The organism is Flavobacterium myungsuense, from assembly GCF_042677265.1.
Classification (GTDB): Bacteria; Bacteroidota; Bacteroidia; order Flavobacteriales; family Flavobacteriaceae; genus Flavobacterium; species Flavobacterium myungsuense.
Genome location: NZ_JBHTIZ010000016.1, coordinates 1 through 115343, shown reverse-complemented (window position 1 = coordinate 115343; position 115343 = coordinate 1). Strand labels below are relative to the sequence as shown.

At 31.6% G+C, this 115343-nt stretch carries 115 protein-coding genes, 4 tRNA genes and 1 riboswitch (1 of these 120 running past the window's edge); of the genes, 80 read left to right on the top strand and 39 right to left on the bottom strand.

Features of this window, described 5'->3' with window-relative positions:
• Nucleotides 1-716, bottom strand: partial view of a tRNA guanosine(34) transglycosylase Tgt gene (gene tgt, locus ACFQ0S_RS06980; RefSeq protein WP_379759925.1) — the 5' portion only. It extends 415 nt beyond the left edge of the window; 716 of the gene's 1131 nt are visible here — the first part of the coding sequence; the start codon lies at nt 714-716; its stop codon lies beyond the left edge, outside the window.
• Between the two features lie 178 nt (nt 717-894).
• Here tgt and ACFQ0S_RS06975 point away from each other — a divergent pair, with 178 nt between their 5' ends.
• Both ACFQ0S_RS06975 and ACFQ0S_RS06970 read left to right on the top strand, forming a co-directional pair.
• The gene (locus ACFQ0S_RS06975) at nt 895-1743 is read left to right on the top strand and encodes a transketolase (RefSeq protein ID WP_379759608.1); all 849 of its coding nucleotides are present in this window, start codon (nt 895-897) and stop codon (nt 1741-1743) included.
• Nucleotides 1744-1859: 116 nt separating this feature from the next.
• Nucleotides 1860-2813 (top strand): transketolase family protein, encoded by a 954-nt coding sequence (locus tag ACFQ0S_RS06970; protein ID WP_379759611.1) that lies wholly within the window; start codon nt 1860-1862, stop codon nt 2811-2813.
• 74 nt (nt 2814-2887) lie between these two features.
• Here ACFQ0S_RS06970 and ACFQ0S_RS06965 read toward each other — a convergent pair whose 3' ends face one another.
• A complete protein-coding gene (locus tag ACFQ0S_RS06965; RefSeq protein ID WP_379759614.1) occupies nt 2888-3859 on the bottom strand; it encodes an FKBP-type peptidyl-prolyl cis-trans isomerase in 972 nt (323 codons plus the stop codon).
• Nucleotides 3860-3938: 79 nt separating this feature from the next.
• Between ACFQ0S_RS06965 and ACFQ0S_RS06960 the strand changes: the two genes are divergently transcribed.
• Together ACFQ0S_RS06960 and ACFQ0S_RS06955 are read left to right on the top strand one after the other, a co-directional pair.
• Nucleotides 3939-4319: an RNA-binding S4 domain-containing protein gene (locus ACFQ0S_RS06960; protein WP_379759617.1), complete on the top strand. Its 381-nt coding sequence runs from the start codon at nt 3939-3941 to the stop codon at nt 4317-4319.
• A 31-nt stretch (nt 4320-4350) separates the two neighbouring features.
• Nucleotides 4351-4848: a phosphoribosyltransferase family protein gene (locus tag ACFQ0S_RS06955; protein WP_379759620.1), complete on the top strand. Its 498-nt coding sequence runs from the start codon at nt 4351-4353 to the stop codon at nt 4846-4848.
• Here the strand turns inward: ACFQ0S_RS06955 and ACFQ0S_RS06950 are convergent.
• A complete protein-coding gene (locus ACFQ0S_RS06950; RefSeq protein WP_379759623.1) occupies nt 4840-5358 on the bottom strand; it encodes a shikimate kinase in 519 nt (172 codons plus the stop codon). The genes ACFQ0S_RS06955 and ACFQ0S_RS06950 overlap by 9 nt on opposite strands.
• Before the next feature lie 127 nt (nt 5359-5485).
• Between ACFQ0S_RS06950 and ACFQ0S_RS06945 the strand changes: the two genes are divergently transcribed.
• The 3 genes from ACFQ0S_RS06945 to ACFQ0S_RS06935 all read left to right on the top strand — a co-directional run bounded on the left by ACFQ0S_RS06945 (nt 5486) and on the right by ACFQ0S_RS06935 (nt 5858).
• Nucleotides 5486-5558, top strand: a tRNA-Lys gene (locus ACFQ0S_RS06945).
• Between the two features lie 103 nt (nt 5559-5661).
• Nucleotides 5662-5734 (top strand) — tRNA-Lys (locus ACFQ0S_RS06940).
• 41 nt (nt 5735-5775) lie between these two features.
• Nucleotides 5776-5858 (top strand) — tRNA-Leu (locus tag ACFQ0S_RS06935).
• 164 nt (nt 5859-6022) lie between these two features.
• Here the strand turns inward: ACFQ0S_RS06935 and ACFQ0S_RS06930 are convergent.
• Entirely contained in the window at nt 6023-7189 is a 1167-nt protein-coding gene (locus ACFQ0S_RS06930; RefSeq protein ID WP_379759626.1) for a hypothetical protein, read from the bottom strand.
• 392 nt (nt 7190-7581) lie between these two features.
• Between ACFQ0S_RS06930 and ACFQ0S_RS06925 the strand changes: the two genes are divergently transcribed.
• The 4 genes from ACFQ0S_RS06925 to ACFQ0S_RS06910 are packed head-to-tail and all read left to right on the top strand — an operon-like array spanning nt 7582 to nt 11294.
• Nucleotides 7582-8478 carry a MerR family transcriptional regulator gene (locus ACFQ0S_RS06925; RefSeq protein WP_379759629.1) on the top strand — a complete coding sequence of 299 codons (897 nt, stop codon included), beginning with the start codon at nt 7582-7584 and terminating at the stop codon, nt 8476-8478.
• A 55-nt stretch (nt 8479-8533) separates the two neighbouring features.
• Nucleotides 8534-9994, top strand: a complete 1461-nt coding sequence (locus tag ACFQ0S_RS06920) for a phytoene desaturase family protein (RefSeq protein WP_379759632.1) — start codon at nt 8534-8536, stop codon at nt 9992-9994.
• A 4-nt stretch (nt 9995-9998) separates the two neighbouring features.
• The gene (locus ACFQ0S_RS06915; protein ID WP_379759634.1) at nt 9999-10838 is read left to right on the top strand and encodes a phytoene/squalene synthase family protein; all 840 of its coding nucleotides are present in this window, start codon (nt 9999-10001) and stop codon (nt 10836-10838) included.
• A 12-nt stretch (nt 10839-10850) separates the two neighbouring features.
• Nucleotides 10851-11294 (top strand): beta-carotene hydroxylase, encoded by a 444-nt coding sequence (locus ACFQ0S_RS06910; protein ID WP_379759637.1) that lies wholly within the window; start codon nt 10851-10853, stop codon nt 11292-11294.
• 167 nt (nt 11295-11461) lie between these two features.
• On the opposite strand, the gene ACFQ0S_RS06905 is transcribed toward ACFQ0S_RS06910, so the two are convergent.
• Genes ACFQ0S_RS06905 through ACFQ0S_RS06890 form a run of 4 tightly spaced genes read right to left on the bottom strand, consistent with a single transcriptional unit; the run spans nt 11462 to nt 13481 of the window.
• Nucleotides 11462-11998: a DUF4252 domain-containing protein gene (locus tag ACFQ0S_RS06905; RefSeq protein WP_379759640.1), complete on the bottom strand. Its 537-nt coding sequence runs from the start codon at nt 11996-11998 to the stop codon at nt 11462-11464.
• A 1-nt stretch (nt 11999) separates the two neighbouring features.
• Complete coding sequence (locus tag ACFQ0S_RS06900) at nt 12000-12527, bottom strand: DUF4252 domain-containing protein (protein WP_379759643.1); 528 nt, start codon at nt 12525-12527, stop codon at nt 12000-12002.
• Nucleotides 12528-12538: 11 nt separating this feature from the next.
• A complete protein-coding gene (locus ACFQ0S_RS06895) occupies nt 12539-12985 on the bottom strand; it encodes a hypothetical protein (protein WP_379759646.1) in 447 nt (148 codons plus the stop codon).
• A complete protein-coding gene (locus tag ACFQ0S_RS06890; protein ID WP_379759649.1) occupies nt 12972-13481 on the bottom strand; it encodes an RNA polymerase sigma factor in 510 nt (169 codons plus the stop codon). The genes ACFQ0S_RS06895 and ACFQ0S_RS06890 overlap by 14 nt, the downstream gene beginning before the upstream one ends.
• A 120-nt stretch (nt 13482-13601) precedes the next feature.
• On the opposite strand from ACFQ0S_RS06890, the gene ACFQ0S_RS06885 reads away from it, so the two are divergent.
• The gene (locus tag ACFQ0S_RS06885; RefSeq protein WP_379759652.1) at nt 13602-15071 is read left to right on the top strand and encodes a S41 family peptidase; all 1470 of its coding nucleotides are present in this window, start codon (nt 13602-13604) and stop codon (nt 15069-15071) included.
• A gap of 76 nt (nt 15072-15147) precedes the next feature.
• Here the strand turns inward: ACFQ0S_RS06885 and ACFQ0S_RS06880 are convergent, their stop codons facing one another.
• On the bottom strand, nt 15148-17103 hold the full coding sequence (locus ACFQ0S_RS06880; RefSeq protein WP_379759654.1) for a TonB-dependent receptor plug domain-containing protein: 1956 nt from the start codon (nt 17101-17103) through the stop codon (nt 15148-15150).
• 81 nt (nt 17104-17184) lie between these two features.
• Nucleotides 17185-17523, bottom strand: a riboswitch (cobalamin riboswitch).
• A gap of 80 nt (nt 17524-17603) precedes the next feature.
• Between ACFQ0S_RS06880 and ACFQ0S_RS06875 the strand changes: the two genes are divergently transcribed.
• The 3 genes from ACFQ0S_RS06875 to ACFQ0S_RS06865 are packed head-to-tail and all read left to right on the top strand — an operon-like array spanning nt 17604 to nt 20580.
• Nucleotides 17604-18749, top strand: a complete 1146-nt coding sequence (locus ACFQ0S_RS06875) for an ABC transporter substrate-binding protein (protein WP_379759657.1) — start codon at nt 17604-17606, stop codon at nt 18747-18749.
• A 1-nt stretch (nt 18750) separates the two neighbouring features.
• Nucleotides 18751-19779, top strand: a complete 1029-nt coding sequence (locus ACFQ0S_RS06870) for an iron chelate uptake ABC transporter family permease subunit (protein WP_379759659.1) — start codon at nt 18751-18753, stop codon at nt 19777-19779.
• Nucleotides 19780-19797: 18 nt separating this feature from the next.
• On the top strand, nt 19798-20580 hold the full coding sequence (locus ACFQ0S_RS06865) for an ABC transporter ATP-binding protein (protein ID WP_379759662.1): 783 nt from the start codon (nt 19798-19800) through the stop codon (nt 20578-20580).
• A gap of 1 nt (nt 20581) precedes the next feature.
• On the opposite strand, the gene ACFQ0S_RS06860 is transcribed toward ACFQ0S_RS06865, so the two are convergent.
• Nucleotides 20582-21040 carry a tRNA (cytidine(34)-2'-O)-methyltransferase gene (locus tag ACFQ0S_RS06860; protein ID WP_379759665.1) on the bottom strand — a complete coding sequence of 153 codons (459 nt, stop codon included), beginning with the start codon at nt 21038-21040 and terminating at the stop codon, nt 20582-20584.
• A 6-nt stretch (nt 21041-21046) separates the two neighbouring features.
• Nucleotides 21047-21652, bottom strand: coding sequence for a pseudouridine synthase (locus ACFQ0S_RS06855; RefSeq protein ID WP_379759668.1), 606 nt, complete (start codon nt 21650-21652; stop codon nt 21047-21049).
• Nucleotides 21653-21757: 105 nt separating this feature from the next.
• Between ACFQ0S_RS06855 and rmuC the strand changes: the two genes are divergently transcribed.
• The 3 genes from rmuC to ACFQ0S_RS06840 are packed head-to-tail and all read left to right on the top strand — an operon-like array spanning nt 21758 to nt 24041.
• On the top strand, nt 21758-23128 hold the full coding sequence (gene rmuC, locus ACFQ0S_RS06850; protein ID WP_379759671.1) for a DNA recombination protein RmuC: 1371 nt from the start codon (nt 21758-21760) through the stop codon (nt 23126-23128).
• Nucleotides 23129-23133: 5 nt separating this feature from the next.
• Nucleotides 23134-23499: a 6-phosphogluconate dehydrogenase gene (locus ACFQ0S_RS06845; protein WP_379759674.1), complete on the top strand. Its 366-nt coding sequence runs from the start codon at nt 23134-23136 to the stop codon at nt 23497-23499.
• On the top strand, nt 23499-24041 hold the full coding sequence (locus tag ACFQ0S_RS06840; protein ID WP_379759677.1) for an acyl-CoA thioesterase: 543 nt from the start codon (nt 23499-23501) through the stop codon (nt 24039-24041). Before ACFQ0S_RS06845 ends, ACFQ0S_RS06840 begins: the two co-directional genes overlap by 1 nt.
• Before the next feature lie 7 nt (nt 24042-24048).
• Here the strand turns inward: ACFQ0S_RS06840 and ACFQ0S_RS06835 are convergent, their stop codons facing one another.
• From ACFQ0S_RS06835 to ACFQ0S_RS06820, 4 genes are all read right to left on the bottom strand, one after another.
• Nucleotides 24049-25005: an ion channel gene (locus ACFQ0S_RS06835; RefSeq protein WP_379759680.1), complete on the bottom strand. Its 957-nt coding sequence runs from the start codon at nt 25003-25005 to the stop codon at nt 24049-24051.
• An 18-nt stretch (nt 25006-25023) separates the two neighbouring features.
• Nucleotides 25024-27072 carry a CotH kinase family protein gene (locus ACFQ0S_RS06830; protein WP_379759683.1) on the bottom strand — a complete coding sequence of 683 codons (2049 nt, stop codon included), beginning with the start codon at nt 27070-27072 and terminating at the stop codon, nt 25024-25026.
• 142 nt (nt 27073-27214) lie between these two features.
• Nucleotides 27215-27287 (bottom strand) — tRNA-Gly (locus ACFQ0S_RS06825).
• A gap of 152 nt (nt 27288-27439) precedes the next feature.
• Nucleotides 27440-28147 (bottom strand): murein L,D-transpeptidase catalytic domain family protein, encoded by a 708-nt coding sequence (locus ACFQ0S_RS06820; RefSeq protein WP_379759686.1) that lies wholly within the window; start codon nt 28145-28147, stop codon nt 27440-27442.
• 260 nt (nt 28148-28407) lie between these two features.
• Here ACFQ0S_RS06820 and ACFQ0S_RS06815 point away from each other — a divergent pair, with 260 nt between their 5' ends.
• Nucleotides 28408-30819, top strand: coding sequence for a DUF5916 domain-containing protein (locus tag ACFQ0S_RS06815; protein WP_379759689.1), 2412 nt, complete (start codon nt 28408-28410; stop codon nt 30817-30819).
• 122 nt (nt 30820-30941) lie between these two features.
• The gene (gpmI, locus tag ACFQ0S_RS06810) at nt 30942-32459 is read left to right on the top strand and encodes a 2,3-bisphosphoglycerate-independent phosphoglycerate mutase (protein WP_379759692.1); all 1518 of its coding nucleotides are present in this window, start codon (nt 30942-30944) and stop codon (nt 32457-32459) included.
• A gap of 34 nt (nt 32460-32493) precedes the next feature.
• Here gpmI and ACFQ0S_RS06805 read toward each other — a convergent pair whose 3' ends face one another.
• Entirely contained in the window at nt 32494-33768 is a 1275-nt protein-coding gene (locus ACFQ0S_RS06805; protein ID WP_379759695.1) for an acetyl-CoA hydrolase/transferase family protein, read from the bottom strand.
• A gap of 184 nt (nt 33769-33952) precedes the next feature.
• Between ACFQ0S_RS06805 and ACFQ0S_RS06800 the strand changes: the two genes are divergently transcribed.
• From ACFQ0S_RS06800 to ACFQ0S_RS06740, 13 genes are all read left to right on the top strand, one after another.
• Nucleotides 33953-34597, top strand: a complete 645-nt coding sequence (locus tag ACFQ0S_RS06800) for a leucine-rich repeat domain-containing protein (protein WP_379759698.1) — start codon at nt 33953-33955, stop codon at nt 34595-34597.
• Nucleotides 34598-34619: 22 nt separating this feature from the next.
• A complete protein-coding gene (locus ACFQ0S_RS06795) occupies nt 34620-35387 on the top strand; it encodes a DUF2490 domain-containing protein (RefSeq protein ID WP_379759701.1) in 768 nt (255 codons plus the stop codon).
• A 26-nt stretch (nt 35388-35413) separates the two neighbouring features.
• Nucleotides 35414-36088 (top strand): TetR/AcrR family transcriptional regulator, encoded by a 675-nt coding sequence (locus ACFQ0S_RS06790; RefSeq protein WP_379759704.1) that lies wholly within the window; start codon nt 35414-35416, stop codon nt 36086-36088.
• A gap of 5 nt (nt 36089-36093) precedes the next feature.
• On the top strand, nt 36094-37752 hold the full coding sequence (locus tag ACFQ0S_RS06785) for a peptidase domain-containing ABC transporter (RefSeq protein WP_379759707.1): 1659 nt from the start codon (nt 36094-36096) through the stop codon (nt 37750-37752).
• A gap of 5 nt (nt 37753-37757) precedes the next feature.
• Complete coding sequence (locus tag ACFQ0S_RS06780) at nt 37758-39107, top strand: HlyD family secretion protein (protein WP_379759710.1); 1350 nt, start codon at nt 37758-37760, stop codon at nt 39105-39107.
• Nucleotides 39107-40501: a TolC family protein gene (locus tag ACFQ0S_RS06775; protein WP_379759713.1), complete on the top strand. Its 1395-nt coding sequence runs from the start codon at nt 39107-39109 to the stop codon at nt 40499-40501. The genes ACFQ0S_RS06780 and ACFQ0S_RS06775 overlap by 1 nt, the downstream gene beginning before the upstream one ends.
• Before the next feature lie 42 nt (nt 40502-40543).
• Nucleotides 40544-41362, top strand: a complete 819-nt coding sequence (gene map / locus ACFQ0S_RS06770) for a type I methionyl aminopeptidase (protein WP_379759716.1) — start codon at nt 40544-40546, stop codon at nt 41360-41362.
• 109 nt (nt 41363-41471) lie between these two features.
• Nucleotides 41472-41846: a GxxExxY protein gene (locus tag ACFQ0S_RS06765; RefSeq protein ID WP_379759719.1), complete on the top strand. Its 375-nt coding sequence runs from the start codon at nt 41472-41474 to the stop codon at nt 41844-41846.
• Between the two features lie 19 nt (nt 41847-41865).
• Nucleotides 41866-42639, top strand: coding sequence for a class I SAM-dependent methyltransferase (locus ACFQ0S_RS06760; protein ID WP_379759722.1), 774 nt, complete (start codon nt 41866-41868; stop codon nt 42637-42639).
• An 87-nt stretch (nt 42640-42726) separates the two neighbouring features.
• On the top strand, nt 42727-43977 hold the full coding sequence (locus ACFQ0S_RS06755; RefSeq protein WP_379759928.1) for a type IX secretion system plug protein: 1251 nt from the start codon (nt 42727-42729) through the stop codon (nt 43975-43977).
• A 79-nt stretch (nt 43978-44056) separates the two neighbouring features.
• Nucleotides 44057-44443, top strand: a complete 387-nt coding sequence (gene apaG, locus ACFQ0S_RS06750; RefSeq protein ID WP_379759725.1) for a Co2+/Mg2+ efflux protein ApaG — start codon at nt 44057-44059, stop codon at nt 44441-44443.
• 192 nt (nt 44444-44635) lie between these two features.
• Complete coding sequence (pruA, locus tag ACFQ0S_RS06745; protein WP_379759728.1) at nt 44636-46264, top strand: L-glutamate gamma-semialdehyde dehydrogenase; 1629 nt, start codon at nt 44636-44638, stop codon at nt 46262-46264.
• Nucleotides 46265-46360: 96 nt separating this feature from the next.
• Nucleotides 46361-47347, top strand: a complete 987-nt coding sequence (locus tag ACFQ0S_RS06740; protein ID WP_379759731.1) for a T9SS type A sorting domain-containing protein — start codon at nt 46361-46363, stop codon at nt 47345-47347.
• Nucleotides 47348-47358: 11 nt separating this feature from the next.
• Here ACFQ0S_RS06740 and rsmG read toward each other — a convergent pair whose 3' ends face one another.
• Nucleotides 47359-47988 (bottom strand): 16S rRNA (guanine(527)-N(7))-methyltransferase RsmG, encoded by a 630-nt coding sequence (gene rsmG / locus ACFQ0S_RS06735; protein WP_379759734.1) that lies wholly within the window; start codon nt 47986-47988, stop codon nt 47359-47361.
• A gap of 106 nt (nt 47989-48094) precedes the next feature.
• On the opposite strand from rsmG, the gene ACFQ0S_RS06730 reads away from it, so the two are divergent.
• The 5 genes from ACFQ0S_RS06730 (at nt 48095) to ACFQ0S_RS06710 (ending at nt 52267) form a co-directional block, all read left to right on the top strand.
• Nucleotides 48095-49195 (top strand): fatty acid desaturase family protein, encoded by a 1101-nt coding sequence (locus ACFQ0S_RS06730; RefSeq protein WP_379759737.1) that lies wholly within the window; start codon nt 48095-48097, stop codon nt 49193-49195.
• Between the two features lie 24 nt (nt 49196-49219).
• Nucleotides 49220-50422: a pyridoxal phosphate-dependent aminotransferase gene (locus ACFQ0S_RS06725; RefSeq protein ID WP_379759740.1), complete on the top strand. Its 1203-nt coding sequence runs from the start codon at nt 49220-49222 to the stop codon at nt 50420-50422.
• A gap of 46 nt (nt 50423-50468) precedes the next feature.
• Entirely contained in the window at nt 50469-50819 is a 351-nt protein-coding gene (locus tag ACFQ0S_RS06720) for a DUF6370 family protein (RefSeq protein WP_379759743.1), read from the top strand.
• An 80-nt stretch (nt 50820-50899) separates the two neighbouring features.
• Nucleotides 50900-51475 carry a Crp/Fnr family transcriptional regulator gene (locus tag ACFQ0S_RS06715; RefSeq protein ID WP_379759746.1) on the top strand — a complete coding sequence of 192 codons (576 nt, stop codon included), beginning with the start codon at nt 50900-50902 and terminating at the stop codon, nt 51473-51475.
• A gap of 78 nt (nt 51476-51553) precedes the next feature.
• Nucleotides 51554-52267, top strand: coding sequence for a pirin family protein (locus ACFQ0S_RS06710; protein ID WP_379759749.1), 714 nt, complete (start codon nt 51554-51556; stop codon nt 52265-52267).
• A 95-nt stretch (nt 52268-52362) separates the two neighbouring features.
• On the opposite strand, the gene ACFQ0S_RS06705 is transcribed toward ACFQ0S_RS06710, so the two are convergent.
• Nucleotides 52363-53223 (bottom strand): helix-turn-helix domain-containing protein, encoded by an 861-nt coding sequence (locus ACFQ0S_RS06705; protein WP_379759751.1) that lies wholly within the window; start codon nt 53221-53223, stop codon nt 52363-52365.
• 98 nt (nt 53224-53321) lie between these two features.
• Here ACFQ0S_RS06705 and ACFQ0S_RS06700 point away from each other — a divergent pair, with 98 nt between their 5' ends.
• The 4 genes from ACFQ0S_RS06700 to ACFQ0S_RS06685 all read left to right on the top strand — a co-directional run bounded on the left by ACFQ0S_RS06700 (nt 53322) and on the right by ACFQ0S_RS06685 (nt 55773).
• On the top strand, nt 53322-53684 hold the full coding sequence (locus tag ACFQ0S_RS06700) for a DUF983 domain-containing protein (RefSeq protein ID WP_379759754.1): 363 nt from the start codon (nt 53322-53324) through the stop codon (nt 53682-53684).
• A gap of 39 nt (nt 53685-53723) precedes the next feature.
• Nucleotides 53724-54596, top strand: a complete 873-nt coding sequence (gene fabD / locus ACFQ0S_RS06695; RefSeq protein WP_379759757.1) for an ACP S-malonyltransferase — start codon at nt 53724-53726, stop codon at nt 54594-54596.
• Nucleotides 54597-54607: 11 nt separating this feature from the next.
• Nucleotides 54608-54877, top strand: a complete 270-nt coding sequence (locus ACFQ0S_RS06690; RefSeq protein WP_379759759.1) for a hypothetical protein — start codon at nt 54608-54610, stop codon at nt 54875-54877.
• 224 nt (nt 54878-55101) lie between these two features.
• Nucleotides 55102-55773 (top strand): zinc metallopeptidase, encoded by a 672-nt coding sequence (locus ACFQ0S_RS06685; RefSeq protein ID WP_379759761.1) that lies wholly within the window; start codon nt 55102-55104, stop codon nt 55771-55773.
• A gap of 67 nt (nt 55774-55840) precedes the next feature.
• Here the strand turns inward: ACFQ0S_RS06685 and ACFQ0S_RS06680 are convergent, their stop codons facing one another.
• The 3 genes from ACFQ0S_RS06680 to ACFQ0S_RS06670 form a co-directional block, all read right to left on the bottom strand.
• Complete coding sequence (locus ACFQ0S_RS06680) at nt 55841-57211, bottom strand: saccharopine dehydrogenase family protein (RefSeq protein ID WP_379759764.1); 1371 nt, start codon at nt 57209-57211, stop codon at nt 55841-55843.
• Between the two features lie 114 nt (nt 57212-57325).
• Entirely contained in the window at nt 57326-57640 is a 315-nt protein-coding gene (locus tag ACFQ0S_RS06675; protein ID WP_379759767.1) for a hypothetical protein, read from the bottom strand.
• Nucleotides 57641-57644: 4 nt separating this feature from the next.
• Nucleotides 57645-58412: a DUF3108 domain-containing protein gene (locus tag ACFQ0S_RS06670; RefSeq protein WP_379759770.1), complete on the bottom strand. Its 768-nt coding sequence runs from the start codon at nt 58410-58412 to the stop codon at nt 57645-57647.
• 129 nt (nt 58413-58541) lie between these two features.
• On the opposite strand from ACFQ0S_RS06670, the gene ACFQ0S_RS06665 reads away from it, so the two are divergent.
• Both ACFQ0S_RS06665 and ACFQ0S_RS06660 read left to right on the top strand, forming a co-directional pair.
• Nucleotides 58542-58928, top strand: coding sequence for a DUF423 domain-containing protein (locus ACFQ0S_RS06665; protein ID WP_379759773.1), 387 nt, complete (start codon nt 58542-58544; stop codon nt 58926-58928).
• Nucleotides 58929-59253: 325 nt separating this feature from the next.
• Nucleotides 59254-59550: an isoamylase early set domain-containing protein gene (locus ACFQ0S_RS06660; protein WP_379759776.1), complete on the top strand. Its 297-nt coding sequence runs from the start codon at nt 59254-59256 to the stop codon at nt 59548-59550.
• Between the two features lie 49 nt (nt 59551-59599).
• Here ACFQ0S_RS06660 and pepE read toward each other — a convergent pair whose 3' ends face one another.
• Complete coding sequence (pepE, locus tag ACFQ0S_RS06655; RefSeq protein WP_379759779.1) at nt 59600-60310, bottom strand: dipeptidase PepE; 711 nt, start codon at nt 60308-60310, stop codon at nt 59600-59602.
• 292 nt (nt 60311-60602) lie between these two features.
• On the opposite strand from pepE, the gene ACFQ0S_RS06650 reads away from it, so the two are divergent.
• From ACFQ0S_RS06650 to ACFQ0S_RS06635, 4 genes are all read left to right on the top strand, one after another.
• Nucleotides 60603-61349: a hypothetical protein gene (locus ACFQ0S_RS06650; RefSeq protein ID WP_379759782.1), complete on the top strand. Its 747-nt coding sequence runs from the start codon at nt 60603-60605 to the stop codon at nt 61347-61349.
• On the top strand, nt 61339-62073 hold the full coding sequence (locus tag ACFQ0S_RS06645; protein ID WP_379759785.1) for a hypothetical protein: 735 nt from the start codon (nt 61339-61341) through the stop codon (nt 62071-62073). Before ACFQ0S_RS06650 ends, ACFQ0S_RS06645 begins: the two co-directional genes overlap by 11 nt.
• 75 nt (nt 62074-62148) lie before the next feature.
• Nucleotides 62149-62460 (top strand): Sec-independent protein translocase subunit TatA/TatB, encoded by a 312-nt coding sequence (locus tag ACFQ0S_RS06640; RefSeq protein ID WP_379759788.1) that lies wholly within the window; start codon nt 62149-62151, stop codon nt 62458-62460.
• Complete coding sequence (locus ACFQ0S_RS06635; RefSeq protein ID WP_379759791.1) at nt 62460-63023, top strand: phosphatase PAP2 family protein; 564 nt, start codon at nt 62460-62462, stop codon at nt 63021-63023. The genes ACFQ0S_RS06640 and ACFQ0S_RS06635 overlap by 1 nt, the downstream gene beginning before the upstream one ends.
• Here ACFQ0S_RS06635 and ACFQ0S_RS06630 read toward each other — a convergent pair.
• A complete protein-coding gene (locus ACFQ0S_RS06630) occupies nt 63010-63651 on the bottom strand; it encodes an O-methyltransferase (RefSeq protein ID WP_379759794.1) in 642 nt (213 codons plus the stop codon). The two genes, ACFQ0S_RS06635 and ACFQ0S_RS06630, sit on opposite strands and share 14 nt — an antisense overlap.
• 108 nt (nt 63652-63759) lie before the next feature.
• Here ACFQ0S_RS06630 and rlmN point away from each other — a divergent pair, with 108 nt between their 5' ends.
• A complete protein-coding gene (rlmN, locus tag ACFQ0S_RS06625) occupies nt 63760-64803 on the top strand; it encodes a 23S rRNA (adenine(2503)-C(2))-methyltransferase RlmN (protein ID WP_379759797.1) in 1044 nt (347 codons plus the stop codon).
• Nucleotides 64804-64841: 38 nt separating this feature from the next.
• On the opposite strand, the gene ACFQ0S_RS06620 is transcribed toward rlmN, so the two are convergent.
• The gene (locus ACFQ0S_RS06620; RefSeq protein ID WP_379759800.1) at nt 64842-65660 is read right to left on the bottom strand and encodes a hypothetical protein; all 819 of its coding nucleotides are present in this window, start codon (nt 65658-65660) and stop codon (nt 64842-64844) included.
• A 121-nt stretch (nt 65661-65781) separates the two neighbouring features.
• Here ACFQ0S_RS06620 and ACFQ0S_RS06615 point away from each other — a divergent pair, with 121 nt between their 5' ends.
• The 5 genes from ACFQ0S_RS06615 (at nt 65782) to dnaG (ending at nt 71399) form a co-directional block, all read left to right on the top strand.
• Entirely contained in the window at nt 65782-66759 is a 978-nt protein-coding gene (locus ACFQ0S_RS06615; RefSeq protein ID WP_379759803.1) for a polyprenyl synthetase family protein, read from the top strand.
• 206 nt (nt 66760-66965) lie between these two features.
• Nucleotides 66966-67526 carry an RNA polymerase sigma factor gene (locus tag ACFQ0S_RS06610; protein WP_379759806.1) on the top strand — a complete coding sequence of 187 codons (561 nt, stop codon included), beginning with the start codon at nt 66966-66968 and terminating at the stop codon, nt 67524-67526.
• A complete protein-coding gene (locus ACFQ0S_RS06605) occupies nt 67513-68217 on the top strand; it encodes a hypothetical protein (RefSeq protein ID WP_379759809.1) in 705 nt (234 codons plus the stop codon). The genes ACFQ0S_RS06610 and ACFQ0S_RS06605 overlap by 14 nt, the downstream gene beginning before the upstream one ends.
• Before the next feature lie 22 nt (nt 68218-68239).
• The gene (locus ACFQ0S_RS06600; protein ID WP_379759812.1) at nt 68240-69295 is read left to right on the top strand and encodes a hypothetical protein; all 1056 of its coding nucleotides are present in this window, start codon (nt 68240-68242) and stop codon (nt 69293-69295) included.
• 115 nt (nt 69296-69410) lie between these two features.
• Nucleotides 69411-71399: a DNA primase gene (gene dnaG / locus ACFQ0S_RS06595; protein WP_379759815.1), complete on the top strand. Its 1989-nt coding sequence runs from the start codon at nt 69411-69413 to the stop codon at nt 71397-71399.
• Here the strand turns inward: dnaG and ACFQ0S_RS06590 are convergent.
• Nucleotides 71396-72025, bottom strand: a complete 630-nt coding sequence (locus ACFQ0S_RS06590) for a LuxR C-terminal-related transcriptional regulator (RefSeq protein WP_379759818.1) — start codon at nt 72023-72025, stop codon at nt 71396-71398. The genes dnaG and ACFQ0S_RS06590 overlap by 4 nt on opposite strands.
• Before the next feature lie 114 nt (nt 72026-72139).
• Nucleotides 72140-72940 (bottom strand): NAD(+) synthase, encoded by an 801-nt coding sequence (nadE, locus tag ACFQ0S_RS06585; protein WP_379759821.1) that lies wholly within the window; start codon nt 72938-72940, stop codon nt 72140-72142.
• Between the two features lie 175 nt (nt 72941-73115).
• Here nadE and gldB point away from each other — a divergent pair, with 175 nt between their 5' ends.
• The gene (gldB, locus tag ACFQ0S_RS06580) at nt 73116-74075 is read left to right on the top strand and encodes a gliding motility lipoprotein GldB (RefSeq protein ID WP_379759824.1); all 960 of its coding nucleotides are present in this window, start codon (nt 73116-73118) and stop codon (nt 74073-74075) included.
• Complete coding sequence (gldC, locus tag ACFQ0S_RS06575; protein WP_379759827.1) at nt 74075-74410, top strand: gliding motility protein GldC; 336 nt, start codon at nt 74075-74077, stop codon at nt 74408-74410. The genes gldB and gldC overlap by 1 nt, the downstream gene beginning before the upstream one ends.
• A gap of 1 nt (nt 74411) precedes the next feature.
• Here gldC and yihA read toward each other — a convergent pair whose 3' ends face one another.
• Nucleotides 74412-75032: a ribosome biogenesis GTP-binding protein YihA/YsxC gene (gene yihA, locus ACFQ0S_RS06570; protein WP_379759830.1), complete on the bottom strand. Its 621-nt coding sequence runs from the start codon at nt 75030-75032 to the stop codon at nt 74412-74414.
• A gap of 94 nt (nt 75033-75126) precedes the next feature.
• The gene (locus ACFQ0S_RS06565) at nt 75127-75891 is read right to left on the bottom strand and encodes an alpha/beta fold hydrolase (protein WP_379759931.1); all 765 of its coding nucleotides are present in this window, start codon (nt 75889-75891) and stop codon (nt 75127-75129) included.
• A gap of 357 nt (nt 75892-76248) precedes the next feature.
• On the opposite strand from ACFQ0S_RS06565, the gene mraZ reads away from it, so the two are divergent.
• The 14 genes from mraZ (at nt 76249) to ACFQ0S_RS06495 (ending at nt 93733) form a co-directional block, all read left to right on the top strand.
• Nucleotides 76249-76719 carry a division/cell wall cluster transcriptional repressor MraZ gene (gene mraZ / locus ACFQ0S_RS06560; protein ID WP_379759833.1) on the top strand — a complete coding sequence of 157 codons (471 nt, stop codon included), beginning with the start codon at nt 76249-76251 and terminating at the stop codon, nt 76717-76719.
• Entirely contained in the window at nt 76706-77602 is an 897-nt protein-coding gene (gene rsmH, locus ACFQ0S_RS06555) for a 16S rRNA (cytosine(1402)-N(4))-methyltransferase RsmH (RefSeq protein WP_379759837.1), read from the top strand. The genes mraZ and rsmH overlap by 14 nt, the downstream gene beginning before the upstream one ends.
• Before the next feature lie 3 nt (nt 77603-77605).
• Entirely contained in the window at nt 77606-77959 is a 354-nt protein-coding gene (locus ACFQ0S_RS06550) for an FtsL-like putative cell division protein (RefSeq protein WP_379759840.1), read from the top strand.
• Nucleotides 77950-79956: a penicillin-binding protein gene (locus ACFQ0S_RS06545; protein ID WP_379759843.1), complete on the top strand. Its 2007-nt coding sequence runs from the start codon at nt 77950-77952 to the stop codon at nt 79954-79956. Before ACFQ0S_RS06550 ends, ACFQ0S_RS06545 begins: the two co-directional genes overlap by 10 nt.
• Complete coding sequence (locus tag ACFQ0S_RS06540) at nt 79953-81416, top strand: UDP-N-acetylmuramoyl-L-alanyl-D-glutamate--2,6-diaminopimelate ligase (protein ID WP_379759846.1); 1464 nt, start codon at nt 79953-79955, stop codon at nt 81414-81416. The genes ACFQ0S_RS06545 and ACFQ0S_RS06540 overlap by 4 nt, the downstream gene beginning before the upstream one ends.
• A gap of 63 nt (nt 81417-81479) precedes the next feature.
• A complete protein-coding gene (gene mraY, locus ACFQ0S_RS06535) occupies nt 81480-82706 on the top strand; it encodes a phospho-N-acetylmuramoyl-pentapeptide-transferase (RefSeq protein WP_379759849.1) in 1227 nt (408 codons plus the stop codon).
• Between the two features lies 1 nt (nt 82707).
• Nucleotides 82708-84042 (top strand): UDP-N-acetylmuramoyl-L-alanine--D-glutamate ligase, encoded by a 1335-nt coding sequence (gene murD / locus ACFQ0S_RS06530; protein WP_379759852.1) that lies wholly within the window; start codon nt 82708-82710, stop codon nt 84040-84042.
• Nucleotides 84043-84113: 71 nt separating this feature from the next.
• Nucleotides 84114-85415 (top strand): FtsW/RodA/SpoVE family cell cycle protein, encoded by a 1302-nt coding sequence (locus ACFQ0S_RS06525; RefSeq protein WP_379759855.1) that lies wholly within the window; start codon nt 84114-84116, stop codon nt 85413-85415.
• A 4-nt stretch (nt 85416-85419) separates the two neighbouring features.
• A complete protein-coding gene (murG, locus tag ACFQ0S_RS06520; protein WP_379759858.1) occupies nt 85420-86511 on the top strand; it encodes an undecaprenyldiphospho-muramoylpentapeptide beta-N-acetylglucosaminyltransferase in 1092 nt (363 codons plus the stop codon).
• A gap of 81 nt (nt 86512-86592) precedes the next feature.
• Nucleotides 86593-87942: a UDP-N-acetylmuramate--L-alanine ligase gene (gene murC, locus ACFQ0S_RS06515; RefSeq protein ID WP_379759861.1), complete on the top strand. Its 1350-nt coding sequence runs from the start codon at nt 86593-86595 to the stop codon at nt 87940-87942.
• Nucleotides 87929-88651, top strand: a complete 723-nt coding sequence (locus ACFQ0S_RS06510) for a cell division protein FtsQ/DivIB (protein ID WP_379759863.1) — start codon at nt 87929-87931, stop codon at nt 88649-88651. The genes murC and ACFQ0S_RS06510 overlap by 14 nt, the downstream gene beginning before the upstream one ends.
• A 7-nt stretch (nt 88652-88658) precedes the next feature.
• The gene (gene ftsA, locus ACFQ0S_RS06505; RefSeq protein WP_379759866.1) at nt 88659-90056 is read left to right on the top strand and encodes a cell division protein FtsA; all 1398 of its coding nucleotides are present in this window, start codon (nt 88659-88661) and stop codon (nt 90054-90056) included.
• Between the two features lie 67 nt (nt 90057-90123).
• On the top strand, nt 90124-92064 hold the full coding sequence (gene ftsZ / locus ACFQ0S_RS06500; RefSeq protein WP_379759869.1) for a cell division protein FtsZ: 1941 nt from the start codon (nt 90124-90126) through the stop codon (nt 92062-92064).
• A gap of 1384 nt (nt 92065-93448) precedes the next feature.
• Complete coding sequence (locus ACFQ0S_RS06495) at nt 93449-93733, top strand: GNAT family N-acetyltransferase (RefSeq protein WP_379759934.1); 285 nt, start codon at nt 93449-93451, stop codon at nt 93731-93733.
• Between the two features lie 166 nt (nt 93734-93899).
• Here ACFQ0S_RS06495 and ACFQ0S_RS06490 read toward each other — a convergent pair whose 3' ends face one another.
• From ACFQ0S_RS06490 to ACFQ0S_RS06465, 6 genes are all read right to left on the bottom strand, one after another.
• Nucleotides 93900-94394, bottom strand: a complete 495-nt coding sequence (locus ACFQ0S_RS06490; protein WP_379759872.1) for a lipocalin family protein — start codon at nt 94392-94394, stop codon at nt 93900-93902.
• 193 nt (nt 94395-94587) lie between these two features.
• Nucleotides 94588-95916 (bottom strand): tRNA (N(6)-L-threonylcarbamoyladenosine(37)-C(2))-methylthiotransferase MtaB, encoded by a 1329-nt coding sequence (mtaB, locus tag ACFQ0S_RS06485; protein WP_379759875.1) that lies wholly within the window; start codon nt 95914-95916, stop codon nt 94588-94590.
• Nucleotides 95917-96068: 152 nt separating this feature from the next.
• Nucleotides 96069-96662 (bottom strand): hypothetical protein, encoded by a 594-nt coding sequence (locus ACFQ0S_RS06480; protein WP_379759878.1) that lies wholly within the window; start codon nt 96660-96662, stop codon nt 96069-96071.
• A gap of 2 nt (nt 96663-96664) precedes the next feature.
• Nucleotides 96665-97327 carry a hypothetical protein gene (locus tag ACFQ0S_RS06475; RefSeq protein ID WP_379759881.1) on the bottom strand — a complete coding sequence of 221 codons (663 nt, stop codon included), beginning with the start codon at nt 97325-97327 and terminating at the stop codon, nt 96665-96667.
• A 183-nt stretch (nt 97328-97510) separates the two neighbouring features.
• A complete protein-coding gene (locus ACFQ0S_RS06470) occupies nt 97511-98686 on the bottom strand; it encodes a GlmU family protein (protein ID WP_379759884.1) in 1176 nt (391 codons plus the stop codon).
• Nucleotides 98687-98846: 160 nt separating this feature from the next.
• Nucleotides 98847-99098 (bottom strand): type B 50S ribosomal protein L31, encoded by a 252-nt coding sequence (locus tag ACFQ0S_RS06465; protein WP_035633195.1) that lies wholly within the window; start codon nt 99096-99098, stop codon nt 98847-98849.
• Nucleotides 99099-99337: 239 nt separating this feature from the next.
• Between ACFQ0S_RS06465 and ACFQ0S_RS06460 the strand changes: the two genes are divergently transcribed.
• The 7 genes from ACFQ0S_RS06460 (at nt 99338) to ACFQ0S_RS06430 (ending at nt 106541) form a co-directional block, all read left to right on the top strand.
• On the top strand, nt 99338-99862 hold the full coding sequence (locus ACFQ0S_RS06460) for a DUF4199 domain-containing protein (protein WP_379759889.1): 525 nt from the start codon (nt 99338-99340) through the stop codon (nt 99860-99862).
• A gap of 6 nt (nt 99863-99868) precedes the next feature.
• Nucleotides 99869-100828: a glycosyltransferase family 2 protein gene (locus ACFQ0S_RS06455; RefSeq protein WP_379759892.1), complete on the top strand. Its 960-nt coding sequence runs from the start codon at nt 99869-99871 to the stop codon at nt 100826-100828.
• A gap of 13 nt (nt 100829-100841) precedes the next feature.
• The gene (locus tag ACFQ0S_RS06450) at nt 100842-101288 is read left to right on the top strand and encodes an ORF6N domain-containing protein (protein WP_379759895.1); all 447 of its coding nucleotides are present in this window, start codon (nt 100842-100844) and stop codon (nt 101286-101288) included.
• Nucleotides 101289-101480: 192 nt separating this feature from the next.
• On the top strand, nt 101481-103208 hold the full coding sequence (locus tag ACFQ0S_RS06445) for a phospho-sugar mutase (RefSeq protein WP_379759898.1): 1728 nt from the start codon (nt 101481-101483) through the stop codon (nt 103206-103208).
• Nucleotides 103208-105037, top strand: a complete 1830-nt coding sequence (locus ACFQ0S_RS06440; RefSeq protein WP_379759901.1) for an ABC transporter ATP-binding protein — start codon at nt 103208-103210, stop codon at nt 105035-105037. Before ACFQ0S_RS06445 ends, ACFQ0S_RS06440 begins: the two co-directional genes overlap by 1 nt.
• Before the next feature lie 44 nt (nt 105038-105081).
• Nucleotides 105082-105585: a hypothetical protein gene (locus tag ACFQ0S_RS06435; RefSeq protein ID WP_379759904.1), complete on the top strand. Its 504-nt coding sequence runs from the start codon at nt 105082-105084 to the stop codon at nt 105583-105585.
• Nucleotides 105586-105839: 254 nt separating this feature from the next.
• Complete coding sequence (locus tag ACFQ0S_RS06430; protein WP_379759907.1) at nt 105840-106541, top strand: hypothetical protein; 702 nt, start codon at nt 105840-105842, stop codon at nt 106539-106541.
• A gap of 70 nt (nt 106542-106611) precedes the next feature.
• Here ACFQ0S_RS06430 and ACFQ0S_RS06425 read toward each other — a convergent pair whose 3' ends face one another.
• Complete coding sequence (locus tag ACFQ0S_RS06425) at nt 106612-107127, bottom strand: DUF2892 domain-containing protein (RefSeq protein ID WP_379759910.1); 516 nt, start codon at nt 107125-107127, stop codon at nt 106612-106614.
• Nucleotides 107128-107293: 166 nt separating this feature from the next.
• Here ACFQ0S_RS06425 and rpmH point away from each other — a divergent pair, with 166 nt between their 5' ends.
• From rpmH to ACFQ0S_RS06410, 3 genes are all read left to right on the top strand, one after another.
• Nucleotides 107294-107455 carry a 50S ribosomal protein L34 gene (gene rpmH, locus ACFQ0S_RS06420; RefSeq protein ID WP_008464848.1) on the top strand — a complete coding sequence of 54 codons (162 nt, stop codon included), beginning with the start codon at nt 107294-107296 and terminating at the stop codon, nt 107453-107455.
• Between the two features lie 112 nt (nt 107456-107567).
• The gene (gene carB, locus ACFQ0S_RS06415; RefSeq protein ID WP_379759913.1) at nt 107568-110423 is read left to right on the top strand and encodes a carbamoyl-phosphate synthase large subunit; all 2856 of its coding nucleotides are present in this window, start codon (nt 107568-107570) and stop codon (nt 110421-110423) included.
• Nucleotides 110424-110537: 114 nt separating this feature from the next.
• On the top strand, nt 110538-111308 hold the full coding sequence (locus tag ACFQ0S_RS06410; RefSeq protein WP_379759916.1) for a DUF2490 domain-containing protein: 771 nt from the start codon (nt 110538-110540) through the stop codon (nt 111306-111308).
• 98 nt (nt 111309-111406) lie between these two features.
• Here ACFQ0S_RS06410 and rplT read toward each other — a convergent pair whose 3' ends face one another.
• The 4 genes from rplT to thrS all read right to left on the bottom strand — a co-directional run bounded on the left by rplT (nt 111407) and on the right by thrS (nt 114753).
• Nucleotides 111407-111751, bottom strand: coding sequence for a 50S ribosomal protein L20 (gene rplT, locus ACFQ0S_RS06405; protein ID WP_035633036.1), 345 nt, complete (start codon nt 111749-111751; stop codon nt 111407-111409).
• A 170-nt stretch (nt 111752-111921) separates the two neighbouring features.
• On the bottom strand, nt 111922-112119 hold the full coding sequence (rpmI, locus tag ACFQ0S_RS06400) for a 50S ribosomal protein L35 (protein WP_011921545.1): 198 nt from the start codon (nt 112117-112119) through the stop codon (nt 111922-111924).
• Nucleotides 112120-112232: 113 nt separating this feature from the next.
• Nucleotides 112233-112790: a translation initiation factor IF-3 gene (gene infC, locus ACFQ0S_RS06395; RefSeq protein WP_379759937.1), complete on the bottom strand. Its 558-nt coding sequence runs from the start codon at nt 112788-112790 to the stop codon at nt 112233-112235.
• A 16-nt stretch (nt 112791-112806) separates the two neighbouring features.
• A complete protein-coding gene (thrS, locus tag ACFQ0S_RS06390) occupies nt 112807-114753 on the bottom strand; it encodes a threonine--tRNA ligase (protein ID WP_379759919.1) in 1947 nt (648 codons plus the stop codon).
• Nucleotides 114754-115343: the final 590 nt, after the last annotated feature.

Sequence of the window (115343 nt, the reverse complement as noted above, 5' to 3'; positions counted from 1 at the left end):
CAAACTATTTCGGACATAGCATACATTTCTTCAGCAGGTTCGCCTACTGACAACCCTCCTATGGCATTGCCTTGCTGTCCTGCATTTGCAATGTATTCCGCTGATTGCATTCTTAAATCTTTATAAGTGCTCCCTTGTACAATTGGAAAAAATGTTTGGTCATATCCGTACTTTGTAGGCACTTTCTCTAAATGATTGATACAACGGTCTAACCAACGGTGCGTCATTTTCATCGAGCGTTGCGCATACCTATAATCACAAGGATACGGGGTACATTCATCAAAAGCCATGATGATATCTGCTCCAATGGTTCGTTGAATTTCCATTACATTTTCAGGCGTGAAAAAATGATATGAACCGTCAATGTGCGATTTAAACTTTACTCCCTCTTCTTTTATTTTTCTGTTTGCTGATAGTGAATACACTTGATAACCGCCTGAATCAGTCAAAATATTTCTATCCCAATTCATGAATTTATGTAACCCTCCCGCCTTTTCTAAAATTTGTGTTTGAGGTCTTAAATACAAATGATAGGTGTTTCCGAGGATAATATCTGGATTTATCTCTTCTTTTAGTTCGCGTTGATGCACCCCTTTTACAGAAGCAACTGTCCCAACAGGCATAAAAATTGGAGTTTCAATTATACCATGATCAGTAGTAATGCTTCCTGCTCTGGCTTTTGTTTGCGGGTCCTTATGTAATAAATCAAACTTCATATAATTATTTTCTCCCGAACGTTCGGGAGGCAAAGATAAAAGATTTAGCACTTAGGATTTAAGATTTAGGATTTTATTTAACAGACAATAGTTACTCTTATGATAACTATTATGAAAATCATTTGTCTTAAGAGAAAATAAAAATTACTTTTGCCAAAGTTTAACTTTAATATATAAAATGAAGCCTAACATACAACAATTAAACGATTTAACTATTCAAGTAAGAAGAGACATTCTTAGAATGGTTCATGCAGTAAATTCAGGACATCCTGGAGGTTCTCTTGGCTGTACCGAATTTTTTATAGCCCTATACCAAAACCTAATGGATAGAAAAGAAGGTTTTGATATGGACGGAATTGGCGAGGATCTCTTCTTTCTTTCTAATGGTCATATTTCACCTGTTTTCTATAGTGTTCTTGCCAGAAGTGGTTATTTTCCTATTGCTGAATTAGCCACATTTAGATTGCTTAACAGTCGTTTACAAGGGCATCCTACAACTCATGAAGGTTTGCCTGGAGTTAGAATTGCATCAGGTTCTTTAGGACAAGGAATGTCAGTAGCTATTGGTGCTGCCCAAGCTAAAAAATTAAACGGAGACAATCATATCGTCTATTCCCTTCATGGGGATGGCGAATTACAAGAAGGACAAAACTGGGAAGCCATTATGTATGCTTCAGCCAAAAAAGTAGACAACCTTATTGCCACTATCGATTTAAACGGAAAACAAATTGACGGTACTACTGATGAAGTATTGGCAATGGGAAACATTCGTGCTAAATTTGAAGCTTTTGATTGGGATGTTTTGGAAATAAAAGAAGGAAACAATCTTGAGGCTATTATTGCAGGGATGACCGATGCAAAATCAAGAACAGGAAAAGGAAAACCTGTTTGTGTTTTATTGCATACCGAAATGGGTAATGGTGTTGATTATATGATGTACAGTCATGCTTGGCATGGTAAAGCCCCAAATGATGCACAATTAGAAAACGCATTAAGTCAAAACCAAGAAACTTTAGGAGACTATTAATCCCCACCTAGCCTCCCCGAAGGGGAGGGACAGCTACAAAAATTGATAAATAAAAATATAAAAACCTATTTACCCCAATAGGAACTCCCCTCCTTTGGAGGGGTTGGGGGAGGAAAATGAAAAAATATACAAATACAGGAAGTAAAGATACCCGTTCCGGTTTTGGAGCAGGAATGACCGAGTTGGGTCAAAAAAATGAAAATGTAGTAGCGCTTTGTGCGGACTTAATTGGTTCATTAAAATTTGACGATTTCAAAAAAAATCATCCAGAACGTTTTTTTCAAATAGGAATTGCCGAAGCCAACATGATTGGTATTGCAGCCGGCTTAACTATTGGCGGAAAAATTCCTTTTACTGGAACGTTTGCCAACTTTTCTACAGGAAGAGTTTACGATCAAATTCGTCAATCAGTAGCTTACTCAGATAAAAACGTGAAAATCTGTGCTTCGCATGCAGGTTTAACTTTAGGAGAAGACGGAGCAACACATCAAATTTTAGAAGATATTGGATTAATGAAAATGTTGCCGGGAATGACTGTAATTAATACTTGCGATTACAATCAAACCAAAGCGGCTACATTGGCAATTGCTGAGCATCATGGTCCGGTTTACTTGCGTTTTGGACGTCCGGTTGTTGCTAACTTTACACCAGCAGATGAGCCTTTCGAAATAGGGAAAGCTATTCTTTTAAACGAAGGTTCAGATGTAACTATTGTTGCAACAGGCCATTTGGTTTGGGAAGCTTTAATTGCTGCCGAAGCGTTAGAAGCTAAAGGAATTTCAGCCGAAGTGATCAATATTCACACCATCAAACCATTAGACGAAGCTGCCATTTTAAAATCATTAGCCAAAACAAAATGTATCGTTACTGCCGAAGAACACAATATCCTTGGCGGATTAGGAGAAAGCATTTCTAGAGTATTGGCTTTGAATAATCCGGCGCCGCAAGAGTTTGTTGCCGTTCAGGATAGTTTTGGTGAAAGCGGTACTCCAGAGCAATTAATGGAAAAATACAAACTCAACAATCAAGCGATTTTTGCAGCTGTTGAAAAAGTAATAAAGAGAAAATAAATCGTTTTTTCTTAAACCAAAAAAATCCCGACTTGTAAATTAACGAGTCGGGATTTTTTGTGTTTTAGTTTAATCTAGAAACATGATTTATCTAAGTGCTTTTTTGTTCCAGTAGTCAATCCGCTGCAATCTAAAATTAAATCATAGCTAGTTGGTATAACACCATTTATTTTAATTTCGTTTTTAGTTAAAACACCATCCCCATCATCATCTATATCTAGATAGTCCGATCTTCCGTCTTTGTCAGTATCTTGATTGGTAAAATTACCATTTTCATCAACAACATTTTCATCTTTTGAAAGTACTCCGTCTTGGTCTTGATCAGCATGTTTTACATCATATAATTTAAAAGTAAACACCAAAGGAGCGTAAGAAGGTATTCTAGACCCCAAAGGCGGACTATTGAAATACGCTAATCCGGAAGGCAAAAACATAACTCCTGCACCAAAGTTCGTAAACGAAGCGGGATCTGGACTAAGAGTTGCATCGTAAATTCCCGTCGTAAATCTAGGAAAAATCTCTCCCCAGCCTCTAATGGTTCGGTCTAAACCTAACATTGATTGCGGAAATACAACGGTTTCAAACGGTGTTCCCTCTATAATCGTTCCAGCTTCTTCAGTTTTACTACTTAAGTAAAAACCACTATAAGCTGCTAAAACCTCATCAACACGTATAGGCTTTTTTCCTAATTCGTTATCTGCTCTTAGTTTTAAATAATAGATTTTATAGGTAATGTCATGAAGTAGTACGTCTTTCGTTAATAGTTTTGGGTAACTATTACTATTCAAAAATTTAAAAATTGATTTTTGTCCCCCACCATCCGGAATTTTTGCGAAAGTAATATCTTCATCAGCAAAATCGGGATTGTTTACATCATTTACAATATAATATGAATTGAGGTATGCTTCAATTGTAGTTATGTCAGTATAATATTGCACATTAAAAGCTCTTACCGGAACTGGTTCTGGAGTATCGTCATTATTGTTGCAAGAAAAAAGCAATGCAGCGAAAGAAATTACAACAAAATAAAACTTAAATTTGTTCATTTATTAGATGATTTTTGTGGGCGCAAGATACAATTTTGATTTACTTTTGTGAATAATTTAACGCCGATTTTAGAAAAATATGAGAGTAGATAAGTTTTTATGGTGCGTACGGTATTACAAAACTAGAAATATGGTTACTGAAGCCTGTAAAAAAAACCATATTACAGTAAACGGACAACTAGCAAAACCATCAAAAGAAGTCTTTCCATCTGATACTATTACTTTTAGAAAAGATCAAATCACTCAAATTATAACAGTGCTCGATATTCCTGAAAGTCGGGTTGGCGCAAAATTAGTTGACATTTACAGAAAAAACGAAACTCCTGCCGAAGTATACCAACATTTAGAATTATTAAAATTGGCCAAAGAACATTACAGAAAAACGGGAGACGGGAGACCTACTAAAAAAGACCGAAGAGATCTTGACGATTTTGGAAATAAAGCTGAAAACGAGTCTTAAAAATTATTTGAATTTTAAAAAATAACAAAAAATGAGTCAAAATATTATCCTAAACAACCTTGAGATAGCCCATAAAATAAAGCGGATTGCCTATCAAATCTACGAAACTTTTGTAGATGAAGATACCATTGTGATAGCTGGAATTACAAGAAACGGATATGTTTTTGCCGAAAAAATCGCATTGGCTTTAGAATCCATCTCAACACTAAAAATAATATTGTGCGAAGTTTATATCGATAAACAAAATCCTACTGCTCCTATTACAACCTCTATACCTAAAGAAGCCTATCAAAATAAAGGGCTTGTTCTTGTAGATGATGTTTTAAGTTCGGGAACTACACTCGTTTATGGCGTAAAACACTTTTTAGAAGTACCACTTAAGAAATTTAAAACAGCCGTTTTAGTCGATAGAAATCATAAAAAATATCCAGTTAAGGCCGATTTTAAAGGAATTTCATTGAGCACGTCGTTACAGGAACATGTTCAGGTTGTTTTTGAAAAGGACAACAGTTATGCCTATTTAAATTAAGACCGCTTTTATTTCTAAAACTGTTTCCTCAGGCGATTTATTATCTGTTGTAAAAATATATTTCGCTTGATTGTAATAAAAACTGCGTTCAAAAAGATGCTTTGCAATAAACTCTTTCATTTCTTCTTCGTTTTTTGAAGCGATTAAAGGTCTATTGGCTTTTTGAAACTGCAATCTTCTGTATAAGTTTTCAATAGAAGCTTTCAAATAAATGGTCGTAATCGTTTCTGCTTGCAGCAATTCTAGATTATTAGCAAAACAAGGCGTGCCACCTCCTAGACTTATAATCAAATTTTGATTTAATTGGAGCGTTTTCTTTAAAATCTCGTGTTCTTTTTTCCTAAAATAGACTTCTCCTTTTTGCTCAAAAATAGAAGAAACCGATGAATCTAGCTCTTTTTCAATCAATTCATCCAAATCTAGATACTCAAAACCGATGCTTTTTGACAATAATTTTGCAATTGTAGACTTCCCGGAACCCATATAACCAATCAAAATTATTTTCTTCATAGCAATAAAACCTTATAAACAAAGACATTAACAATAAATAGTAAAAAAAGGCAAATTTAAAATAAAATAGCTTTGAAAAATAAATAATAACGCCTTATATTTGCACCCGCATTGAAGAAATGTTAATGACTTGATAGCTCAGTTGGTAGAGCACATCACTTTTAATGATGGGGTCCTGGGTTCGAGCCCCAGTCAGGTCACAATTTTAATGCCAGATGTCTTGGGCGAGAAGTTTATCCCGAGAGCGAAGAGAATCGGGAAGCCCCAGTCAGGTCACAAATTTTCACATAATCTTCATGCTACGACTTGATAGCTCAGTTGGTAGAGCACATCACTTTTAATGATGGGGTCCTGGGTTCGAGCCCCAGTCAGGTCACAAAAAGTTGTTCGTTTAAGCGGATGACTTTTTTTGTTTTAGGCCACGTGGAGAAACGGTAGACTTGCCATCTTGAGGGGGTGGTGCTCGTAAGGGCGTGTGGGTTCAAATCCCACCGTGGTCACTTTTAGAACAAAAATAAAATCCTAAATACTTAACTTATAAGTAATTAGGATTTTTTTGTTTTAAATCTATATTGTTTTTGTGTTTAAGATTTTTAAAAAGTAAAAACCAACTTTTGATTAAGCCCAAAAATTCCAATTGACCAAACCGCTGTTATCTGTAGCTTTATGTTCTTCTTGAAATAATTATTTTTATTATACGATTAATTGTTTTGTTTGATTGTACTAATTCGATTGCAATTTTTTTGTGTATTCCAACTTCCCAAGGTTCTTCTGGCAATAGCTTTTCAACTTTACTAATTATCTCTTCAGTTATTACTACTTTCTGTTGTGGCTCAATATATATCTTCTCTTTTTTTGGATATTCGGGAATAACATAATCATCAAAAAGTTTTTTAAAGAATTTAATATTTTGATTTGCTTTTGAAGTTTTTTTAAAAATATTTATGTAATCTTTTATTTTATTTTGTTCTCCACATATTTTTATTTCAATAAAGTTATCAAATAGCTCTCTTTTTTCTACCAAAATGTCTTTAAAAACTACTAACTCATCATTGCTCCAAAATCCAAATCCATCTTCAATAATATCTAGCTTTTCAATATTGTTTTGAAAGGAAAACCAAATTGTTCTAGTTTCAATTTTATTTTCTTTTGATGGAATTACATTCTGTAAATATTTTATTGTGTTTTTATTTACAATTTCACCAAAGATTTTTATATCCACTATCGCGTTTCTTATGTAATCATCACTAATTGACACCCCTGATTTAGTAGTATTATATTTTTTTCGATATTGCTTATCAGTTTTACCAAGATTATGGACATGGAGATGTCTTCTATCGTGATACTCAATAATTCTTTCTTTTGAAGGAAAGAATGAATTCAATTCTAAATCGAATTTTGATTTATAATATTTTATAATTTTATCAAATCCACCGCTTGATAGTTGTCTACAATCTTTGTTAATGATTTTATTAAATATTTCTGTTAATGAGTTATATGATAAAAGTTCTTGATGTTGAAACTCAATTATATTGTTTGTTTTGAATGGTTGTTTAGTTTCTGTGAAAATAAATTTGATATTATCTATTAGAAATTGTTCAAGTATTGAAATCAATTTTATTAGTAAAAGTTGTCTTAAATCAAATGATAGGGAATTAACATTTGAATCAAAATCTTCTAGATTTTCTACAATACAATTTTCTATACTATTCTCGATTTCCCAACTCGATTTTTTTATTAATCTAGTCTGTTCATATGCAATTAAAGTAGAATTATAAAGATTTAGTAAATCTTCGATTTCATTTGTAAATATTTTATAGGCTATTCTCAATTTGGCTCTGTTTTTTTTGAAAAAGTTACATCTAGCGTTCTGGGACTAAAGCTTGTTTTGGTATAATGACTTCCATAAAAATATTTAAAATTTTAAATTAATACCCAAATCTAATAATTCCAAATGAATTAAAATTACTACTTCCCGTAAATATTAAAAATTATTGCTTTTAATCTATTCAAAAAAAAATCACTCATTTACAACATCTTAAAATTCAATAATTGTGCCCAACGGGGTTTCATTATTTAGTAATTGTTTATTGAGACTATTTTAAAATTTCCATTTGAAATAGAACAAAATATATTACTCTTAGTAATTTTTAAATTATTTTACTTATTCTATCGTTAAACAAAAAAATAGGATTACTTTTGTTTAATAAATATATCGAAAACATGAACAACGTAAAAAATGTTTTTAGCATTAAGGATTTAGAAAATCTTTCCGGTATTAAAGCACATACCATACGCATTTGGGAAAAGAGATACAACATTCTTGAGCCCATGCGAACCGATACCAATATTAGATTTTATGATTTAGCAGGTTTGCAAAAGCTGTTAAATATAGTCTTGTTGCACAATCATGGCTATAAAATATCAAAAATATCAAAATATCCTCAAGAAACCATTCCCGCTCTAGTAAGGGAAATTATTTCTGAAAAAAGCGCAAAGCATCATGCTATAAATGCGTTTAAAATGTCGATGATGAATTTTGATCAGGCGTTATTTTTTAATACCTACAATACTTTACTTTCAGAAAAATCATTTCGAGAAGTGTTTTACCAAGTGTTTATTCCGCTTATGAGTGAAATTGGATTGTTGTGGCAATCGGACACTATAACTCCAGCTCATGAACATTTTATCACCTATTTAATAAAACAAAAAATACTAATAAACACAGAGAAATTACAAACTTCTGATCCCATAAATTCTGATAAAGTTTTTGTTTTGTACCTACCTTCGAACGAAATTCACGAATTGGGATTGATGTATCTGAATTATGAAGTAAATTTTCATGGCTACAAATCTATTTATCTTGGCGAAAGTGTACCTATTGACAGCTTAAAAGACCTTAAAACGTATTTTGATAATATTGTTTATGTTACCTACTTAACTGTTGAGCCAAACAAAGATGAAATAAATGATTATGTAAATACATTAAATTCAGAAATAATCGATGAAAATTCAGAGTTATGGTTAATAGGTAGAATGGTTGAATTTATAGATAAGAATAATTTAAAACCGAACAATAAAATTCATTACTCTATTTCAGAATTGGTAAATAATTTATAAAATTGACTACAAAAAACTATTGTTGTTTAACTTTTAAATACCTTTGTTAAACAATATGAAAAAAGATATAAAAATAATTGGATCTGGTTTTTCAGCACTTTCTGCTGCTTGTTACCTTGCTAAAAATGGTCATCAAGTAGCGGTTTATGAAAAAAATGATTCCATTGGTGGCAGAGCGCGCCAACTTAAACGAGATGGTTTTACTTTTGATATGGGACCAAGCTGGTATTGGATGCCCGATGTATTTGAGCGGTTTTTTGGGGATTTTGACAAAAAAACTTCCGACTATTACCAACTTATAAAACTGTCGCCTGCCTACAGAGTATATTACGGAATAAATGACTTTATAGCCATAGCCGATAATTTACCAGAAATTATAACCACTTTCGAGGCCATCGAAAAAGGTAGTGGTAAAATTCTACAAGAATTCATGAATGAAGCCAAAAGCAATTATGATATTGCCATAAAAGATTTGGTTTATAGACCTGGTGTTTCTCCGTTAGAATTGATTACTCTAGAAACTGCCAAGAAAGTAAATCAGTTTTTTAGCAACATTAGTAGAGACATCCGCAAAAAATTCAAAAATATTCGATTAATTCAAATTTTAGAATTTCCGGTATTATTTCTAGGAGCTAAACCTTCAGACACTCCATCTTTCTATAGCTTTATGAATTTTGCTGATTTCGGACTAGGAACTTGGCATCCCAAAACAGGCATGTATGATGTAGTATCAGCAATGGAAAAATTGGCAATAGAACTGGGAGTCACTTTTCATGTAAATGCTGCTATAGAAAAAATTATTGTTGAAAATAAAAAAGCAGTCGCATTAGTAGTTAATGGAGAAACACTGAAAGCAGATGTCATTTTGAGCGGCGCCGATTACCATCACACGGAAACTTTATTAGACCAAGAACATCGTGCGTATTCTGAAAAATATTGGGAGAGTCGAGTTTTTGCTCCTTCCTCTTTATTATTCTATGTAGGTTTCGACAAAAAATTAGAAAATATTTCTCATCACGCTTTATTTTTTGATGTCGATTTTAATCAACATGCCATAGATATTTACGATAAACCTCAATGGCCTAACGAACCATTGTTTTACGCTAATTTCCCATCAATAACCGATGAAACAGCCGCGCCAAAAGGAATGGAATCGGGTTTTTTTCTAATACCATTAGCCCCAGGAATAGAAGACTCAGAAGCGTTGCGCGAAGTTTATTTTGAAAAAATTATTGACCGTTTTGAAAAATTAACACAGCAAAATGTAAAAAATAATATTATCTTTAAACAGTCATTTTGTAAAAATGATTTTGTTTCGGAATACAACTCTTATAAAGGAAATGCTTACGGCATGGCAAATACACTATTGCAAACGGCTTTTTTAAGACCTAAATTAAAAAGCAAAAAAGTTAGTAATTTGTACTTTACTGGACAGCTTACAGTTCCTGGACCAGGTGTTCCTCCAGCATTAATTTCGGGAAAATTAGTAGCCGAATTAATAGAAAAAAATATTTAGTACTATGAAATCGCTATTTGATAAAATTTCATTTGAATGTAGTAGGAATGTTACGCAGTCCTATAGCACCTCTTTTTCCTCAGCCGTAAAAATGTTAGCGCCAAGTATTAGACAAGACATTTATAATATATATGGTTTTGTGCGATTTGCAGATGAAATTGTAGATACTTTTCATGAGTATAACAAAGAAGAATTGTTTTCAATTTTTGAAACTAATTTAGAACTGGCTTTAAAACATAAAATCAGTTTAAATCCAATCTTAAATTCTTTTCAGCATACCGTTGCTAAATATAACATTCCAAATGAATTGATTGACGCTTTCATGAAAAGCATGAAACTCGATTTAACTAAAACCGAATATAAAAGTCAGGAAGAATATAATGAATATATTTTTGGCTCAGCAGATGTTGTAGGCTTAATGTGTTTGAAAGTTTTTGTTAATGGCGATGCTGCAAAATATGAAGAATTAAAAGAATCTGCCATGCGATTGGGATCAGCTTTTCAGAAAGTAAATTTTCTTAGGGATTTGAAAGCCGATTTTGAAGATTTGAACAGAACGTATTTCCCAAATACCGATTTGAACAAATTAGACGAAGTTTCTAAATTAAAAATTGTCGAAGAAATTGAAGCCGATTTTAAAGCCGGTTATGAAGGAATTGTAAATTTACCATTAGAAGCAAAATTTGGCGTTTACACCGCTTATTGCTATTATAAAAAATTGCTTTCCAAGTTAAAAAAAACGCCTTCATCTGAAATAAAAAACACCCGAATTAGGGTCTCTGATTATCAAAAATATGGGCTTTTTGCCAAGTGCTATTTCTCATACAAATTGAATATAATTTAAATTTAAAACATCATGTGGTTGAATATTTTTGTTTTTTTTGCAACTTTTATATTCATGGAGTTTATGGCTTGGTTCAGTCATAAATACATTATGCACGGATTTTTATGGTCATTACATGCCGATCATCATAAAAAAGATCATGATTCTTGGTTTGAACGTAATGACGCTTTTTTTATTTTTTATGCAGTAGTTAGTATTGGATGTTTCTTGCTGTGGCAAAACAATATTCTGGCTATTGGACTGGCCTTAGGATTAGGTATTTTTGCTTATGGATTGGCTTATTTTATCGTTCATGATATCTTTATTCATCAACGTTTTAAATTGTTCCGAAATGCTAATAGCGCTTATGGCAAAGCGGTGAGAAGAGCTCATAAAATGCACCATAAACACGTAGGAAAAGAAGATGGTGAATGTTTTGGAATGTTGTTTGTGCCTTTTAAATACTTTAAGAAATAATTTCATTTGAATTTGCTTGGCGTAATTTGCTTTATTAAAACGATTCTCGAGACATCAAGATGAAAAATTGGGATAATCTAACAGACGGCTCCAAGAGTTACTCCATAAAAAAAGCGTCCCGATTTACTAAATCATGACGCTTTTTGAATTGAATTAACCTTTTAAATCTATTTTTTAAACATTTCCTGCAAGGGTTTTAGTTGTTCTAAATCAATATTAGCACTTTGCAAAACCGACATCATGGTCATTATATTGGTTGGATTCATGTCTCTTCCTAAAATTCGAATCACTGCGAATCCGTTTTCTTTTTTATTAGCAAATAGGACAAACTCTTCAATATGATCGTCTGAACCTACAAAACATACAGACGCGCCCTCTTTGCCTGAACCAAATTTCATCAATTGTTGGTACTTCACATCTTTTAAAATAGTGTCTACTTTAGCTCGTTCTATTTCAAATTGTGCTTGGTTTGTAGCATTTAATTTGAAAGCTAGAATATTCATTTTATCAAACGATTGCAGGGCTTGATTTTGTTCTGCTGATAATTTTGTTTTATCAATATTCAAAATGCTCGGCGACACATCTAGTGCAATAAAATTCTTATTTTCGGTATTTTCTACAAAATATTTCTGCAAACTTGGTTCTGAATTGCAACTTAATAAAATCAAACTGCAAATCGCTAAAAAACAGTAAATCAGTCGCATACTACTTTTTCCCTTTTGTTGCTTTCTTCAAATCGTCACCGCCAGGAATTCTCATTTTATCGGTAAGAACTGAAATTTCATTCAAATCGAAATCACCAGTCAATGACATTAAAACTGTATCGTCGTTCTTAGCACCTTCAATAAACATCAATAATTCTTTAACTTGGGAATCGCTTGCCCCTGATTTTACTAGAATTTTAATGTTTCTTCCGTTTTCGTTTACACGCATCAATTCTTCTAAACCTGATGTTTTTATGTATTTGTCGGCAGCCGCTTTCATTTCGTTTTCTACTCTTGTACTTTTTGTGGTAAACACTTTTAGATTGTCTAATTTTTTAATCAAATTGAGATATTGCTGCGCTTGTTTGTCAGTGGCGTCCATTTTTACCTTACTCATCAATTCGAACATTTTTTTGTTCACTATAATTGAGGTTACATCATCTTGACCATCGAATTTATCAAAAGCCGACTGACCGAAAAAAGTATTTGAAACTAATACTACTACAACTGTAATTATAAATTTTTTCATTTTTTTATTTATTATGGTTTAAAAATTAAATTTTTTGAATGCTGATATTCTTCAACATAGCGAACGCTTTCTATGCCAATGTTTACTTGATTTGACAATAAGGCTAATGCTTTTTGGGTTTCCTTAAAAGCAATTTCAGGATCGGTATAGGTTCCTAAATCCTGATTCTGATTAGTATAAGTATTAAAATATACATACGTTCCTATTCCTAGCAAAACAACAACCGATGCCGCAATTGACAACCATGTTACTCTAAGTCTTTTTGATTGTAATTGAATATTTGGCTTAAACTCTTCCTTTTTTGCAACAGCAAAATAACCAAATAAAGGTTTGTACTGTTCTAAATGAGGTACTACATTTGGGGAAGAAAAATAATTTCGCAACTCGTTTTCTTCGCTACTATTGGTTTGTCCCTCAAAGTATTTTTCCAATAGTATTTCTATTTTACTGGACTCCATAATTGTGTGTTTTTATCATAAATTCTCGTATTGTTTTTCTTGCTCTTGAAAGCGCTACTCGAACAGCGATTTCATTCATTTCTACAATTGTGGCGATTTCTTCAAATTCATATTGCTCGATATCTCTGAGTTGAACAATTAATCGTTGTTGTTCTGGTAATTGGTCAATTATTTTCTCCACCCAATGTATACTGTCGCTGTCTTCTACTTTTTTGTCTAAACCAGGCTGGTTTTCTATAAAATTAGTATGCACCATTTTAAGATTTCCAGCTCTTTTTGACTTTAACTGATCTAGACAATAATTTTTAGTAATAGTCATCGCAAAAGCTTCAACACTATTATAATTACCTAAATTTTCATTTTTACTCCATAATTTTACCAAAACTTCCTGAGTAGCATCTTCAGCTTCCTCAGTACTTATGAGCAATCGCTTTGCCAGCCTAAAGACCTTGTCCTTGAATGGCGCAATTAGCAACACAAAGTCGTTTTGGTTCATAAAATCATTTAATAACTCGTTATACAATCAAGACGACAGACATTTATATTTGTTACAAAGAATAGAAAATAAAACTAAAGTTAGTATTTTTACGTTGATAATATATCAACACTACTTTTTATGAGACCATTATTTAAATTTATACTTTTATTTTTCCTGCCTTTTTTTGCTTTACAAAGTTGTGAAGATTTTGATGATGTAGCTACGCCAGAAGAATTAAAAGTAAATGATTTCATTTGGAAAGGCTTAAATTTATATTATTTATGGCAAGCTGATGTTCCAAATTTGTCGGATTCTAGATTTCAATATCAAAAAGATTTAAATTCATTTCTCTATAGTTACTCTAATCCGTCTGATTTGTTTCAAAATTTACTTAATAAACCTGTAAGTAAATTTCCTAAGAGCGATGCTATAGATCGATTTAGTTTCATCACGTCCGATTATTCTTTATTAGAAGGGGTTCTTTCTGGAACTACAAAAAACAATGGGGTTTCATATAGCTTTAAGTATAAAAACCAAGACGAAAATGCTGTTATTGGCTTTGTTGAATATGTTTTACCTAATTCAGATGCTTCAAACAAAGACATTAAACGTGGCGATATTTTTTATGCTGTAAATGGAGTAGCTTTGTATAGAGATAGAGCTAATACTAGAAATGAAAATTTGTCTCAATTAAGCAAGTCTGAAACCTATACTTTAAATCTTGCCGATTATGATAACGGAAATTTTACGCCAAATGGTCGATCTGTATCTTTAACGAAAACTGTTTTGTCTGAAAATCCTGTTTATATTAATAAAGTAATCGAGAGTGGTAATGCTAAGATTGGGTATTTAATGTATAATGGTTTTTATCCTAATTATGAAACTCAATTGAATAACGCTTTTGGGGAATTAAAATCGCAAGGAATAACTGATTTTGTTTTAGATTTACGATACAATCCTGGCGGTTCTGTTGCTACTGCTACCCGATTAGCGAGTATGATTACCGGACAATTTAAAGGTCAAGTTTTTGCTAGACAGCAATGGAATGCTAAAGTAGAAGCCAATTTTAACGCTACTAAACGTGACAATTTAACCAATTTTTTTACAGATAAAATTAATAGCGGCGCGACTATAAATAGTTTGAATTTGACCAAAATATATATTCTAACTTCAGAAAATACTGCGTCAGCAAGTGAATTAGTAATTAATGGTCTGAAACCGTATATAAACGTTATTCAAATTGGGGATTTTACTATAGGAAAAAATGTAGGGTCCATTACATTATATGACTCCCCAGATTTTTCTAAAAAAGATATAAATCCTTCACATCGTTATGCTATGCAACCATTAGTTTTAAAAATTGTAAATAAAGACGGGTTTGGAGATTATAATAAAGGAGGATTAAAACCCGACACTGAATTAAAAGAAGATTATACTAAACTCGGGATTTTAGGAGATAGTAGTGACCCTTTATTAAATGCTGCCATCTTGCAAATAAGAGGTTCAGGAAGAAAGGCTCCGCAAAATCCCAAAGTAATTTTTGAAAACATTATAGACAACTACTCTTTAAATAGATTTAAAAGTGAAATGTATGTAGAATTGCCTTGACAATTCTAAAAATAACCAAAAAAAAGAGTTGCACTCCAAAAGCGCAACCCTTTATACATCTTTTAACAAAAATTAATTACAAATTAATGTTCAACCCTAATTTGAAATTTCTTCCTCTAGTATTATAACCAATATTTTCAACAAAATCAGCATTGAATATATTAGTTACTGCCCCAAAAAGGGTAATTCTAGATTTCATCAGTTCATATCGAATAGAAGAATTAAGCAATTGATACGATCCTAAAGTAACTTTTTGTGTTGTATAGGTAAATCCGTCAAAAAAAGCATCGTTTCTACTGTCAACATATTGATAACTAACCGTAAAGAAAGTTCTACTACTAATATAAAAATCCAAAGCAGAATTAACTTTATGTTTCGGAATTAATCTATCCAATGCTTCATCAACTTGAGTGAAAGTATAATTGGAATTTAACTTAATTTTTTCATTCAAAGCTAATGACAATTCCGTTTCAATTCCCTTAGCATTATTTTTGCCATTTATATTGACATAATTACTAGCATAAGTAACCGGATTGGTATAAAACCCTATAAAATTTGTTTGTTCTCTATAAAAACCCACTGTATTCAATATGACTTTTTTATTCAAAAACTGCAATTCAAAACCAGCTTCAACAGTACTATTTTTTTCAGGAGTTAAATCTTTATTTCCGTATTCAGAATACAACTGATACAAGCTCGGTGTAACAAAAGCCGTACTATAAGAAGCTAAAACTTTCAAAGGAAATGATTTAAAATCATAGGATGGATTAAGGTTGTAAACCAATTGATTACCGTATTGACTATGAATATTTAATCTTGCCCCCGAATTAATATTTAGTCCAAAATCTGAACTATAAATTCCCGTAAAATAAGGATCAATCATATTAAATTTAGTGTTTTCTTTAGCGATACTCGAATATGGCGTTTCGCTTTTCATATCATGAAATTGATATTGCGCTCCAGCAACTAAGAAAAATGATTTAGAAAATTGGTATTTATTATATCCATCCACATTTATACTACGAGAATCATATTGTGAAAAACCAACTGTATTAGAAAAACTATTAAAATCATTATAGGAACGTCCAATTTTGGTAAACCCTGAGTTTAAAACAAATATTCCTTTGTCGTATTTGTATTTTGGCATAAAACCAAATCGAATTTGTTCTGATTTTGAGGAATTCAAGTCAGTGTCATTGGTTTCTGTATTATCAAAAGTACCGTCAAAGTCATTATTGATTCTGTCAAAATTCCCAAAGAAATCTATAGTCAACTTTTCTGAAGCAATACATCCTAATTTTAACAAATAATTTAACCTCGAAAAACGATCTTCTTCATATTTGACATTCTCGTTAGGTGGAGTAATTTGTGACATACCCCTTATTTCAGTGCTATTCAAAGAGGTAAAATAAGTAACTTTATTTGTATTTCCTCCTATAGAAAAACCTTGATTCATATCTTGACCACTCGTTTTTTTGGTCAGCGCCGTATTGTTGGTTCCAATGCTTATGTAAGCACTCCCTTCAATCTCTTTCTTACTTGATTTTTTTAAAATGATATTAATAATTCCAGTAGCGGCACCAGAGCCATATAATGTGCTTGCTGCGCCTTTCATAATTTCTATACTTTCCACCTGATCTACGGGAAGCAAGTTCAAATCATACTGAAAATTGATTCCCGAGGCATCCGTAACTGGAATTCCATCAATCAAAATAAGCACTTGGCTATTTTTTCCTCCACGAATGTAATAGCCTAAATTTTTTCCAGCAACACTCTGATTTCCGTTAATTTCAACACCTACAGCAGTGCTTAAAATAGAGGCAATACTCTGACCCGATTTGTTTTTTAAATCTTCAGCGGTAATTTTTGTAATTACTTTTCCTGATTTTTCCTTTTCTAAAGCAAATTTTGAATCAGAAACTACTACTTCATCCAAATCATTTTTTGAAATTAATGATTCTTTTTGTTGCGCAAAAGCGCAGGTTGTCATAAGTACGCATAACGCACCTATGCGAACATTTTTTTTGTTCATCTTAATAATACATTTTTAATACTAAAAATGGGAGAAAAGCATGAAATTACCCATACCCAAACCTTTTTTCCCGAAAGTTTGATACTCTAGTGAAAAAAGGCAGGTCTCCTGGCTTGCGTCTTGTTGTTGACCTTCTCATTCTGAATTAAGGATTAAGGATTTTTGATTAAGGATTTTTAAATCCTACTTCTCAAATCAGTAACTCCTAATTTGAACAATGGTTTTGTAGATAACAACAAGCTTAATAGCTTACAGTTGCGGGAACAGCTCAGGATTTTTGATTTTAGATTTAGGATTTTAGATTTAGGATTTATAAAACAACCCAAAAACTATAACCTGAAACTGCAATCATTAACCTGATTCCCTTTTAATGTGATTTTCAAATAATAGAAAAACACAACCTTAATTCGTGTGCAAATATAGGATTATCATTTGAATAAAAATAAAATTTGAATTTTAAATGCGATTAGACATACCTTTGCCTTTTTGAAATTCATACAATGAAATTATATTTTTTAAAAATTACACTTTTACTATTTTCAGTTTCTTTCATTGGATGCAAACAAAATAGTGAAGTGGTTTTAACTGATAAAAAGTGTAAATCAGAAAATACCATTCATTATGCAACTGGACTTTCTATTACAAATCACAAAGGATTTTCAATTGTAATTGTTTCAAATCCTTGGCCTAAAACAACCAAAAAATTCACTTACATTCTGAAAGAAAAAAACGGAATTATCCCTGATAGTTTGCAGCAATTTACCACTATTCAAGTTCCTATTCAATCAATTGTAGTCACATCAACCACACATGTTCCTTCTTTAGAAATGCTAGGTATTGAAAATTCGCTAATAGGTTTTCCAAACCTCAACTATATTTCTTCTGATAAAGTTAGAACTCAAATTGAAAAAGGAAAAGTTATAGAATTGGGCAATAATACTTCTTTAAATACTGAAAAAATAATTAATCTTCAACCCGATATTATTGTTGGTTATGGATTAGATAATAATAATCCAACACTAGATAACTTACAAAAAAGCGGACTAAAAGTAGTTTTAAATGGCGATTGGAACGAAACTAGCCCTTTGGGAAAAGCAGAATGGATAAAACTATTTGGCGCTTTGTATTGCAAACAAGTTGAGGCAAACAAAATCTTTACTACTATTGAAAAAGAGTACCTAGCTGCAACTGTATTGGCAAAAAAAGCAGCCTCAAAACCTACTGTTTTAGCTGGAGATATTTTTGAAGGCAAATGGTATTTACCAAGTGGCACGAGCTGGGGTAGTTTACTTTTTAAAGAGGCAAATGCGAATTATTTATGGCAAGACAGTAAGGGCACCGGAAGTTTATCACTGTCGTTTGAAACGGTATTTGAAAAAGCAAAAAATGCTGACTTTTGGATAACTTCAGGGCAATTCTCAACTTTAAAAGCTATGTCTGATGCCAATACGCATTACAATCAATATAAGGCTTTTCAAAATAAAAAAGTATATTCGTTTTGTGGTAAAAAAGGAAAAACTGGTGGCGTTTTATATTATGAATTGGGTCCAAACCGCCCTGATATTGTCTTAAAAGATTTAATTAAAATAATGCATCCTGAATTACTAGTTGGCTACCAACTTTATTTTTTTGAAAAATTAAAATAATTTGAATAATCAAAGTCAAAATAAAATTTTATTTAGTTCATTACTAGTCGTATTGTTCTTGGTGTTCCTATTAAACATTTCGCTAGGACAAGTTAACATTCCTGTAAAAGAAGTTTTTAAAAGCTTAACGGGATTATCCTCAAGTAAAGAAACTTGGGAATATATCATTGTGAATTTTAGATTGCCTAAAGCCATAACAGCTATTTTAGTTGGTGTGGGATTATCAATTAGCGGTTTATTGATGCAAACACTTTTTCGAAATCCTCTTGCAGGTCCTTATGTGCTTGGTTTAAGCTCTGGTTCAAGTTTAGGGGTTGCCTTAGTTATTTTAGGCTCAGGATTTTTACCTGGTTTTTTAGCTTCAATTTTGCTTTCATCATACGGAATAATTTTGGCATCATGTCTTGGAAGCTTTTTAGTATTGCTTTTAATTTTAGTCGTTTCGGTAAAGATTAGAGATACAGCAACCATCTTAATTGTAGGCTTAATGTTTAGTAGCTTTACTGGTTCTATAGTTTCCGTTTTAAGTTATTTCAGTTCAGCAGAACAACTTCAAAAATTTACTTTTTGGAGTATGGGGAATTTAGGCAACTTATCTTGGCAAAACATTCTTATTTTGACCATTGTTATTGTATTAGGATTGCTTTTGAGTTTGTTTTCTATAAAATCTTTAGACGCATTATTACTAGGAGAAAACTATGCGAAAAGTATGGGTTTGAACATCAAAAAATCGAGATATATCATTATTATTGCTACTAGTCTATTAGCGGGAAGTATTACTGCATTTGCTGGCCCAATTGCTTTTATAGGTTTGGCTGTTCCACATTTGGCAAAATTACTTTTTCAAACGAGTAATCATAAAATCTTGTTTTGGAGCACCATTTTAATAGGAGGAATACTGATGCTTTTTTGCGATATGATTTCTCAAATGCCAGGATTAGAATTTACATTACCAATTAATGCAATAACATCAATTATTGGAGCGCCAATTGTAATTTGGTTACTGGTTCGAAAGAAAAGTTTAATTTGATTCTGAAATAAAATTATAATGAGTACTAAAAACGTCCTTTCCACTTCAAATTTATCCATTGGTTATTCAACTAAGAAGGAAAAAAATTGTATTGCTCAAAATATCAATTTAAATCTACAGCAAGGAAAACTCATCTCCTTAATTGGAGCAAACGGAATAGGAAAATCGACTTTATTACGAACACTTTGTGGGATTCAAAAACCGTTGGAAGGTCAGGTTCTTTTGAATGAAAAAAATATTCAAGTATATAAACCATTGGAACTGTCACAACAATTAAGTTTGGTTCTAACTGAAAAATTACCCCCAAGCAATCTTACTGTTTTTGAACTCATTGCTCTTGGCAGACAACCTTATACGAATTGGGTTGGTAAACTAAGTAAAGAGGATAACACTAAAATTCATGAAGCGATAGAATTGACTCAGATTAGTCATTTAGCGAACAAAAAGCATTATGAAATTAGTGACGGACAATTACAAAAAGTATTGATTGCAAGAGCATTAGCACAAGACACACCTTTAATTATTTTAGACGAACCCACAACTCATTTAGATTTACTACACAAAGTATCAGTATTTAAACTGTTGAAAAAACTGGCTAAAGAGACTGGCAAATGCATTTTGTTTTCTAGCCATGATATTGATTTGGCAATTCAGTTAAGTGATGAAATGATACTAATGACTTCTGAAACCGTTGTTCAAGATCAACCTTGTAATTTAATTAGTAAAGGCGTTTTTAAAACTTTATTTAAAGATGAGCACATTGTTTTTGATGCTGAAAAAGGAAAGTTCGTAATATCTTAAACTATCTTTTAGTCAATGATATCTGTCGTTTCGCTTCCCCAACCACAAAAGCCACAGAATTGGCAACATTAAAACTTCGAATTAAGTTTGACATCGGAATTTTTAAATGATTTTCAAATTGATCTAAAACCTCTTGGCTCAAACCCACACTCTCTTTTCCAAAAACCAACCAATCGCCATCTTGATATTCTACATCATAAATGGATTTTGTTGCATGTGAACTCATTAGAAAAACTCGAGATTCATCAGTAATTTTGGCTTTCCACTCAGCTACATTCTGATATTCGGTAACATCAAGATGCACCCAATAATCGAGTCCAGAACGCTTCAAATTCTTATCGTTAATCACAAATCCAAAAGGATGAATTAAGTGTAAACGACTTTCTGTTCCTACACACAACCGACCAATATTCCCAGTATTATTTGGTATTTCGGGTTCTACCAATACGATGTTTAACATTTGTATTTATAATTTTTCATTGATATTGTTATTGCCATTGTTATTGAAATTTAAAAAACTTTCTACCTCAACAACTTCTCCTGCTTTTAAAGCATTCAAATGTACGTTTCCTATTCGAACTCTTACCAATCGTAAAGTAGGAAATCCTACGGCAGCGGTCATTTTTCTAATTTGACGAAACTTACCTTCATTTACAATTATTGACGCCCAAGATGTTGGCCCATGACGGTCATCGCGAATCTTCTTTGCTCTTGCCCCAAAATCAGGAATTACATTTACAATAAAAGCTTTACAAGGCTTGGTCATGTATTTTGTACCCTCAAAACCTATTTCAACTCCAGTCATTAATTGTTTAATAGCCTCTTCAGTAATGATTCCATCTACTTGAACATAGTATTCTTTATCCACTTTTTTACTACAAATTTGCTCGCTCACTTTTCCGTCTGTTGTTAGTAAAAGTAGTCCTTCAGAATCTTCGTCAAGTCTCCCAATTGCCATAGTTCCGGATGGAAAATCATACAATTCACCTAATAATTTCTTATTTCGTTTGAGCTGATAAACAAATTGACTTAAATAACCATAGGGTTTATGAAGAATAAAATGACGATGCATATTAAATTTTATAATTGGAACAAAAATACATTTTTAAATTCTGTAATTTAAAATTCTAAAATTGATAATATTCCTTACTTTTACTTTTTACAAAAATTGCTTTTTATGTCGAACTTGTTTCCCTTTTTAATAGTTTTTATAATTGCCCTTGGAATAGGTATTTTTATTGGAAAAATTATTTTTTCAGCACGATTTCAAACCGACAAAATTAGTTTAGAAGAAAAATTATTGGCATCAAACAATCAGCTAGCTACCATTAAAGAACAAATTCAAATAGACAAATCTAATTTTGAAAAACAGCTTTCAGAAACCAATAAAGAGAAAGAAAGTATTAGAACTGAAAAAGACAGTTTAGCCATTCAACTTTCTAAAAAAGAAGTAGATTTTGACAATTTATGGGAACGCAACAAAGAACAAAAAGAAGAAGTAGAAAAACTGCAAGAAAAATTTACCAAAGAATTTGAGAATTTAGCCAATAAAATTCTAGAAGAAAAATCGAATAAATTTACCGAACAGAATAAAGAAAATATGAAAAACATCTTGTCGCCTTTGCAAGATAAAATTCAATTATTTGAGAAAAAAGTCGAAGACACCCACAAAGAAAGTATCGATTACCATGCCGCTTTACGTCAGCAAATTTTAGGTTTACGTGAAATGAATGAACAAATGAGTAAAGAAACCGTCAACCTAACAAAAGCGCTAAAAGGGGATAGCAAAATGCAAGGCAATTGGGGCGAATTAGTTTTAGAACGGGTTTTAGAGAAATCAGGTTTAGAAAAAGATCGAGAATATTATGTACAACAATCGCATACAAATGATGATGGACAACGAGTTTATCCTGATGTCGTTATTAATTTGCCTGACGGGAAAAAGATGATTGTCGATTCTAAAGTTTCATTAACCGCTTATGAAAAATATATTAATGAAGAAGAGGACATTATAAAAAACGGCTATTTGAAAGAACATGTCAGTTCTATAAAACGTCATGTTGAGCAATTGGGCGAAAAAAATTACCATGATTTATACCAAATAGAAAGTCCCGATTTTGTATTGCTATTTATTCCGATAGAGCCTGCTTTTGCAATTGCATTAAACGAAGATGTAACTTTATACAACAAAGCGTTTGAGAAAAATATAGTCATTGTGACTCCTTCAACTTTACTAGCTACTTTACGAACTATTGACAGCATGTGGGCCAACCAAAAGCAACAAGAGAACGCTTTTGAAATTGCACGTCAGGCTGGAGCTTTGTATGATAAATTTCATGGATTGTTAAGCGATTTAATTGCCGTAGGGAAAAAAATTGACGATTCAAAAACTTCTTATGCTGATGCAATGAATAAACTATCCACCGGTTCTGGAAATTTAATTAATAGAGTTGAAAATCTCAAAAAAATGGGAGCCAAAGCCAAAAAATCATTACCCGATAGTATTTTGAAACGTTCAGGAATTGAAGAAAACGAACTTTTAAATTAAGCGTTATGAGAAAATTTGTAATTTATTTTATACTAACTATTTTTTTAGGCATTACTGCTTACTTTACTTTTGCTTATTATGCAACCTATAGCGAAGGGGTTCGTGCTGGCGAATTAATAAAATTAAGTCACAAAGGCGTCGTTTTTAAAACTTGGGAAGGCGAGATAAGTCGCGGCATAACTGGCGCACATATCTTTACATTTTCTGTTTTAGATAGCGATCAAAAAGTTATAGACGATTTAAATGATTTACAAGGTCAATATGTAAAAGTTACGTATAAAGAAAGATACAAAACCTTTCCTTGGTGGGGAGAAAGCAAGCATTTTGTTGTTAAAGTCGAAAAAGAAAATTCACCATTCACTATAAAATAATGAATCTAGAATATAAAACTGTAAGCGAATCTAAAATTACTATTTCGCAATTGATGTTGCCATCTCATTCTAATTTTAACGGAAAAATTCATGGTGGTTATATTTTATCATTAATGGATCAAATTGCATTTGCTTGTGCTTCAAAATATTCAGGAACCTATTGTGTTACTGCATCAGTAGACACTGTAGATTTTTTAAGTCCGATAGAAATTGGAGAACTGGTTACATTAAAAGCTTCTGTAAACTATGTAGGAAAAACATCGATGGTTGTAGGTATTCGGGTAGATTCTGAAAACATACAAACAGGAACAGTTAATCATTGCAATTCGTCATACTTTACTATGGTTGCAAAAGATAAATTAGGAAATTCTGTGCAAGTACCAAGACTAGCATTATCAAGTTTGGAAGAAAAAAGACGTTTCTTTAGCTGTATAAAAAGAATAGCTACTAGAAAAGAAAGAGACCAACATGAAGAGACTTTTGATTACTCTTCAAATGAAGTTTTAGAAGAACTTAAAAAGTATAATATTGAAATTTTGTAACTAAAAACTAATCAATATCAACTTTATGATAAGAGTCTAATTTATCTAAATGTAAAATTGTTTTAGATTTATTTTGTGAATACATAATTTCAAACTTTGCTCCATAAATAACTTCTTTGAAAGTATAGGATGTTGAGGTATTTACAACTGCGCTAAACATATTGTCAAAAGTTTTGATAAAAACCATAATTTCCCCTTCTATGTTTTCAAAATCTTCTTTTGTAAATTTATATAATGGACTATTTTCTGTAATAGGATGAACTAGTGTCCAACTCAATGTTAATAAATTAATTTTACTCAATTCTAAATCTAATGCGTAAAATTTATTTGTCATTTTTCCATCTTCTTCAACTTGCATTCCTAAAGTCATTTTAACCTCAGCATCAGTAAAGTTGGTATTCTTATAGGGTGTTGTACGCAACATTAATGCTGAAATTTCTCCATAGGGAGCTATTATTGCATTATGAGAAAATTTTAAATAAGCGGTTGGTTTACTAAATCTTCCAAAAAACAAACCGGTCGCAATACCAAAACTCAATAAACCAATCAATGCTTCTGTGGCAGCTAAAGCACTAGATAAAATGCCATTAGGACTTATATGACCATACCCTACTGTTGTAAATGTTTGCGTGCTAAAGAAAAAAGCTTTCCAAAATTTATATAATTCTGATCCTGAAGGATCGATTCCGTTTAAATATTCTATTCCAATACAGTAATATCCAAATGCGAAAATAAAATTTATCACTATATAGAAAGCAAATAAGATAGTTAAAAACTTCCAACTTGGCAATTCAATCATTGTATGATGCCAACTAATTCGGCTAAAAATATTCATTCCGCGCTTACTTACATTTGCTGACCCGTCTTTGTTTAAAAAACGACCTCCGTAATTGTTAGCATTAGAACCAAAACCTGAATTAACTACTGATTTTGCTTTTTCATTTAACTTTTTAAATAATTCCATGTGAGTTCTATATTAATCTTATTGCTTAACTATTTTCTTAGTCCTTAAACCAAACTCGTCTAAAATAGTAACAAAATATATTCCTTTAGAATAGGAACTAAAATCGATTGAAAAAGAATAAGAGTTGCTATTAGCACTTAAAATTATTGAACCTAAAACATCAAAAACATTAATTTTAGAAATTTGATTTTTTGATCGAATCGTTACAATATGAGATGTTGGATTTGGATAAATAGACACGTCTTCATTGTCTATAAAACTAGTGTTTAATAAAGTTTCATTATTTGCAGCAACCCAACTTGATGCTAAACTATTATCTAAAGTAGTATTGATTAATTGCAAATAATTTCCGCTTCCGTCAGCATCTGGCCAAGGTGATTTATCAAAATATTCTACATAATCAATTACGTTTCCAAATCCATCAACCAACACTAATTTTTGGGAACTATTAGATAAATTACGTGTAAATTGTCCGAAAGCTGTAATGCCGTATTTTTCTTTGAAAACAGTTGAATTACTTGCCAAATAAATACTCTTATTTGATGAAATAGTTGAGTTTGGCGGGAAAATATAGGTTAATCCTAATTCTTTAAAATAATATCCTGTAAGATTTATTGTTGTTGTTCCTGTATTTTTAATTTCAATAAATTCTAAATCATTAGATTCAGGAAAATCAGTAGATTTAAGAGGATTGTAATTAATTTTATTGATAACTAATGAAGGAGTTACGATTGAATTACAATTTGAAAATGAACCCAAACGATTGGTCATCCAAGAAATTCTTGTTGATAAGAATGCTTTTAAATTACTTATTTCAATAGAATGATCAGGAATTCTTCCCCACTTTTCATTTTCTCTAACTAAGGCTTCGCTAATGATATTAACTGTTTTGTCTATAAATTGAACCAAAATAGCATAATTTAATGGCTGTCCTGATTCCAAAAGTTGATTCCACCTCCTAGACAAATAGCATTTAAAGGTTGCATTATTATATAAATCAGTCCAAAATTTTGCTCCGTCATTTTCACCATCGGAAAACTGCCAAACATCCGTTTTACTTCTATCATAACCTGAATCGAACAAATCGTTTCCGTAGGTTAAATTAAAATCCCAAATTGGTCCAGCACGTAATTTTCCATTCCTTTCTTTATGAAAATAAGTACTAAACTGATATCCATCAGGATTAGAAGCTAATTCATTTGAAATCATAAAATCAATAAAAGATGGCACATCAATAAAAGATGGATAACCATTACTAAAACTACTATTATTGGCCTTTGAGGTAGAAGCCAAACTAAAGAATTGGCCTTTAATATAATCATTTTGTTGAGTTGTAACTTCTGCAGGATTAGGCAAGTCATGTATAAAATTTGGTGGCCAAGAATAAGAAGGCATTGTCCAAGCTACTGGATCGTCTCCTGTAGTTTTATCGGCTTTTGTAATATAACCCCCACTAATATTTGGTAATGTATTATCGGTTGTGGTCATTTTAAGTATATTAACTCTATTAGAATCAGCTTTAATTTTTTCCTGTAAAAGATACAATCCTTGGTATTTATTATTTATGATTACCTCACAATAAGCTGTTCGAGGTGCGTAATTCCCCATTTGTCTCGATAAATTATAAGATAAATAATCTCTGATCAAAGACGGGTCATATGCTAAAGAATTTAAAACCCAATCGTTTTCTTTTGGCATATCAAGTAAGCTTACATTATTGTTACTATTATCCTCTAGCAATGTACTAAAACCGTATGGTTTCTTGGGCAACCCCTGAGAAGACGAACCCCTGATTTCAATATCTATTTTGCCGTCATAATTTAAATATGGAGTAATATTGCTATCAGTTAAATAATTAGTAGTCCCGTCAGGACGCTTAATTATTTTCATATTTGCTGTGACTCTAAATTCGTCAATAATTTCTGTATTTTGATTGGTAATAGGATCAACTTCTGTAGAGATTATAACTATTGGTAAATTGCTACTTGTTAAAGCCTGAGAAATACCATTGTAGTAAGAAAAGAATACAATAAATAAAATTAGTTTAAAGATTAATTTATTTTGCATGAAAAAAAACATAATTGGTTGGTTCTCAACAAAAGTAAGTATAAGTGTTCTTTAAATTTAAAAAAACAACATAATAAATTAAGACTAGCAAAAATATAATAACAAAAAAAGCCTAAACTTTCGTTTAGACTTTTAGATTAAGAGCGAAAGACGAGGCTCGAACTCGCGACAACCAGCTTGGAAGGCTGGAGCTCTACCAACTGAGCTACTTTCGCATTACAACGGTGCAAATATAATTAATAAGTTTAGTTTGTTGCAAGTTTTTTACAAAAAAAATAGTTTCTTTTTTTACAAGACTTCTATATAATAAAATTAATTGCACTAAGACATTTATTATTAATTCATTAGTAAATAAATACACTTATTATTAAGAGATCAAGTTTAATGACTTATAGCTATTTATAGTTGGATGATAAATAAATAAGCATGATTTATTTTTTATTGCATTTATAATTTGGTTTGAATACTCAACTGGTATTGCAGGGCAACCCTGACTTCTTCCTAACCTATTATTGTTTTTAATAAAAAAACTTGAAACATAATTAGCAGCATGCATTACTATTCCCCTTTCTCTAGCATTATCATTTAATCCCTTCTCAAGTCCATCTAATTTTAAAGAGCTCCCATGTTTTCCTTGATAAATCTCTCCTGTTAAATAAAACCCTAGACTACTTTTAAAAGAAGAAGCGTGGTTTGAGAATGATGTTGCAAATTCTTCTCCTGTATTTCTTCCATGTGCTACAAGAGAATGGTATAAAATTTTATTTGAAACTAAATCAATTACCCAAAGCCTTTTAGTATTAGACGACAAACTAAAATCAATTAAAGTCAAGACATCTTTTTTGACAATACCTTTTTCTTTTAACAAATAAAATCCTTTTAAAGCTTCAGAGAAGCTTTCTATTTTTGGCAATTCTAAATTATTTGAATTTAAACCAAAATAAACACTTTTCACTTTCGTATCAATCTCAGAAACAACTGTTGTATCCGTTAACTTCATTTTTACTTCCTTTTTATGATTTGAAGCAAAAGACAATAATAAAAATATTAAAAGAGGAAATGTTTTATAAATCATTGGTTTTGTTTTATTTGTGAGACAAAATTAAAATTAATTTAACCAAAATCCGTGCCAACTGTCAAATTAAACATCCTAAAAAAGGATATTAACAAAAAATCGTTAAGCACAATATAATTCATAGTAGAAATCTTATAACAACTTCATTTTATGTTTGAGAAAGAAATTTCAATAGATAACGAGACTTCATAAAATATATTTTTATTATAATTGTGTTTATCGATATATTAGTTATTTTTGTAGGATTAAGCATGTTTTTTATGACTAACTTTCGCTTATTAGTAGTGTTTTCTTTTGCTCTATTTCATTTAAAATCTTTCGGTCAAAAGAAAGTTTTACGTGCAATAACTTCGGGGAATATCACTGTAGATGGAAAGTTTGATGAACCTATTTGGGATTATGCACCAATAGCGACTGATTTTGTTATGTTTTCTCCAGATAATGGAAAACCCATTTCAAAAGAGAAGAAGACTGAGGTTCAAATAGTTTACAACGACAATGCCATCTATATTGCTGCAAAAATGTATGATGATGAACCCAATAAAATTCTTAAAGAAATAACCCAAAGAGATAATTTTGGAACAGCTGAAAACTTTGGGATTTTCATAAATGGCTTTAATGACAGTCAGCAAGATTTTAGATTTTATGTTAGCGCAGCAGGAGTTCAAGCTGATTGTATTTTTACAAATCAAAACGATGAAGATTTTACTTGGGATGCCATTTGGGAAAGCAAAGCAAGAATGACCGATTATGGCTGGGTAGTAGAAATGAAAATTCCATATGCAGCATTGCGTTTTTCAAACAAAAAACAACAAACTTGGGGTATTAATTTTTACCGCGAAATTCGTAGAGACAGACAAGCTTATACTTGGAATTTTATAGACGCTACTATAGATAACGAAAGTGCTCAATCTGGTATTCTAGAAGGTGTTGATGATATAGAAACTGCAACACGATTGTTTTTTATTCCATATTCGTCCTTTTATCTCAACTCCAATGATTCACAAAAAACTCTAGGACAATTCAAAGGAGGATTAGATATAAAATATGGTATAAGTGACGCTTTTACTTTAGATGCAATTTTAGTGCCCGATTTTGGACAAGTAAAATTTGATAATGTAATACTAAATTTAACTCCTTTTGAACAACAATTTACAGAAAACCGCCCCTTTTTTACAGAAGGAACTGATTTGTTTCAAAAAGGTGATTTATTTTACTCTAGAAGAATAGGCGAAAATAATGCATCAGTCCAATTAAACGATGATGAGGAAATTGTTGAAAATCCAAATTCAATCAATTTATTAAATGCTCTAAAAATTTCAGGTCGATCAAAAAGCGGTCTAGGTGTTGGGGTTTTAAATGCTATTACTGAAAAAACAGATGTTTCTATAAAAGACAATAATACCAATCAAACAAGAACCTCATTATTAGAACCACTAGCCAATTATAATGTTTTGGTTTTAGATCAACGTTTTAATCAAAATTCTTCCGTTTCTTTCGTAAATACTAATGTGACTCGTAATGGAGAATTTCGAGATGCTAATGTTTCGGCAGCCGTTTGGGATCTAAATACCAAAGCCAACACTTACAATATAAGCGGTGATTTTAAGTATAGTTTTATTAATCAATCAATAGCCAATAACAAAACCGGTATAAACACTTCGCTGAACTTGGCTGAAACTTCTGGAAAATTCCGTTACGGAATTGGAGGAAAATACATTTCGAAAGATTTTGACAGTAATGATTTAGGGATTTTATTTCAAACTCATTTTCATTCGCTAAATGCTAATGTAAGTTATCGTATTTTAAATCCTACAAAAAAATTCAACACCTTTTTTACTAGACTTAATCTTTACAGTGAATTTGAAAACAGAACAGGACTACTTCAAAATGGCAATATCGATTTAAGTATTGAAACAACAAGTCGTAAAAATGATTATTTAGCATACGGCATTTCTGCATCTCCCCTAAAAACCAATGATTTTTATGAACCCAGAAGTTTTGATGATTCTAAATTTTTAACTAATCCTGAAAGCATTCGTTTTTGGACTTATTTTTCCTCTAATTTTAACCGACGTTTTGCTGTCGATTTAAATGCACAATATAGAATTTTAAACGAAAAAAAGAGAGTAAACTATAGATTACTTTTTAACCCTAGATATCGTTTCAACAACCATTTTACATTGGTATACGAACTTGATTTTTTAAGGCAAAACAATAATGTTGGTTCAGCTCAAGATTTTGATGATTTAAGCGTATTTACACGACGCGATGTAATTTCGTATGGCAATGCGCTTCAAGGAAAATATGCTTTAAACCATAACATGACTTTCAATTTATCAATTCGCCATTATTGGGCATACGCAAAAAACAGACAGTTTTTAACCTTGATAGACGATGGTTCCGTAGTTGATAATTTAACGTATAACAAAAACATAGACTCCAATTTTAATACTTGGAATCTTGATTTGTCTTACACTTGGTGGTTTGCTCCTGGCAGTCAAATTTCAGTATTATACAGAAACTTTAATCTTTCTACTTTTACACAAGGAACTGATTTTAGTAAAGAACTTGGCAGAAATTTTAGTGATGCTATTAGGAATGATAATCTAGACCATATTTTCTCTGTAAGCATTCGCTATTTTATTGATTACAATTATTTGAAAAGATAATCCTTTTCCCTCTAAATAATTATCAAATTATCAATGGTAAATTTCATTCAAAAAAATTAAAATGCTTTATCTTTGTTCATTCTAAAACTAGGTTCATAAACCTATGAAATAAATAAAATACAATGAACAAAAAAGTAATTTTAATGATTCTTGACGGATGGGGTAAATCTCCAGACCCTAAAGTTTCAGCTATAGACAATGCGAATGTGCCGTTTATAAATTCGCTCTACACTAAATATGCAAGTGCACAATTAAGAACTGATGGTTTAAATGTTGGTTTACCCGAAGGTCAAATGGGAAACAGCGAAGTAGGCCACATGAATCTTGGTGCAGGAAGAATTGTATATCAAGATTTAGCCAAAATAAATCTAGCGGTAGAGCACAAAACATTAAATCAAGAACCTATACTTGTTGAAGCATTTCAATATGCAAAAGACAAAAATGTAGACGTACATTTCCTAGGATTAGTTTCAGACGGCGGCGTGCATTCCCACACTTCGCATCTTAGAGGATTAATCGATGCAACACAAGATTTCGGATTACAAAAAGTATTTGTTCATGCTTTTACTGACGGTAGAGATGTTGATCCAAAATCAGGAAAAAAATACATTCAAGATTTAGAAAATTATATAGCAAATACTCCTGTAAAATTAGCTTCTGTAATAGGTCGCTATTATGCGATGGATAGAGATAAACGCTGGGAAAGAGTTAAACTGGCCTATGATTTATTAGTAAACGGAACTGGAACTCATTCTAAAAACGCGGTTGAAAGTATCGAAGAAAGCTATAAAAATAATGTTACTGATGAGTTCATTAACCCAATTATTGTAGTGAATGAAAACGACAAACCATTGGCAACCATAAAAGAAAATGATGTTGTTATTTTCTTTAATTTTAGAACCGATAGAGGAAGAGAACTAACAGAAACGCTTTCTCAAAAAGATTTTCACGAACAAAACATGCATAAACTCAATTTATATTATGTTACGTTAACTAACTATGACGAAACGTATCAAAATGTAAAAGTTGTTTACAACAAAGATAACATAACCGAAACATTAGGCGAGGTTTTAGAAAAAGCAGGCAAAAAACAAATTCGAATTGCCGAAACAGAAAAATATCCACACGTGACATTCTTTTTTTCTGGCGGTAGAGAATTGCCTTTTGAAGGCGAAAGTAGAATTCTTAAAAACTCTCCCAAAGTAGCTACCTACGATTTACAACCCGAAATGAGCGCCTACGAATTAGCCGATGCCTTAGTTCCAGAGTTGAATAAAGGTGAAGTAGATTTTGTTTGTCTGAATTTTGCAAATGGAGATATGGTAGGACATACAGGAGTTATGCAAGCAGCGATAAAAGCATGCGAGGCAGTAGATAAATGCGTCGAAAAAGTAGTAACGGTTGCTTTAGCAAATAACTACACGACCTTAATCATTGCCGATCATGGGAACTGTGAAACTATGATTAATCCTGACGGAAGCCCAAACACCGCTCATACGACAAACCCAGTTCCTATAATTTTGGTTGACAATGAATTAAAACAAATTCACGATGGCGTTTTAGGCGATTTAGCACCAACTATTTTAGATTTAATGGGAATTGAAAAACCAGAAGTAATGACAAGACATTCGTTACTTTAAATTATAAAAGCTCCAATTTGGAGCTTTTATAATTTTATATTGCATTTACTAAATTAAAATACCCCTTTTCAATCGACTCTTGATGATTAGGGTGAGCAATTTTGACCATTTCAGCCGCTCGTTGTTTAAGGGTTTTTCCATACAAATCGGCTATGCCATATTCAGTAATAATGTATTGTACATGCGCTCTGGTAGAAACTACGCCAGCTCCCTGTTTAAGAAAAGGAACTATTCTACTTTCACCTCTTTTAGTTACAGATGGCAAGGCAATTATCGCTTTACCGCCTGGGCTTAAGGATGCTCCTCGAATAAAATCCATTTGACCACCAACGCCAGAATACATTTTTCCTCCTATAGAATCAGCACAAACCTGACCAGTAACATCAACTTCAATTGCCGAATTGATAGCTACCATTTTAGGGTTTTTCCTAATTCTTGCAGTATCATTAACTATTGACGATTCTTTCATTTCAATAAATGGATTGTCATTTACAAAATCATACAATCTTTTTGAACCGACTAAAAAAGTTGCCAATGCACGTCCTCTTGAAGTTCCTTTATAGTTACAATTGATGACATCATTTTTAATCAAATCTATAACTCCATCAGAGAACATCTCTGTGTGTAAACCTAAGTTTTTATGGTTCGTTAATTTGGTTAATGCAGCATTTGGAATAGAGCCAATACCCATTTGCAAAGTACTTTTATCTTCAATCAAAGAGGCAATATAGGTTCCTATTTTATCTTCCAAAGGAGAAATGGCATCCATTTCGTGACCAAAAATTGGCAAATCAACATCTACTAAATAATCAATCTCTGAAACATGTAAAATTCCATCGCCAAAAGTTCTTGGCATTTGAGGATTTACTTGAGCAATAACCGTTTTTGCATTTTCAATTGCAGCAAGTGTAGCCTCAACCGAAACTCCAAGCGAACAATAGCCGTGAATGTCTGGTGGCGAAACATGAATAAAAACAACATCCAAATGCAATACTTTTTTACGAAATAAATAAGGCAATTCACTCAAAAAAACTGGAGTATAAGAACCATTCCCAGCGGATAATGTATGACGTACATTTCTACCTATAAAAAAAGAATTTACATGAAAACTTTCGGCCAACTCAGGATTAGCATATGGAGCTGGCCCCTCAGTGTGTAAATGGCAAACCTCTACATTTTTTAACTCTGAAGCTCTTTCAGAAAGTGCTTTTGTTAAAATTGTAGGACAAGCTGCAGCAGCTTGAACATAAACTCTATTGTTTGATTGAACAATTTTTACAGCCTCTTCTGCTGTTACGTACTTTCCCATAATTCATTTAATTTTAATCAAAAATAGAACTTAAATGAGAATTTAAACATGATAAAACTCATGTCTTAAATTTTTATAGAATGATTCTTTTAATAGTTATAAATAAAAGTTAAAATTTCATTATTAATAGTAATACTATTATATTTGTACGGTAAAATATTACTTAAACTCTAAATGTTAAATTATGAAAACTATATATTTATTTATTTTTGTTTTGAGTTTGTTAAATCATAACCATTCAATAGGTCAAGTAGATTCTCTTGCAATCAAAAAAGAATATGTCAATATTGAAGAGGCTTTAAAAAATCCTGAAAAAGTATTTCGATTAAATTTAAGTAATCAAAAAATTGAAATTAAATCTATTTCATGGGATAAATTCGTTAATTTAGAATATTTAAGTTTTAAAAATGACCATTTAAAAGAGGTGCCTAAAGAAATTAAAAATCTAAAAAAATTAAAAGTTTTGGATTTGAGCGGTAATGATTTTAAAATATTACCTAAAGAATTTAGTCAACTTTCAAATTTAGAAGAACTTTTCTTAAATGATGAAAAAAACTTAAAGTTAGAGGAAAATATAGAGGTAATAAGTTTGTTACCACATCTTAGGATTCTACATTTAGAAAATGACAATCTCAAGCATTTGCCTAAAAACTTTTTCAAACTCAAAAGTATTGAATCTTTATATTTAAATAATAACTTCTTTAAAGAAATTCCAGTAGAAGTAAGAGGGCTAAATCAGTTGAACTTTTTAGATTTAAATAATAATAAAATCAAGCATGAACTTCAAGATATAAAGAATTTAAATTTTGGATTTAAAATAAATTTTTAAAAACTAGCTATCGATAAGCATCATGAAATTAAAGTTTTTAGCACCCTTGTTATTAGTTTTTATAAGCGGTTTTTCTCAAAACACTAGAATTACTGACAATAATTCTATAGGATGGTACACATTTACAGGTTCATTCAAGCTAAATCAAAAATTCGGAATCCATTCAGAATACCAATGGCGTAGAGATGAACTGATTACAAATTGGCAACAAAGCCTTTTGAGGGTGGGAGTAAATTATCAACTGAATCAGAAAATTCAACTTCGTTTGGGCTATGCTTGGATAGAAACCTTTCCTTATGGAGATATTCCTTTAAATAGTTTTGGCAAAGACTTTACTGAACATAGAAGTTTTCAAATGGCTACAATAAGTGACAAAGTTTCTGTTGTAGATCTTTCACATCGATTTATGTTAGAACAAAGATGGGTAGGACGATATAGCACTGCTAATTTAAATTCTGAAGACGATTATCTCTTCATGAATAGACTTCGATATATGTTTAGAGCTCAAATTCCTTTGAAGGGAAAAACGATTGTCGACAAAACTCCCTATTTTGCTATTTATGATGAAGTATTCATTGGTTTTGGCGAAAATGTAAACGAAAATGTATTTGATCAAAACCGATTGGGTTTAGTTTTTGGCTATAGATTTAACAAGACTTTTCGAATAGAAGCAGGCTATTTAAATCAAATTTTACAATTGGGACGAGAGGAATCTGGCAGAAATGTATTTCAAAACAATAATGGCATCATTGTAAATACTGTATTTAATTTTGATTTAAGCAAAAAATAATTTTAAATAATTATTCAATAATCCATATGGAACATTTATTAGCAAATATAAAAATTCAAGTCAACAGTAAAATCTATGTAAAAGATCCTGAAACTTCTGTATTAGGAAAAAAAATCATTCAACAAAGTATACTACTTATTGACGAAATTGGTTTTGAAGAATTTACCTTCAAAAAACTAGGTGACTTGATTGGCTCTAACGAAAGTTCTATTTATAGGTATTTTGAAAATAAACACAAATTATTAGTTTATCTTTCCTCGTGGTATTGGAGTTGGATGGAGTATCGATTGGTTTTTGCTACAAATAACATCTTTGATTCTTTTGATAAGCTAAAAAAAGCAATTACTATTGTAACTGAAAACATAGAAGACGATTTTAAAACAGAACATATAAACGAATCTATTTTAAACAAAATAATTATTACGGAATTCACTAAAACACTTCACAACAAAGAAGTTGACAACGAAAATAAAGAGGGATTTTTTATCATTTATAAAAGAGTGATAAATAGAATGGTCATAATGATTAAAGAAGTAAATCCAAATTATATATTTGCTAAAAGTTTAGCTTCAAACATTGTTGAAGGAGCATTACATCAACATTTTTTAAAAAATCATTTAAAATCAATAACGGATTGTAATGAAATAGTAAGCCCGACCCATTTTTATATCAATTTAGTTGAAACAACGTTAAAAAAATAAATAGAATGACACCATTAAAACGATTTTATGACCTTTTAAGTTTAGATAAAAAAGATGTAACCCAAATCTTTTTTTATGCAATTTTTTCAGGATTAGTAAGCCTTTCTCTTCCGCTAGGTATTCAGGCAATTATAAACTTTATTCAGTCAGGAAGAATTAGTACTTCTTGGATAGTATTAGTATTCTTAGTTGTACTCGGTGTTGTTTTTGTAGGGATTTTATCTTTAATGCAATTAAGAATTACTGAAAATTTGCAACAAAAAATATTTGTTCGCTCTTCATTCGATTTTGCATATCGATTGCCTAAAATTAAATTTGAAGACATTTATAATATATATCCGCCTGAGTTAGCCAACCGTTTTTTTGATACTATTTCAATTCAAAAAGGGACATCAAAATTATTAATTGATTTTTCGGCAGCATTATTACAAATACTTTTTGGAATTATCTTGCTTTCTTTATACCATCCTTTTTTTATTGTTTTCGGACTGTTTTTAATAATTTTATTGTACTCTATATTTAAGTTTTCATATAAGCCAGGACTAGAGAGCAGTTTATATGAATCAAAATACAAGTATAAGGCTGCAAGTTGGCTTCAAGAAATTGCTAGAAATAATTTTAGTTTTAGAAAACAAATCAATTTTGATTATGCTTTGCAAAAAAACGACCATTTAGTAAGCGATTACTTATCCTATCGCGAAAAGCACTTTAATGTTATAAAGAGGCAATTTACCCAACTAATTATTTTTAAATCGATAATTACAGCAAGTCTTTTGCTAATTGGTGGTTTTTTAGTTATTAATCAACAAATGAACATAGGACAATTTGTCGCTGCAGAAATTATTATTTTGTTAGTAATTAATTCTGTTGAAAAAATAGTAGTCGGACTAGAAACTTTTTACGATGTCTTGACATCAATAGAAAAAATTGGTCAAGTAACGGATATGAATATTGAAAAAGAATCTGATAAAATCATAACTGACTGTTTTGTAAATATTTCAATTGAAACTGAGAATTTAAAATTTAAATTTCCAAACGCAACAGAAAATGCATTAAACAATATTACATTATCTGTAAATCAAGGAGAAAAAATTATTATCAATGGAGAAAACGGATCAGGAAAGACTACTTTAATTCGATTGCTTTCTGGGCTTATTCAACCCACATCTGGATCATTTACAATTAATGACGACACCTTTAATAAAATCGATTTAAAACAATATCGTTCTCATATTGGCTCAATCATTCAAGGAGAAACACCTTTTGAAGGAACTATTTTAGAGAACATTACTTTTAATAATCCAGCAATAACTCAGGAAGACATAAAATGGGCTCTAGATGCGGTAAAACTCACTCCCTATGTAAAAACCTTAAACAACGGATTAGATACGCTTATTTTTCCTGAAGGAAAACAATTGTCGTCTTCAAATGCTCAAAAAATTCTTTTGGCTAGAAGCATTATTAACAAGCCCAGAATACTGTTTTTAGAAGACCCTATAGATAAAATGGATGAAAAAGCGGCAAATGAAATTATTGATTTCATGATGTCTAGCAAAAATAAATGGACAGTTATTGTTTCGTCTAAAAACAAACATTGGCAAAATAATTGTTCAAGAGAAATCATCATGAATGAAGGAGAAATTATTAAAGACCAAAAAATATAATAATTATGCTTAATTTATCACAAATAAACAAAACAGATCAAAAATTATTAGGTCAATATTCTACAATTAAAAATTTAGCAAACAGACCTCATTATAAAATTTTAAATCGAATAATCATTATCTTTTCGATTATTGCAGTGCTCTTTTTATTTGTTCCTTGGACACAAAACATTTCAGGATCTGGAGCCGTAACAACATTAAAGCCCAATCAAAGACCACAAACCATACAGTCACTAATTTCTGGGAGAATTGAAAAATGGTATGTTCAAGAAGGTGATTTTGTAAAAAAAGGAGACACCATTTTATTTATATCTGAGATAAAAGAAGATTATTTAGACCCTAATTTAGTAAAAAATACTAAAGACCAAATGGATGCAAAAAAAATGTCAGTTGAGTCTTATTCAGGAAAAGTCACCACTTTGTCTTCTCAAATACAATTTATTGAAAATGAAAAAAGATTAAAACTAGAACAAGCACGAAATAAAATTCGTCAGTCTATTTTAAAAGTAACTAGTGACAGTATCGATTTAGTTGCGGTTAAAACTCAAGTTAAAATTGCAAATACCCAATTTAATCGTGCGGTTCAGTTAAATAAAGACGGTCTTAAACCATTAACTGATGTCGAAGAAAAAAGATTAAAATTACAAGATGTTGATGCCAAAATAATTACTCAAGAAAACAAACTTTTAACAAGTAAAAATGAATTAATAAATGCTAGAGTAGAGATAAATAGAATTATTGCTGAGTATGACGAGAAAGGTGCTAAAGCAAGAAGTGACCAGTTTACAGCATTGAGTAATCAGTTTGATACAAAAGCTCAAGTAAACAAACTCGAAAATCAATATGCTAATTACAGTATACGAAACGGAATGTATTATATTAAAGCACCTCAAAATGGGTATGTAAACCGTGCATTACAATCTGGAATTGGAGAGAACATAAAAGAGGGAACTTCAATTGTAAGTATTATGCCTTCTAATTATGATATTGCCGTAGAAACTTTTATTACTCCATTAGATTTACCACTAGTAAAAAAAGGAGAAAAAGTTCGTGTCTGGTTTGATGGATGGCCTACAATAGTATTCTCAGGTTGGCCTGACATGTCCTACGGAACCTTTGGAGGAAAAATAGTTGCAGTAGAAAATTTTATCAGTGATAATGGTAAATTTAGAGTACTAATTGCACCTGATAAGGATGAAGAAAAATGGCCAAAACAATTAAGTATAGGTGCTGGCGCACAAACAATAGCATTATTAAACGATGTCCCTATTTGGTTTGAGTTATGGAGAACCTTAAATGGTTTCCCGCCAAACTATTACAATCCAACTACAAAAACATCAAAAGAAAAAAAGTAATGAGGCAGGTTGTTGTAGTTTGTTTATTGTTTAGCATTTCGGCTTTTTGTCAAGATATTGACCAAAAGCTAAAAGAATTGAGCTATAATGAATATTTAGGATTTGTAAAAAAATACCATCCTTTAGTAAAAAATGCAAATTTAGAGATTAATAAAGCACAAGCTAATTTGATGATGGCTCGTGGTGGTTTTGATCCAAAAATTGAAGTTGATTTTAGCCAAAAACAATTCAAACAAAGTGAATATTTTTCTATTTTAAATAGTAGTTTTAAAATTCCAACTTGGTATGGAGTAGAAATTAAAGCAGGATTTGATAATAACGAAGGCGTTTTTTTAAATCCAGAAAATACTGCTCCAAATCAAGGATTAACTTCGTTAGGAATTTCAGTTCCATTAGGACAAGGCTTATGGATCAATCAACGAATGGCCGATTTACGAAAAGCAAAAATGCAAATCCGTTTAAGCGATGCTGAAAGAAAGCTTCAGGCTATTGCGGTATTTTATGATGCTTCAATTGCTTATTTTAATTGGAAAAGAAGCTTTAATGAGCTAAAATTATATGAAAATTTTACAAAAAATGCTCAAATTCGATTTAAAGGCATTCAATCTTTAATTAGAGAAGGGGACAAACCTGCAATTGATAGTGTAGAAGCCGGAATTATTGTAAAAAACAGGCTACTTAGTCTAGAAGATTCTAATTTAAAGTTAACTAAAGCTAAATTAGAACTTTCTAATTTTTTATGGCTCGAAAACAATATCCCTTTAGAACTTTCTGACGGTATTATTCCAGAGTTACAATTAGACAATACTATACAAGAAACTTTGAGAACCAATGATTTGTTGAACAGTGATTTCTCGATAGAAAACCATCCCAAAATTAATGCATTACAAAGCAAAATAGATATTCTAAATGTAGACAGAAAACTTAAAGCTAATATGTTATTACCAAAAATAGATGTCGGATATTCGTATTTATCAGAACCTAGTTATTTTGATGATTATCGGTTTGAAAATTATAAAATAGGTATGAACTTTTATTTTCCTTTGTTTTTAAGAAAGGAAAGAGGAAGTCTAAAAATAGCTAAATTTAAAGTTCAAGAAACGCAATTCACTCTAGATTTAGAAAGAGTACAGCTGAACAATAAAATTAATGCCCAAAAATTCGAAATACAGTCTCTTGTTAAACAAAGAGATTTTGTAAAACAATTGGTTAATGACAATTCAATAATGTTAAACTCTGAAGAACGTCTTTTTAATTTTGGCGAAAGTTCACTTTTTTTAATCAATACTAGAGAAAATAATTTAGTTTCCTCAAAATTATCTGAAATAGCAATAGAAAATCGATTCTATATTTCCAATTCAGAGTTGTTTAAAATCATGGCAAATCCAGATTAAATGATATAAAATGGTTACTTTTGCCGCTTGTAAAATGCTATTATGATTATTCAAAAAACACGAGAGCAAATAGAATTAATGCGTGAAAGCGCTTTAATTGTTTCAAAAACTTTAGGGATGATTGCCAGTGAGATTAAACCTGGCGTTTCTACTTTATATCTTGACAAACTTGCAGAAGAATTTATTAGAGATCATGGTGCCGTACCTAGCTTTTTAGGTTTATACGGTTTTCCGAACTCTCTTTGTATGAGTCCAAATGCACAAGTGGTTCACGGAATTCCAAACGATAAACCCTTAGAAAGTGGAGACGTAATCTCAGTTGATTGTGGTGCTTTTAAAAATGGTTTTCATGGCGATCATGCCTATTCATTTGAAATAGGAGAAGTCGCTGAAGAAACTAAAAAGCTTCTTAAAGTAACCAAAGAAAGTTTATATGTTGGTATTCGAGAATTTAAAGCAGGAAATCGTGTAGAAGATGTAGGCAATGCGATTCAAAAATATACCGAAAATCATGGTTATGGAGTAGTTCGAGAATTAGTAGGCCACGGTTTAGGACAAAAAATGCATGAAGATCCTGAAATGCCAAATTATGGAAAAAGAGGGCGAGGCAAACTTTTTGTTGAAGGAATGGTGGTAGCAATAGAACCCATGATAAATATGGGGACTCGAAATATTAAACAACTTAAAGACGGCTGGACTATACTTACTGCAGACGGAAAACCGAGTGCGCATTTTGAACATGATGTTGCGCTAATTGACGGTAAGCCAGAAATTTTATCGACTTTTGCCTATATTTATAAAGCGCTAGGTATTGAAAGCACTGAAGAAGATGAGTTTAGAAAAGTACCATTAAAATTATAACCAAATTTTTATAAGCAATTTTAATCTTCAACACAGATTTCACCTATTGTCACAGATTTTTTTGTAGAAATTTTACCAAATAAGAACTTAAGTTTAAAGATGTTAAATTATGGATGAATTTTATTTAAAGGATGAAACCTATAAAATAATTGGTTTATGCATGGAAGTTCATACAATACTTGGTAAAGGTCATAGTGAAAATATATATGGGGATGCTTTGGAATATGAATTTAAATTAAACAATATCCCTTATGTAAGGGAAAGAAAATATAATATCGAATATAAAGATATTGTTTTAACTCGATATTATTTCTCCGATTTTACAGTTTTTGATGAAATTATTTTAGAACTAAAAGCAATTCAACAACACACAAATAGCGAGATAAAGCAAACTCTTAATTATCTTGCAGCTTCAAAAAATAAAATTGGATTACTGATTAATTTTGGGGAAGATAGTTTAAAGTACAAAAGAATCATTCTATAATTTTAATCTGTGAAAATCTGTGAAATCTGTGTTTAAATTTATTCTCAATACCATTCCTCGTCCACTATTAATCCGGTTGAGTTATATTGCGCGTCCAATTCTTGCATTTATACTTAAAGGAAACAAGTATACCGATCCAATAGACGGAAAAAGTTTTAATCAATTTTTACCCTATGGGTATGGCACACAAAGAAACAATGTACTTTCTCCAAGTACATTATCGCTTGAAAGGCATCGTTTACTTTGGCTTTATTTAAAAACTGAAACCGATTTTTTTACTTCAAAAACAAAAAAGAAAGTGTTGCATTTTGCTCCTGAACAAGCTTTCTATAAAATATTCCGAAATCAGGAAAACTTAGACTATACCACAACCGATTTATTATCGCCTTTAGCTGACGTCAAAGCTGACATTTGTAATTTGCCTTTTGACGACAATTCATATGATATTATTTTTTGCAATCATGTTTTAGAACACATTCCAGATGATACAAAAGCAATGAAAGAATTGTTCAGAGTTTTAAAACCTGGAGGAATGGGAATTTTTCAAATCCCGCAAGACTTAACAAGAACTACTACTTTTTCAGATGACACTATTACAGATCAGAAAGAACGTTCTAAAATATTTGGACAATACGATCACGTTCGAATATATGGCCTAGACTATTTTGACAAGTTAAGAAGTATAGGTTTTACAGTTGTGGAAGAAGATTATACCAGAAAAATAAGTACTGAATTAGTCGATAAATATTGTTTGGCAAAAGGAGAAATTATCCCTGTTTGTTTTAAAAAATAATTTTAAAGACAATAAAATTTCAAAAACTCAATTTTTTTTAGGTATATTTATTGTTATATTTACAGTTCATAATATCATTTATTTATGATGAATAACTTAAGAATAACTTTAATCGTATCCTTTTTTTTAAATGTAACTTTTGGACAAATCGAAAAAGAAGTTGTTGCTCCCTACAACATTAAAACAATTTCCTTTGTTCAAAACGCACAAAATACTATTCCAATATTTAAATTAGGAGATTCTTTTCAGTTGCAATTTGACGATTTGTATGGTAATGAAGCTAATTATTACTACAAATTCGTGCATTGTGATTATGATTGGAAACCATCACAACTTTCAATAAATGAATATTTGAGAGGTTTTGATGAAATTAGAATACAAGACTACATAAATTCATTTAATACACTTCAACTCTATTCTCATTATAGAATACAGTTTCCAAATAAAAACACTAGTTTATTAGTGAGTGGAAATTATATGATAAAAATTCTAAACGAAGAACGTGAAGTAGTATTTTCAAGAAAATTTATCTTGTACGAAGATTTAGTTTCTGTACCCTTGCAAGTAAAAGTGGCTAGAAATGTAAAAGATGTAAATGCAAAACACAATCTCGATTTTGCAATAAAATCAACAGACATTGTTTTCCAAAGTCCAATAAAAAACGTAAAAGTATTATTGCTTCAAAACGGCAAATTTAGTACTGCAATTACTGATGTAAAACCTATGTATACTATTGGCAACGACCTAATTTACAAATATGATGCTGAAACCCAATTTTGGGCTGGAAACGAGTATCTGTTTTTTGAAAACAAAGATATCAGAGGCGCTAACAACAGCATAGGACGTATTGAATCTGGAGGAGGAACCTACAACGCCTATCTATATACAAATAATGCAAGAGGTAAAAACCCATATACCTTTTTTCCAGACGCCAATGGTAATTTTATTGTAAAAAACATAAATGCTGAAAATAATGAGATAGAAGCTGATTATGCTTGGATATTCTTCAGTCTTTCTGCTCCTTCCTATTATGGTAAAGATGATATTTATGTTAGTGGAATGTTCAACAATTTTGCGCTAATTCCTGAATATAAAATGGACTATAATGAAACTAAGGGTATTTATGAAAAAGCAATTATGATAAAACAAGGCTTTACTAATTATGAATATGTTATTGCCGATAAAAGTGGTAAAGTTGATGCTGAAAATGCTATTGACGGGAATTATTTTCAAACAGAAAGCAATTATTTTGCAATTGTTTACTACCGAGAAAACAATCAGCGCTATGATCGAGTAATTGGAAAAGGATCTGCATCATCCATAAACATAATTAATTAATCAATTCATAAATTTAATCTAGAATTTACGTTTTGAAAAGTAATTTTCGTAGATTTGTACTGATAAATAGCATATTACAATGGTTTCGCAAATAACACGAGGTATAAAAATTTCAGTTTTGACGACTTTTGAAGGTACATACTTCAAAAATCATAAGATTCATTTTGCCTTTAGTTATGAAATTACTATCGAAAATCAAGGTAAAGATTCTGTACAACTCATTTCTCGTCATTGGGAAATTTTCGATTCTCTAAACAATATAGAAATTGTAGATGGTGAAGGAGTAATTGGTCAAAAACCAGTTCTAAAATCAGGGGAATCGCATACCTACAGTTCAGGTTGCTTACTTTCCTCTCCTTTTGGTTCTATGAAAGGTCATTTTAATATGGTAAATTTTACCACAACTAAAAATTTTAAAGTAATCGTTCCTTCTTTTAAACTGAGTGCGCCTTTTGCATTGAATTAATTTCTTCAAGAAAAGGAAAATTTTAATTTAAAAAGGAAATGATTCTCAGAATTGCGATTTCGCCTTCAAATTATCAAAATATCCTTTGTACTTTTGTTTAAATTTAAATAATTCATACTATTTGAATTAAATCATCATATAATTTTCACTTGAGGGTAAATCCCAAAATAAGCGAAGCTAAATTCAAAAGATATGCTAAAAGGATTTTTTCATGTACCAAAAGCAGTTAACGAACCTGTAAAATCGTATGCTCCAAATTCTACAGAAAAAGCTAATGTTCTTGCAGCTTACAAAGAAATGTGGAATTCTAAAATTGAAGTACCTCTCTATATTGGTAGCGAACAGATAAGAACTGGTAATACCAGAAACATGACAGCGCCGCACGATCACAAACACATCGTTGGAACCTATCATATTGCAGAAAAATCACACATAGAACGCGCCATTACAAATGCTCTTGAAGCAAAAACAAAATGGGCAAATTTGGCTTGGGAACAACGAGCGGCCATTTTCTTAAAAGCTGCCGAATTAATTGCTGGCCCTTACAGAGCTAAAATAAACGCCGCAACAATGATTGCGCAATCTAAAAACATATACCAAGCAGAAATAGACGCTTCATGCGAATTGATTGACTTTTTACGTTATAATGTAGAATTCATGACACAAATTTATAATGACCAACCAAAATCAGATTCTTTGGTTTGGAATCGTTTAGAATACCGTCCGTTAGAAGGTTTTGTATATGCAATTACCCCTTTTAATTTTACGGCCATTGCTGCAAATTTACCTGCAAGCGCAGCTATGATGGGCAATGTTGTGATTTGGAAACCAAGTGACAGCCAAGTTTTTTCGGCAAAAATTATTATAGATGTTTTCAAAGAAGCTGGTGTTCCAGATGGCGTTATAAATGTTGTTTTTGGTGATGCGCAAATGATTAGCGATACCGTCTTTGCAAGTCGTGATTTTGCTGGAGTTCATTTTACGGGTTCTACGCATGTTTTCAAAGACATCTGGAAAACCATTGGAACCAATATTCATCATTATAAAACCTATCCTAGAATCGTAGGCGAAACTGGCGGAAAAGATTTTATTGTTGCGCATCCAAGTGCGAATGTAAAACAAGTGGTTACAGGTATTGTTCGTGGTGCATTTGAATTTCAAGGTCAAAAATGCTCCGCAGCTTCTAGAACATACATTCCTCAAAGTTTATGGAACGAGGTGAAATCGCAATTAATTTTTGATGTAAAATCATTAAAAATCGGCTCTCCAGAAGATTTTGGTAATTTTATTACTGCTGTTATTCACGAGGGGTCGTTTGATAAATTAGCAAAATATATTGATCAAGCAAAAGCAGATTCTGATGTAGAAATTATTGTTGGAGGTAATTATGATAAATCTGTTGGTTATTTTATTGAACCAACAGTTATTGTGACTACAAATCCAAAATACACTACAATGGAAACAGAATTGTTTGGCCCAATAGTTACCATTTATGTATATGAAGATGCTAAATGGGCAGAAACACTACGATTAGTTGACCAAACTTCAGAGTATGCTTTAACAGGAGCTATTTTTAGTCTAGATCGATATGCTATTGAGGAAGCTACAATTGCCTTGCAAAATGCTGCAGGAAATCTCTATGTTAATGATAAACCAACAGGAGCTGTGGTAGGAATGCAACCTTTTGGAGGCGCAAGAGCTTCAGGCACCAATGACAAAGCGGGTTCGGCACTAAACTTATTACGTTGGGTTTCTCCAAGAACAATTAAAGAAACTTTTGTTACACCCGAAGATTATAGGTATCCGTTTTTAGGAGAATAATTTTTTTTAAAATCCAACTTAAAAATTGGGCTTTTTTTAATGTATAAAACACACATATTCTTTTGTATATTTGGTTTCCTTTTAATGGCTTAAATTATGAATCTAAAATTGCTTCTTTTACTTGTGTTTTTTTCAACTTTAAGTTATGCACAAGTTCCTATTAGTGCTTATTTTACAGGAGCTACAGATCCGTCTGTTTATGATATAGTAACCTCAAGTGTTCCGCTTGATCAAACTGCTTCAGGCGCAAATTTAGTTTGGGATTTTAATCAACTAACTAAAGTCGGAGAATCTATTGATTATATTTCATCTCCTACAGCTTCTGAAATAACTACTTATCCTAAAAGCACAACAATAGTAGCTAATGCCACATCCAAAATTTATTACTCAAAAGCAGCTAATGCACTATCAATAACGGCTTTGAAAAATAACGATTTAGAATTAAATTATATAACTAATAATGCTACAATAGGTAATTTTCCGTTAAATTATGGCTATTCTAATACTGATACAACTGCCGGAACCTTCATTTACGGTATGTATTTAGGAACTTTTACAGGCACAATTACAACATCTTTTGATTCGTACGGAATTCTTAATAACGGAACTTCTGAAAAAGATGTATCTCGGCTAAAAACAGTGCAAAACATTTCTTTTAATTATGGCATATTAACCAACGTAGGGACCGCAATACAAACCACTTATAATTATTATGATGCTACTAATGGGTCCAATAGTCTTGTATTCAGAAACACTACCTTAACTGTAAATGTTCCTTTACTGGGAATTAATCAAACTATAAACCAAATCGAGCGATTTAATACGATGCTTTTAGGAACTAATGACAACACATTACAATCAAGTTCCATACAAATAATTCCGAATCCAATTGAAGATGTTTTGAAATTTACCACCAATCTTAAAATAAACTCTATAAACATATCTGATATACATGGAAGAGTAATATTTGAAAGTAATGTTATAAAAAACGTTATAAATCTAGCCCATTTACAAAGAGGCGTATATTTTGTTACTTTCAATACTGATAAAGGTTTTCAAGTTCGAAAAATAATCAAAAAATAATTTTTTATGTTTTATAGTTTAAATTTCAAAGGCAAATGCACTACTTTTTTCGTTTCAAAAAATTCGGCATCAAAAAATTCCGAAATATTGTATTCGATGGCGTTAGGGAACAGCTTCAACTCTTCAGTTAAATCGCCTCCTTTTAAGTAAAGTATACCGTTTTTCAACTCATGTTTTTGTTGTTTTTTGATTTTATCTTTTATCCAAGAAACAAAATCAGGCATATTCGTGACGGCGCGACTAACAATAAAGTCAAAATCACCTTTCACATTTTCGGCACGAATTTGTTCTGCTTTAACGTTTTTCAATTCTAAAGCTTCGACAACAGCTTTTACTACATTTATTTTTTTCAGAATCACATCTATCAAATAAAATCTGGTTTCTGGAAATAAAATCGCTAACGGAATACCCGGAAAGCCTCCTCCAGTTCCCACATCTAAGATGTACGTTCCAGGTTCAAACTTTTGAATTTTAGCTATAGCCAACGAATGAAGTACGTGTTTTGTATACAATTCATCAATATCTTTTCGTGAAATTACATTAATTTTCGCGTTCCAATCTTGATATAAATTAGATAATCTTTCAAATTGTTCTTTCTGAACATCCGTTATTTCGGGAAAACACTTAAGAATTTCTTCCATTCTTTATTTTTTTAACAAAAGTAATACTTTACAGTTGAAATATTTATATCAATTTTGGCAAACAAAAATTTATAATAATTACCTTTGTCTTTTTATATAAAAAAATATGAATAATACCACCCCAACTTTTGCAAAGCAAGATAACCTAAAGTTTTTTAGAACTTTAAACACTAAAGTCAATAATTACTTCAAAGAAAACAATATCCAAAAAACAGGAAATTGGAGATTGCATTTAAAAACAATTATTCTTTTTACTGTGTTTTTAACTCCTTATTTTTTAATCATAACATTGACTGACATGCCTTTTTGGTTGTTTTTTATATTGTCAATTGTTATTGGAATTGGAATGGCAGGAATTGGAATGAATGTTATGCATGATGGCAATCACGGGTCATACTCTAATAAAAACTGGATTAATAAATTCATGGGAGGAACCATCTATATTTTAGCGGGTAACGTATACAATTGGCAAGTTCAACATAATGTTTTACACCATACTTATACTAATATTCCTGGCCATGATGAAGACTTAGATGCTGGTCGTGTCATTCGATTTACCAAAAATGCAAAATGGTATAATTTTCATAAATTCCAGCACTATTATTCTGTTTTCCTTTATGGTTTATTGACTTTCAATTGGTGTTTGACTACCGATTTTAAACAGATGAAAGCGTATCTAAAAAGAAACCTTTCTTATGGTGAAGCTAAAAAGCCAAAAATACTTTGGACAACTCTAGTAATTACAAAAATTATTTATTTTTCGGTTTGGATTGTACTTCCAATAATTTTAGGCGTTATATGGTGGAAAGTTTTAATTGGTTTTTTTGCTATGCACTACACTGCAGGATTAATTTTAAGCATCGTATTTCAATTGGCGCATATCGTAGATGAAACAGTAAATCCGCATCCTAATGAATCCGGAGAAATTGAAAACACTTGGGCTATCCATCAATTGTTTACCACCGTTAATTTTGCTCCAAAAAATTGGATCGTAAATTGGTATACTGGAGGCTTAAATCACCAGATAGAGCATCATTTGTTTCCAAATATTAGTCATATTCATTATAGCAAAATAGCACAATTTGTAAAAGAAACAGCTCAAGATTGCAATTTACCTTATCATGAATACAAAACAATGAGAAGTGCCGTAATTGCACATTTTAGACATTTAAAAGATTTAGGATTAAAACCAGAATTAACCTCATAATTAAGCACATAAATATATTTTAAAATGAATCCATTATCAGATAGAATTAACAATCTAGCTACATCACAAACATTAGCCATGGCTGCTTTAGCCAGAGAATTAAAAGCACAAGGAAAAGACATTATAAGTTTAAGTTTGGGTGAACCCGATTTCAATACGCCTGATTTCATTAAAGAAGCTGCAAAAAAAGCAATAGATGAAAATTACAGCACCTATTCTCCAGTAGAAGGATATGCAGAATTGAAAGAAGCTATTTGCAGAAAATTCAAAAGAGACAACGGATTAGATTACAAACCATCACAAATTGTGGTTTCGACAGGAGCAAAACAATCTTTATATAACATTGCACAAGTGATGTTAAACGACGGTGATGAAGTAATTTTGCCAGCACCTTACTGGGTTTCTTATTTCGAAATCGTAAAACTATCTGGAGGAGTTCCAGTAGAAGTACCAACTTCTGTAGATACTGATTTTAAAATTACTCCTGAGCAATTAGAAGCAGCAATTACTCCAAAAACAAAAATGATGTGGTTTAGTTCACCTTGTAACCCAAGTGGATCTGTTTATAACAGAGAAGAATTAACTGCATTAGCAAAAGTATTAGAGAAATATCCAAACGTTTATGTTGTCGCAGATGAAATTTACGAACATGTCAATTTCTCAGGAACTTTTTGTAGCATCGGTTCTATTCCAGGAATGCTAGAAAGAACCATTACCGTAAACGGAGTAGCAAAAGCATTTGCCATGACGGGATGGCGAATTGGATACATTGGCGCACCAGAATTTATCGCAAAAGCCTGTACAAAAATACAAGGACAAGTAACGAGTGGTGCTAATAGTATTGCTCAACGTGCCACTATAACGGCTGTTGATGCTGATCCATCAGTATTGAAACACATGGTTGATACATTTCATAGCCGCAGAGATTTAGTAGTAGGATTGTTAAAAGACATTCCTGGAATTAAGATAAACGTTCCAGAAGGTGCTTTCTACGTTTTTCCAGATGTTTCATCTTTCTTCGGAAAAACACTAAAAGGAACTTTTATTAAAGATGCGAATGACTTTTCTATGTATTTATTAGCAGAAGCTAATGTAGCTACTGTAACTGGTGATGCATTTGGAAATCCAGATTGTATCCGTTTTTCATACGCTACAAGCGATGATTTATTGAGAGAAGCTTTACGAAGAATAAAAGATGCCGTAACAAATTCAGAAGTATTAGTATAAACACAAAGCCTCAAGAAATCTTGAGGCTTTTTCAATTTTTTTAATCATGAAAACAATAATTACATTAGTATTCGTTTTATCTTTTCATTTTATAAATGCTCAAGATGTTAAAAAACCAGTAGAATCACAAATTGTTGAAGTTTCTTGTGGACAATGTCAATTTGGGATGAAAGGTAAAAAAGGATGCGATTTAGCCGCACGTATTGATGGCAAATCCTATTTTGTCGACGGAACAACCTTAGATAATCATGGAGATGCACATGCAAAAGATGGTTTTTGTTCTACGATAAGAAAAGCCGAAGTTGTTGGTGAAGTAAAAAACGACCGTTTTGTTGCAACATCATTCAAATTGCTTCCTGTAGAAGATCACGATGACCACAAAGGTCACAATCATTAAAAAATTTACGGTCTTGAAATAAATGTCAAGACCGTTTTTTTATGCTCTAATTTCACAAACTTTTATTGTATTTTTGAAATATGAGCTTGATTATTCAAAACATTTCAAAACACATTTCTTTAACCCAAGAAGAAGAGTTCTTATTTCTGTCTAAAACCCAAATTCTAAACTACAAAGCTAAAACCATTATACTTCATTCTGGAGAAATTTGTAAACATTCTTATTTTGTCAATAACGGATTATTACGAAGTTTTAATATTAATAATAATATTGTAGAACATGTTTTGCATTTTGCCTGTGAAGGTTGGTGGATTGGTGACATGTATAGCCTGATATCGCAAAAACCAGGCAATTTATTTATTGAAGTATTAGAAGATGCCGAAGTCGTTTTATTATCAAAAGAAAACCAAGAACAATTGTATATCGAAATTCCTAAACTAGGACGCTTTTTTAGAATATTAACCGAAAATTCGTTGGTTTCAAATCAAGAACGATTGATGGATAATTTAAGTTTATCTGCAGAAGAACGCTTCGAAAAATTTTGTAAAAAATACCCAAGCCTGATTCAAAAAGTTCCTCAAAAACAAATTGCTTCCTATATAGGCGTAACCCCGGAGTTTTTTAGTAAGATGAAAAGTAAAATGTTGCGAAAATAATTTCTTAATCTACATTAAGCGACTTTCGAATATATCAGTTATAAATTTGTATCACAATAATTACTAAATTTATTTTATATGAAAAATACAGTTTTACACAAAGCAAATACCAGAGGCCATGCCGATCACGGTTGGTTAAACGCGTATCATAGTTTTAGTTTTGCCAGTTGGTACAATCCAGAAAGAGTTCAGTTTGGCACTTTACGAGTTTTAAACGACGACACTGTTGCTGCAGGCATGGGCTTTGGAACGCATCCCCATGACAATATGGAAATTATTACCATTCCTTTAGAGGGCGATTTAGCACATAAAGACAGTATGGGAAATACCGAAACTATAAAAACAGGTGAAGTTCAAGTAATGAGTGCAGGAACTGGAATTCAACACAGCGAGTTTAATCCGAATCATGATAGACATACTAAATTGTTTCAAATATGGTTGTTCCCAAAAACTAGAAATGTAGCCCCTAGATACCAACAAATAAAGTTAGATGTAAGAGAACAAAAAAATAATTTTGCCCAAATTCTTTCCCCAAATGCAGATGATGAAGGTGTTTGGATACATCAAGATGCTTGGTTTCATTTAGCTGATTTTGATGAAGGCTTTTCTAAAACATACGAATTAAAAAAAGCTGGAAACGGAATGTATGTCTTTGTAATTTCAGGAAATATAGCTGTAGACAGTCAGGAATTAGAAACGCGTGACGGTTTAGGAATTACAGATTTTAAAAATTTAGAAATAAAAGCTTCAACTGATGCAAAGTTTTTATTGATGGAAATTCCTATGGAATAATAACCTATTATAAAAACAATAATAATTTTTAGTTAAATTAGAGAACCTTGAACTTTGTAATATAGTTCAGAGGTTTTCTTTTTTGAAGAGAATAATCATCTCAAATTCCTAAATTCAGTTGGAGAAAAGCCGGTATGCTTTTTGAATAATCTTGAAAAATATGAATAATCTTCATAACCCATAATATAAGCTATTTCATTTATTGCCATACGCTTATCTACTAACATCCGTTTAATTTCTAAAATTACTCGATTCATAATAACTTCTGTTGAAGTTTTCTGTAAAATTTCATTACAAATACGATTTAAATGTTTCAAGGTAATATGCAATTGTTCTGCATAAAACGAGGGTAGTTTTTCATTTTTATAATGCTGTTCAAGAAGCAATTCAAATTTGTTAATTTTTATATTATACAAATGTGCCTGATGGAAATAAGTCTCACTATATTTTCTAGCAATTTCAATGTGAATACAGTCTAATAAATTTAACATTTTATCTAATTGCAGTTTATTATTTTGATTATTCTCCTGAATCAACAAATTAAAATAAGCCAAAATTTTATATCTTTCTTTGGTATCAAAAACTATTTCTGGTCGATTATGAATAGAATAATAAAAGTTATAATCATTGATTTTTTTTTGTCCAAAATATAAATTGTAGAGTTCTTGGGAGAAAATAATCACAAACCCTTCAATATCTTTAGACAAATTCCAATGATGCATTTGTCCTGGCTGCAAAACAAATAGACTTCCTTGTTTAATTACAAATCTATCAAAATCTACTTCATGCATCCCTGATCCATTAGTAAAAAAAACCATTAAAAACGAATCATGACGGTGAGGTTTTTCAACAAAACTATTCTTTTTTAAATGTTTCTTAAAAGTATTTACATAAAAATCTCGAGAAATAGTGTTGCAACTAAAATTTTGAATACTATAAATTGGATATTTTTTCATATTCCAAAATGTCTTTATTGTCCTATAATGGGCGAAGATATAAAAAGACTTTTAATAGATTCTAAATTACCTTTGAATAAATAAAAAATCAGATAATTATGTTAAACACATTAATGCATATTTTAAAAAATGAATGTCCGAATTGTAATAAAGGAAAAGTCTTTAAAGATAAAAATATTTTTCTAAATTTTAGTTTCCCAAAAATGAATGAATACTGCAGTCATTGTCATTCTAAATTTCAAAAGGAACCGGGATATTTTTTTGGTGCGATGTACATAAATTATGGATTGAACGTCGCACAAGGAATTGCTACTTATTGCATAGCTCAATTTTTCTTTGAAAAAAGATTCGATTTAAGAATTATACCAATTATTGCGACAGTAATCATTGCATTAACATTTTTCAATCTTAGATTGTCAAGATTAATATGGATTTATATGTTTAAGAATTATTCCAACTAAAAAAATACTATTTTTGCCTTTTAAAACTAAATTAAAAAAATGAAAGCATATATTTTTCCGGGTCAAGGCGCACAATTTTCAGGAATGGGCAAAGAATTATACGAAAACTCATTTTTAGCGAAAGAATTGTTCGAAAAAGCAAATGAAATATTAGGATTTAGAATCACTGATATCATGTTTAGCGGCACCGCTGAAGAATTGAAAGAAACTAAAGTAACACAGCCTGCCGTTTTTTTACACTCAGTAATCTTAGCTAAAACTTTAGATGATTTTAAACCAGAAATGGTTGCCGGACACTCATTAGGAGAGTTTTCGGCTTTAGTTGCAAATGGAGCTTTGTCATTTGAAGACGGATTAAAATTAGTTTCTAAGCGTGCTTTAGCTATGCAAAAAGCTTGTGAGATTACTCCATCAACTATGGCAGCGGTATTAAACTTAGCAGATGAAGTTGTTGAACAAGTTTGCGCTTCAATAGACGGAGTTGTTGTCGCAGCAAATTACAATTGTCCTGGACAGTTGGTTATATCTGGAGAGTACAAAGCCGTTGAATTAGCATGCGAAAAAATGAAAGAAGCTGGAGCAAAACGAGCCTTGATTTTACCTGTTGGTGGTGCATTTCACTCTCCAATGATGGAACCCGCTAGAGAAGAATTAGCAGAGGCTATCGAAGCAACAACCTTTTCTACTCCTATTTGCCCTGTATATCAAAATGTTACCGCAAGTGCAGTTTCTGACCCTAATGAAATAAAGAAAAATCTAATTATTCAACTAACTGCTCCTGTACGATGGACTCAGTCTGTAAATCAGATGATACAAGATGGAGCGACTAGTTTTACAGAAGTTGGACCAGGCAAGGTTTTAACAGGTTTAGTTAATAAGATTAATAAAGAAGTAGAAACGATTAATGCATAAATAAATTCAACATGAAAAATATCATTTTAAGTATCTCTATTGCTTTACTACTTATTTCTTGCAAAGAAGAAACTAAAGACAAACTTAAAGAAGCCAAAGAAGCGCTTTCATTAGAAATGAAAAACGCTGTTGATTCTGTAAAAACTAAAGCTGAGACTGCACTCGATTCAGTTAAAACAAAAGCAAAATCTGATTTAGATAGTGTTATTACTAAAAGTAATTTAAAAGTAGATGAAGCCACTCAAAAAATTAAAGAAATAAAAGAAGTAATTAAAAAATAAAAAAAGCTATCATTACGCTCACTTTGGTAATTCAACTTTAAGTTTTTTTTTAATTTCCTTCTACTTTATTTTTGATTTTCTTATCAGAAATTATTTTTTATAAATCATTTACTTTGAATGGATAACTTTTTTTATTGATTTTTATAAATGCCAAATTGACATTTTTAAAATTTGGCTTATAATTTGATGAAACAATCTTGTTTAAATTTAAAAATTAAAAAAATATGTATTTAGTTTTAGCAGGTATAATAATGTTATTTAGTTGGCTAGTAAGTAGCCGATTAAAAAGTAAATTTGAGTTGTATTCTAAACTCCAACTTCAAAACGGAATGTCAGGACGAGAAATCGCCGAAAAAATGCTTGCCGATAACGGAATTCGCGATGTAAGAGTGATATCAGTAGAAGGACAATTGACCGATCATTACAATCCAGCGGATAAAACCGTTAACTTGAGTGAAGGAGTTTACAATCAAAGAAATGCTGCAGCTGCAGCGGTTGCTGCTCACGAGTGCGGTCATGCCGTACAGCATGCTACCGCTTATAGTTGGTTAGAAATGCGTTCTAAATTAGTGCCAGTGGTTAGCGTAGCATCTAATTATGTGCAATGGATTTTGATAGCTGGTATTTTAATGATGAAAACATTTCCACAATTATTATTGGTTGGGATTGTGATTTTTGCCGCCACAACCATATTCACAATTGTTACCTTACCTGTAGAATATGACGCTAGTAACAGAGCTTTAGCTTGGTTAGAAAATAAAAATATGTTAACTCGAGAAGAACATGCAGGTGCAAAAGACGCTTTGAATTGGGCTGCACGAACCTATGTAGTAGCAGCAATCGGTTCGATTGCGACTTTGTTGTATTACATTTCAATTTACAATAATAGAAGATAATATTTTTATTATTTCATGAGACATAAATCCGTTTCGAGAGAAGCGGATTTTTTTTGCGTTAAGTTTATTAACCGCGAATTTTATCAGGATTGTATCCTAAATAAGGCATTTCTTTTTCGTGAAAAATTACTCCATACTCTTCCAATTCTTTTAAAATAGGGAGATATACTTCTTTGTTTATAGGCAACTGGACACCAGTAGTAGTTATGTTACCATTTAAAATTTGTAAAGTTGCCATTGCCACAGGGAGTCCCACAGTTTTTGCCATAGCAGTATAGGTTTGGTCGTCTCCAATACAAACCATTTTGGAATCAATCTGTTTTTTGCTGCCGTTTATTTCATAGCCAAATTTGTGATACATTACAATCATATCTTTATCATTAGGCTGCAAAGTCCAACTATCGCTGAGAATTTTTTCAAGAATTTGAGCTGGAGAGGCGTTTTTTAAACCCACAATTTTATTTGGGTTGAGGATATCTAGTTCCAATAATTTATCCCACATAATATCATCTTGCTCGATTCCTAAACTCAATCGCAGTTTAATTTCAACTGAATCTGTTGGGTGATAAGGCAAGAATAAATTAGTAAATTCTCTATAACTGATGGTTTCTGAATTATCGATTACATAGGTATCATCGGTCATGCCCAACTGAACGAACATATTCCAAGCTCTAGAAAACCCTACACGGCGAATGGTTCCACGATATAAAGTCAAAGCATTATCCAAACCATACACACTTCTGTATTTTAAAGAATCCCTATTGGCATAGCCTTCAAATCGTCCATAGCCTTCAACTTCCATAAATTCGGTTCTACGGAATAATTTGTGATAAGGAATGTATTTGTAAGTGCCTTCTTGAATGAACTTAGCTGCCCCACCTTGTCCAGCCAAAACCAAATTTCTCGGGGCCCAAGTAAATTTATAATTCCATAAATTTGTGTCTGATTCTGGTGCAACCAATCCGCCACAAAAAGACTCAAAAAGAATTACTTTTCCGCCTTTTTCACGAATTTCATCAATGACTTTCATGGCACTCATGTGATCAATTCCTGGGTCTAAACCAATTTCATTCATAAAAATGAGATTGTTTTCTTTGGCAGCAGCATCTAATTCTTGCATGGCATCACTAACATATGAAGCGGTAACCATGTGTTTTTTATAAACAATACAGTCTCTTGCTATTTCAATATGCAAATGAGCTGGTAACATCGAAATGATAATATCGGCTTTCTGAATTTCAGTTTTTCTTTGGTTTTCATCAAAAATATCTAAAGCTATTGCAGTAGCATTTTTATGATTGTTGGTTTTTCTTTGGGCTAATTCTAAAGACAAATCAGCAATGGTAAGATGCAGATTTTCCTGATTGGATTTCTTTAAAAGATATTGTATTAATGATGAAGCAGAACGACCAGCACCTATAATTAGTATATTTCTCATGGTGTTTTAATTATGAATATCAAAGGTATGAATTTGTAGAGACCTAATATACTAAATGCTTAAAAACAAAAAAGCCCACATGGAAGTGAGCTTTCTGTTTTAGGTAAAAGGAGATTATTCTATATCTTCTAAATCTTTTAAATCTTCTAGTTTAGATTCGACTTTCTTTTGTTCAAATTGTTCGTCTTTGGCTACTTCATCTTCTACAAGAGTTACTTTTCCGATTACAATAATTAGGGTAAGTCCTGCAACAACAAGAATCCATTTCGGTAAACTTTTCTGATTAATGTCGGATTGAATAAATGCTATAAAAGCAAAAATTAATGCCAATCCTATTGGCAATAGTGCTAGAGTTCCCATTGGCAGAACGGCAAATACAATTCCTAGAATTGCAAATAAAATGGCTAAACCAATACATAATTTTCTCATAATTTTATAATCCTGAAGCGTTAGTTAATGCAAGTTGTCCTGTTCCTACAGGTATACTAAATTTTATTTGAGCAGGTACTTTAGCATTATCGGCAGTTAGCCAAATGATGTTTTTGTCAGTTCCTCTAAGGGCTTGTGTTTTGGCGCCAATAGAGACTTTGTAACATGCTTTTTTACCCAAATTTCCAGCAGATACCGTTTCTTTACCCATAAATTTTACCGAAACAGCCATCTCTTTTTGATCAAAAATAACTACAAATGAGGTGATTTGTCCTGGCTTAAATGTGCTAAAATCTATTGTTCGTACTTTATATAATAATGAAACTACATCTTGTGTTCCTGCACCAACTTGAAATGTTTTTTTTGTTTCAGGAGTGTTTTTCTTATTTACTGTACTTTCAATGGTTTTACCATCATTTTTAAAAATATACTTTTCTTTTTTAGTATATTTTCCTTCAAAAATATCTCTTTTGTATAAACTAGGTTTTAGGGTAATTGGATCTACATAAGATTCATACAAATCTCTAATTTTAAAAAAAGTATCCCATTTACTGTAAGTTGTGGCTTGGCAGCTTAAATGAAGTAAGGTTTTTTTAGACGTCTTTACAGTTTCGGTTTCCATGGTAACTTGTGCGAGTTGCGTCATAAGACCACTCATGTTATAGGAAGCTGCATAAATAAATTTTTCTCCTGATTTTACAGTTTTGTTTTCTTGTCCAAAAGCTGAGCTAATCGTCAGAATAACAGTAAGAATAAAAAATATTTTTTTCATTTATGTACAGAATTTAATGAAATGCAAATATACTATTTTTTCTTAATGAGAGTTGAAATTAATAAATCACAATTAGCTTTCTATTTTCGTTTAGAACCAATAATTTTACTTTTTAAAAAATAAATAAATATGGAAAGAAAAATCACAGTAACAGCAACCGTGCTTGGTATGATTGCAATTGTTTTAGGTGCTTTTGGAGCTCATGCTTTGAAAAAAGTTTTATCTGTTGAACAATTAGTCACTTTTGAAACTGGAGTAAAATACCAAATGTATCATGCTTTGTTTTTATTATTTCTTGGAACAACAAAATTACTATCTGATAACATAAAAAGAACGATTTTGTATCTTATAGTTATAGGTGTAGTTTTTTTTTCAGGCTCTATTTATCTATTAGCTACAGATGATTTAACAAGCTTCAATTTTAAAACAATAGGTTTCGTTACACCAATTGGAGGATTCTTACTAATATGTGCTTGGCTATATACATTTATAATTGTGACAAAAAACAAACATTGATTGTTACTACTATATATTTATATAAGTAGAGTTCATATGGTAAAATGAATGCTTTTTTATTAAAATCAATAAGAAATTTGTTTAAAAAGGTATTATTTCCGTTTGATTTATTCTCTTTTTGTTAAAAAATGATAAATCTTGGATACAGAATGTGTAATAGAAAAACGTTTGCTCTTTATGCATATAGAAATTTAGAATGTTAAAAGTTAAGAATATGTTTATTTTTTTTGATACTTCTTGTCATAATCCTAATTCTTAACTTGAGTTATGGTTTGTTCAAATGAATTTACTTCCTTTGTCTCATAATTCTAAAAATGAAACAGTTATGTCAATTAAGAAACAATTTATAAAATCGAAACCAGTTTGCAAAGTAACTTTTAGTGTAGATGCAAAAGAAGCAACAAGTGCATCAGTAGTTGGTGATTTCAACAACTGGAATGTAACAGAAGGAGAACTTGGGAAATTAAAAAACGGAACTTTTAAAGGAGTTTTCGAATTAAACACCGATGCTAACTATGAATTTAAATATGTAGTTGATGGTGTTTATGTTAACGATTCTGAAGCTGATTATTTCATCTGGAATGAATTCGCAGGTGCTGAAAATGGAGTGCTAGAATTGTAATTGTTAAATCTACAAAATATAAAATCGCTCATTGAGCGATTTTTTTTGTTTAACATTTAAATAAATTCAAAACACTACCGCTTTCTATTTCTATTGGAGTTTGATTATATCTAAAGAGGCGTGCTGAAAGTGTCCCTTTAAGAATTATTTCATCTCCATTTGCCTCTAGCCAACTTCCTTCCCGTAAACCTAAAACAGGTACAGAATTAAATTGATGAAATTCAGATATACGAGTTTCTCGTGTTTCTCCCATATGTTTTGATTGAAGCTCTCCATCTACATAATGCGGATTTATATTAAAATGAATTAATCCTAAAGTTTCAAAACTTGGCGGATAAATTATAGGCATATCATTAGTAGTTTGCATATTTGGCCCACATATATTGCTCCCGGCACTTGTTCCTAAATAAGGGATTCCATTTTTTAGAGTAGTTGCTAAGACGTTCATTATTTCATTTTTATACAATTCATAAACCAATAAAAAGGTATTTCCACCTCCCGTAAAAATTCCTTCCGCTTTTTCAATTGCTTCTACTGGATTTTCAAATTCATGAATTCCTAGAACTCTAATATTTATTTTGGCAAATGCTAAACATACTTTATTGGTATATTCTTCATGCGAAATTCCTCCTGGTCTGGCATAAGGAATAAATAAAATGGTTTTGCAATCTTTAAAATGGCTTTGTAAACGTGGTAATAGATATTCTAAATAATCTTCCCCGCATAACGTTGATGTGCTCGCAATAATAAGGTTTTTCATTTTTTTAAATTCAATTTCTGCCATAAAGATAAAGAAAGACGATTAGATTTACCATCTATAAAAATTTTAGATTAACATATAATTAGTAAGATGTTAGCAGTTTATTATGAGTCTATTAAAATACATTTACAAAACAAGAAAAGAGTCGCTTATTATATAGAATATATAATAGAATTTCAAGATTGTGTCATAGAAATCACTAGCTTTGTTAGTGTATAGAGTGATAAAAATAAAACTTTAGGTCATTCTTAATGATAGGGATTGTTTTTGAAATGTCTAAATAATATTGCATATGAAAAGTAAAATTGGAATACTAACAATTATTTTTTTTGGTCATGTTTGTTTGGGTCAAATAGGTGCTAGAAAGTTAATTCGTGGTCAGGTTGTAAATGATTCTATCAATGTAGAGAACGTTGTTGTTTTTAACACTAATTCCAAGACAGGAACCGTTACAAGCAACCAAGGGTTTTTCTCAATATATGTTATGCAAAGTGACACTTTAGTTTTTTCTGGTTTGCAATTTAAATCCAAAAAAATAGTCTATTCTGAAATTAAAGGATCTGAAATCAAAGTAAAATTAGAAACATTTGCCTATCAATTATCAGAAGTTGTTGTGTTTAAAGAAGAAAAGACAAAGCCTATTGCTGGTTCACAGGCAATAGTAGATAAGGAATATTTTGATGATGAGAAATCCTCACCAAAAAATAGAACAATGACTCAAGTAGGCGGTATCGAAAACCCTATTGATTTTGTTCGTATCTATAAAGATGTTTTTAAAATATTGAAGATTAGTACACCAAAAAAATCAGATTTTACAACTAAAATTGATTTTACAGAAGTTGTCATGAAAAAAATTGACTATTCTTTTTTTAACAACACTCTAAAGTTAAAAGATGATGAGATTAAACTTTTTCTTGTTTATTGTGAAAACGACCCAAAATCAAGTGTGTTATTAAAGTCAAATACAAAATTTGAGTTAATGGATTTTTTGATAGAGAAAAATATAGAATTTAAAAAAATTGCCAATTTTGAAAAATAATTGTCTATTTTTCATCTTGTTTTTTGTGTTTCAATTTGCATTTAGCCAATCAGTTATTGAATCAAAAATCACTTTTAAAATTGTAGTCGATTCTATCCTTATAGAAAAGGTAAATGTCGTTAATGAAACAAATCAAATAGCTACAGTTTCAAATAAGTATGGAATTTCTTCTATGATTGTTTCAGTTGATGATGTTATTCAGTTTTCAGCAGTAAACCTTGAGTCCAAAAAATTAAAAATAAGTCTAGAAGATTTAAAATCGGGGGAGATTATTGTAAAAATGAAAACTAAAAACAATCAATTAAAAGAGGTTGTTGTCAGGCAAAATGAAGTTATCAATGCAGTTTCTGCTGGGGTTTTGCAAAAGCCAGCTAAAAAATACACTCCAGCTGAACGGAAATTATATGAAGCAACATCTGGAAGCGGACTCATTCCCCTTAATCCTATAATTAATTGGTTTACTGGAAGAACCGCCATGCTAAAAAAAGAAATTGTTGTAGAAAAAAGAGAAAAATTATTACTAAGATTAGACGGATATTATAAAGAAGACTATTATACAAATGTTTTAAAGATTACTTCAACTTACATCAAAGGGTTTCAATATTATTTGATTGAAGATGCCGATTTTACTCGAGCATTAGAATCTAAAAATAAAACAATGGCTACTTTTTTAATAAAAGGATTAGCAACCAAATACCTTCAAATGATTCCTAAAAAAGAATAATGATTTTAATTTATTACACAAAATAATAGAAGCTTAAGTTTTTGTATTTTTGCATTGAAATAAACAACAATAATTATGTTTGGTATTGGTGGAGGCGAAATATTTTTTATACTACTTGTAGTTTTAATGCTTTTCGGATCAGATAAAGTTCCTGAAATGGCTAGAACTTTTGGTAAATTTATGGCACAATTAAAAAATGCCACAAACGATATTAAAAGTGAAATTCAAAAAGGAGTTGAAGGGACAGGCTATGACACAACGATAACTGATATTTCAACTGAAATAAATAAAGCAAAAGAAAACCTCATAGGAAATACAACTTCTACTGTAACCAAAATAAAAGAAGATATTGAAGAGGTTACAGGGCCGATAAAAAGACAACTATAATGCTTGAAAAAATAATCAATTTTGATAAAGTAGTTTTTGTTTATCTCAACGGTTTGGGCTCAGAGACTTTTGATGGATTGTGGCTAATAATTACAAAACAAATCAATTGGACACCTTTATTTCTATTGGTTTTTTATTTTTTACAAAAAAAAATTGGCTGGAAAAATTTTCTGTATTACATTTTATTTATAAGTATTCTTATACTGATTTGCGATCAAACGGCCAATCTGTTTAAAGAAACTTTTCAGCGTTTAAGACCTTGTAATGATCCTGAGATTAAAGATATAATTCGAATAGTAAAATCTAGTGATACTAAAAGTTTCTTTTCAGGACATGCAACAAATTCAATGGCTACAGCGGTTTTTACGTATTTGATAATGAGAAAATACTACAAACACATTTATTTATTGTTTTTATTTCCTTTGATTTTTGCTTTTAGCCGAATTTATCTCGGCTTGCATTTTCCAATTGATATTGCAACAGGTTATGCTTTTGGAGCTACTTTTGGATTTGTTTGTTTCAAAATGTATTATAAATATGTTCTTAAAACTAAAGCACTCTAGAAACTGTAAGCCCGTCTCTAATGGGTAATAAAACCGTTTCTACTCGAGTGTCATTATTTAATAATTTATTGTATTCCAATAAAACTTTAGTACTATTATCATTAGGTTGTAAAGGCTCTAAAACCTTGCCACTCCATAATATATTATCCGATAGAATGATACCACCTTTATTCACTCTAGGAACAATTAATTCAAAATAGTTGATGTAATTTTCTTTATCGGCATCAATAAAAACCAAATCAAATTTTATAGTTAAAGTCGGAATAATATCAATTGCCTCACCTAAATGTTGCACAATTTGTTCCCCCCAAGGCGATTTATCAAAATGCTTTCTTTGAAAATCGATCAACTCCTCTTTTATATCTATGGTATGAAGCATTCCGTTTTCCTGCATGCCTTCGCACAAGCATAAGGCAGAGTAACCCGTATAAGTTCCAATTTCGAGAATATTTAAAGGTTGAATTAATTTAGAGAGCATGCTCAAAACTCTACCTTGAAAATGGCCGCTTAGCATTCTAGGCAATAAAATTTTTTGATAGGTTTCTTTGTTTAAAGCCGCTAATAATTCGGGTTCAACTTGAGAATGTTGTTCAATATAATCTTCTAGTTCTTGGGAAATGAAGTGCATTTAATTATTTTTTCAATTTCTGTCAAAGTTATCAAATTATCGAGTCAACACACGAGCATTTATGTAAATTGATGAAATAAATCAACAAAATGTCATTAAATTTGCGCCATGCAAATTGACAAAAAAGACATACGATCATTATCAAAAGAACAATTACGAGATTTTTTTGTTTCAAATAGCGATAAATCTTTTCGCGGAAATCAAGTTTATGAATGGTTGTGGAGCAAAGGAGCCCACCATTTTGATGACATGACTAATTTGTCTAAAAAAACTCGTGCCATGCTGTCGGACAATTTTGTAATCAATCATATTAAAGTTGATACTATGCAACGCAGTGAAGACGGAACGGTTAAAAATGCAGTTAGGTTGCATGACGGATTGGTCGTTGAAAGTGTGTTAATACCAACGAATACACGAACAACAGCTTGCGTTTCTAGTCAAGTAGGTTGTAGTTTAGATTGTAATTTTTGTGCTACAGCACGATTAAAAAGAATGCGAAATCTAGAACCTGCCGAAATTTATGACCAAGTTATAGCTATAGATAAAGAAAGTCGTTTGTACTACAATCATCCGCTATCCAATATTGTTTTCATGGGAATGGGAGAACCGTTGATGAATTATAACAATGTCATCAAAGCTATTGATATGATAACTTCTAAAGAAGGCCTAGGCATGTCGCCTAAACGAATCACAGTTTCTACTTCTGGAGTTCCTAAAATGATTAAAAAAATGGCCGACGATGAAGTGAAATTTAAACTGGCAGTTTCATTACATTCAGCAATTGATGAAATACGGTTTAAGATTATGCCATTTACAGTTAATTTTCCTTTAGCAGAATTGCGAGAATCATTAGAATATTGGTATTATAAAACAAAAAGCAAAGTGACCTACGAATATGTGGTTTGGAAAGATATTAACGACAATAAAGAATCTATTGATGCACTAGTTAAATTTTGTAAATATGTACCATGCAAAGTGAATCTCATAGAATACAATCCTATTGACGACGGGGAGTTTCAGCAAGCTTCAGAACAATCTATAAATGCCTATATCAAAGCTTTAGAATCTAACGGAATTGTAGCAAAAGTAAGAAGAAGCAGAGGAAAAGATATTGATGCTGCCTGCGGACAATTAGCCAATAAAGAAGCCTAAAAACCCAATTTAAATGCGTTTTTAGGCTTTATATAAGTTTAATTTCGTAAAATAAAATTCTGTGTCTCACCATTAATGGTCAATGTAGCTTTGTTGTCACAATCTCCATTTCCATAATCTAAAATCCAAGGATTACCAGTTCTTACTATTGAAATGGTTCCGCTAACGATATTTGGACAACCCCATTTAGCAATTAATGGTTTGGTAATAGTTGTTGTGTGTAATGTTCCGCTTGGCAAAGTAGTTTTCCAATTTCCTGTTATCGAAAACACGTTATCCGTTAAAACAGTTGTTGTATACCCTTCTGTAAATTCTCTAACTCTTTCTCCAACTCTTGTAAAAACACTTCCGTTTGCATAGGTTACAGTCATGTTTAAATTGATAGTAGCTTTAGGGTTGCCATTTTGTGAAATAGTTTTTACTACTGTTCTTGAGCCTTCAACACGTCTGTCATTATGATAAAAGTTCTCAAAGGAGTAGTTAATAGTCCTTGTAAGAGCATCAAAATCATTAGTAAAAGTGATAATTATTTTTCCTCTAACTAAATTTCCGTTTGCCAGAGTGCAATTTGTTGTTCCAAAATCTACAGTTCTCGTTCTAGAATTTCCATCAACAACAGTATTAACGGTAGCACAATTTGTTAAAAAACTTCCAGAGTTAGAATTCGAACGTCCTGCAGAAGCCACCACTTCATTTGATTGAGATTCAACAATTTGTAAAATGTCATCAGCAATAGCATCAATTTTAGTGTCCGATTCAATGTCTAAACCACTTACAATAGGATTACTCTCCTCTTTATCACATCTAATGAATAAAAAGCAACTAAAAATAGCGAACATTACAATTTTTGATTTCATATGTTTAAATTTTAAAGTTTCTATTAGGACATTCAAATATAGAAAAGGTTTAATGAATACTCAAAAAAATCTAAATTATAACTTTTGCACTCTTGTACATTATAAGTACCTTTGAAAAGTAATGAATATCACTTCGCAAATAAAAAAACCCATTCAAGTTGAAATGGAACTTTTTGAGAAAAAGTTCTATGAATCTATGACTTCAAAAGTAGCATTACTCAACAGGATTACCTATTATATTGTAAATAGAAAAGGCAAACAAATGCGCCCGATGTTTGTTTTTCTTACTGCCAAAATGGTTTCTAACGGAAATGTAAATGAAAGAACTTATCGAGGTGCTTCGGTAATAGAATTAATTCATACGGCAACTTTAGTTCACGATGATGTTGTTGACGATAGCAATAGGCGAAGAGGTTTTTTCTCCATCAATGCGCTTTGGAAAAATAAAATTGCGGTTCTCGTTGGTGATTATTTACTTTCTAAAGGATTGTTACTCTCTATTGATAATGGCGATTTTGATTTGTTGAGAATTATTTCTGTTGCTGTTAGAGAAATGAGTGAAGGCGAATTATTGCAAATTGAAAAAGCCAGAAGATTAGATATTATAGAAGAAGTATATTACGAGATTATCCGAAAAAAAACCGCAACATTAATTGCATCTTGCTGTGCGCTTGGCGCAAAATCGGTAATTGATGATGAGGTTCAAGTAGAGAACATGCGTAAATTTGGAGAACTTATAGGAATGGCTTTTCAAATTAAAGACGATTTATTCGATTATTCGGAGGAAGCTATAGGAAAACCAACAGGAATTGACATCAAAGAGCAAAAAATGACCTTGCCTTTAATTCATGTGTTGAATAATTGTACTTCCAAAGAAAAATCTTGGCTCATTAATTCCATAAAAAATCATAATAAAGACAAAAAGCGAGTAGCAGAAGTCATTGCATTTGTAAAAAACAATAACGGATTGCTTTGTGCGGAACAAAAAATGGCTCAATTTCAGCAAGAAGCACTTCAGCTTTTGCAAGATTATCCTAATTCTGAATTCAAAGATGCCTTAATTTTGATGGTAAATTATGTCATTGAAAGAAAAAAATAAAAAATAATTTTATTTGTAAAGTATTGATTTTATTGGAATTGTGACTATTAAACCATTTAATTAGTATTATTATTTAATGCTTCATACAACCTTTTTATAAATTATCTCGTCTATGCTAATAGAAGTCTAATCAATTTGAAAAATCAATTGCAATAGCAATTACTAAAAATTGGAATTGGTTTTTGCCTTTGAAATTGAAATTTAATATGAAAGTAATCAACTTACATCAGGAGGAAAACGAAATCATTCAATTGGCCATTGAAAATAATCGTCAGGCGCAACAGTTGATTTATAACAAATTTTCCCCAAAAATGCTAAGTGTTTGCAGACAATATATTAAAGATATTCAAATAGCAGAAGATTTGATGATTACCGCATTTATGAAAGTATTTACAAATCTAAAAAAGTTTGAAAGTAAAGGAAGTTTCGAAGGCTGGATAAGACGAATTATAATAAATGAATGTATTTCATTTATTAGAGTTGATAAAAAGGTCGCTTTTTTAGAAGACTCCTATTATAAAGAAAATGGGTTTAATAGTATTGAAAGCAACTTTAGCGTTGAGGATATTCAGTTTCTGATAGATAATTTACCTGATGGTTACAAAATGATTTTTAATCTCTATGCCATCGATGGCTATAAGCACCATGAGATTGCAACAATGTTAGGTATTAATGAAGGGACTTCAAAATCGCAGTTGTCGCATGCCAGAAAAATGCTACAAGAACAAATAACTAAGTTAAAAAATTATAGTAATGGAACCGAATAAATTAGAAAATCAATTCAAGGAAAAATTGAATTTACGTGAAATCAAGCCAACGAAAATGGCTTGGGACAGGCTCGATGCTATGCTGACAATTACAGAAGAGAAAAAGCCAAAGCGCAACTACGATTGGATGTATTTCGCTGCAAGTATTATCGGATTTGTCTTCATTGGAATACTATTTTTCAGTCAAACTGAAGAACTTGTAGATGTAAAAAGAAACGAAGTTGTTTTAGATAACAAAAAAATAACAAAACCATCTGAAAATACTATTCAAAAGCAAACAGAAACTAATCTTTCTCCAAGCATTTCATCTTCAAGTATAGTAGAGGTTTCTGAACTTAAAAAAGTAAAAAATAATTCTAAAGAAACGAAGATAATAAATAGTAAACAAAACCAAGTTGCACAAAACCGAATACCTAAATCCCAAAATCCTACACTTATTACTCACAATCAAAAATTTGAACAATTAAACTCTTTAAATCAAAACACTGTTAAAGTTGACGAACTCTTAACTGTTGTTGAAAACCCTTCAAAAAATGAAATCCAAAAATCAGCTGTTAAAGTTGATGCTAACAATTTACTTTCACAAGTTGATGGTGAATTAGAACTTTCGTTTCGAGAAAAAGTAATTAATACCATCGGTAAAAATTACAAAACTGTAAAAGTGGCTTTGGCCAATCGCAATCAAGAATAAATCAATTTAAAAACAAAACATCATGAGAAATTTTACAATTTACTTAACAGTATTACTATGTCTTTTTTTAACTAAAGTTTTTTCACAGGAATCTTTTGAATCACGAGCAAAAGCAATTGCTACAAAAATAGAGAACATAACTAAAGACGAAAAAGCCGGACTTAAAGAAGAAGTCGAAGCCGTAAATGTCGAACTAGAAAAAGGCATTATTACCAAAGAGCAAGCCGACGAAAAAAAACAAAAACTAGCTGAATCTAGAGCTAAAGCTATTGAGTTTAGAGTATCTCAAGCTCAAAACGAATTAGTCAATTTAGTGCAAGAAAAAGTTGATGGAAAAATAAAAACCAGCGATAGCGATTTTAATTTCTTAATTTTTCATAAATCTGATGGGAAAAACCATGATAAATACATGAAATGTCAGGACTCAATTAAGAATTTTTCTAGAACAACATCTCAATTTGTTTTTGCATTAGGACTAAATCATTTGTCAACGAATAAGTCAGTTGCTAATTCAGATTATCGCTATTTAGGTTCTCATTTCTATGAATGGGGAGCAACAGCAAATACCAGAATTTTCAAAAACAACAACTTACTCCATGCAAAATATGGGCTCTCTGTAATGTACAACAATTTGCGCCCAACCGATGACCGTTTTTTTGCAGAATCACGCAAACAAACCAATCTTGAAACGAGTACAGTTAAATTAGAAGATTCTCGATTTCGAAATGTATATTTGGTGGTGCCATTGCATTTAGAATTTGATTTTTCTGGAACTAAAAAAAGTGGTGATAAAACTATTTTCAGAACTCATCAAAGTTTTCGAATGGGTTTAGGTGGTTACTTTGGAGCTAATCTAAAATCGAAACAAATTTTAAAATATGAAAGCTTAGATGGTAACGATGTAAAAGAGCGCACCAAAGGCGATTTTAATGTGAATGATTTTATATATGGTGCTAGTGCTTACATAGGTTATAAAGACATAAGCTTATATGCCAAATACGACATAAGCCCTTTGTTTAGTGACAATAGTATAAACCAAAACAATGTTTCTCTTGGCATACGATGGGACTGGAATTAAAATGAGTTTGAATTAGTTTTTTTTAAAACCCTTTTAGAGTTTAAAACCTAGAAGGGTTTTTGCTATCTAAAAACTTTGTAACTTTGAGCCTTTGCAACATTGACCCAAACATAAATTGATTTCAAAAGCCACCATAGACACTGTTTTCGAAACTGCCCGAGTAGAGGAGGTTATTGGCGATTTTGTACAATTAAAACGAGCTGGAAGTAATTTCAAAGGATTGAGTCCTTTCTCAGATGAACGTTCACCATCTTTTATGGTATCGCCGGCAAAGGGAATTTGGAAAGATTTTAGTTCAGGAAAAGGAGGTAATGCAGTGGCTTTCCTTATGGAACATTCGCATTTTACCTATCCTGAAGCCATTCGATATTTGGCTAAAAAATACAATATCGAAATTGAAGAAACCGCGCAAACTGAAGAAGAAAAAGCCATTACTGATGTTCGAGAAAGCATGTATTTGGTTTCTGAATTTGCCAAAAATTATTTTCACGATACTTTATTAAATGTAGAAGAAGGTAAAGCCATTGGTTATACTTATTTTAGAGAACGGGGTTTTACTAATGAAACCATCAAAAAATTCGCATTAGGGTATTCTCCAGAAGTTTGGGATTCTTTTTCAAAAGAAGCTTTAGGAAAAGGATATAAAATAGAATTTCTAGAAAGTACAGGACTCACAATTGTTAAGGAAGACAAGCTTATAGATCGTTTTAGAGGTCGAGTAATGTTTCCTATACAAAGTATGTCGGGAAGAATTCTAGGTTTTGGAGGAAGAATTCTGACTAACGATAAAAAAGCAGCAAAATATTTAAACTCTCCTGAAAGCGATATTTATCATAAAAGTAAAGTTTTGTATGGAATTTTTCAAGCCAAGCAAGCTATTGCTAAACAAGACAATTGTTATTTGGTTGAAGGCTATACCGATGTGATTCAGTTCAATCAATCAGGAATAGAAAATGTTGTGGCTTCTTCCGGTACAGCTTTAACACCTGACCAAATCCGATTAATAAATAGGCTAACAAAAAATATTACGGTGCTTTATGATGGCGATGCCGCCGGACTTCGAGCTTCTATTAGAGGAATCGATTTGATTCTTGAAGAAGGCATGAATGTAAAAGTGTGCACTTTTCCAGAAGGTGAAGATCCGGATAGTTTTGCCAAAAAGACCCCTTATGAGGATTTAGTTTTGTATTTAGAAGAAAATGCAAAAGATTTTATTCAGTTCAAAGCATCACTTTTAATGAATGAAGCTAAGAACGATCCTATAAAAAAAGCCGATTTAATTAGAGATATGGTTTTGAGTATTTCTAAAATACCAGATCGTATCAAACGGGAGATTTATATTCAGGAATGTTCTAGAATAATGGATATTTCTGAGCAGGTTTTATTAAATACGTTGGCGCAATTGGTTCAAAAAGACATTTCAGAAGCTGGAAAAAAATTAAAAAATCCCGAGAATTCGGGACAAAAAGCTTTTGAAATTGTAAAAAATGACGAAAAAATTGCAGTTGAAAAAATTGATGTTTTATATGAATTAGAACGAAAAATCATAGAAATTCTTTTGTTATACGGAGATAAAGTTGAAGAATTTGAAGATGTTCTTTTAAAAACAAATGAAGAAGGCGAGATAGAAAATACCATTGAAAGAAAAGAATATAAAGTATATCAACGCATTTATTTGAGCTTGCAAGAGGATGAGGTAGAATTGTCGAACGCTTTATTTAGAGGTGTTTACAATCATTTGATTAATTATTTTCATCAAAACGAAACCTTTCAAATCGAGCAGTATTTAATGCACTTAGAATCTGAATTTTCACAAGAAGTTACAGATATTTTAATGATTGATGAACAGCAAACTTTGCACAACTGGGAAGGACAACATATTATTGTAAAACAAAAAGACCAAAGCATATCTCAATATGTTTCAGAAACAATACTAACAATGCGATGGTTTTTAGTAGATGGTATTATTGAAGAACTTAAAGCATCTATTTCCTCAGAACCCAATGCTGATAACTCAGAACCAATGTCGATGGTAGTCGATTATTCTAAATTAATAAATTCTTTTTCTAAAAAGCTAGGAAGAGTAATGTCGCGCTATAATTAAACGATTTCAAGAGTTTTGGCTTTATTCACTAAATCAACTAGGTTTGTTACGTTCAATTTGGTTAATAATCTTAATTTATAAGTACTAATCGTTTTTTCGTTCAAACCAAGGATAGCAGAAATTTCATTATTCTTTTTACCATTACTTAAATAACGCAATACTTCAATTTCCCTATTTGATAATTTTCTGTACAAACGCTCGCTTTTATTTTGTTTCGCGATTAAGGCTAAATTTTTCTTAATAACATCATTCAAAATAATTTGACCTTGATGAACTTTTGTGATGGCAATACCTAAAGTTTCTAATTTAGCTGTTTTATGAACATAACCTGCAACTCCTGCTTTTATAGCATTTGGCGCATATATTTGTTCAGAATAACTACTAAAAACAATTATTTTAGTTTTCGTATAATGCTTGATAATTGCTTTTAATTCATAAAGACTAGACATCCCATCTAAATCTAGATCAATAACTAAAATATCTATTTCTTTGGTATAAAGCACGTCTTTAACCATGGAAAAATTCCCTACATTGGCTACTATACTTATCGTGGAATGATCCCTAAAATAAGATTTTACACCAAAGTGAACAACTGGATAATTATCGGCTAAACAAACTTTAATCATAATTTTTGTTTTTTTTAAGACTAATTTATTAAAATTTAAGATATGATTATGAAAACAAGACTATAAATTTAATAAAAAAAAGATACACTTCTAATTTTTTTAGACAAAATACAATTAATTCCGATTAACTAAGCAAATTGGTATTGCGTTCATTTTGTGTTGATTAGTTTTGTTGAGATGCTTGTAAATATCAAACACTTCTTTTTCTCTTCCTGAAAAATCAATTGCTTTTTTGCCTAATTCATCTGCTTCCATAGCCCATTCTAACTCGTCATAGCTGGCTCCCAGTTGTTCTTCGTCTGTTCTTGCGTCTCCAAATAAACCATCTGAAGGGTCAGCATTTAATATAGAATCTGGAACTTTTAAGTAGTTTCCTAAAGCGTATACATCCGATTTCATTAAATCTGCAATTGGACTCAAATCAACACCTCCATCACCATATTTTGTATAAAAACCAACGCCAAAATCTTCCACCTTATTGCCAGTTCCTGCCACCAATAATCCATGAATTCCAGCAAAATAATAAAGAGTAGTCATTCTTAATCTCGCTCTAGTGTTGGCTAATGACAAATGAAGCTTATGGATGTCATTCGAATCTGGAACTTGTTTTTTAAAATCCTCAAAAACAGGAGTCAAATCCGCTACAATAGAATTCACGTTTGAAAATCTTTTTTTCAATTGTTCAATATGTTCTTTGCCTCTACTTACATGAGATTCCGCCTGATGTATGGGCATTTCTACACATAAAACTTTTAATCCTGTTTGGGCACAAAGTGTAGAAGTCACTGCAGAGTCGACTCCGCCTGAAATACCTACAACAAAACCATTTACCTTTGCGTTTTCTGCATACTCCTTTAACCAGTTTACAATGTGAAGGTTAACCTTTTCTACTTGTAAGGTGCTTTTTTTAGACATAATTGAAATTTTTTATAAACCGTAATGTATATTTGCAAAAATAATATTATTTCTAGAGTTTTTTTAGCAAATAGAATCTATCGTATTATTTTTACAATTTCTATACAATAATAGGCTTTAAATTTAATTTAAATTAATTTGCTTTCTATTTTAGGTTAATATCCAAATTCACTTCATGAAAAAGTATTTCATTTTAACAATTCTTTTATCGTTAGCACTATTTTCTTGTGATAAAAAAAGTAAAGCAGAAAGAGAGATAGAAAATATTCCTTTAGATATAACTGTTAATCGATTTGACAAAGCTTTCTTTGAAACTAAACCACAAGATTTACAAAAACTAAAAGCGCAATATCCTATTTTTTTTCCTGCTGGAAATGATGATTCGGTTTGGATAGAGAAAATGCAAAATCCGCTTTGGAGAGAATTGTATACAGAAGTTGAAAAAAAATATTCCGACTTTAGTTCTCAAACAACAGAAATCGAATCGCTTTTTAAGCATATTAAGCACTATTTTCCTGAAACAAAAACACCAAAAGTATATACTGTTATTTCTGAAATGGATTATCATAATAAAGTAATTTATCTCAATAATATGTTGGTTATTTCATTAGAATTGTATCTTGGTAAAGAGCATAAGTTTTATGAATTCCCTGAATATTTAAAACAAAATTTCGAATCCAATCAAATGCTTCCAGACATTGTCGATGCTTATTCTGTGAGTAAAATTGCACCTCCCTCAGACGAAACTTTTCTAGCGCAAATGATTTATTCAGGAAAGAAATTATATATAAAAGACGTCTTTTTACCTAACTATTCTGATGCCAATAAAATAGGATACCTAGAGGAACAAATTGCTTGGTGTCAAGAAAACGAAGGCTATATGTGGCGATATTTTATTGAAAAAAAGTTGCTTTACGACACCGATCAGAAACTCATTCCACGATTTATAAATCCAGCTCCATTTTCTAAATTTTATTTAGAGATTGATAACGAATCACCCGGTAGAGTTGGTTCCTGGATTGGATGGCAAATCGTTCGTTCTTTTATTGAAAACAATGATGTAACTATTCAGCAAGTATTGCAAATGGATGCTAAAGAAATATTTGAAAAATCTAAATACAAACCTAAAAAATAATGCCAGATACCATTACCTCCGAAATAAAATTCTTAGTCGAATTAGACCAAAATAGAGTTCCCGAAAAATTAACCTGGACCGCACAAGATGGTGGTGTAGATGCAGAAGAAGCTAAAGCCATGATGCTTTCAATTTGGGACAGCAAAGCTCAAGAAACCTTGCGAATTGATTTATGGACAAAAGACATGCCCGTAGATGAAATGAAATTGTTTTTTCATCAAACTTTAGTTGCCATGTCCGATACTTTTAATAGAGCCACTAATGATGAAAAAATGACAGCAACAATGAAAGATTTCTGCGATTATTTTGCAGAGAAGCTGGAGTTGACTAAATAGTTTAAAACTCACTATTATTCTTAAAAACGTCTTGATTTACTTCATCAATGTATTCAAGTAAGGCCTCTTTACCTGTGCCCTCAGTAGAAGAGGTTACAAAAAAAGGAGGCATTTCTGCCCAGTTGTTGGCAAACATTTGTTTCTTATAAGCTGCAATGTGTGAGTCAATCTTTACTTTACTAATCTTATCCGCTTTAGTAAAAATAATACAAAAAGGAATTTCACTTTCGCCCATGTAAGCCATAAATTCTAAATCAATGTTTTGGGCTTCATGACGAATATCAATCAACACAAAAGCACAAACGAGTTGTTCTCTTTTCTCAAAATAATCAGTTATAAATTGTTGAAATACCGACTTTGTTTTTTTAGAAACTTTGGCGTAACCGTAACCAGGTAAATCAACTAAAAACCAATTGTTATTTATTTTAAAATGATTAATTAACTGCGTTTTTCCTGGTCTTCCCGAAGTTTTTGCTAAATTTTTATGATTGGTCAACATATTTATTAGCGACGACTTCCCAACATTTGAACGGCCAATAAAAGCATATTCGGGTATGCGTTCTAATGGGCATTTGTCTACTTCGGAGTTGCTAATTATAAATTCGGCAGAGTTGATTTTCATTGCAAAAATGGATTTTGGCAAATGTAGCTAAAAAAAGAACCACTATTTTCTTGAAATTCAATTAGAAAATAGTGGTTCATTTGCTTTATAAAATTTACATTTCGCTCTTTTTAAGCCAAGCATACATAACTTCGTTAAATTCATCAGGATGTTCCATCATGGCAGCGTGTCCACATTTGTCTATCCAATATAAAGAAGAGTGCGGCAATAATTTATGAAATTCTTCTGCAACTTCTGGCGGTGTTACTTTATCATTTTTACCCCAAATTATGCAGGTAGGAACGTGCATTTTAGGTAAATCTTTTGCCATATTGTGACGTATAGCGCTTTTGGCAATGGTTAAAGTTTTTATCAATTTGATTCTGTCATTCGCCATCGAATATACTTCGTCTATAATTTCTTTGGTAGCTACTTTAGGATCATAAAATACGTCTTCCGCTTTTTTCTGAATATAATCATAATCACCTCTTCTTGGGTAACTGTCGCCCATTGCGCTTTCATACAATCCCGAACTACCTGTAATTACTAATCCTAACATTTTTTCAGGATACATTTTAGCATGATATAAACCGATGTGACCTCCTAATGAGTTCCCCAAAAGAATTACCCTGTCAAAACCTTTAAAAGTGATAAAATCTTTGACATATTTTGCAAAAGCCTTTACGTTTGTCTTTAAAATGTTTTGCGTATATATTGGTAATTCAGGTATAACTACTTTATATCCTTTTTCAGGAAAATAGTTTGCAACACCGTCAAAATTACTTAAACCGCCCATTAATCCATGTAAAATGATAATTGGAGTTCCTTCTCCCGCTTCATAATACGTGTATCTTCCTTCTTTTTTTAAATCTTTTTTCATTATTGGGTTTGGCGTTTCAAATTTGCGCAAATATAAGGTTTTATACATTAATAGGAAATTTTGTTAAAAATTTACTCAAATAACTTGATTTAGTTATTCAACTTTCCTAAAAGGGGATTTAAAATTTTTACAAATTAAGTGAAGTACTTTAATTTAAAAGAATCTTGTTTTTTTGCTACAATTATATATGATACTCCATTTCTTAACAATGTGTTAAATAAGTATTTGCGTCAAAAATCCTAATTATTGTTGGTTTTAGCTTTAAAGTGGTAAAACTTATTAACAAAGTGGTAGATTGTGGTAAAATGTGGTAATTATTTTTATATTTTTGCTACTGTCATTTAAAAACTGTATTTCTTGAATTCAATAATAGGAACATACGAATGTAAAGTTGATGCTAAAGGAAGGTTGCTTTTGCCAGCTCCTTTAAAAAAGCAGTTGACCAATTCTCTTCAAAACGGTTTTGTTTTGAAGCGTTCTGTTTTTCAGCCCTGTTTAGAGTTGTATCCTATGCAAGAATGGAATGCGATGATGCAAAAAATAAACAAACTCAATCGATTCGTTAAGAAAAACAATGATTTTATTCGTCGCTTTACTGCTGGAGTAAAAGTGGTTGAGATAGATAATTTAGGGCGTTTATTAATTCCTAAAGATTTAGTTGTTTTTGCTAATGTCTCTAAAGATTTGGTGTTGTCGTCTGCAGTTAATATAATCGAGATTTGGGATAAAGAGTTGTATGAAAAATCAATTGATGATTCAGTAATTGATTTTGCTGATTTAGCCGAAGACGTAATGGGAAATGTAAATGATGACGATGGAATATCATAATCCGGTTTTGCTTCAGGCTTCTGTGGGTGGTTTAAATATTAAGCCAGATGGTGTGTATGTGGATGTAACTTTTGGCGGAGGCGGACACTCGGCTTTTATTTTAAATCAATTAGGTCCTAACGGTAAATTATTTGCTTTCGATCAAGATGAAGATGCTTTGGCAAATACTTTATATGACGAAAGATTTGTTTTAATAAATGAGAATTTCAGGTATATAAAAAGATTTTTACGATTTCATAATATTAAAAGTGTTGATGGAATCTTAGCTGATTTAGGAGTTTCTTCGCATCAATTTGATGTTGCAGAACGTGGTTTTTCTACTCGTTTTGATGCGGAATTAGATATGCGAATGAGTCAAAAAAATGACTTAAATGCTTATAAGGTGGTGAATGAATATGATGAGGCAAACTTGCGACGCGTTTTTTTGGAATTTGGTGAACTTAAAAACGCGCCCGCAATTGCTAGAGTAATCATAAAGGCCAGAGAAGAGAGCCCGATAAAAAACACCGAGCAATTAAAAACAGTTTTAAGTCAGTTTTTACCAGCACATAAAAGCCATAAAATATTGGCTCAAATGTATCAGGCGATTCGAATTGAAGTCAATCAGGAAATGGATGTTTTAAAAGAATTTCTAGAACAATCATTAGAAATTTTGAATACAGGAGGGCGATTAAGCGTGATTTCCTATCATTCGTTAGAAGATAGATTGGTAAAAAGATTTATCAAAAATGGCATGTTTGAAGGAGAACCAGAACGTGATTTTTTTGGAAATTTTTCAGTTCCATTTTCAACCATCGGAAAATTAATAGTTCCAGATCAAGCCGAAATTAAAATAAACAATAGAGCTCGTAGTGCAAAATTGAGAATAGCTGAAAAGAAATAGCAGATGAAGAAAGGAGTGTACGGCATATTAAAAGCTAGGTTTCTTATAAGCGAAGAAGCAAATGCAGCCAAAAACTGGCGATTTATTGTTTTTGTAATTGTTTTGATATTGCTAATGATAGCAAATACGCAACGATACGAACAAAAAGTATTTGAGATTGCAACGTTAACTAATGAAGTAAAAGAGTTGCGTTCTGAGTTTGTAGACAGACGTTCTGAGCTAATGAAGCTAAAAATGGAATCGACAGTTTCTTTAAAAATGGAAGCTAAGCAAATTTTTCCATCAGAAGTTCCGCCAACAAAAATAATAGTTAAAAAAGCAGAAGAAAAAAGTTTCTTTAAAAAATTATGGCAGTAGAAGACAAACAGATATCGTATAGAATATATCTCGTGGCATTTGTCATCTTCTTGATGGCGGTTGCTATTACTGTTAAATTAACTAATATTCAGTGGGTTGAAGGCGATTTTTATAGAAAATTGGCTAAAGAAAGGACTGTTAAAAATTTCGTAATTCCTTCAAATAAAGGAAACATTTATTCTGCAGACGGGAGTTTATTAGCAACCTCTATTCCAAATTATGTAATTCGTTTTGATGCAGTTGCTCCAAAAGAAGAAGCTTTTACCAAAAATGTTCAGGCCTTAGCCGATTCGTTAGCGGTTTTATTGGGCAAGCCAAGCGGAAAATTTGAATCAGATTTACGACAAGCCAGAGCAACAGAAAACCGGTATTTTTTAGTCGCGCGTGATTTAAGTTTTACGGAGTATATGAAAATAAAAAGTTTTCCATTATTCAATTTAGGAGCAAATAAAGGCGGAATAATTACAGAACAAAAAACAATTCGTGAGCATCCCATTGGTAAAATTGCCGAAAGAACTATTGGTTACGAAAGAGTTACCCCTTCAGGAGCTAAAGACGGAAAGGGAATTGAATGGGCTTTTAGAAAATACTTAAACGGAAAAGACGGAAAAATTTTAAAACAAAAAATTGCCAAAGGACAATGGAAACCCATTCGTGATGTAAATGAAGTAGATCCTCAAGATGGTTATGATGTTATTTCAACTATTGATGTTTATATTCAAGATATTGCCCATCATGCTTTGTTAAAACAATTAGAAATATTTGACGCCAATCACGGTTGCGTTGTAGTAATGGAAACAAAAACAGGCTATATAAAAGCCATTTCAAATTTAGGAAAAGATACTGATGGCTCTTACTTTGAAACTACAAACTATGCTATAGCCGAAGCCCACGAGCCAGGATCGACTTATAAATTAGCCGATTTGATGACGCTTTTGGAAGATAAAAAAGCGGATACAAGTACAGTATATGATAGTAAAGGCGGAACAATTATCTATTCTGGCAAAAAAGTTCGGGATTCTCATGAAGGTGGTTATGGTAAAATTTCATTAGCAAGAGGCTTTGAAGTTTCATCAAATACCGTAATGGTTCAAGCGGTTTATAATGCCTATAAAGACAATCCGTCCAAGTTTGTTAACCATCTTGACGCTTACGGTTTAAATAAACCTTTGGGATTACCTATAAAAGGAGAAGGAAAGCCTTATATTCCTCAGCCTAGTGATAAAAATTGGTCAAATATTTCACTTCCGTGGATGGCTTTTGGTTACGGAGTATCAATCACGCCGTTACAAACCTTAACATATTATAATGCTGTTGCAAATAACGGCGTCATGGTAAAACCGCAGTTTGTTTCAGAAATTAAAGAATGGAATAAAACAATTAAGAAATATAATCCAGAAGTTATTAATCCAAAAGTATGTTCTTCAGAAACGATTTTAAAATTAAAAGAAGTTTTGAAAAATGTAGTAAAGAGAGGAACTGGTTCAAAACTGTATTCTAAAGAGTTTTCCATGGCAGGAAAAACTGGAACCGCCCAAGCCAATTATGCAAAAAATGGAGGGGTCGAAAAACATTATATTTCTTCATTTGTGGGTTATTTTCCTGCCGATTCACCTAAATATTCCTGCATTGTTGTCGTTCACGAACCTAATACTTCAAATAATAATTATTACGGAGCCGATGTAGCTGGTCCAGTTTTTAAACGAATTGCTCAAAAGATTTTTACCGAAGCACCATCTACAAACGAAATAAAGAATCTGAATAAAAAGAATCTAAAACAAGAGAAAGAGTATTCCAATTATTATGCTAAAGCTTCAAAACAAAAAACAAAAGTAATTCCAAACGTAAAAGGAATGTCGGGAATGGATGCCTTGTCATTGCTGGGTAATTTAGGATTGAAAGTCAAAGTAAATGGAGTTGGAAAAGTAAAAACGCAATCCCTACAGCCAGGACAAAATTTTAATAAAAACACATTTATAACATTAGAACTATCGTGATTTTTCTGAAAGACATATTATATAAAGTAGCAATTGAAGCCGTAAAAGGTTCAACAGATATTGCTATTCATAAAATTGATTTTGACTCTAGAAAAATAGTTCAAAACGATGTTTTTGTAGCTATAAGAGGAACGGTTTCTGATGGACATGAGTATATAGAAAAAGCAATTAGTCTTGGTGCAATTGCTGTTATTTGCGATACATTCCCAGATAATTGCAAAGATGGCGTTACCTATATTCAGGTTAAAGACACCAATACAGCACTGGCATTCTTAGCAGCTAATTATTATGGGAATCCTTCTCAAAATTTAAAATTAATAGGAATTACGGGCACTAATGGTAAAACAACCGTTGCTTCTTTATTGTTTCAATTATTCAAAAAAGCAGGTTTCAAAGTTGGATTGCTTTCTACTGTAAAAATTATAGTTGATGACATTGAATATAAAGCTACCCATACCACACCAGATTCTATTACTATAAATAAGTACTTAAAAGAAATGAATGGTGCGGGAGTTGAATATTGTTTTATGGAAGTGAGTTCACATGGTGTGCATCAAAAACGAACAAAGGCTTTAATTTTTGAGGGTGGTGTTTTTACCAATTTGTCTCACGATCATTTAGATTACCACCCGACTTTTGCAGATTACAGAGATGTAAAAAAATCATTTTTTGATAATTTATCCAAAACAGCTTTTGCATTATCAAACATCGATGATAAAAACGGTTTGGTAATGTTACAAAATACGAATGCCAGAAAAGTAACTTATGCCTTAAAAACGTATGCCAATTATAGGGCACAAATTTTAGAAAACCAATTGTCGGGATTGCTTTTAAAAATAAATGACAATGAAGTTTGGGTTCGATTAATTGGAACTTTTAATGCTTATAATTTATTGGCAATATACGGAACTGCTATTGAATTAGGATTAGATCATTTTGAAGTATTGCGATTGTTATCAGAATTAGAAAGTGTTTCAGGACGTTTCCAGTTTGTAGTTTCTAATCAAAATATTACAGCTATTGTAGATTATGCACATACTCCAGATGCTTTAGAAAATGTTTTAAAAACCATAAACGACATTCGAACTAAAAACGAGCAATTGATTACCGTTGTTGGTTGTGGTGGTGATAGAGACAAGACCAAGCGACCAATAATGGCAAATATTGCTTCCAATTTAAGTGATAAGGTAATTATTACATCGGATAATCCGAGAACTGAAAATCCTGAGACTATAATTCAAGAAATGGAGAAAGGTGTCGAGCCTCAAAATTATAAAAAAACGATTTCTATAATTGACAGAAAACAAGCAATTAAAACGGCTTGTCAATTGGCTCAGACCAATGATATTATATTAATTGCGGGAAAAGGACATGAAAATTATCAAGAAATTCAAGGAATTCGTCATCATTTTGACGACATGGAAACGGTAAAAGAGTTACTAAACCAATTGGGAAAATAAGCATTAATCCGATACCGATAAACAGTTAAACAAATAACCGATTAACCAAATAAACCAAAACATATGCTGTATTATTTATTTGAATACCTATACAAAACTCTTAATGTTCCTGGAGCAGGAGTGTTTCAGTACATTACTTTTCGTTCGGCATTAGCGGTAATTTTGTCGCTAATGATTTCTACTATTTATGGGAAAAAAATCATCAATTTCCTTAGAAATCAACAAGTTGGAGAAACCGTTCGTGAATTAGGGCTTCAAGGTCAAACTCAAAAAGCAGGTACACCAACAATGGGTGGATTAATCATTATAATCGCTACTTTAATTCCAGTTTTGTTATTAACAAAATTGAATAATATTTACATTATTCTTTTAATTGTTACCACTTTATGGATGGGAACTATTGGGTTTATAGACGATTATATCAAGATCTTCAAAAAAGACAAGCAAGGGTTAAAAGGTATTTTTAAAGTTATTGGGCAAGTAGGTTTAGGGTTAATTGTTGGCTCAGTATTGTATTTGCATCCTGGCGTTACTGTTAGAAAAGAAAAACTAAAAACCATAGCAATCAATCAAACCGAAAATGTGATTTCGCAATCGCCTATCGAAGAAAAATCAACAGCAACGACTATTCCTTTTTTCAAAAACAACGAATTTGATTATGCTGAATTAGTTTCTTGGGCAGGTGAAGGCTATGAAAATTGGGCTTGGTTGGTTTTTATTCCAATCGTTATTTTTATCATTACGGCTGTTTCCAATGGAGCCAATTTAACTGACGGAATTGATGGTCTTGCCGCAGGAACATCTGCAATTTCGGTCGTTGCATTAGGTATTTTTACTTTCGTTTCTGGAAATATTATTTTCTCAAGTTACCTCAATATCATGTACATACCCAATTCTGGAGAAATGACTGTTTTTATAGCAGCATTTGCTGGAGCATTAATTGGTTTTCTTTGGTATAATTCCTATCCAGCATCAGTATTTATGGGTGACACAGGGAGTTTAACTATTGGGGGGATAATAGCTGTTTTAGCTATTTCTGTTCGAAAAGAATTGTTAATACCGTTGTTGTGCGGAATCTTCTTAGTCGAGAATTTGTCAGTCGTTTTGCAAGTGAGTTATTTTAAATATACCAGAAAGCGTTTTGGCGAAGGAAGAAGAATTTTTCTAATGTCGCCTTTGCATCACCACTATCAAGTAAAAGGATATCACGAAAGTAAGATAGTAACCCGCTTTTGGATTGTTGGAATTATACTGGCTATTTTATCCATAGTCACTTTAAAATTAAGATAAAATGCAACTATTGGTTATTCTTGGCGGCGGTGAAAGTGGTGTTGGAACAGCAATTCTAGGCCAACAAAAAGGCTATGATGTTTTTGTTTCAGATTTCGGAAAAATAAAAGACAACTATAAAGAAGTTCTTACAAATAATGGTATCGATTGGGAAGAAGAATCCCATTCTGAAAACAAGATTTTAAATGCCGATGTCGTCATGAAAAGTCCTGGAATTCCAGACAAATCTCCAATTGTAAAAAAAATATTGGAAAAGAAAATTCCAGTAATTTCTGAGATTGAGTTTGTAGCTCCTTTTACCAAGGCGAAAACAATTGGTATTACAGGTAGTAATGGGAAAACTACGACTACAATGCTTACGTATCATATTTTAAAATCGGCAGGTTTAAATGTGGGTTTGGCGGGAAATATTGGTAAAAGTTTTGCTTGGCAAGTCGCACAAGAACAGTTCGATTACTATGTCCTAGAATTGAGCAGTTTTCAGTTAGATGGGGTTTTTAAGTATAAGCCTGACATCGCTATTTTAACAAATATTAGTCCGGATCATTTAGATCGATACGATTATAAATATGAAAATTACATTGCCTCTAAGTTTAGAATCACAATGAATCAAACAGAAAATGATTATTTAATTTATGATGCTGACGACGAAGCAATTTCTGAATGGTTAAAAAAAAATACAACTAAAGCCCAATTAATTCCTTTTTCTGTTAATAGAAAATTAGAAAAAGGAGCCTATTTAAACAACAACAAAATGGAAGTAAACATCAACGAGGAAGAGTTCATCATGGAGACAGAATACATTGCGCTTGAAGGAAAGCACAACATGAAAAATGCAATGGCAGCCACATCAGTAGCTAAATTGTTGCACATTCGAAAAGAAACAATACGAGAAAGCCTATCTAATTTTCAGGGTGTTGAGCATCGATTAGAAAAAGTGCTAAAAATTCAGAATGTGCAATACATCAATGATTCTAAAGCCACAAATGTAAATGCTGCATTTTTTGCGTTAGATAGTATGAATGTGCCAACAGTTTGGATTGTTGGTGGAGTTGATAAAGGGAATGATTACTCTGAATTGATGGCTTTAGTTCACGAGAAAGTCAAAGCTATTATATGTTTGGGTGTTGATAATAAAAAAATTATTGATGCTTTCGGAAATGTAGTTGATGTAATGATTGAAGTTGATTCGATGAACGATGCTGTTAAAATGGCGCAACGTATTGCTGAAAAAGGCGATGCCGTATTACTTTCGCCAGCTTGTGCAAGTTTCGATTTATTCGAAAACTACGAAGATAGAGGAAGACAATTTAAAGAAGCGGTAAGAAATTTGTAAAATTAGGACACTAGATAAAAGGAATTTGGTAATAGAACCAAAACCAGAAAACAGTAATCTAAAACCCAAAGATGAAAGAACTAATTAACAGTTTAAAAGGAGATAAAGTAATATGGTCATTCGTGGCTTTATTGGCTTTGTTTTCGTTTATGCCCGTTTTTAGTGCAAGTAGCAATTTGGCTTACATTGGTCATGGAACAGGAAATACGTTAGGGTATTTATTGAAACATTTAGCACATATTTGTATTGGTTTTTTAATTATATATTGGGTGCATAAAGTGCCTTATCATTATTTTAAAGCCATTTCAATAATAGGATTACCAATAGTTTGGGTTTTATTAGGGTATACGATGGTAAAAGGAACTGTTATAGCAGGTGCCAATGCCAGTCGATGGATTCAAGTACCATTTATAGGCATTACATTTCAAACATCAACTTTAGCAGCAATAGTTTTATTAATTTTTGTTGCAAGATATTTATCTAAAAAAAGAGAAACGGCCATTACTTTCAAATCTTCCATGTGGGAACTTTGGTTGCCCGTATTTTTGACAATCCTTTTTATTTTACCCTCTAATTTTTCAACTGCTGCGTTAATTTTCAGCATGGTGCTGATGCTAACATTCGTAGGTAAATATCCGCTAAAATATATTGGATTTGTTGTTGGAGTGGGATTAGTTTGTTTGCTTTTTTTTGGAGCAATAGCTAGAACTTATCCAAATGCTTTTCCGAATCGTGTGGATACTTGGATTTCGAGGATAGATAACTTTACAAGCGATAAACCTGACGAAGACGATTATCAAATCGAAAAAGCAAAAATTGCCATAGCTTCTGGAGGAGCATACGGACTTGGCCCTGGGAAAAGCATTCAAAAAAACTTTTTACCGCAGTCCTCATCCGATTTTATTTATGCCATAATTGTTGAAGAATATGGATTAATTGGTGGAATTGGAGTATTAGGAATGTATTTGTTGCTTTTTTTTAGATTTATAGTAGCAGCGCACAAAGCCAATACCATTTTCGGAAAATTAGTAGTGGTCGGACTCGGTTTTCCAATGATTTTTCAGGCTATGGTAAATATGGCTGTTGCCGTTGAATTATTACCAGTTACGGGACAAACACTGCCATTAATAAGTAGCGGAGGAAGTTCTATTTGGATGACTTGTATTGCATTGGGAATTATAATTAGTGTTACCAAGAAAGACGAAGAAATTTTGGAAGAAAAAGCTGAAAAAGAAAAGCGAGAAGAAATCTTGAAACGAATGATTGACGAGCAAATTGCTAAAGAAAACGCAATGGAAGATGATAACTTTTCTATTCAAGATGAATCTGAAAACCCTATGAATGCCGTTCTAAATAAAAAACAAAAGGCCTAAAGGAATGAAGAAATTAAAATTTATATTAAGTGGTGGTGGAACAGGAGGGCATATTTATCCTGCAATTGCCATTGCTAATGAATTAAAATTACGTTTTCCTGATGCCGAATTTCTATTTGTTGGCGCAAAAGACAAAATGGAAATGCAAAAAGTACCACAGGCGGGCTATAAAATAGAAGGACTTTGGATTGCAGGTTTACAACGAAGACTGACTTTAGACAACGCTTTTTTTCCAATTAAATTAGTGAGTAGTCTTATAAAGTCAAGAACTATTATAAAAAAATTTAAGCCAGATGTCGTTATAGGAACAGGAGGTTTTGCTAGCGGACCATTATTACAAGTTGCCAATAGCTTCGGTATTCCAACAGTAATTCAAGAACAAAATTCGTTTCCAGGCATTACAAATAAATTATTGAGCAAAAAAGCCAACGCCATTTGTGTAGCTTACGAAAATTTAGAACGTTTTTTTCCAAAAGAGAAAATAGTTTTAACAGGAAATCCTGTTCGTGAGGATTTAATAGATATCGAAAGTAAAAAAAACGAAGCAATTCAGCATTTCAAATTAGACAGTACTAAAAAAACAATTTTAATATTGGGCGGTAGCCTTGGCGCTAGAAGAATCAATCAGTTAATTGCAAAAGAATTGGATTTTTTTACTTCTAAAAACTGTCAAGTGATTTGGCAATGTGGCAAGTTTTATTTTGAAGAATACAAACATTTTAATGACCATAAAGAGGTACAAGTACTAGCATTTATTGATAAAATGGATTTAGTGTATGCTGCGGCTGATATTATCATTTCTAGATCGGGTGCATCATCAGTTTCAGAATTGTGTATCGTTGGTAAGCCGGTGCTTTTTATTCCATCACCAAATGTTGCCGAAGATCATCAAACGAAAAATGCAAAATCGGTTGTAGACCAAAAAGGAGCATTATTGATAAAAGAAAGTGAATTGGATGAAAAGTTTGAAAATACTTTTGCAAGTTTAATTTTCAATGAAAATTGGCAAAAGGAATTGGGAGAAAATATTAAAAAAATAGCCAAACCAAATGCTACAAAAGATATAGTTGACGAAATAATAAAATTAATAAAATAACAATATCAATAGCAGTTTTAAAAATCAATCGTGAGTTTGAGTTTTGAAATTGAAATTGAGTTTTGAAATTGAAATTTAAAAATGAATTTAAACCAAATACATAACGTTTACTTTATAGGTGTCGGAGGCATCGGGATGAGTGCTTTGGCACGTTATTTTAAATCTTTAGGTAAAAACGTTTCAGGCTATGATAAAACTGAAACCGAATTAACCAAAGAATTAGAAAGTATTGGTATCGCTATTCATTTCGAAGACAGTATCAGTGCTATACCAAAAGAATATTATCAGGAAAATACATTGGTTATTATTACACCAGCCGTTCCAACTTCCCATTCAGAGTGGAATTATTTTATTGAAAGAGAGTACGAGATTAAAAAAAGAGCTGAAGTTTTAGGAATTATAACCAAAGACACTTTTTGTTTTGCTGTTGCAGGAACTCACGGAAAAACAACAACATCAAGTATTTTAGGACATATTCTATACGAAAGCGGTGCCGATGTAACGGCTTTTATTGGCGGAATTGTAGAAAATTACAATTCAAACTTAATCGGAAACGGAAAAACGGTTACAGTTGTCGAAGCGGATGAATTTGACCGTTCGTTTTTGCATTTACATCCTAATATTGCCTGTGTGACGTCTACTGATGCCGATCACCTAGATATTTATGGCGATGCAGCATCTATTGAAGCCTCTTTTCATGAGTTTGCCGATAAAATAGAGGATAAAACTAAATTATTTGTTGCAAAAGGACTCTTTTTAGAAGGTATTACAGTGGCAGTAAACGAAGAAGCAGTTTATAAAGCATTCAACGTTAGAATAGAAAAAAGTCAATATGTTTTTGACATTCAAACACCTACAGAAATCATCAAAGATTTACAGTTTGGATTGCCAGGAAAACATAATTTGACAAATGCATTAATGGCTTTAGCAATGGCAAAAACGTATGGTTCCCCAACCGAGGCCATTGCTAAGGCGTTGATGTCTTTTAAAGGAATTAGGAGACGATTCTCCTATCAAATCAAAACAGATGATTTAGTTTATATTGATGACTATGCACATCATCCAACTGAAATAAATGCAGTTCATCAAGCAGTAAGAGAATTATATCCAAATAAAAAGATATTAGCCATTTTTCAGCCGCACCTTTTTAGCAGAACAAGAGATTTTATTGATGATTTTGCCAAAAGTTTATCGGCATTTGATGAAGTATTACTGTTAGATATTTATCCCGCCAGAGAATTGCCAATGGAAGGCGTAAATTCGAAATGGTTGTTGGATAAGATTTCAAATCCAAACAAAAAATTAGTCTCAAAAACCGATTTAATACCAACTATTTTAAAAAGCGAAGCTCGAATTATTGTAACTATTGGAGCTGGAGATATTGGCGAATTAGTAAAACCTATTAAAACCGCTTTAAATGAAACTATTTAATTGGACAACTATTCGATTAATACTGATGTTTGCATTGGTCATTTTTCTATTTTCATTCACTTCTAAACGAAATGAACATCGAAAACTGTCTAAATCTGTAGTAATTTTCTTAGATGATTCTAACCCTTTTATCAAACAAGAAACGGTTAATAAATTGTTAATAGAAAATAAAAAAGATGCCTCAAGCATTGAAAAAGATAAATTAGATTTGAACAAGTTGGAAAAATCCATCAACAAAAACAAAATGATTGAAAAATCAGAGGTTTTTGTGAGTATCGATGGCGTTCTTAAAGCAGTTGTAAAACAAAAAACTCCTATTGCAAGAGTGTTTAACGATAGTGGTTCATTTTATATTGACTATCAAGGAAATAGAATGCCATTGTCAGATGAGTTTACGGCTAGAGTTCCTATTATTTCGGGAGATATTAATAAGGAAAACAGCTTCGAATTGAACAAATTATTACGCTTGATTTATAAGGATGATTTTTTGAAAAAAAACATCATTGGGATGCAGATTTTTCCAAATGGAAACATAAAAATGAGAAATAGAATTTTTAATTATGAGATTGAGTTTGGTAGAGCGATACATGTAGAACGAAAATTTGATAATTATAAAGCGTTTTTTCAAAAAGCTGTTTTAGACAGTTCATTATACAAATACAAAAAAATAAATCTGAAGTTTACGCAACAAGTAGTGTGCACTAAATAATTAGGGTATGGAAAAAGAGAACATCGCAGTAGGTTTAGACATAGGTACAACAAAAATTGTTGCCATGATAGGCAAGAAAAACGAGTACGGAAAACTAGAGATTTTAGGTGTAGGAAAATCAAAAAGTCTTGGTGTGGCTCGTGGTGTTGTAAATAATATTACACAAACCATCCAATCCATTCAACAAGCTATTGAAGAAGCCGAAAATAATTCTGGTTATAAAATAAAAGATGTAGTTGTAGGAATTGCAGGGCAACACATACGTAGTATTCAGCACAGCGATTACATTAGTAGAGATAATCCAGAAGAAGTAATTGGAGGAAAAGACATAGATATGTTAATCAACCAAGTGCATAAATTGGCAATGCTACCTGGTGAAGAAATTATTCACGTTTTGCCTCAAGAATTCAAAATTGATGGTCAATCTGACATTAAAGAGCCAATTGGCATGTATGGCGGAAGATTAGAAAGTAGTTTTCATGTAGTTGTAGGACAAGCTTCTTCTATTAGAAACGTAGGAAGATGCATTCAAAGTTCTGGTATTGAATTATCAGGATTAACTTTAGAGCCTTTAGCTTCTGCTGATGCAGTTTTAAGTCAAGAAGAAAAAGAAGCAGGGGTTGCATTAATAGATATCGGTGGCGGAACAACTGATTTGGCCATTTTTAAAGATGGAATTATTCGCCATACCGCTGTAATTCCTTTTGGAGGAAATGTAATTACCGATGATATTAAAGAAGGCTGTTCAATTATTGAAAAACAAGCCGAATTATTGAAAGTAAAATTTGGATCAGCTTGGCCAGGAGAAAACAAAGACAACGAAATTGTATCTATTCCAGGTTTAAGAGGAAGAGAGCCTAAAGAAATTTCTTTAAAGAACCTTTCTAAAATTATACACGCTCGTGTTGTAGAAATTATTGAACAAGTATTTGCTGAAATAAAATCGTATGGTCATGAAGATCCTCGTAGAAAATTAATAGCAGGTATTGTATTAACCGGCGGAGGTGCAAATTTAAAGCACATCAAACAATTGGTTGAATATATAACCGGAATGGATACTAGAATTGGTTATCCTAACGAACATTTAGCAGGAAATTCAGACGAAGAAATTTCTAGTCCGTTATATGCTACAGCAGTTGGATTAGTAATGAACAGTATTGAAAATAAAACACAAAGTGCTGTAAAATTTGAAACAACAGTAGTTCCTGAAAAAGTGTCTCCACAAAGAGAACGTTATTTTGAACCAGTAGTTCCACAATTTAAAGAAGAAATGGAAGTACAACAAGAAGAAAACGTGTTAGAAACCGTTTCTTCAAATACTGAATCTACAGAAACTAAAATTAGACGATCGTTTTTCGATAAATATGTAGATAAAATAAAAGAGTTTTTAGATAATGCTGAATAGCTGTAACTAAAATAAAGGATTAAAAAGCACAAACAAAACAAATAACAAGCATAAAAAAACCAATATTATGACGAGCAACTCAGATTTTGGAAGTATTTCATTTGATTTACCAAAAAACCAATCTAACGTAATTAAAGTGATTGGTGTAGGCGGAGGCGGAAGCAACGCCATTAATCATATGTTCAAACAAGGAATAAAAGGAGTCGATTTTATTGTTTGCAATACCGATTCTCAAGCATTACAAAACAGTGCTGTTCCAAACAAAATTCAATTAGGGGTAACCCTAACTGAAGGCTTAGGAGCAGGTGCTAATCCTGAAGTTGGGCAACAATCGGCTATTGAAAGCATTGCTGATATCGAAAAAATGCTCGATAGCAATACCAAAATGGTATTTATTACAGCAGGAATGGGCGGCGGAACTGGTACTGGAGCCGCACCAGTAATAGCTCAATTAGCTAAAGAAAGAGGAATCCTTACTGTTGGAATTGTAACAAAACCTTTTCAATTTGAAGGAAAAGTACGTTATGAGCAAGCCTTACAAGGAGTCGATAAATTAAGGAAACAAGTAGACTCTCTAATTGTTATTAATAATAATAAATTAAGAGAAGTATACGGTAATCTAGGTTTCAAAGCTGGATTTTCAAAAGCTGACGAAGTTTTAGCTACAGCATCTCGAGGTATTGCAGAGGTAATTACACACCACTACACACAAAACATCGACTTAAAAGACGCTAAAACAGTGTTGTCAAATAGCGGCACAGCCATTATGGGATCGGCAACAGCAATTGGAGCCAATCGTGCCAAAGAAGCCATAATTGCCGCATTAGACTCTCCTCTATTAGATGACAATAAAATTTCAGGTGCTAAAAACGTATTGTTGCTTATCGTTTCTGGTTCAAATGAAATTACAATTGACGAAATAGGAGAAATTAGTGACCATATTCAAGCTGAAGCAGGTTATAATGCTAATATCATTATGGGAGTTGGTGAAGACGAAACTCTTGGAGAATCAATTGCAGTTACTATTATTGCAACGGGTTTCAACATCGAACAACAAAATGATATTGTAAATACTGAGCCAAAAAAAATTATCCACTCTTTAGATGGTGAGCATAAATTAGAACAGGATTTAACCAATAAAACAGTTGAGTCTTTTCAATTCAACACTGAAATTGTTGAGACTAAATCAGAAGAAAAAATTGTTTTTGAATTGATTGAAGATGATTTTCAAACCGTTCAAGAACCATTAATTAACGAAAATGAATTGGTTATTATATCTGAATTCATCAAAAATTTAGATGTTACTTTCGAAATCGTTTCGCCTGAAAAACCAATCGATTTTGTGGTTTCCGCTCCGGTAATTGCTGATGTAAAGGAAATTAAAGTTGTAGATCATATTGTTGTAAAAGAAGAACAAGCGGCTCTAACTTTTGATTTGCCTTTGTTTACACCAAAAACAATTGAAACGGAAGCTGTTGATGAAAATAAAATTCTATTCGAATTAACTAACGAAACTAGAAATATAGTAGTAAACCAAGCAGTTGAAATGGTTCCGATGACCGAATTGAACGAAAATGGAATCATCAAGTATTCATTAGAAGAATATATGGAAGTTGAAAATGACTTACTTACTTCTAAACCAGTATCAAATATTGCAGCTGAGCCTATAGCTGAGGAATTAAATTTAACAATCAAAAAAGTAGAAGAAGTTTCAAACTTTTCAGCATCTTACGAAGAGGTTTCCCCAATAGACATGTCCATAGAGGACACTTTAAAATTAAGAGCTGACGAAAGAAGACGAAAGTTAAAAGATTTCAATTATAAGTTTCATAACAACCCATCTCGTATGGACGAATTAGAAAAAGAACCAGCTTACAAACGTTCAGGAGTAGACCTTTCTAGCGCGCGATTCAACAATAATGTATCTCGTACTTCTATAGGAACTGATAGCAACAACGATCCACAGTTGCGATCTAACAATTCGTTTCTTCATGATAATGTAGACTAATTTATTTTTAACAAACCTAAAAAGCCTGAAAATTTCTAGTAAATTTTCAGGCTTATTTAGTTGAGTTAATTCTACTTCAATTGTAAACAGGTTTAATAGTCAAAATAGTTGGTTATAATTACTGTGAAGTATTATATAATATGTTGTTAAGAAAAGTTTATTGAAATTTGTTTTAATAAACTTTTTTAACTTATGAAAAACTAAATAAAAACACTATCCAACGGATAAAGTCTTCAAGCTATTAAAAGTAGAATTCAACAAATCAAGCAACGATTTAAATGTTAAAGATTGCAGACAATTTTTAACTTTACTAATATACCGTTTAAGATTCTAACGAAGAAATATGTTTTAAAATTTGGATTATTGGCAAAGATACTTTTGATAAAATCTTACTTGAATCTGTTTTCAGTATAAGTATTTTTCAATACTATTTTCTAATATGTTATCCAAAGCATCAGTTCTAAAGTTTAATTCTATAGATTTAATTTTTTAGTTCTGGAGCTTATTTCCAAACAATATATGTTTAGTAGTTTATAGAAACTTCCATTTGAAGTTAATTCAACTTTACAGGATAACTTAGGCAAACATTTTGAGCAAATTTTCGGGTATTTACAAAACTTATTAAATCTAGGCATTCAAATAAAAAGTAGGAAGTGTATTAAAAAGTGTGTATAAATTAAAATTATTTATTGATTTTTTTCAATCCAAACTTTTAAACTAAACATAGCCTTGAAACCCATTTTGAGGGATAATATATATACTTCAACATATTTTTGTAAATTGCTTTGAAAACGAAAGCTTAAAACCTGTTTTTTTGATAAATCATAGAAGTATCAATTTTAGCATTGAGAAATAATGTCGTCAATTCTGAACACTATTTGTAACTCACTCGGATAATTTAGTAGCCTCTCCATTTAAATATACTTTCTTTTTTATTTTAAAATCAGCAGAACCATTAAACGTCACCAGATAAACGAGGTAGATTGTTTAATTAAATTTTTTATTGCCTTTCGGTTTATTTATTTACAAATGTTTTAAATTTGACATATTTACGGCTATAATATAGTACAGATGTAATGCAAAAAACCAAATTTATTAATTAGTCTATATTTTTTTTTCGTTTATAATTAGAAATGAATTTTTAAAATCTATAAAATTAAGTGTTTATTTAATTAACGGTTTTAAAGACATTCAAAATCATTACCATTTTGTGAGTTCAAAAAATATGACTCTTAAATATTGAATTGTAACTGATAATTGATTAAATTTGTAGGCGATTTATAAGGCTTTTTTTTAGAAATTTACTTCTATAGGTAAACTCATAAAATTTAAAATATTTTTTATATCATCAAAGAAACAATTAATTATGGAAGTTGCAATTACAATGGAAATTAAAGACAATACTTTTGCAAGACAATTTGAAACTACCGTAGAAGAAGGGCTAATTTCTGTTGAATATTCTTTTCAGGAGAAGAAAATCTTCTTGACTAAAATTAATGTTCCCGACGCTTATACTGATGAAGATTTTATCACTGAATTGTTAAAAAATATTATGGTAATTGCTTATGAACGCAAATTAAAAGTAGTCCCTATTCTTCCTAAAATTGCTTTATTCTTTAGAAAAAATACTATTTACAGAGATTTATTGCCTCCTGGAATTAAAATATAGTTTTGCACATTTAAAGTTCAGGGAGTTTCATTTGAATCTTTTTTATCATTTATATTTATACCAAGAATGTAAAACGCTTCGACAAAGTATAATTGATTTTTTTTGAAAATGCATAAAAAATTTTACAAGAAAAAAAGAAATTATTTCAAAAATTATAATTTATAGATTATTGCTTTTTAAATACATATTTAGTTTTAACTTGTTCAACTGTATCATTATCAAGATTACCTAAAACAATACCTCCCTCTTTGTAAAGAGTTAATGTATTTCCGTCTAATAATAAACTTAGTGTTTTATTATTATCGTCAAATATTGTAACAACATTGTTATTTAAAACAAATTTAAACTCATATAATCCAAATGATGAAGTTTGCATAAAAACTAAATCATTATTTACAGTTTGAGAATCATAACCCAAACCAGTTAAATATTGCATTGTTCCAAGAGAATTAGCATTAAATTTTATTTGAGAATCGGAAGCAATTTGAGTAAAATTGCTAGTAGGTACTCCTTCTACTAGAACTGGAGTTTCAACAGTTAATGAAGTTAATTTCCATGTCCCAACTAAAACATCATCTTTTGAAGCAGTATCGTCATTAGAACAAGAAATCATTACGCTTGCAAGCACCGCAAAAACAAATAAAAAAGAATATTTTTTCATGATTATTTTTGAATTTTATTAGAAATAAAAAAATTATCTAAATTAAAGGTAGAATAATATTTACACTATTTACTATATATTCGTTTAACAGAGAAAAAAAACCGATGAACTCACAAAACAATCCATAGTTACCTAATTATATATGCATCAATTGAAATTAGAAGCATTTTAATAAAAAATCAAATTTTATTTTTTATACCTCTACCTCCATAAACTCCATACGAACACTGCCATCTTCATCTATTCGTGTTAGATTTATTTCTTGTAACGTATTTACTAATTCTGGATTCCAAGGGGTTTTTACTTTTACATAATTTTCGGTAAAACCGTGAATATAGCCTTCTTTATTTTCACTTTCAAAAAGCACCGTTCTATTTGTTCCTATCTGACTTTCATAAAAAGCTCTGCGTTTTTTAATCGATAATCCTCGTAACATTTTACTTCTTTTAGCTCGAACATTAGCAGGAACTACTCCTTCCATTGTTGCGGCTTCAGTATTATCGCGTTCTGAATAGGTAAATACGTGCAAATACGAAATATTCAATTCATTCAGAAAATGATAGGTTTCTAAAAAATGTTCGTCGGTTTCGCCAGGAAATCCAACAATCACATCAACACCTATACATGCGTGTGGCATTACTTCCCTAATTTTATGGACTCTTTCTGTATATACTTCACGTTGATACCTACGTTTCATTAACTTTAAAATATCGTTACTTCCGGATTGCAATGGAATATGAAAATGCGGTACAAACGTTCTGCTTTTAGATACAAATTCGATAGTTTCATTCTTTAATAAATTGGGTTCTATTGACGATATTCGCAAACGCTCAATTCCTTGAACTTCGTCTAATGCTTTTACTAAATCAAGAAAAGTGTGTTCGTGTTTTTTATTTCCAAACTCTCCTTTTCCGTAATCACCAATATTCACGCCTGTTAAAACAATTTCTTTAATGCCTTGTTGGGAGATTTCGTAAGCGTTTTTCAAAACATTTTCAAGCGCATCGCTTCTAGAAATTCCTCTTGCTAAAGGAATCGTGCAATACGTACATTTATAGTCGCAACCGTCTTGCACTTTCAAAAAAGCTCGAGTTCTATCACCAATGGAATAACTTCCTACATAAAAGTCAGCTTCAGCAATTTCGCAAGAATGCACTTCTCCAAAATCATTCTTGGACAAATCAGTAATATAATCGGTTATTTTAAATTTTTCGGTAGCGCCAAGAACTAAATCTACACCATCAACTGCGGCTAATTCTTCAGGTTTTAATTGGGCATAACAGCCTACAGCAGCTACAAAAGCCTTCTCGTTGAGTTTCATGGCTTTCTTTACAACTTGTTTGAACTGTTTATCCGCATTTTCAGTAACCGAACAGGTGTTGATTACATAAATATCTGCCACTTCTTCAAAATCGACACGGTCAAAACCCTCATCTTGAAAATTACGTGCAATAGTAGATGTTTCTGAGAAGTTTAATTTACATCCTAAAGTGTAGAATGCTACTTTTTTTCTATTTTCCATAAAATAACTCAATTAATGAAATCGTTGTCAAAAAATTGAGATTGCAAAGCTACAAAAATATTTTTCTATGAATATTTTTAAAGCGCATAGATTTACTATTAGAAACAATAAAAACTAAGAAATATCTACATAGATATTCCTGTTATTTTGGATTATTGAAATTTTATGCCAGAAGATAACGTAATTGCATTTGAATTGTTAAAATAGTTTATAAACTCTTTAGATGTTTTTACATTCAAATCATAACGATTATAGCTAATGTTTAAATAAAGAGCAATTGCTTTGTTTAATGAGTAGTTTAAATTAGCGCCTAAACCATATCTCTCTCCTGATTGACTGCCGTAGAATTTTTCTCCTGACTTTTGTCTCAATTCAATACTGCCGAAGGCAACTTCAGGTCTAATACTAAATTTTGAAGTCATTTTAAACTGATAGGACAAAAAAAGATTTATTGAATTAGTATTAGTTTTATCTATATTTCCTCCAATAGAAAATTCGGTTACTTTTTGCGTGCTTTTTTCGATGCCGAAACCCAAACTATACTTATTATAGTGCAACCAATCACTCTTAATTTGGAAACCAATACTTGGGTTTTGATGTCCTTGTGCTAGATAATTATTTCCAAAATAATGATTCGTAATTATAGCTAGCACAATATCTGATTGAAAATCTAACTTTTCCTTCTTTTTTTCTTGACAATACTCCAAAGAACTAATCAATAAAAAAAGTAGCGTTAGATTTTTCATAATTAGTAATTTAAAATATATATAAAACTAGACACATCATTAATCTGTATACTTTTTTCAAAGTCTGAAAATGCCCCAGTACTTATATTTTCAATTCTATACTTTAATATAATAGTTTGATTTTTTTTAACAAAAACGGAATCAAAATTCCAAAACTCTTCATCTATAACGTTAAAAATAACATTGCCGACACAAACTTCCCCAATATAATCTATACTGATTATTCTGTTGTTAAAATCAACTTGATTCAGTTCAACATTTAAAGTACATAAATCGGTTTTTTTAAATAACTTAGTTTCTGGTAAAACCAATTCATAGTTTTCAAAATTATCCATTTGAATATTTACAAATTGTTTTTGATTCAGTAAATTGTCATCAGAATTAGTTTCAACAATTATTTGCCCAAAATTAATTGGTCTGGGAATCGCAATAACAAAACTGCCGTCTTTTTTCGAAATTGCTCTTCCAATATAATTCTCCTCAAATGGAAAAACACGTTGCTCTAGTGTTGAAATAGATACAATTAATTTCACATCCTTATTAGCAATTGGTTGATTGTTTTCGTCAATAATCTTACCTTTTACTATTAATTTTGTTCCTCCGTCATATTGAATTTCGCAGGACAAAAAAGTAAATAAGATAAACAATCCCAGTACTATTTTCATTGTTTTTTTGATGTTTATAAATGCTCTGTAATCCATTTCAATACCTTTTTGACAATTTTAAGTGTAGCTTATATTTATTGTTAATATATATTGGATTAATTTGACTTTTTGATTGACGTGAAAAAAGTTTAAATGTGATTATTATCTAGAGCATCTAATGAAAATTTTTCAAAACCCAACTTATTACTCTTTCCTCCATTTTTTAGTAACCTCAAAAACATGTTCTAAAATTCGCATTTCTTTTTCATCAAATTCCACATGACGTCGAGACATAACAATTCTAGCAGTTTCAAAGGCTTTTTTAGTTATGTATGTAGTAAAACCTGAAGCACCTCCCCAAGAAAAACTTGGTACAAAATTGCGCGGAAATCCAGAACCAAAAATATTGGTACTCACACCAACTACAGTTCCCGTATTAAACATCGTATTGATGCCACATTTACTGTGATCGCCCATCATTAATCCACAGAATTGAAGACCTGTTTTAGCAAAATTTTCGGATTCATAACTCCACAATTTCACTTCTTCATAATTATTTTTTAGGTTGGAATTGTTACTGTCAGCACCAATATTACACCATTCGCCAAGAACGGAATTTCCTAAGAATCCATCATGTCCTTTATTTGAATACCCAAAGAGCACTGAATTGTTTACTTCGCCACCTATTCTACAATGAGGCCCAACAGTTGTAGCGCCATATACTTTTGTAGCCAATTTTACTTGAGCTTCTTCGCACAAAGCAAATGGTCCTCGAATTACGGAACCCTCCATGATTTCAGTATTTTTGCCTATGTATATTGGCCCTGTCGAAGCGTTTAACGTTACAAATTCAAGTTTTGCTCCCTCTTCTATAAATATATTTTCTGGAGAAATCACATTAACACTTTTAGGGATGGTTTGTGATTTTCTATCTTCTGTTAAAAGTTCGAAATCCTCTCGAATAGCCGCATCATTTTTGGCGAAAATATCCCAAGTATGTTCTACTGTAATGCATTCGTCATTAAATTCTATAATTTCATATGCATCAAAATCAACTTCTTCCTGTGTGTCTTGCGTAAAAAAAGCAATGACTTCGTCTCCTTTAAAAATAGCTTGGTTGGCTTCAAGATTTGACACCATTTCAGATAAAATAGCATTTGGCAAAAATGAAGCATTTATCATAATATTTTCTTCCATTTCTACCATTGGATATTTTTCTGACAAATACTCCTCTGTCAAAGTGGTGGTGGTGGTTCCTAAATATTTCTCCCATTTTTCACGGATGGTTAAAATGCCGATGCGAATATCAGCAACAGGTCGTGTAAAAGTGAACGGTAATAATGCATTTCTTACAGTTCCGTCAAAAAGAATATAGTTCATTTTTAGAAGTTTAATTTCATTCCGTTTGCCTTTCAGCTCTGGTCAAGGTTACAATGGCTCAAAGTTACAAAGTTTAGGAATACGATTAGGAATCAGCATAAAATAAAAAAGCCTCCCGAGATGGAAGACTTTGTATGATTGAAAACAACGAAAAAAAATATTATTTAACGTGTTTAGCATATTTAGTTTTAAATTTATCGATACGACCTGCTGTGTCAATAAGTTTAGATTTACCAGTGTAAAAAGGGTGAGAAGTTCTAGAAATCTCCATTTTCACTACAGGGTATTCTACACCTTCGTGAATTATTGTTTCTCTAGTTTCTGCTGTAGATTTAGTAATGAACACATCTTCATTTGACATGTCTTTGAATGCTACTAATCTGTAATTTTCTGGGTGAACTCCTTTTTTCATCTTGTGAATCTTTTTATTTGTTTCAATTATAATTTGTCTTGATGCTTTCGTTACCGAAAGGTATCAACTCACTATAACTTTTTTTTATAATTATTTTTGAGAGTGCAAATTTACACTTATTTTTCAATAATCAAACCTTATGCTGATTTTTTTTAATTGATTATCCAAACGGAAATAGTTTACTCATTAAATTGGGAATTGTTATATTTGTAAATTAATTTTTAACCAATTTATACTTTATGGAGGCTTTGAGAAAAAATTCATTGAATTTCGGGATTTTTCTAGGGATTTTTTTAGTGGTAATGACAACACTTATTTATTCTATTGATATTAGTTTATTTACTAGTTCTTGGATTGGCATTGTAAATGTTATTATTATTACCGGATTTGGAGTTTTTTCTGCCGTAAAATACAAGAAAAATATTGGTGGTTTTATTACTTTTAAAGAAGTGTTTAGTAGTTTTTTTATTACTGTTGCTTTAGGTTTTTTTATTTCTACTTTATATAGCATTTTATTGTTTAATGTAATAGATATTGAAGCTAAAGCAATCATTACAGAAAATATTATAAAATATTCTGCAGAAATGATGCAGAAATTTGGCACTAAAGCAGCCGATATAAATAAAATGATTGTTGAAATGGAAAAATCAGACTCTTATGGAGCATTGGGTCAAATGAAAGGTTTTGCTTTTAATTTGATTGTATACAGCATCATTGGACTTGTAACCGCTTTAATCATTAAACGAGACAGACCTCAAAGCTAATAATTAATGAATTTATCTATCATAATTCCGCTTCTTAATGAAGAAGAGTCGTTACAGGAACTTCAAAACTGGATTCTTACTGTAATGAAAGCCAACAATTATTCATATGAAATTATCTTTATTGATGATGGAAGTACCGATAAATCGTGGTCAATAATTGAACAGTTGTCAATAGAAAATTCAAATGTAAAAGGGATTCGTTTCTTGAAAAATTTCGGAAAATCACAAGCCTTACACGCAGGGTTTGCAAAAGCTCAAGGCGACGTTATTATTACCATGGATGCTGACTTGCAAGACAGTCCTAACGAGATTCCGGAATTATATGATATGATTATCAATCAAAAATTTGATTTAGTTTCAGGTTGGAAAAAGAAACGCTACGATTCGGTTTTTGCTAAAAATATCCCTTCTAAATTATTTAATTGGGCAGCCCGAAAAACTTCTGGTGTTCAACTAAATGATTTTAATTGTGGATTAAAAGCTTATAAAAATATAGTTGTAAAAAATATTGAAGTTTCAGGAGAAATGCATCGCTATATTCCAGTTCTAGCTAAAAATGCTGGTTTCGGGAAAATTGGCGAAAAAGTTGTGCTTCATCAGCCTAGAAAATATGGTGAAACTAAATTTGGTATGGATCGTTTTATAAATGGTTTTCTAGATTTAATTACCATTTGGTTTCTTTCTCGTTTCGGAAAAAGACCTATGCATTTATTTGGTGCTTTAGGTTCTCTAATGTTTATAATTGGATTTTTTTCGGCTGGATTTATTGGTTTTATGAAACTATATAAATTGTATCATGATTTGCCCTATGAATTGGTAACAAACAATCCATGGTTTTACATTTCGCTAACTACAATGATTATTGGAACCCAATTATTTTTAGCTGGATTTTTGGGGGAAATTATATTAAGAACCAAAAACAATGAGGAAAGATATAAAGTTTCTAACGAAATTAATTTTAAATAATTGAAGCCTCGAAATGGAATTAGAAGTTATTCAAAATAAAATATTTGAGATTCGAGGTTGTAAAGTAATGCTTGACTTTGATTTGGCTTTATTGTATAATGTTGAAACAAGAGTGCTTAAGCAATCCATTAGAAGAAATCTAAGTCGTTTTCCAGAGGATTTTATGTTTTCTCTTTTGGAACACGAGATAAATCAATTGGTATCACAAAATGTGATACCATCTAAAAGTTATTTAGGCGGTGCTGCTCCTTTTGCTTTTACCGAACAAGGAATAGCAATGCTTTCTAGTGTATTGAATAGTGAAAAAGCAATTGAGATTAATATTTCAATTATTAGAGCATTTGTAACTTTTAGACAATTTTCATTAACTTATAATGAATTAAAAGAAATAATTACGGCAATAGAAAATCAGTTTGCTTACGCCTGTTCGCCTTACAGGCTCGAGTCCAGATATTTATAAAGCTTTAAATTATTTGGTGGATAAAAACGTGGATTCAGAAAGTAAAACAGAGCGCAATAAAATAGGGTATAAGAAATAAGTATAATAGAAATGATGGCTAGCCCTGATGGAAGCGGCATCCTTTTTCCTTTTTTCTTAAAAAAGAAAAAGATAGAGCAAACAGCAGGAAAAGCTACTAAAATTTAAAAAAAAATGGAAATCAAGCAAAACATTTTAAACGCAGTAAATGAATGGTTAACACCAACTTTTGACAATCAAACGCAAGATGAAATCAAAGAGATGATGACTTCTTCTCCAAAAAATTTAGAAGAAAGTTTCTATAAAAATTTGGAATTTGGAACTGGTGGAATGCGAGGCATAATGGGAGTTGGAACAAACCGTATTAACAAATATACTTTAGGAAAAAACACACAAGGTCTTTCTAATTATATGCTCAATTTTTTTCCTGGAAAAGCATTAAAAGTAGCTATAGCTTTTGACTGTAGACTTAATAGCCAAACATTAGCAAAAGTAGTAGCAGATGTTTTTTCGGCAAATGGAATAAAAGTGTATTTATTTTCAGACATGCGACCAACTCCAGAGTTGAGTTTTGCTTTAAAATATTTAGGTTGTCAAGCAGGAATTGTATTGACGGCTTCGCATAACCCGCCAGAATATAATGGCTATAAAGTATATTGGGAAGATGGCGGACAAATAGTACCTCCTCAGGATGCCGCTATTGTAAAAGTGATTGAAAGTCTAAAATACGACGAAATTAAGTTTCAGGCAAATGAGGATTTAATTGAATATATAGACCTTGCTATTGACCAAGCATTTATAAAATCAACTATAGAAAACGCCAGTTTTAACACATCAAATTTTGCTAAGGAAAATTTAAATATTGTTTTCACTTCATTGCACGGTACATCAATAAAAGCTATTCCCGAAACATTATCAAAAGCTGGTTACACTAATGTGAATGTTGTTCCTGAGCAAGCTACTCCTGATGGAAATTTCCCAACCGTGGTATCTCCAAACCCAGAAGAACCTGAAGCATTAACTATGGCTTTGGCATTAGCAGATAAATTGAATGCCGATATAGTTATAGGAACCGACCCTGATTGTGACAGACTTGGAGTTGCGGTAAGAAACACTCAAGGCAAAATGGTTTTACTTAATGGAAACCAAACCATGGTTTTGATGACCGCATTCTTATTAGAGCAATGGAAAAAAGCAGGGAAAATAGATGGCAAACAATTTATAGGTTCTACCATAGTTTCTACTCCAATGATGATGGAATTAGCGACTGCTTATAATGTAGAATGTAAAATAGGCTTGACTGGTTTTAAATGGATTGCTAAAATGATTAAAGATTTTCCTGAACTTAAGTTTATTGGTGGCGGAGAGGAAAGTTTTGGCTTTATGGTAGGTGATGCGGTTCGAGATAAAGATGCGGTTGCTGCAACTTTATTAGTTTGCGAAATTGCAGCGCAAGCTAAAGCCAACGGAAGCTCAGTATATGAATCATTATTACAATTGTATGTTGACTTCGGATTTTACAAAGAACATCTAGTTTCGTTAACAAAAAAAGGAATTGAAGGTTTGGCAGAAATCAATCAGATGATGGTAGACATGCGCGAAAATCCTGTAAAAGAAATCAACGGACAAAGAGTAGTGATGCTTGAGGATTATAAAAATTCGACAGCAAAAAATCTTTTATCAGGCGAAGTAGAAACTATGAATGTCCCAAAATCGGACGTTTTGATATATTATACAGAGGATGGATCTAAAATCGCGGCAAGACCAAGTGGCACTGAACCAAAAATAAAGTTCTACGTAAGTGTAAATGCCAAATTAGATGCAGTAAAATATGCTCCAGAAGTCGAGTCCTATCTAGATGAAAAAATTAAAAATATACTCCTAGATTTAAAAATCATTTAATGAACAATTTTAAAAAGTTATTTCCTTATATATTACCCTATAAAAAATACGCGTATTTAAACATTTTTTTCAATGTACTGTACGCCTTGTTCAGTACGCTTTCTTTTATGGCATTAATACCTATGATGCAGGTATTGTTTGACCAGACAAAAAGAAATACAGCTGCGCCAGTTTGGGAAGGAATACTTTCAATTAAAGGATTCTTGGAGAACTATTTGAGTTATTTTATAACAACTTCTACTGATAATTTTGGAGTAGGATATACTTTATCAATAATGGTTTTTGTTATTATTTCGATTTTTTTACTAAAAAATTTGTGCGATTACCTCGCTATGTTTTTTATTACTTTTTTAAGAAACGGAATTTTAAGAGACATGCGAAATGCCATGTACAAAAAAACACTAGAATTGCCTCTAGCCTTTTTTTCGGAAAAAAGAAAAGGAGACACCATATCTAGAATAGCTGGCGATGTAAACGAAGTACAAACTTCTTTGCTTTCTATACTTGAGCTAATCGTAAAAGAACCCTTGACTATCATTTTTACGATAATAATGATGTTTACAATAAGTATAAAATTAACATTCTTTGTTTTTGTATTTATTCCACTTTCTGGTTACATAATATCGATAATTGGAAAACGACTAAAGAAGCAATCTACAAGAGCCCAACAGGAACAAGGTACTTTTTTATCTACTATTGAAGAAACTTTGGGGGGATTAAAAGTAGTAAAAGGATACAACTCCGAAAATTATTTTAATACCGTATTTCAAGAATCAACCAGTCGTTTTTTTAATTTATCAAACAGTATTAGCAACCGTCAAAACCTAGCCTCACCTGTAAGTGAGTTTATGGGAATTATGGTAATTGCTATTTTGCTTTGGTATGGCGGACACATGGTTTTAATAGAAAAAACATTGAATGGTGCCTCTTTTATAGCTTATATGGGTTTGGCTTATAATATTTTAACTCCAGCAAAATCAATATCTAAAGCTTCATATAGTATTAAAAGAGGAAATGCTGCTGCCGAACGCGTTTTAGAAATTTTAGAACAAGAAAATCCTATTACTAGCAAAATTGATGCTATTGAAAAAGACACCTTTAATGATACAATCAGTATTAAAAACATCAATTTTAAATACGAAGATGAAACCGTTTTAAAGGACTTTTCTTTAAATGTAAATAAAGGACAAACAGTTGCGCTAGTTGGACAATCAGGTAGTGGCAAAAGCACAATAGCCAATTTATTGACTCGATTTTATGATGTAAACGAAGGGAAAATATCTATTGATGGTATAGATATCAAAAACTTAAATCTGCAATCTCTTCGGGGATTAATGGGATTGGTTACACAAGATAGTATTTTATTTAACGATACCATAAAAGCGAATATAGCACTTGGAAAATTAGACGCATCTGATGGAGACATTATTGAAGCTTTAAAAATTGCCAATGCTTACGAATTTGTCAAAGATTTACATAACGGAATTTACACTAACATAGGCGACAGCGGAAACAAATTATCAGGTGGGCAAAAACAACGATTAAGTATTGCCCGAGCGGTTTTAAAAAATCCTCCAATTATGATTTTGGATGAAGCCACATCAGCCTTAGATACTGAAAGTGAAAAACTGGTACAGGTAGCGCTCGAAAACATGATGCAAAACAGAACTTCAATAGTTATAGCACATCGTTTATCGACCATACAAAAAGCCGATGTGATTGTCGTAATGCAAAAAGGGAAAATTGTAGAACAAGGCAGTCATGAACAATTAATCGCTTTAAACGGAACCTATAATAAATTAGTTTCGATGCAATCGTTTGAATCCTAAATAGTCATTATAATAAAAATTTGACAGCAATCAAAAATCTGGATATGACGATATTAATTGTACTGAAACTCATAATCATAATAGCTTTAGTATTGCTATTTATAGTTGGACCAATTATTATGATAATTGGAAAAGTTAAACAGAATAAAAAGATTCTTAGAATTGGTTTTAGACTTTTTCTAATTCCAATTTTAGTTTGCAGTTTCGTACTAATTTATAATCTAGCATTGGATAAGTTTGGTGTAAAACCTACTAAAATAGACTTAGTTGGTAATTATAAATTGACAAGTTCATGCACTTCTAGATTTGGAGATGCTAATTTACGTTTATATGAAAATGGTGACTTTGAGAAATCATTTATGCCAAATCACGGCTTATGCGAAAAAGGAAAATATACTTTATACGATAACGAAGTTTGGTTTCGATGTGATAACCGTTCTTCCGTAGCGAAAATAGATAGAGGTTTTACAGATTTTAAAATTAAGTTTATTATAGAGAATAATCTGAATAGCGGCGAAAATATAATCTTTGAAAAAGTAGACGACTAAAAAATATGGTCAGCTACTAACAACCATTTGCGTCTTCGGCTTTAGTTGTTTTTTACTTTAAAAAAAAGCTATTTACTCTAATTTTGGTCTATATTTGTAACTATCTGTGATAGTAAACGTCTATGATCGCAAGTTGTGGAATTTAATTCTAATTATTATTCAAACTTGGAACACAGATAAAACGAATTTACTAAAGCAATAACACTAATTTTGACGAATTTTTACTTTTTAATTCCTCATTTTTAATTTACCTAATGTACATCAACGACAACAAAATCAAACAACCTGAAGACCCAAATACTATTGTTTGGAAATACTTAGACTTGTCAAAATTTGTTGACTTGCTATTGTACCGAAAATTATTTATGTCACGTTCCGATAAGTTTGAAGACCAATATGAAGGCACTTTCAGTGAGCCTACTTTTGAGGAAATCAAAAAGCTTTCTGTGAATAATCCTGATTTTTTAGATTACTATAAAAGTCATAGAAAAAATGTAGTCATTAGTAGTTGGCATATTAACGAATATGAATCTTTTGCAATGTGGCAAATTTTTACGCAAAAAAGCGAAGGCTTGGCGATTCAATCCACTTTAGGACGATTACAAGAAGCATTAACTCCTGAAACAACATACAAACAACATATTGGCGAGGTAAATTATATAGATTACAAGAAAGAATATATTCCTTTTGACAATACCTTTTTCCCATTTCTATTTAAACGTAAAAGTTTTCAATATGAAAGGGAAATTCGAATAATTTCAGATGTAACTTCACATAACTTGACTATTGACAACGGATTAAAAATAGACATTGATATTAACCAGTTGATTGAAAAAATCTACATCCATCCCAAATCAGAAAACTGGTATAAAAATTTAGTGATTGAACTCGTTAAACGTCTTGGTTTTGTTTTCGAAATAGAAAAATCAGATTTAGAAAGCGATATTTTGATATAAAATTATAGATTAAAAATCACCGTTTTTCTTTAAGAGTTACAATTAATTATCAAAAAAAACTTCAAAAAAACTACATTTTCTTCATTTGCTCTTTCATCATCGTGATTTGCTCTTTCAGCATACCTTGTTTGTCTAGTTTTTTAGCTTCGTTTAGCAAATTTGTGGCTTCTAGTTTTCGTCTTCTAGTCATGGCTACTCCAGCAAGATTCAATTTACATACTGCTAAATCCATATCCATTGTTAAACCTAATTCAACAGCTTTCTTAAAAAATTTCTCTGCTTGAATCAAATTAGTCTGCGAAAGCATGATTCCATGTAAATAATTAAAGTAACCTTGCTGCTTTCTTACTAATGCGCTTTCTGGTTTTTTTATGTATGCTAACCACTTTTGAGCACCGGGAAAGTCTTGTTTTCTCAATTTTAGGAAAGCTAACAGTATAAATTCGTTCTTAAAGTATAGAAATATTGGAATTGCAGACAATAAAATCAGGAAAATGCCATTGCCAATATTGCTTTCTATCAATTGCCAAATGCCACTGGCTATTATAAGTCCCGCGAGTACCAGTTTAATATTTTTATGAAACATGATGTATGTATTTATGAGTGTGCAAATATAGTAAAAGGAATTTAAAATATTTTTATAAAACTGCTTGCCAGAAAAAAAAGACTTTGTATATTTGCACTCGGTTTTAGAAGAACGGTTTCTAAAAACAATTACCGCAAATAATCAAAGATTTTAAAGATACAAAGCAATGAGCAAAAGAACGTTTCAACCATCGAAAAGAAAAAGAAGAAATAAGCACGGATTTATGGACAGAATGGCTTCTGCAAATGGAAGAAAAGTGCTTGCTCGTAGAAGAGCTAAAGGAAGACACAAATTAACCGTTTCTAGCGAACCTAGACACAAAAAATAATGTTTATCTAAAATTCACATAAAGGCGTTACTGTTACTAGTATCGCCTTTTTTTATAGCTTTTCGGGAAAATAAAGATTAAAATCTAAACAACATACAAATCTAACTACACAATGCCAAAAGACAATTCTATAAAATCGGTTTTAATAATAGGCTCAGGGCCAATAGTAATAGGGCAAGCTTGCGAATTTGATTATGCGGGATCACAATCAGCTCGTTCTATCAGAGAAGAAGGAATTGAAGTAATATTAATCAACTCCAACCCAGCAACAATTATGACCGACCCAAGTATGGCAGATCATATTTATTTGTTGCCTTTAACTACAAAATCAATTATAAAAATATTAAAAGAGCATCCACAAATTGATGCCGTTTTGCCTACAATGGGAGGACAAACAGCCTTAAACCTTTGTTTAGAGGCAGAAGAAAAAGGAATATGGTCAGATTTTGGAGTTAAATTAATAGGTGTTGATGTAAATGCTATAAATATCACCGAAGACAGAGAACAATTCAAGCAACTACTGAAAAAAATAGGAGTTCCTTCTGCACCAGCAGAAATCTGTACTTCCTATCTTCGAGGGAAAGAAATTGCTCAGGAATTTGGTTTTCCCCTTGTAATTCGTCCTTCATTTACTTTAGGAGGAACAGGAGCTGCAATTGTGTATAAAAAAGAAGATTTTGACGAACTTTTAACTCGAGGTCTTGAAGCTTCACCTATTCATGAAGTATTGATTGATAAAGCTTTGATGGGTTGGAAAGAATACGAGCTAGAACTGCTTAGAGATAAAAATGACAATGTCGTAATTATTTGTTCGATAGAAAATATGGATCCTATGGGAATTCATACCGGAGATTCTATAACAGTAGCTCCAGCAATGACTTTGTCAGATACTACTTTTCAAAAAATGAGAGACTATGCCATTTTGATGATGCGTAGTATTGGAAATTTTGCGGGTGGCTGTAATGTGCAGTTTGCAGTTTCGCCAGATGAAAAAGAGGATATTGTTGCTATCGAAATCAATCCTCGTGTGTCACGCTCATCAGCTTTGGCTTCAAAAGCTACTGGTTATCCTATTGCCAAAATAGCCTCTAAACTTGCTTTGGGTTACAACTTAGATGAATTGCAAAACCAAATCACCAAATCTACTTCAGCGCTGTTCGAGCCCACTTTGGATTATGTAATCGTAAAAATACCTCGTTGGAACTTCGATAAATTTGAAGGAGCCGACAGAACTTTAGGATTGCAAATGAAATCTGTTGGTGAAGTAATGGGAATTGGGCGTTCCTTTCAAGAGGCTTTACACAAAGCCACACAATCTTTAGAAATTAAAAGAAATGGGCTAGGAGCCGATGGAAAAGGATATAAAAATTACGAACAAATTATCGAGAAACTAACTTTTGCTAGCTGGGATCGAGTTTTTGTGATTTATGATGCTATTGCAATGGGAATTCCATTAAGCAGAATACATGAAATCACAAAAATTGACATGTGGTTTCTAAAACAATATGAAGAATTGTATTTGCTAGAAAAAGAGATTTCTAATTACACAATAGCCGATTTACCTAGTGATTTGCTCCTTGAAGCCAAACAAAAAGGTTTTGCCGACAGACAAATTGCACATATGATGAATTGTTTAGAAAGCCAAGTGCATAAGCTTCGTGAGGATAAAAATATCAATCGTGTTTATAAATTAGTAGATACTTGTGCGGCAGAGTTTAAAGCGCAAACCCCTTACTATTACTCTACTTTCGAAGCTGAAATTGAAACTGCAACGGGAGAAATTTATGTGCATAACGAAAGTGTTGTTACTCCAAATAAAGAAAAAGTTATTGTTTTAGGTTCTGGTCCTAATCGTATCGGACAAGGAATCGAATTTGATTATTCGTGTGTTCATGGTGTTTTAGCAGCCAAAGAGTGTGGTTATGAAACCATCATGATTAACTGCAATCCAGAAACCGTTTCTACTGATTTTGATACTGCGGATAAGTTGTATTTTGAGCCTGTTTTTTGGGAACATATTTATGATATCATCCGACATGAAAAACCAATAGGAGTAATTGTTCAACTTGGAGGGCAAACCGCTTTAAAAATTGCAGAAAAATTATCTAAATACGGAATTAAAATAATAGGCACTAGCTTTGACGCTTTGGATTTAGCCGAAGATAGAGGCCGGTTTTCGGAACTGTTGACTGAATTAAAAATTCCTTTTCCACAATTCGGAATTGCAGAAACAGCCGATGAAGCATCAGTATTAGCAGATAAATTAGATTTTCCTTTATTAATTCGTCCTTCTTATGTTTTGGGTGGACAAGGAATGAAAATCGTAATTAACAAACAAGAATTAGAAGAACACGTTATCAATTTATTAAAATCTATTCCAGGTAATAAATTGCTTTTAGATCATTACTTAGACGGAGCAATCGAAGCTGAAGCAGATGCGATTTGTGATGGCGAAAATGTTTACATCATTGGTATCATGGAGCACATTGAGCCTTGTGGAGTGCATTCAGGTGATAGTAATGCGACTTTACCTCCTTTTAATTTGGGCGAATTTGTAATGCAACAAATAAAAGATCATACCAAAAAAATAGCTTTGGCATTAGAAACAGTAGGTTTGATAAACATTCAATTTGCTATAAAAGACGATATTGTTTATATTATCGAAGCCAATCCTAGGGCTTCTCGTACAGTTCCGTTTATTGCAAAAGCTTATGGAGAACCGTATGTAAATTATGCTACAAAAGTAATGTTAGGGCATAATAAAGTGACAGATTTTAAATTTAACCCACAATTGAAAGGATTTGCTATAAAGCAACCAGTTTTTTCGTTTAGTAAATTCCATAATGTAAACAAAGCTTTAGGACCAGAAATGAAATCAACAGGTGAAAGTATTTTGTTTATTGACGATTTAAAAGATGATGCTTTTTACGAATTATATAGTAGACGAAAAATGTACTTAAGCAAATAGATAGAAATCCCGAAATTAAATCGGGATTTTTTTGTATTTATATTTTTATTGACTTATATCATAGCTTGTAATAATACTAAAATGTAGTTTTGCATAGATAAAATTTATTCTATTATGTTTAAACAGCTGTTCAAAGTATTATTTTTATTAGTTCCAATATTAGTTGTAAGCCAGAAAACATTAATTAAGGAGGTAAATCATCAATCTCAAACCTGGATTAGTATAAACAACACTATTAAGGTTAATGAACAATTATCTTTTTTAGCAGATTTCCACATAAGAAGAAATGATTTTCTTGATAATGAAAATTTTTATTTTGTCAGATTTGGAGCAGGACATTCTCTAAACAATAAAGTTCTCTTAGCAGCGGGTTATGCTCATATGTGGCTAGCGCCAACTAAATCAGAATGGAATACTTTTTCTAACGAAAACCGTTGCTATCAACAAGCACAATGGAGTTCTAAAATTGGGAATAAAAGTATTTTACAACGAATTCGTAACGAACAACGTTGGCAAGAAAAAATAGCAAATGATCAAAAAACTGGAGATAATAGGTTTACAAACAGAGTTCGGTATTTGTTAAGTTTAAATATTCCTATATTCAAGAAAAGTACGATGCCCACGTTGGTGGTTTCTGATGAAATTTTATTCCATTTTGGTAAGGAAGTCGTTTATAATACGTTCGATCAAAATCGAATTTTCATAGGAATAAAGCAATCGATAAATCCGAAACTCAGTTTTGATTTTGGGTATATGAATCTGTATCAGCAAAAATATTCAGGAAATCAATACGATTCTAATCATACTTTAAGGTTGTTTTTCTATTACAATACGAGTTTTAAATCTTTAGCACATTTTAAACATCATGAATCTGGAGATGAGTAATACATTTTATCCATGGTATATAAGCAAAAATCCCATCAAGACTAAACTGGATGGGATTTTCTATAAGTAAGTAATCTTAAATTGAGTTGATAAAACGTTTATTTTACTTTGTTAAGTACTGCTTTGAAAGCTTCTGGGTGATTCATTGCTAAATCGGCAAGAACTTTTCTGTTCAATTCGATTCCGTTAGCTTTAACTTTCCCCATGAATTGTGAGTAAGACATTCCTTCTAAACGAGCTCCAGCGTTAATACGTTGAATCCATAAAGCACGGAAATTTCTTTTATTCACTTTTCTGTCACGGTAAGCATAGCACATTGCTTTCTCAACCGCATTTTTCGCAACTGTCCAAACGTTTTTACGTCTACCAAAGAAACCTTTGGCTTGCTTCATTATCTTTTTTCTTCTTGCTCTTTTAGCAACTGAATTTACTGATCTTGGCATAATTTTTCTGTTTTTTTGTAGCAGGCGTCCCGAATTGAATCAAGGGAACTTAAGGCCATACTCCAAGGTTATTAAATGTTTTTTAACCTAAAGAATAAAAAAGTTAGAGGTTAGAAGTTAGAAGTTAGAAGTTTTGAAACTCTTAACGAATAACTATTAACGAGTAACAATTATATGATTCTTAATTGTTGTTTGATGCTTTTCTCATCTGTTTTGTGAACTAGCGCTGAGTGTGTCAAAGCTAATTTACGTTTTTTGGATTTTTTAGTCAAAATGTGACTTTTAAAAGCATGCTTTCTTTTAATCTTTCCAGAACCAGTAACTTTAAATCGTTTCTTGGCGCTAGATTTGGTTTTCATTTTAGGCATTTTTTCCTAGTGTTTTTTAATTTATTCTTACTTACTATCTTTGTGTCCTAAGGTCTAATGTCATAAAGTTTAAAGTGTTTGACTTAAGACTTTTTTACATTAAAACTCTTGACTTATTTCTTCTTCTTAGGAGCAATAAACATGATCATTCTTTTTCCTTCAAGAACAGGCATTGCTTCAACTTTTCCAAATTCTTCAAGATCAGTTGCTAATCTCAATAATAGGATTTGTCCTTGATCTTTATATATAATCGAACGGCCTTTAAAGAAAACAAACGCTTTCAATTTTGATCCGTCTTTTAGGAATTTCTCCGCATTTTTTCTTTTAAATTCGTAATCATGCTCATCTGTTTGTGGACCAAAACGAATTTCCTTCACTACAATTTGAGTAGATTTTGCTTTCAGTTCCTTTTCACGCTTTTTTTGCATGTAAACAAACTTCTTATAGTCCATTATTTTACATACAGGTGGTTCTGCATTTGGTGAAATTTCAACTAAATCCAATTCAAATTGGTCAGCTAATCGTAATGCTTCAGCAAGTTTAAAAACTCCTGGCTCAATATTTTCACCTACAAGTCTTACTTCTTGCACTCCACGAATAAGATTATTTATTCTATGGGCATCTTTTTTTTCTACTCGAGGTTGGTAACCTCTATTACTTCTTATTGCTATGACTTTATAATTTAAGTTAAACTGTAAATACTTTTAATGTTTTTTTGATTTCTTCATCTACAATTGAAGCAAATTCTTCTATTGTAGCGCTACTATTTCCTTTTCCTTCTTGTCCATGACGACGTATAGAAATGGTTCCGTTTTTCTCCTCTTCCTCGCCTACAATGAGCATGAACGGGGTTTTTTGCATTTCTGCATCTCTAATTTTTCTTCCAATCGACTCATTTCTGTTGTCAATTAGGGCGCGAATTTCGTGATTTTCTAGCAGATTTAAAACTTTTTTAGCATAATTTTCATATTTCTCGCTCAAACACAATATTATAGCTTGTTCTGGCATTAGCCAAAGAGGGAAATTTCCTGCAGTATGTTCTAATAAAATAGCAATAAATCGTTCCATCGATCCAAAAGGAGCTCTATGTATCATAACAGGTCTATGCAATTCATTATCAGAGCCTTTGTATGTCAATTCAAAACGTTCAGGTAAATTATAATCTACTTGAATAGTCCCTAATTGCCATTGTCTACCTAAGGCATCTTTCACCATGAAATCTAATTTAGGGCCGTAAAATGCCGCTTCACCATATTCAACAACTGTATTCAATCCTTTATCTGCAGCTGCATTTATAATTGCGTTTTCTGCTTTTTCCCAATTTTCATCGCTACCTATATATTTATCTCTATTTTCTTTATCACGCAATGATACTTGAGCAGTAAAATTTTCAAATCCTAAAGAGCCAAATACATAAAGAACCAAATCAATTACTTTTTTGAATTCTTCATCTAATTGTTCAGGAGTACAAAATATATGTGCATCGTCTTGAGTAAATCCACGAACACGTGTCAAACCATGCAATTCCCCGCTTTGTTCGTATCGGTATACCGTTCCAAATTCAGCATATCTCTTTGGTAAATCTTTATACGACCATGGCCTTACGTTATAAATTTCGCAATGATGAGGGCAATTCATTGGCTTTAATAAAAATTCTTCCCCTTCGGCTGGAGTATTTATGGGCTGAAAACTATCAGCGCCATATTTAGCATAATGTCCTGAGGTTACATACAATTCCTTTTGTCCAATGTGTGGCGTAACCACTTGCTCGTAGCCCGCTTTCTTTTGCGCTTTTTTTAAAAATTGCTCTAATCTATCTCTTAAAGCAGCTCCTTTTGGTAGCCATAATGGTAAACCAGCTCCTACTTTTTGCGAAAACGCAAATAACTCTAATTCTTTTCCTAACTTTCTATGGTCTCTTCGTTTGGCTTCTTCCAATAATTCTAGATAGTCAGTTAAATCCTTTTGTTTAGGAAACGAAACTCCATAAACACGAGTAAGTTGTTTGTTTTTTTCATCACCACGCCAGTAAGCACCGGCTACACTCATGATTTTCATTGCCTTGATGATTCCGGTATTCGGAATATGGCCTCCACGACACAAATCAGTAAAGGTAGAATGGTCACAAAAAGTAATCGTGCCGTCTTCTAAATTGGTGATTAATTCCGTTTTATATTCATTGTCTTTATATATATCAAGAGCTTCGGCTTTACTAACAGGACGCAATTTAAATTCGTGTTTCTCTCTTGATATTTCAAGTACCCGATCCTCAATTTTTTTAAAATCAGCATCCGAAATTTTATGGTTTACAAAATCAACATCGTAATAAAACCCATTTGCAATTGCAGGCCCAAGCGTTAATTTAATTCCTGGAAACGTTTCCTCCAAAGCTTGTGCCATAACGTGCGAAGTAGAATGCCAAAAGGCCTTTTTGCCATTTTCGTCATTCCAAGTATATAATATAAGAGAACCATCCGTCGTCAATGGAGTTGAAGTTTCAATAGTAGTGCTATTAAAAGAGGCAGAAATCACATTTCTAGCCAAACCTTCACTAATGCTTTTTGCAACATCCATAGGAGTTACGCCAATCGCTAACTCTTTAATTGATCCGTCGGGTAAAGTAATCTTAATCATTTATTCTATTTTTAATGAACCGCAAATATAGAGGTTTACAAAAACACATACAATATATATTAGTTAGGAATTAAAATTTTATTTCATCAGGAGCTATTTCCCGCTGTTCACTGTATCTTTTATGACGAACTCCGTCATAAAAGGATGCCGTTACCATCAGGGCTACGTCAAAATAAGTTAAAAATCTATTTTTGATAAAAAACTTTTCTTTTCAAAAAGCGCCAAATCAGTCACTTAAAAATAAACCTCAAAAAACCTTTAAAATACTTTATCAAAAGGTTTGCGAAAGACAATAAGTTGTTTACTTTTGCACCCGCATTGAGAGAGACGTTCTTTAAAAATACTGAAAAGCAAACCGAAAAAGTGGTTAATAAGCTGCTAAAAGATTTGCGCCAAGTAAAAAGAGGTTTTACCTTTGCAACCCGCAAGAGTATAATAGTTCATAAAAATATTGAGAATAAGTGATTTAGAAATAAAATCAAAAAATTATTTCAAAAAGCTTGTTATATATAAAAGAATGCTTACTTTTGCACCCGCTTTGAGAATGAAAGCGTTATTAAGAAGAAGAACACGTTCCTAGACATATTGAA

What these genes read in the sequence shown, in the direction of transcription:
- ACFQ0S_RS06725 (WP_379759740.1), top strand. Translation starts at nt 49,220, where the DNA reads ATGAATCCATTATCAGATAGAATTAACAATCTAGCTACATCACAAACA.
- ftsA (WP_379759866.1), top strand. Translation starts at nt 88,659, where the DNA reads ATGGAAAAAGAGAACATCGCAGTAGGTTTAGACATAGGTACAACAAAA.
- ACFQ0S_RS06425 (WP_379759910.1), bottom strand. Translation starts at nt 107,127, where the DNA reads ATGTTTCATAAAAATATTAAACTGGTACTCGCGGGACTTATAATAGCC.
- thrS (WP_379759919.1), bottom strand. Translation starts at nt 114,753, where the DNA reads ATGATTAAGATTACTTTACCCGACGGATCAATTAAAGAGTTAGCGATT.
- ACFQ0S_RS06905 (WP_379759640.1), bottom strand. Translation starts at nt 11,998, where the DNA reads ATGCGACTGATTTACTGTTTTTTAGCGATTTGCAGTTTGATTTTATTA.
- ACFQ0S_RS06410 (WP_379759916.1), top strand. Translation starts at nt 110,538, where the DNA reads ATGTTTAAACAGCTGTTCAAAGTATTATTTTTATTAGTTCCAATATTA.
- gldB (WP_379759824.1), top strand. Translation starts at nt 73,116, where the DNA reads ATGAAAAAGTATTTCATTTTAACAATTCTTTTATCGTTAGCACTATTT.
- ACFQ0S_RS06620 (WP_379759800.1), bottom strand. Translation starts at nt 65,660, where the DNA reads ATGAAATCAAAAATTGTAATGTTCGCTATTTTTAGTTGCTTTTTATTC.
- rsmG (WP_379759734.1), bottom strand. Translation starts at nt 47,988, where the DNA reads ATGGAAGAAATTCTTAAGTGTTTTCCCGAAATAACGGATGTTCAGAAA.
- rlmN (WP_379759797.1), top strand. Translation starts at nt 63,760, where the DNA reads ATGCAAATTGACAAAAAAGACATACGATCATTATCAAAAGAACAATTA.
- carB (WP_379759913.1), top strand. Translation starts at nt 107,568, where the DNA reads ATGCCAAAAGACAATTCTATAAAATCGGTTTTAATAATAGGCTCAGGG.
- ACFQ0S_RS06610 (WP_379759806.1), top strand. Translation starts at nt 66,966, where the DNA reads ATGAAAGTAATCAACTTACATCAGGAGGAAAACGAAATCATTCAATTG.
- murC (WP_379759861.1), top strand. Translation starts at nt 86,593, where the DNA reads ATGAATTTAAACCAAATACATAACGTTTACTTTATAGGTGTCGGAGGC.
- ACFQ0S_RS06790 (WP_379759704.1), top strand. Translation starts at nt 35,414, where the DNA reads ATGGAACATTTATTAGCAAATATAAAAATTCAAGTCAACAGTAAAATC.
- ACFQ0S_RS06950 (WP_379759623.1), bottom strand. Translation starts at nt 5,358, where the DNA reads ATGAAGAAAATAATTTTGATTGGTTATATGGGTTCCGGGAAGTCTACA.
- yihA (WP_379759830.1), bottom strand. Translation starts at nt 75,032, where the DNA reads ATGAAAATCAACTCTGCCGAATTTATAATTAGCAACTCCGAAGTAGAC.
- ACFQ0S_RS06915 (WP_379759634.1), top strand. Translation starts at nt 9,999, where the DNA reads ATGAAATCGCTATTTGATAAAATTTCATTTGAATGTAGTAGGAATGTT.
- ACFQ0S_RS06450 (WP_379759895.1), top strand. Translation starts at nt 100,842, where the DNA reads ATGGAATTAGAAGTTATTCAAAATAAAATATTTGAGATTCGAGGTTGT.
- ACFQ0S_RS06675 (WP_379759767.1), bottom strand. Translation starts at nt 57,640, where the DNA reads ATGAGAAAATTATGTATTGGTTTAGCCATTTTATTTGCAATTCTAGGA.
- murD (WP_379759852.1), top strand. Translation starts at nt 82,708, where the DNA reads ATGCAACTATTGGTTATTCTTGGCGGCGGTGAAAGTGGTGTTGGAACA.
- map (WP_379759716.1), top strand. Translation starts at nt 40,544, where the DNA reads ATGATTATTCAAAAAACACGAGAGCAAATAGAATTAATGCGTGAAAGC.
- ACFQ0S_RS06845 (WP_379759674.1), top strand. Translation starts at nt 23,134, where the DNA reads ATGAGAAAATTTGTAATTTATTTTATACTAACTATTTTTTTAGGCATT.
- ACFQ0S_RS06820 (WP_379759686.1), bottom strand. Translation starts at nt 28,147, where the DNA reads ATGATTTATAAAACATTTCCTCTTTTAATATTTTTATTATTGTCTTTT.
- ACFQ0S_RS06895 (WP_379759646.1), bottom strand. Translation starts at nt 12,985, where the DNA reads ATGGAGTCCAGTAAAATAGAAATACTATTGGAAAAATACTTTGAGGGA.
- ACFQ0S_RS06565 (WP_379759931.1), bottom strand. Translation starts at nt 75,891, where the DNA reads ATGAAAAAAGATTTAAAAAAAGAAGGAAGATACACGTATTATGAAGCG.
- ACFQ0S_RS06670 (WP_379759770.1), bottom strand. Translation starts at nt 58,412, where the DNA reads ATGAAAAAAATATTTTTTATTCTTACTGTTATTCTGACGATTAGCTCA.
- rpmI (WP_011921545.1), bottom strand. Translation starts at nt 112,119, where the DNA reads ATGCCTAAAATGAAAACCAAATCTAGCGCCAAGAAACGATTTAAAGTT.
- ACFQ0S_RS06440 (WP_379759901.1), top strand. Translation starts at nt 103,208, where the DNA reads ATGAACAATTTTAAAAAGTTATTTCCTTATATATTACCCTATAAAAAA.
- ACFQ0S_RS06860 (WP_379759665.1), bottom strand. Translation starts at nt 21,040, where the DNA reads ATGTTAAACATCGTATTGGTAGAACCCGAAATACCAAATAATACTGGG.
- pruA (WP_379759728.1), top strand. Translation starts at nt 44,636, where the DNA reads ATGCTAAAAGGATTTTTTCATGTACCAAAAGCAGTTAACGAACCTGTA.
- ACFQ0S_RS06960 (WP_379759617.1), top strand. Translation starts at nt 3,939, where the DNA reads ATGAGAGTAGATAAGTTTTTATGGTGCGTACGGTATTACAAAACTAGA.
- ACFQ0S_RS06640 (WP_379759788.1), top strand. Translation starts at nt 62,149, where the DNA reads ATGTTTGGTATTGGTGGAGGCGAAATATTTTTTATACTACTTGTAGTT.
- rsmH (WP_379759837.1), top strand. Translation starts at nt 76,706, where the DNA reads ATGGAATATCATAATCCGGTTTTGCTTCAGGCTTCTGTGGGTGGTTTA.
- gpmI (WP_379759692.1), top strand. Translation starts at nt 30,942, where the DNA reads ATGAACAAAAAAGTAATTTTAATGATTCTTGACGGATGGGGTAAATCT.
- ACFQ0S_RS06445 (WP_379759898.1), top strand. Translation starts at nt 101,481, where the DNA reads ATGGAAATCAAGCAAAACATTTTAAACGCAGTAAATGAATGGTTAACA.
- ACFQ0S_RS06970 (WP_379759611.1), top strand. Translation starts at nt 1,860, where the DNA reads ATGAAAAAATATACAAATACAGGAAGTAAAGATACCCGTTCCGGTTTT.
- ACFQ0S_RS06710 (WP_379759749.1), top strand. Translation starts at nt 51,554, where the DNA reads ATGAAAAATACAGTTTTACACAAAGCAAATACCAGAGGCCATGCCGAT.
- ACFQ0S_RS06830 (WP_379759683.1), bottom strand. Translation starts at nt 27,072, where the DNA reads ATGCAAAATAAATTAATCTTTAAACTAATTTTATTTATTGTATTCTTT.
- ACFQ0S_RS06475 (WP_379759881.1), bottom strand. Translation starts at nt 97,327, where the DNA reads ATGAAAATAGTACTGGGATTGTTTATCTTATTTACTTTTTTGTCCTGC.
- ACFQ0S_RS06780 (WP_379759710.1), top strand. Translation starts at nt 37,758, where the DNA reads ATGCTTAATTTATCACAAATAAACAAAACAGATCAAAAATTATTAGGT.
- ACFQ0S_RS06635 (WP_379759791.1), top strand. Translation starts at nt 62,460, where the DNA reads ATGCTTGAAAAAATAATCAATTTTGATAAAGTAGTTTTTGTTTATCTC.
- ACFQ0S_RS06920 (WP_379759632.1), top strand. Translation starts at nt 8,534, where the DNA reads ATGAAAAAAGATATAAAAATAATTGGATCTGGTTTTTCAGCACTTTCT.
- ACFQ0S_RS06430 (WP_379759907.1), top strand. Translation starts at nt 105,840, where the DNA reads ATGTACATCAACGACAACAAAATCAAACAACCTGAAGACCCAAATACT.
- ACFQ0S_RS06605 (WP_379759809.1), top strand. Translation starts at nt 67,513, where the DNA reads ATGGAACCGAATAAATTAGAAAATCAATTCAAGGAAAAATTGAATTTA.
- ACFQ0S_RS06855 (WP_379759668.1), bottom strand. Translation starts at nt 21,652, where the DNA reads ATGCATCGTCATTTTATTCTTCATAAACCCTATGGTTATTTAAGTCAA.
- ACFQ0S_RS06680 (WP_379759764.1), bottom strand. Translation starts at nt 57,211, where the DNA reads ATGAGAAATATACTAATTATAGGTGCTGGTCGTTCTGCTTCATCATTA.
- ACFQ0S_RS06775 (WP_379759713.1), top strand. Translation starts at nt 39,107, where the DNA reads ATGAGGCAGGTTGTTGTAGTTTGTTTATTGTTTAGCATTTCGGCTTTT.
- ACFQ0S_RS06800 (WP_379759698.1), top strand. Translation starts at nt 33,953, where the DNA reads ATGAAAACTATATATTTATTTATTTTTGTTTTGAGTTTGTTAAATCAT.
- fabD (WP_379759757.1), top strand. Translation starts at nt 53,724, where the DNA reads ATGAAAGCATATATTTTTCCGGGTCAAGGCGCACAATTTTCAGGAATG.
- nadE (WP_379759821.1), bottom strand. Translation starts at nt 72,940, where the DNA reads ATGTCTAAAAAAAGCACCTTACAAGTAGAAAAGGTTAACCTTCACATT.
- murG (WP_379759858.1), top strand. Translation starts at nt 85,420, where the DNA reads ATGAAGAAATTAAAATTTATATTAAGTGGTGGTGGAACAGGAGGGCAT.
- ACFQ0S_RS06765 (WP_379759719.1), top strand. Translation starts at nt 41,472, where the DNA reads ATGGATGAATTTTATTTAAAGGATGAAACCTATAAAATAATTGGTTTA.
- ACFQ0S_RS06550 (WP_379759840.1), top strand. Translation starts at nt 77,606, where the DNA reads ATGAAGAAAGGAGTGTACGGCATATTAAAAGCTAGGTTTCTTATAAGC.
- ACFQ0S_RS06875 (WP_379759657.1), top strand. Translation starts at nt 17,604, where the DNA reads ATGAAATTATATTTTTTAAAAATTACACTTTTACTATTTTCAGTTTCT.
- ACFQ0S_RS06490 (WP_379759872.1), bottom strand. Translation starts at nt 94,394, where the DNA reads ATGAAAAAATATTCTTTTTTATTTGTTTTTGCGGTGCTTGCAAGCGTA.
- ACFQ0S_RS06455 (WP_379759892.1), top strand. Translation starts at nt 99,869, where the DNA reads ATGAATTTATCTATCATAATTCCGCTTCTTAATGAAGAAGAGTCGTTA.
- ACFQ0S_RS06665 (WP_379759773.1), top strand. Translation starts at nt 58,542, where the DNA reads ATGGAAAGAAAAATCACAGTAACAGCAACCGTGCTTGGTATGATTGCA.
- ACFQ0S_RS06470 (WP_379759884.1), bottom strand. Translation starts at nt 98,686, where the DNA reads ATGAACTATATTCTTTTTGACGGAACTGTAAGAAATGCATTATTACCG.
- ACFQ0S_RS06700 (WP_379759754.1), top strand. Translation starts at nt 53,322, where the DNA reads ATGTTAAACACATTAATGCATATTTTAAAAAATGAATGTCCGAATTGT.
- ACFQ0S_RS06720 (WP_379759743.1), top strand. Translation starts at nt 50,469, where the DNA reads ATGAAAACAATAATTACATTAGTATTCGTTTTATCTTTTCATTTTATA.
- ACFQ0S_RS06465 (WP_035633195.1), bottom strand. Translation starts at nt 99,098, where the DNA reads ATGAAAAAAGGAGTTCACCCAGAAAATTACAGATTAGTAGCATTCAAA.
- ACFQ0S_RS06740 (WP_379759731.1), top strand. Translation starts at nt 46,361, where the DNA reads ATGAATCTAAAATTGCTTCTTTTACTTGTGTTTTTTTCAACTTTAAGT.
- ACFQ0S_RS06715 (WP_379759746.1), top strand. Translation starts at nt 50,900, where the DNA reads ATGAGCTTGATTATTCAAAACATTTCAAAACACATTTCTTTAACCCAA.
- apaG (WP_379759725.1), top strand. Translation starts at nt 44,057, where the DNA reads ATGGTTTCGCAAATAACACGAGGTATAAAAATTTCAGTTTTGACGACT.
- ACFQ0S_RS06885 (WP_379759652.1), top strand. Translation starts at nt 13,602, where the DNA reads ATGAGACCATTATTTAAATTTATACTTTTATTTTTCCTGCCTTTTTTT.
- ACFQ0S_RS06460 (WP_379759889.1), top strand. Translation starts at nt 99,338, where the DNA reads ATGGAGGCTTTGAGAAAAAATTCATTGAATTTCGGGATTTTTCTAGGG.
- ACFQ0S_RS06730 (WP_379759737.1), top strand. Translation starts at nt 48,095, where the DNA reads ATGAATAATACCACCCCAACTTTTGCAAAGCAAGATAACCTAAAGTTT.
- gldC (WP_379759827.1), top strand. Translation starts at nt 74,075, where the DNA reads ATGCCAGATACCATTACCTCCGAAATAAAATTCTTAGTCGAATTAGAC.
- ACFQ0S_RS06630 (WP_379759794.1), bottom strand. Translation starts at nt 63,651, where the DNA reads ATGCACTTCATTTCCCAAGAACTAGAAGATTATATTGAACAACATTCT.
- ACFQ0S_RS06660 (WP_379759776.1), top strand. Translation starts at nt 59,254, where the DNA reads ATGTCAATTAAGAAACAATTTATAAAATCGAAACCAGTTTGCAAAGTA.
- ACFQ0S_RS06545 (WP_379759843.1), top strand. Translation starts at nt 77,950, where the DNA reads ATGGCAGTAGAAGACAAACAGATATCGTATAGAATATATCTCGTGGCA.
- ftsZ (WP_379759869.1), top strand. Translation starts at nt 90,124, where the DNA reads ATGACGAGCAACTCAGATTTTGGAAGTATTTCATTTGATTTACCAAAA.
- ACFQ0S_RS06910 (WP_379759637.1), top strand. Translation starts at nt 10,851, where the DNA reads ATGTGGTTGAATATTTTTGTTTTTTTTGCAACTTTTATATTCATGGAG.
- ACFQ0S_RS06785 (WP_379759707.1), top strand. Translation starts at nt 36,094, where the DNA reads ATGACACCATTAAAACGATTTTATGACCTTTTAAGTTTAGATAAAAAA.
- ACFQ0S_RS06435 (WP_379759904.1), top strand. Translation starts at nt 105,082, where the DNA reads ATGACGATATTAATTGTACTGAAACTCATAATCATAATAGCTTTAGTA.
- ACFQ0S_RS06795 (WP_379759701.1), top strand. Translation starts at nt 34,620, where the DNA reads ATGAAATTAAAGTTTTTAGCACCCTTGTTATTAGTTTTTATAAGCGGT.
- rmuC (WP_379759671.1), top strand. Translation starts at nt 21,758, where the DNA reads ATGTCGAACTTGTTTCCCTTTTTAATAGTTTTTATAATTGCCCTTGGA.
- ACFQ0S_RS06955 (WP_379759620.1), top strand. Translation starts at nt 4,351, where the DNA reads ATGAGTCAAAATATTATCCTAAACAACCTTGAGATAGCCCATAAAATA.
- ACFQ0S_RS06890 (WP_379759649.1), bottom strand. Translation starts at nt 13,481, where the DNA reads ATGAACCAAAACGACTTTGTGTTGCTAATTGCGCCATTCAAGGACAAG.
- ACFQ0S_RS06880 (WP_379759654.1), bottom strand. Translation starts at nt 17,103, where the DNA reads ATGAACAAAAAAAATGTTCGCATAGGTGCGTTATGCGTACTTATGACA.
- ACFQ0S_RS06705 (WP_379759751.1), bottom strand. Translation starts at nt 53,223, where the DNA reads ATGAAAAAATATCCAATTTATAGTATTCAAAATTTTAGTTGCAACACT.
- ACFQ0S_RS06690 (WP_379759759.1), top strand. Translation starts at nt 54,608, where the DNA reads ATGAAAAATATCATTTTAAGTATCTCTATTGCTTTACTACTTATTTCT.
- ACFQ0S_RS06600 (WP_379759812.1), top strand. Translation starts at nt 68,240, where the DNA reads ATGAGAAATTTTACAATTTACTTAACAGTATTACTATGTCTTTTTTTA.
- ACFQ0S_RS06615 (WP_379759803.1), top strand. Translation starts at nt 65,782, where the DNA reads ATGAATATCACTTCGCAAATAAAAAAACCCATTCAAGTTGAAATGGAA.
- ACFQ0S_RS06480 (WP_379759878.1), bottom strand. Translation starts at nt 96,662, where the DNA reads ATGAAAAATCTAACGCTACTTTTTTTATTGATTAGTTCTTTGGAGTAT.
- ACFQ0S_RS06865 (WP_379759662.1), top strand. Translation starts at nt 19,798, where the DNA reads ATGAGTACTAAAAACGTCCTTTCCACTTCAAATTTATCCATTGGTTAT.
- ACFQ0S_RS06835 (WP_379759680.1), bottom strand. Translation starts at nt 25,005, where the DNA reads ATGGAATTATTTAAAAAGTTAAATGAAAAAGCAAAATCAGTAGTTAAT.
- ACFQ0S_RS06685 (WP_379759761.1), top strand. Translation starts at nt 55,102, where the DNA reads ATGTATTTAGTTTTAGCAGGTATAATAATGTTATTTAGTTGGCTAGTA.
- mraY (WP_379759849.1), top strand. Translation starts at nt 81,480, where the DNA reads ATGCTGTATTATTTATTTGAATACCTATACAAAACTCTTAATGTTCCT.
- ACFQ0S_RS06525 (WP_379759855.1), top strand. Translation starts at nt 84,114, where the DNA reads ATGAAAGAACTAATTAACAGTTTAAAAGGAGATAAAGTAATATGGTCA.
- ACFQ0S_RS06495 (WP_379759934.1), top strand. Translation starts at nt 93,449, where the DNA reads ATGGAAATTAAAGACAATACTTTTGCAAGACAATTTGAAACTACCGTA.
- rpmH (WP_008464848.1), top strand. Translation starts at nt 107,294, where the DNA reads ATGAGCAAAAGAACGTTTCAACCATCGAAAAGAAAAAGAAGAAATAAG.
- ACFQ0S_RS06975 (WP_379759608.1), top strand. Translation starts at nt 895, where the DNA reads ATGAAGCCTAACATACAACAATTAAACGATTTAACTATTCAAGTAAGA.
- ACFQ0S_RS06510 (WP_379759863.1), top strand. Translation starts at nt 87,929, where the DNA reads ATGAAACTATTTAATTGGACAACTATTCGATTAATACTGATGTTTGCA.
- pepE (WP_379759779.1), bottom strand. Translation starts at nt 60,310, where the DNA reads ATGAAAAACCTTATTATTGCGAGCACATCAACGTTATGCGGGGAAGAT.
- ACFQ0S_RS06590 (WP_379759818.1), bottom strand. Translation starts at nt 72,025, where the DNA reads ATGATTAAAGTTTGTTTAGCCGATAATTATCCAGTTGTTCACTTTGGT.
- rplT (WP_035633036.1), bottom strand. Translation starts at nt 111,751, where the DNA reads ATGCCAAGATCAGTAAATTCAGTTGCTAAAAGAGCAAGAAGAAAAAAG.
- ACFQ0S_RS06805 (WP_379759695.1), bottom strand. Translation starts at nt 33,768, where the DNA reads ATGGGAAAGTACGTAACAGCAGAAGAGGCTGTAAAAATTGTTCAATCA.
- ACFQ0S_RS06650 (WP_379759782.1), top strand. Translation starts at nt 60,603, where the DNA reads ATGAAAAGTAAAATTGGAATACTAACAATTATTTTTTTTGGTCATGTT.
- ACFQ0S_RS06840 (WP_379759677.1), top strand. Translation starts at nt 23,499, where the DNA reads ATGAATCTAGAATATAAAACTGTAAGCGAATCTAAAATTACTATTTCG.
- ACFQ0S_RS06925 (WP_379759629.1), top strand. Translation starts at nt 7,582, where the DNA reads ATGAACAACGTAAAAAATGTTTTTAGCATTAAGGATTTAGAAAATCTT.
- ACFQ0S_RS06900 (WP_379759643.1), bottom strand. Translation starts at nt 12,527, where the DNA reads ATGAAAAAATTTATAATTACAGTTGTAGTAGTATTAGTTTCAAATACT.
- ACFQ0S_RS06965 (WP_379759614.1), bottom strand. Translation starts at nt 3,859, where the DNA reads ATGAACAAATTTAAGTTTTATTTTGTTGTAATTTCTTTCGCTGCATTG.
- ACFQ0S_RS06815 (WP_379759689.1), top strand. Translation starts at nt 28,408, where the DNA reads ATGACTAACTTTCGCTTATTAGTAGTGTTTTCTTTTGCTCTATTTCAT.
- ACFQ0S_RS06755 (WP_379759928.1), top strand. Translation starts at nt 42,727, where the DNA reads ATGAATAACTTAAGAATAACTTTAATCGTATCCTTTTTTTTAAATGTA.
- mtaB (WP_379759875.1), bottom strand. Translation starts at nt 95,916, where the DNA reads ATGGAAAATAGAAAAAAAGTAGCATTCTACACTTTAGGATGTAAATTA.